The organism is Staphylococcus sp. HMSC034G07 (assembly GCF_001835975.1).
In the GTDB taxonomy this organism is placed as follows: domain Bacteria; phylum Bacillota; class Bacilli; order Staphylococcales; family Staphylococcaceae; genus Staphylococcus; species Staphylococcus ureilyticus.
The window spans coordinates 151,815-264,119 of the sequence record NZ_KV826593.1; the positions used below are offsets into that span (position 1 = coordinate 151,815).

At 31.9% G+C, this 112,305-nt stretch carries 107 protein-coding genes and 2 pseudogenes; 40 read left to right on the plus strand and 69 right to left on the minus strand.

Annotated features, from left to right (window positions below; translation table 11 throughout):
• Positions 1-201, plus strand: a pseudogene (locus HMPREF2586_RS12945) (IS5/IS1182 family transposase); the annotation flags it as partial.
• A gap of 222 nt (positions 202-423) precedes the next feature.
• Here the strand turns inward: HMPREF2586_RS12945 and fni are convergent.
• Positions 424-1,470 (minus strand): type 2 isopentenyl-diphosphate Delta-isomerase, encoded by a 1,047-nt coding sequence (fni, locus tag HMPREF2586_RS02035; protein ID WP_070657932.1) that lies wholly within the window; start codon positions 1,468-1,470, stop codon positions 424-426.
• Positions 1,471-1,541: 71 nt separating this feature from the next.
• Positions 1,542-2,489 carry a magnesium/cobalt transporter CorA gene (gene corA, locus HMPREF2586_RS02040; RefSeq protein WP_070657933.1) on the minus strand — a complete coding sequence of 316 codons (948 nt, stop codon included), beginning with the start codon at positions 2,487-2,489 and terminating at the stop codon, positions 1,542-1,544.
• 141 nt (positions 2,490-2,630) lie between these two features.
• On the opposite strand from corA, the gene HMPREF2586_RS02045 reads away from it, so the two are divergent.
• Together HMPREF2586_RS02045 and HMPREF2586_RS02050 are read left to right on the plus strand one after the other, a co-directional pair.
• Positions 2,631-3,098 carry a thioesterase family protein gene (locus HMPREF2586_RS02045; RefSeq protein ID WP_046208526.1) on the plus strand — a complete coding sequence of 156 codons (468 nt, stop codon included), beginning with the start codon at positions 2,631-2,633 and terminating at the stop codon, positions 3,096-3,098.
• Between the two features lie 12 nt (positions 3,099-3,110).
• Positions 3,111-3,518 (plus strand): hypothetical protein, encoded by a 408-nt coding sequence (locus HMPREF2586_RS02050; protein ID WP_070657934.1) that lies wholly within the window; start codon positions 3,111-3,113, stop codon positions 3,516-3,518.
• A 137-nt stretch (positions 3,519-3,655) separates the two neighbouring features.
• On the opposite strand, the gene HMPREF2586_RS02055 is transcribed toward HMPREF2586_RS02050, so the two are convergent.
• Positions 3,656-4,561: an alpha/beta hydrolase fold domain-containing protein gene (locus HMPREF2586_RS02055; RefSeq protein ID WP_070657935.1), complete on the minus strand. Its 906-nt coding sequence runs from the start codon at positions 4,559-4,561 to the stop codon at positions 3,656-3,658.
• Positions 4,562-4,834: 273 nt separating this feature from the next.
• Here HMPREF2586_RS02055 and HMPREF2586_RS02060 point away from each other — a divergent pair, with 273 nt between their 5' ends.
• Positions 4,835-5,470 carry a hypothetical protein gene (locus HMPREF2586_RS02060; protein ID WP_070037516.1) on the plus strand — a complete coding sequence of 212 codons (636 nt, stop codon included), beginning with the start codon at positions 4,835-4,837 and terminating at the stop codon, positions 5,468-5,470.
• A gap of 366 nt (positions 5,471-5,836) precedes the next feature.
• Here HMPREF2586_RS02060 and HMPREF2586_RS02065 read toward each other — a convergent pair whose 3' ends face one another.
• Positions 5,837-7,711, minus strand: coding sequence for a DHA2 family efflux MFS transporter permease subunit (locus tag HMPREF2586_RS02065; protein WP_070812611.1), 1,875 nt, complete (start codon positions 7,709-7,711; stop codon positions 5,837-5,839).
• Between the two features lie 12 nt (positions 7,712-7,723).
• Positions 7,724-8,371, minus strand: coding sequence for an HlyD family secretion protein (locus tag HMPREF2586_RS02070; RefSeq protein WP_046208531.1), 648 nt, complete (start codon positions 8,369-8,371; stop codon positions 7,724-7,726).
• Positions 8,372-8,497: 126 nt separating this feature from the next.
• On the opposite strand from HMPREF2586_RS02070, the gene HMPREF2586_RS02075 reads away from it, so the two are divergent.
• Positions 8,498-9,046 carry a TetR/AcrR family transcriptional regulator gene (locus tag HMPREF2586_RS02075; RefSeq protein ID WP_046208532.1) on the plus strand — a complete coding sequence of 183 codons (549 nt, stop codon included), beginning with the start codon at positions 8,498-8,500 and terminating at the stop codon, positions 9,044-9,046.
• A 361-nt stretch (positions 9,047-9,407) separates the two neighbouring features.
• On the opposite strand, the gene HMPREF2586_RS02080 is transcribed toward HMPREF2586_RS02075, so the two are convergent.
• The 3 genes from HMPREF2586_RS02080 to HMPREF2586_RS02090 form a co-directional block, all read right to left on the minus strand.
• Positions 9,408-10,610 carry a putative multidrug effflux MFS transporter TcaB gene (locus tag HMPREF2586_RS02080; RefSeq protein WP_070037513.1) on the minus strand — a complete coding sequence of 401 codons (1,203 nt, stop codon included), beginning with the start codon at positions 10,608-10,610 and terminating at the stop codon, positions 9,408-9,410.
• Between the two features lie 268 nt (positions 10,611-10,878).
• Positions 10,879-12,168 carry a membrane-associated protein TcaA gene (locus HMPREF2586_RS02085; RefSeq protein ID WP_226953997.1) on the minus strand — a complete coding sequence of 430 codons (1,290 nt, stop codon included), beginning with the start codon at positions 12,166-12,168 and terminating at the stop codon, positions 10,879-10,881.
• A 461-nt stretch (positions 12,169-12,629) separates the two neighbouring features.
• Entirely contained in the window at positions 12,630-13,094 is a 465-nt protein-coding gene (locus HMPREF2586_RS02090) for a MarR family transcriptional regulator TcaR (protein WP_019468867.1), read from the minus strand.
• A 224-nt stretch (positions 13,095-13,318) separates the two neighbouring features.
• Between HMPREF2586_RS02090 and HMPREF2586_RS02095 the strand changes: the two genes are divergently transcribed.
• Positions 13,319-14,290: a YdcF family protein gene (locus tag HMPREF2586_RS02095; protein WP_019468866.1), complete on the plus strand. Its 972-nt coding sequence runs from the start codon at positions 13,319-13,321 to the stop codon at positions 14,288-14,290.
• A 160-nt stretch (positions 14,291-14,450) separates the two neighbouring features.
• On the opposite strand, the gene HMPREF2586_RS02100 is transcribed toward HMPREF2586_RS02095, so the two are convergent.
• Positions 14,451-15,119, minus strand: a complete 669-nt coding sequence (locus tag HMPREF2586_RS02100; RefSeq protein ID WP_019468865.1) for an ABC transporter ATP-binding protein — start codon at positions 15,117-15,119, stop codon at positions 14,451-14,453.
• On the minus strand, positions 15,119-16,171 hold the full coding sequence (locus tag HMPREF2586_RS02105) for an ABC transporter permease (RefSeq protein WP_064209335.1): 1,053 nt from the start codon (positions 16,169-16,171) through the stop codon (positions 15,119-15,121). Before HMPREF2586_RS02105 ends, HMPREF2586_RS02100 begins: the two co-directional genes overlap by 1 nt.
• Before the next feature lie 155 nt (positions 16,172-16,326).
• On the opposite strand from HMPREF2586_RS02105, the gene HMPREF2586_RS02110 reads away from it, so the two are divergent.
• Positions 16,327-17,001: a response regulator transcription factor gene (locus tag HMPREF2586_RS02110; RefSeq protein ID WP_019468863.1), complete on the plus strand. Its 675-nt coding sequence runs from the start codon at positions 16,327-16,329 to the stop codon at positions 16,999-17,001.
• Positions 16,994-18,358 (plus strand): sensor histidine kinase, encoded by a 1,365-nt coding sequence (locus HMPREF2586_RS02115; protein ID WP_070658095.1) that lies wholly within the window; start codon positions 16,994-16,996, stop codon positions 18,356-18,358. Before HMPREF2586_RS02110 ends, HMPREF2586_RS02115 begins: the two co-directional genes overlap by 8 nt.
• Positions 18,359-18,565: 207 nt before the next feature.
• Here the strand turns inward: HMPREF2586_RS02115 and mqo are convergent, their stop codons facing one another.
• Complete coding sequence (mqo, locus tag HMPREF2586_RS02120; protein ID WP_046208536.1) at positions 18,566-20,044, minus strand: malate dehydrogenase (quinone); 1,479 nt, start codon at positions 20,042-20,044, stop codon at positions 18,566-18,568.
• A gap of 393 nt (positions 20,045-20,437) precedes the next feature.
• Between mqo and HMPREF2586_RS02125 the strand changes: the two genes are divergently transcribed.
• Entirely contained in the window at positions 20,438-21,589 is a 1,152-nt protein-coding gene (locus tag HMPREF2586_RS02125) for a glycosyltransferase family 4 protein (protein ID WP_064209334.1), read from the plus strand.
• A gap of 122 nt (positions 21,590-21,711) precedes the next feature.
• Here the strand turns inward: HMPREF2586_RS02125 and HMPREF2586_RS02130 are convergent, their stop codons facing one another.
• Positions 21,712-23,316 (minus strand): L-lactate permease, encoded by a 1,605-nt coding sequence (locus tag HMPREF2586_RS02130; RefSeq protein ID WP_019468859.1) that lies wholly within the window; start codon positions 23,314-23,316, stop codon positions 21,712-21,714.
• A gap of 274 nt (positions 23,317-23,590) precedes the next feature.
• Between HMPREF2586_RS02130 and HMPREF2586_RS02135 the strand changes: the two genes are divergently transcribed.
• A complete protein-coding gene (locus HMPREF2586_RS02135; protein WP_046208538.1) occupies positions 23,591-25,294 on the plus strand; it encodes a CDP-glycerol glycerophosphotransferase family protein in 1,704 nt (567 codons plus the stop codon).
• Between the two features lie 236 nt (positions 25,295-25,530).
• Here HMPREF2586_RS02135 and HMPREF2586_RS02140 read toward each other — a convergent pair whose 3' ends face one another.
• Both HMPREF2586_RS02140 and HMPREF2586_RS02145 read right to left on the minus strand, forming a co-directional pair.
• Positions 25,531-26,331, minus strand: a complete 801-nt coding sequence (locus tag HMPREF2586_RS02140; RefSeq protein ID WP_046208539.1) for a hypothetical protein — start codon at positions 26,329-26,331, stop codon at positions 25,531-25,533.
• A 269-nt stretch (positions 26,332-26,600) separates the two neighbouring features.
• A complete protein-coding gene (locus HMPREF2586_RS02145; RefSeq protein WP_019468856.1) occupies positions 26,601-27,119 on the minus strand; it encodes a GNAT family N-acetyltransferase in 519 nt (172 codons plus the stop codon).
• 253 nt (positions 27,120-27,372) lie between these two features.
• Here HMPREF2586_RS02145 and HMPREF2586_RS02150 point away from each other — a divergent pair, with 253 nt between their 5' ends.
• Positions 27,373-28,362, plus strand: a complete 990-nt coding sequence (locus HMPREF2586_RS02150) for an acrylyl-CoA reductase family protein (protein WP_070657937.1) — start codon at positions 27,373-27,375, stop codon at positions 28,360-28,362.
• Positions 28,363-28,579: 217 nt separating this feature from the next.
• Entirely contained in the window at positions 28,580-29,944 is a 1,365-nt protein-coding gene (locus HMPREF2586_RS02155) for a glucose transporter GlcP (RefSeq protein WP_176745319.1), read from the plus strand.
• A gap of 315 nt (positions 29,945-30,259) precedes the next feature.
• On the opposite strand, the gene HMPREF2586_RS02160 is transcribed toward HMPREF2586_RS02155, so the two are convergent.
• The 9 genes from HMPREF2586_RS02160 to HMPREF2586_RS02200 form a co-directional block, all read right to left on the minus strand.
• Positions 30,260-30,661 (minus strand): GNAT family N-acetyltransferase, encoded by a 402-nt coding sequence (locus HMPREF2586_RS02160; protein ID WP_064209331.1) that lies wholly within the window; start codon positions 30,659-30,661, stop codon positions 30,260-30,262.
• Between the two features lie 33 nt (positions 30,662-30,694).
• The gene (locus HMPREF2586_RS02165; RefSeq protein WP_019468852.1) at positions 30,695-31,726 is read right to left on the minus strand and encodes an NAD(P)/FAD-dependent oxidoreductase; all 1,032 of its coding nucleotides are present in this window, start codon (positions 31,724-31,726) and stop codon (positions 30,695-30,697) included.
• A gap of 206 nt (positions 31,727-31,932) precedes the next feature.
• Positions 31,933-32,346: a DUF2871 domain-containing protein gene (locus tag HMPREF2586_RS02170; protein ID WP_019468851.1), complete on the minus strand. Its 414-nt coding sequence runs from the start codon at positions 32,344-32,346 to the stop codon at positions 31,933-31,935.
• Between the two features lie 119 nt (positions 32,347-32,465).
• The gene (locus HMPREF2586_RS02175; protein WP_019468850.1) at positions 32,466-33,050 is read right to left on the minus strand and encodes a YcnI family copper-binding membrane protein; all 585 of its coding nucleotides are present in this window, start codon (positions 33,048-33,050) and stop codon (positions 32,466-32,468) included.
• Positions 33,051-33,061: 11 nt separating this feature from the next.
• Positions 33,062-34,312 carry a copper resistance CopC/CopD family protein gene (locus HMPREF2586_RS02180; RefSeq protein ID WP_083319558.1) on the minus strand — a complete coding sequence of 417 codons (1,251 nt, stop codon included), beginning with the start codon at positions 34,310-34,312 and terminating at the stop codon, positions 33,062-33,064.
• A 376-nt stretch (positions 34,313-34,688) separates the two neighbouring features.
• On the minus strand, positions 34,689-35,132 hold the full coding sequence (gene rpiB, locus HMPREF2586_RS02185) for a ribose 5-phosphate isomerase B (RefSeq protein WP_019468849.1): 444 nt from the start codon (positions 35,130-35,132) through the stop codon (positions 34,689-34,691).
• Positions 35,133-35,164: 32 nt separating this feature from the next.
• On the minus strand, positions 35,165-35,797 hold the full coding sequence (gene dhaL, locus HMPREF2586_RS02190) for a dihydroxyacetone kinase subunit DhaL (protein ID WP_019468848.1): 633 nt from the start codon (positions 35,795-35,797) through the stop codon (positions 35,165-35,167).
• 12 nt (positions 35,798-35,809) lie between these two features.
• Positions 35,810-36,808: a dihydroxyacetone kinase subunit DhaK gene (locus HMPREF2586_RS02195; protein ID WP_070812613.1), complete on the minus strand. Its 999-nt coding sequence runs from the start codon at positions 36,806-36,808 to the stop codon at positions 35,810-35,812.
• Positions 36,809-36,856: 48 nt separating this feature from the next.
• Positions 36,857-37,939: an MDR/zinc-dependent alcohol dehydrogenase-like family protein gene (locus HMPREF2586_RS02200; protein WP_070812614.1), complete on the minus strand. Its 1,083-nt coding sequence runs from the start codon at positions 37,937-37,939 to the stop codon at positions 36,857-36,859.
• A 174-nt stretch (positions 37,940-38,113) separates the two neighbouring features.
• Between HMPREF2586_RS02200 and HMPREF2586_RS02205 the strand changes: the two genes are divergently transcribed.
• A complete protein-coding gene (locus HMPREF2586_RS02205) occupies positions 38,114-38,875 on the plus strand; it encodes a DeoR/GlpR family DNA-binding transcription regulator (RefSeq protein ID WP_019468844.1) in 762 nt (253 codons plus the stop codon).
• 95 nt (positions 38,876-38,970) lie between these two features.
• Here HMPREF2586_RS02205 and HMPREF2586_RS02210 read toward each other — a convergent pair whose 3' ends face one another.
• The 4 genes from HMPREF2586_RS02210 to HMPREF2586_RS02225 all read right to left on the minus strand — a co-directional run bounded on the left by HMPREF2586_RS02210 (position 38,971) and on the right by HMPREF2586_RS02225 (position 44,823).
• Positions 38,971-40,443: a Na+/H+ antiporter NhaC family protein gene (locus HMPREF2586_RS02210; protein WP_040030123.1), complete on the minus strand. Its 1,473-nt coding sequence runs from the start codon at positions 40,441-40,443 to the stop codon at positions 38,971-38,973.
• 29 nt (positions 40,444-40,472) lie between these two features.
• Positions 40,473-41,804 (minus strand): LLM class flavin-dependent oxidoreductase, encoded by a 1,332-nt coding sequence (locus HMPREF2586_RS02215; protein ID WP_064209325.1) that lies wholly within the window; start codon positions 41,802-41,804, stop codon positions 40,473-40,475.
• Positions 41,801-42,817, minus strand: a complete 1,017-nt coding sequence (locus HMPREF2586_RS02220; RefSeq protein WP_070812615.1) for an MsnO8 family LLM class oxidoreductase — start codon at positions 42,815-42,817, stop codon at positions 41,801-41,803. Before HMPREF2586_RS02220 ends, HMPREF2586_RS02215 begins: the two co-directional genes overlap by 4 nt.
• A 338-nt stretch (positions 42,818-43,155) precedes the next feature.
• Positions 43,156-44,823, minus strand: coding sequence for a Na/Pi cotransporter family protein (locus HMPREF2586_RS02225; protein ID WP_070812616.1), 1,668 nt, complete (start codon positions 44,821-44,823; stop codon positions 43,156-43,158).
• A 298-nt stretch (positions 44,824-45,121) separates the two neighbouring features.
• Between HMPREF2586_RS02225 and HMPREF2586_RS02230 the strand changes: the two genes are divergently transcribed.
• On the plus strand, positions 45,122-46,060 hold the full coding sequence (locus tag HMPREF2586_RS02230) for a magnesium transporter CorA family protein (protein ID WP_046207586.1): 939 nt from the start codon (positions 45,122-45,124) through the stop codon (positions 46,058-46,060).
• Positions 46,061-46,407: 347 nt separating this feature from the next.
• Here HMPREF2586_RS02230 and HMPREF2586_RS02235 read toward each other — a convergent pair whose 3' ends face one another.
• Positions 46,408-46,983, minus strand: a complete 576-nt coding sequence (locus HMPREF2586_RS02235) for a peptidoglycan recognition protein family protein (RefSeq protein WP_070812617.1) — start codon at positions 46,981-46,983, stop codon at positions 46,408-46,410.
• A gap of 220 nt (positions 46,984-47,203) precedes the next feature.
• Between HMPREF2586_RS02235 and rsp the strand changes: the two genes are divergently transcribed.
• Complete coding sequence (gene rsp / locus HMPREF2586_RS02240) at positions 47,204-49,303, plus strand: AraC family transcriptional regulator Rsp (protein WP_070657942.1); 2,100 nt, start codon at positions 47,204-47,206, stop codon at positions 49,301-49,303.
• 146 nt (positions 49,304-49,449) lie between these two features.
• Entirely contained in the window at positions 49,450-49,791 is a 342-nt protein-coding gene (locus HMPREF2586_RS02245) for a DUF4889 domain-containing protein (RefSeq protein WP_019468837.1), read from the plus strand.
• Between the two features lie 225 nt (positions 49,792-50,016).
• On the opposite strand, the gene HMPREF2586_RS02250 is transcribed toward HMPREF2586_RS02245, so the two are convergent.
• Both HMPREF2586_RS02250 and HMPREF2586_RS02255 read right to left on the minus strand, forming a co-directional pair.
• Entirely contained in the window at positions 50,017-51,291 is a 1,275-nt protein-coding gene (locus tag HMPREF2586_RS02250) for a cation:dicarboxylate symporter family transporter (RefSeq protein ID WP_019468836.1), read from the minus strand.
• Between the two features lie 475 nt (positions 51,292-51,766).
• Positions 51,767-52,123, minus strand: coding sequence for a DUF3139 domain-containing protein (locus HMPREF2586_RS02255; protein WP_046207583.1), 357 nt, complete (start codon positions 52,121-52,123; stop codon positions 51,767-51,769).
• A 394-nt stretch (positions 52,124-52,517) separates the two neighbouring features.
• Between HMPREF2586_RS02255 and HMPREF2586_RS02260 the strand changes: the two genes are divergently transcribed.
• The 3 genes from HMPREF2586_RS02260 to HMPREF2586_RS02270 all read left to right on the plus strand — a co-directional run bounded on the left by HMPREF2586_RS02260 (position 52,518) and on the right by HMPREF2586_RS02270 (position 54,030).
• Positions 52,518-52,958 (plus strand): MarR family winged helix-turn-helix transcriptional regulator, encoded by a 441-nt coding sequence (locus HMPREF2586_RS02260; RefSeq protein ID WP_070812618.1) that lies wholly within the window; start codon positions 52,518-52,520, stop codon positions 52,956-52,958.
• 227 nt (positions 52,959-53,185) lie between these two features.
• Entirely contained in the window at positions 53,186-53,557 is a 372-nt protein-coding gene (locus HMPREF2586_RS02265; protein ID WP_070657944.1) for an Hsp20 family protein, read from the plus strand.
• Between the two features lie 41 nt (positions 53,558-53,598).
• Positions 53,599-54,030, plus strand: coding sequence for an Hsp20/alpha crystallin family protein (locus HMPREF2586_RS02270; RefSeq protein WP_019468832.1), 432 nt, complete (start codon positions 53,599-53,601; stop codon positions 54,028-54,030).
• Between the two features lie 59 nt (positions 54,031-54,089).
• Here HMPREF2586_RS02270 and HMPREF2586_RS12570 read toward each other — a convergent pair.
• The 12 genes and pseudogenes from HMPREF2586_RS12570 to HMPREF2586_RS02320 form a co-directional block, all read right to left on the minus strand.
• Positions 54,090-54,284, minus strand: a pseudogene (locus tag HMPREF2586_RS12570) (MFS transporter); the annotation flags it as partial.
• 59 nt (positions 54,285-54,343) lie between these two features.
• Positions 54,344-54,880 carry a GNAT family N-acetyltransferase gene (locus HMPREF2586_RS02275; RefSeq protein ID WP_070657945.1) on the minus strand — a complete coding sequence of 179 codons (537 nt, stop codon included), beginning with the start codon at positions 54,878-54,880 and terminating at the stop codon, positions 54,344-54,346.
• 179 nt (positions 54,881-55,059) lie between these two features.
• Positions 55,060-55,878, minus strand: coding sequence for a formate/nitrite transporter family protein (locus tag HMPREF2586_RS02280; RefSeq protein ID WP_070812635.1), 819 nt, complete (start codon positions 55,876-55,878; stop codon positions 55,060-55,062).
• 243 nt (positions 55,879-56,121) lie between these two features.
• Positions 56,122-56,298, minus strand: a complete 177-nt coding sequence (locus HMPREF2586_RS12795; RefSeq protein WP_046207579.1) for a hypothetical protein — start codon at positions 56,296-56,298, stop codon at positions 56,122-56,124.
• A 76-nt stretch (positions 56,299-56,374) separates the two neighbouring features.
• A complete protein-coding gene (locus HMPREF2586_RS02285) occupies positions 56,375-56,848 on the minus strand; it encodes an SRPBCC family protein (protein WP_046207578.1) in 474 nt (157 codons plus the stop codon).
• Positions 56,849-56,863: 15 nt separating this feature from the next.
• Entirely contained in the window at positions 56,864-57,442 is a 579-nt protein-coding gene (locus HMPREF2586_RS02290) for a helix-hairpin-helix domain-containing protein (RefSeq protein ID WP_037539911.1), read from the minus strand.
• A gap of 124 nt (positions 57,443-57,566) precedes the next feature.
• On the minus strand, positions 57,567-58,082 hold the full coding sequence (locus HMPREF2586_RS02295; RefSeq protein WP_019468826.1) for a YceI family protein: 516 nt from the start codon (positions 58,080-58,082) through the stop codon (positions 57,567-57,569).
• Positions 58,083-58,265: 183 nt separating this feature from the next.
• A complete protein-coding gene (gene adcA / locus HMPREF2586_RS02300) occupies positions 58,266-59,807 on the minus strand; it encodes a zinc ABC transporter substrate-binding lipoprotein AdcA (RefSeq protein WP_070657946.1) in 1,542 nt (513 codons plus the stop codon).
• 215 nt (positions 59,808-60,022) lie between these two features.
• Positions 60,023-60,631 (minus strand): DsbA family protein, encoded by a 609-nt coding sequence (locus HMPREF2586_RS02305; RefSeq protein WP_070657947.1) that lies wholly within the window; start codon positions 60,629-60,631, stop codon positions 60,023-60,025.
• Positions 60,632-60,660: 29 nt separating this feature from the next.
• Positions 60,661-61,029, minus strand: coding sequence for a DUF4467 domain-containing protein (locus HMPREF2586_RS02310; RefSeq protein WP_070657948.1), 369 nt, complete (start codon positions 61,027-61,029; stop codon positions 60,661-60,663).
• 238 nt (positions 61,030-61,267) lie between these two features.
• A complete protein-coding gene (locus HMPREF2586_RS02315) occupies positions 61,268-61,597 on the minus strand; it encodes an ASCH domain-containing protein (RefSeq protein ID WP_019468822.1) in 330 nt (109 codons plus the stop codon).
• A gap of 119 nt (positions 61,598-61,716) precedes the next feature.
• A complete protein-coding gene (locus tag HMPREF2586_RS02320) occupies positions 61,717-63,165 on the minus strand; it encodes an MDR family MFS transporter (RefSeq protein ID WP_019468821.1) in 1,449 nt (482 codons plus the stop codon).
• Positions 63,166-63,386: 221 nt separating this feature from the next.
• On the opposite strand from HMPREF2586_RS02320, the gene HMPREF2586_RS12675 reads away from it, so the two are divergent.
• A complete protein-coding gene (locus HMPREF2586_RS12675; RefSeq protein WP_017722768.1) occupies positions 63,387-63,491 on the plus strand; it encodes a putative metal homeostasis protein in 105 nt (34 codons plus the stop codon).
• Positions 63,492-63,670: 179 nt separating this feature from the next.
• Here HMPREF2586_RS12675 and HMPREF2586_RS02325 read toward each other — a convergent pair whose 3' ends face one another.
• Positions 63,671-64,357 carry a 2,3-diphosphoglycerate-dependent phosphoglycerate mutase gene (locus tag HMPREF2586_RS02325; RefSeq protein ID WP_040030126.1) on the minus strand — a complete coding sequence of 229 codons (687 nt, stop codon included), beginning with the start codon at positions 64,355-64,357 and terminating at the stop codon, positions 63,671-63,673.
• A gap of 357 nt (positions 64,358-64,714) precedes the next feature.
• On the opposite strand from HMPREF2586_RS02325, the gene HMPREF2586_RS02330 reads away from it, so the two are divergent.
• Entirely contained in the window at positions 64,715-65,077 is a 363-nt protein-coding gene (locus HMPREF2586_RS02330; RefSeq protein ID WP_019468819.1) for an aggregation-promoting factor C-terminal-like domain-containing protein, read from the plus strand.
• A 341-nt stretch (positions 65,078-65,418) separates the two neighbouring features.
• On the opposite strand, the gene HMPREF2586_RS02335 is transcribed toward HMPREF2586_RS02330, so the two are convergent.
• Entirely contained in the window at positions 65,419-66,288 is an 870-nt protein-coding gene (locus HMPREF2586_RS02335; RefSeq protein WP_019468818.1) for a cation diffusion facilitator family transporter, read from the minus strand.
• A gap of 244 nt (positions 66,289-66,532) precedes the next feature.
• A complete protein-coding gene (locus tag HMPREF2586_RS02340; protein WP_019468817.1) occupies positions 66,533-66,913 on the minus strand; it encodes a GtrA family protein in 381 nt (126 codons plus the stop codon).
• 257 nt (positions 66,914-67,170) lie between these two features.
• Between HMPREF2586_RS02340 and HMPREF2586_RS02345 the strand changes: the two genes are divergently transcribed.
• Positions 67,171-68,376, plus strand: a complete 1,206-nt coding sequence (locus HMPREF2586_RS02345) for a putative multidrug effflux MFS transporter TcaB (RefSeq protein WP_070657949.1) — start codon at positions 67,171-67,173, stop codon at positions 68,374-68,376.
• Between the two features lie 292 nt (positions 68,377-68,668).
• On the opposite strand, the gene HMPREF2586_RS02350 is transcribed toward HMPREF2586_RS02345, so the two are convergent.
• Entirely contained in the window at positions 68,669-69,139 is a 471-nt protein-coding gene (locus tag HMPREF2586_RS02350) for a GyrI-like domain-containing protein (protein WP_046207573.1), read from the minus strand.
• 164 nt (positions 69,140-69,303) lie between these two features.
• On the opposite strand from HMPREF2586_RS02350, the gene HMPREF2586_RS02355 reads away from it, so the two are divergent.
• Positions 69,304-69,915 (plus strand): C39 family peptidase, encoded by a 612-nt coding sequence (locus tag HMPREF2586_RS02355; RefSeq protein WP_070657950.1) that lies wholly within the window; start codon positions 69,304-69,306, stop codon positions 69,913-69,915.
• Here HMPREF2586_RS02355 and HMPREF2586_RS02360 read toward each other — a convergent pair whose 3' ends face one another.
• Positions 69,916-70,728 carry a metallophosphoesterase gene (locus tag HMPREF2586_RS02360; RefSeq protein ID WP_046207572.1) on the minus strand — a complete coding sequence of 271 codons (813 nt, stop codon included), beginning with the start codon at positions 70,726-70,728 and terminating at the stop codon, positions 69,916-69,918.
• A gap of 236 nt (positions 70,729-70,964) precedes the next feature.
• Between HMPREF2586_RS02360 and yidC the strand changes: the two genes are divergently transcribed.
• Together yidC and HMPREF2586_RS02370 are read left to right on the plus strand one after the other, a co-directional pair.
• Complete coding sequence (yidC, locus tag HMPREF2586_RS02365) at positions 70,965-71,765, plus strand: membrane protein insertase YidC (protein WP_019468812.1); 801 nt, start codon at positions 70,965-70,967, stop codon at positions 71,763-71,765.
• A gap of 143 nt (positions 71,766-71,908) precedes the next feature.
• Positions 71,909-72,409: a GNAT family N-acetyltransferase gene (locus HMPREF2586_RS02370; RefSeq protein ID WP_046207571.1), complete on the plus strand. Its 501-nt coding sequence runs from the start codon at positions 71,909-71,911 to the stop codon at positions 72,407-72,409.
• A gap of 119 nt (positions 72,410-72,528) precedes the next feature.
• On the opposite strand, the gene pcp is transcribed toward HMPREF2586_RS02370, so the two are convergent.
• The 6 genes from pcp to HMPREF2586_RS02400 all read right to left on the minus strand — a co-directional run bounded on the left by pcp (position 72,529) and on the right by HMPREF2586_RS02400 (position 78,897).
• Complete coding sequence (gene pcp, locus HMPREF2586_RS02375; RefSeq protein WP_070657951.1) at positions 72,529-73,170, minus strand: pyroglutamyl-peptidase I; 642 nt, start codon at positions 73,168-73,170, stop codon at positions 72,529-72,531.
• A 44-nt stretch (positions 73,171-73,214) separates the two neighbouring features.
• Positions 73,215-74,141, minus strand: a complete 927-nt coding sequence (locus HMPREF2586_RS02380; protein WP_070657952.1) for a DUF979 domain-containing protein — start codon at positions 74,139-74,141, stop codon at positions 73,215-73,217.
• Positions 74,134-74,838 (minus strand): DUF969 domain-containing protein, encoded by a 705-nt coding sequence (locus tag HMPREF2586_RS02385; protein ID WP_019468807.1) that lies wholly within the window; start codon positions 74,836-74,838, stop codon positions 74,134-74,136. The genes HMPREF2586_RS02380 and HMPREF2586_RS02385 overlap by 8 nt, the downstream gene beginning before the upstream one ends.
• 303 nt (positions 74,839-75,141) lie before the next feature.
• A complete protein-coding gene (locus HMPREF2586_RS02390) occupies positions 75,142-75,582 on the minus strand; it encodes a DUF805 domain-containing protein (protein ID WP_064209313.1) in 441 nt (146 codons plus the stop codon).
• A gap of 98 nt (positions 75,583-75,680) precedes the next feature.
• The gene (locus tag HMPREF2586_RS02395) at positions 75,681-77,276 is read right to left on the minus strand and encodes a M20/M25/M40 family metallo-hydrolase (protein WP_176745320.1); all 1,596 of its coding nucleotides are present in this window, start codon (positions 77,274-77,276) and stop codon (positions 75,681-75,683) included.
• A gap of 229 nt (positions 77,277-77,505) precedes the next feature.
• Positions 77,506-78,897 (minus strand): MFS transporter, encoded by a 1,392-nt coding sequence (locus HMPREF2586_RS02400; RefSeq protein ID WP_046207565.1) that lies wholly within the window; start codon positions 78,895-78,897, stop codon positions 77,506-77,508.
• Between the two features lie 346 nt (positions 78,898-79,243).
• Between HMPREF2586_RS02400 and HMPREF2586_RS02405 the strand changes: the two genes are divergently transcribed.
• From HMPREF2586_RS02405 to HMPREF2586_RS02445, 9 genes are all read left to right on the plus strand, one after another.
• On the plus strand, positions 79,244-81,001 hold the full coding sequence (locus HMPREF2586_RS02405; protein WP_046207564.1) for a sensor histidine kinase: 1,758 nt from the start codon (positions 79,244-79,246) through the stop codon (positions 80,999-81,001).
• On the plus strand, positions 80,998-81,762 hold the full coding sequence (locus tag HMPREF2586_RS02410) for a response regulator transcription factor LytR (protein ID WP_070657955.1): 765 nt from the start codon (positions 80,998-81,000) through the stop codon (positions 81,760-81,762). Before HMPREF2586_RS02405 ends, HMPREF2586_RS02410 begins: the two co-directional genes overlap by 4 nt.
• 120 nt (positions 81,763-81,882) lie before the next feature.
• Complete coding sequence (gene lrgA / locus HMPREF2586_RS02415) at positions 81,883-82,326, plus strand: antiholin-like murein hydrolase modulator LrgA (RefSeq protein WP_046207562.1); 444 nt, start codon at positions 81,883-81,885, stop codon at positions 82,324-82,326.
• Entirely contained in the window at positions 82,323-83,024 is a 702-nt protein-coding gene (gene lrgB / locus HMPREF2586_RS02420) for an antiholin-like protein LrgB (RefSeq protein ID WP_019468801.1), read from the plus strand. The genes lrgA and lrgB overlap by 4 nt, the downstream gene beginning before the upstream one ends.
• A 363-nt stretch (positions 83,025-83,387) precedes the next feature.
• Positions 83,388-83,900 carry a DUF4242 domain-containing protein gene (locus HMPREF2586_RS02425; protein ID WP_019468800.1) on the plus strand — a complete coding sequence of 171 codons (513 nt, stop codon included), beginning with the start codon at positions 83,388-83,390 and terminating at the stop codon, positions 83,898-83,900.
• 251 nt (positions 83,901-84,151) lie between these two features.
• Positions 84,152-84,892 (plus strand): ABC transporter ATP-binding protein, encoded by a 741-nt coding sequence (locus HMPREF2586_RS02430; RefSeq protein WP_019468799.1) that lies wholly within the window; start codon positions 84,152-84,154, stop codon positions 84,890-84,892.
• A gap of 13 nt (positions 84,893-84,905) precedes the next feature.
• Positions 84,906-85,865 carry an ABC transporter substrate-binding protein gene (locus HMPREF2586_RS02435; protein ID WP_046207560.1) on the plus strand — a complete coding sequence of 320 codons (960 nt, stop codon included), beginning with the start codon at positions 84,906-84,908 and terminating at the stop codon, positions 85,863-85,865.
• 5 nt (positions 85,866-85,870) lie between these two features.
• On the plus strand, positions 85,871-86,632 hold the full coding sequence (locus tag HMPREF2586_RS02440; protein ID WP_046207559.1) for an ABC transporter permease: 762 nt from the start codon (positions 85,871-85,873) through the stop codon (positions 86,630-86,632).
• Positions 86,633-86,645: 13 nt separating this feature from the next.
• The gene (locus tag HMPREF2586_RS02445) at positions 86,646-87,683 is read left to right on the plus strand and encodes an acyl-CoA dehydrogenase family protein (protein WP_070657956.1); all 1,038 of its coding nucleotides are present in this window, start codon (positions 86,646-86,648) and stop codon (positions 87,681-87,683) included.
• Between the two features lie 197 nt (positions 87,684-87,880).
• Here the strand turns inward: HMPREF2586_RS02445 and HMPREF2586_RS02450 are convergent, their stop codons facing one another.
• The 10 genes from HMPREF2586_RS02450 to HMPREF2586_RS02495 form a co-directional block, all read right to left on the minus strand.
• Complete coding sequence (locus HMPREF2586_RS02450; protein WP_070657957.1) at positions 87,881-88,642, minus strand: alpha/beta hydrolase; 762 nt, start codon at positions 88,640-88,642, stop codon at positions 87,881-87,883.
• A 15-nt stretch (positions 88,643-88,657) separates the two neighbouring features.
• The gene (locus HMPREF2586_RS02455) at positions 88,658-89,350 is read right to left on the minus strand and encodes an ABC transporter permease (protein WP_019470117.1); all 693 of its coding nucleotides are present in this window, start codon (positions 89,348-89,350) and stop codon (positions 88,658-88,660) included.
• The gene (locus HMPREF2586_RS02460; RefSeq protein ID WP_070657958.1) at positions 89,350-90,291 is read right to left on the minus strand and encodes an osmoprotectant ABC transporter substrate-binding protein; all 942 of its coding nucleotides are present in this window, start codon (positions 90,289-90,291) and stop codon (positions 89,350-89,352) included. The genes HMPREF2586_RS02455 and HMPREF2586_RS02460 overlap by 1 nt, the downstream gene beginning before the upstream one ends.
• Before the next feature lie 15 nt (positions 90,292-90,306).
• Positions 90,307-90,942, minus strand: a complete 636-nt coding sequence (locus HMPREF2586_RS02465) for an ABC transporter permease (protein WP_019470115.1) — start codon at positions 90,940-90,942, stop codon at positions 90,307-90,309.
• Positions 90,942-92,126: a betaine/proline/choline family ABC transporter ATP-binding protein gene (locus tag HMPREF2586_RS02470; protein WP_019470114.1), complete on the minus strand. Its 1,185-nt coding sequence runs from the start codon at positions 92,124-92,126 to the stop codon at positions 90,942-90,944. The genes HMPREF2586_RS02465 and HMPREF2586_RS02470 overlap by 1 nt, the downstream gene beginning before the upstream one ends.
• Positions 92,127-92,415: 289 nt before the next feature.
• Positions 92,416-92,883 (minus strand): thioesterase family protein, encoded by a 468-nt coding sequence (locus tag HMPREF2586_RS02475; RefSeq protein ID WP_046206815.1) that lies wholly within the window; start codon positions 92,881-92,883, stop codon positions 92,416-92,418.
• 12 nt (positions 92,884-92,895) lie between these two features.
• Positions 92,896-93,849: a 3-hydroxyacyl-CoA dehydrogenase NAD-binding domain-containing protein gene (locus HMPREF2586_RS02480; protein WP_019470112.1), complete on the minus strand. Its 954-nt coding sequence runs from the start codon at positions 93,847-93,849 to the stop codon at positions 92,896-92,898.
• A complete protein-coding gene (locus tag HMPREF2586_RS02485) occupies positions 93,849-94,736 on the minus strand; it encodes a beta-keto acid cleavage family enzyme (protein WP_019470111.1) in 888 nt (295 codons plus the stop codon). Before HMPREF2586_RS02485 ends, HMPREF2586_RS02480 begins: the two co-directional genes overlap by 1 nt.
• 179 nt (positions 94,737-94,915) lie before the next feature.
• Positions 94,916-95,476: a TetR/AcrR family transcriptional regulator gene (locus tag HMPREF2586_RS02490; protein WP_070657959.1), complete on the minus strand. Its 561-nt coding sequence runs from the start codon at positions 95,474-95,476 to the stop codon at positions 94,916-94,918.
• A gap of 235 nt (positions 95,477-95,711) precedes the next feature.
• Positions 95,712-96,308 carry a YdeI/OmpD-associated family protein gene (locus tag HMPREF2586_RS02495; protein ID WP_046206813.1) on the minus strand — a complete coding sequence of 199 codons (597 nt, stop codon included), beginning with the start codon at positions 96,306-96,308 and terminating at the stop codon, positions 95,712-95,714.
• A gap of 409 nt (positions 96,309-96,717) precedes the next feature.
• On the opposite strand from HMPREF2586_RS02495, the gene HMPREF2586_RS02500 reads away from it, so the two are divergent.
• Positions 96,718-98,088, plus strand: coding sequence for a CitMHS family transporter (locus tag HMPREF2586_RS02500; RefSeq protein ID WP_046206812.1), 1,371 nt, complete (start codon positions 96,718-96,720; stop codon positions 98,086-98,088).
• A 152-nt stretch (positions 98,089-98,240) separates the two neighbouring features.
• On the opposite strand, the gene HMPREF2586_RS02505 is transcribed toward HMPREF2586_RS02500, so the two are convergent.
• The 4 genes from HMPREF2586_RS02505 to HMPREF2586_RS02520 form a co-directional block, all read right to left on the minus strand.
• The gene (locus HMPREF2586_RS02505; RefSeq protein WP_019470107.1) at positions 98,241-99,422 is read right to left on the minus strand and encodes an MFS transporter; all 1,182 of its coding nucleotides are present in this window, start codon (positions 99,420-99,422) and stop codon (positions 98,241-98,243) included.
• 257 nt (positions 99,423-99,679) lie between these two features.
• A complete protein-coding gene (fetB, locus tag HMPREF2586_RS02510) occupies positions 99,680-100,453 on the minus strand; it encodes an ABC transporter permease (RefSeq protein WP_046206977.1) in 774 nt (257 codons plus the stop codon).
• Entirely contained in the window at positions 100,453-101,100 is a 648-nt protein-coding gene (locus HMPREF2586_RS02515) for an ABC transporter ATP-binding protein (protein ID WP_019470105.1), read from the minus strand. The genes fetB and HMPREF2586_RS02515 overlap by 1 nt, the downstream gene beginning before the upstream one ends.
• A gap of 115 nt (positions 101,101-101,215) precedes the next feature.
• Complete coding sequence (locus HMPREF2586_RS02520) at positions 101,216-101,989, minus strand: CPBP family intramembrane glutamic endopeptidase (protein ID WP_046206809.1); 774 nt, start codon at positions 101,987-101,989, stop codon at positions 101,216-101,218.
• A 178-nt stretch (positions 101,990-102,167) separates the two neighbouring features.
• Between HMPREF2586_RS02520 and HMPREF2586_RS02525 the strand changes: the two genes are divergently transcribed.
• A complete protein-coding gene (locus HMPREF2586_RS02525; RefSeq protein WP_046208801.1) occupies positions 102,168-103,751 on the plus strand; it encodes an FMN-binding glutamate synthase family protein in 1,584 nt (527 codons plus the stop codon).
• Between the two features lie 144 nt (positions 103,752-103,895).
• Here HMPREF2586_RS02525 and HMPREF2586_RS02530 read toward each other — a convergent pair whose 3' ends face one another.
• Positions 103,896-104,411 carry a thioredoxin domain-containing protein gene (locus HMPREF2586_RS02530; protein WP_070657960.1) on the minus strand — a complete coding sequence of 172 codons (516 nt, stop codon included), beginning with the start codon at positions 104,409-104,411 and terminating at the stop codon, positions 103,896-103,898.
• Positions 104,412-104,610: 199 nt separating this feature from the next.
• Here HMPREF2586_RS02530 and HMPREF2586_RS02535 point away from each other — a divergent pair, with 199 nt between their 5' ends.
• The gene (locus HMPREF2586_RS02535) at positions 104,611-105,687 is read left to right on the plus strand and encodes a M42 family metallopeptidase (protein ID WP_019470101.1); all 1,077 of its coding nucleotides are present in this window, start codon (positions 104,611-104,613) and stop codon (positions 105,685-105,687) included.
• A 115-nt stretch (positions 105,688-105,802) separates the two neighbouring features.
• Here HMPREF2586_RS02535 and HMPREF2586_RS02540 read toward each other — a convergent pair whose 3' ends face one another.
• Positions 105,803-106,621 carry an SDR family oxidoreductase gene (locus tag HMPREF2586_RS02540; protein ID WP_070657961.1) on the minus strand — a complete coding sequence of 273 codons (819 nt, stop codon included), beginning with the start codon at positions 106,619-106,621 and terminating at the stop codon, positions 105,803-105,805.
• A gap of 193 nt (positions 106,622-106,814) precedes the next feature.
• Between HMPREF2586_RS02540 and HMPREF2586_RS02545 the strand changes: the two genes are divergently transcribed.
• From HMPREF2586_RS02545 to HMPREF2586_RS02555, 3 genes are all read left to right on the plus strand, one after another.
• Complete coding sequence (locus tag HMPREF2586_RS02545; RefSeq protein ID WP_070657962.1) at positions 106,815-108,356, plus strand: AbgT family transporter; 1,542 nt, start codon at positions 106,815-106,817, stop codon at positions 108,354-108,356.
• A gap of 162 nt (positions 108,357-108,518) precedes the next feature.
• Positions 108,519-110,048, plus strand: a complete 1,530-nt coding sequence (ppx, locus tag HMPREF2586_RS02550) for an exopolyphosphatase (protein WP_070657963.1) — start codon at positions 108,519-108,521, stop codon at positions 110,046-110,048.
• A 67-nt stretch (positions 110,049-110,115) separates the two neighbouring features.
• Entirely contained in the window at positions 110,116-112,275 is a 2,160-nt protein-coding gene (locus HMPREF2586_RS02555) for an RNA degradosome polyphosphate kinase (RefSeq protein WP_019470097.1), read from the plus strand.
• Positions 112,276-112,305 lie beyond the last annotated feature (30 nt).

Below are 112,305 nucleotides of genomic sequence, written 5' to 3' on the forward strand. Positions count from 1 at the left end.
AAAATGATGTTAAAAATTATTCTACATGCATACAGACAATCTGAATGCTTTGGTCTTGTAACTGAAAAACTGCTTAATGATTGTATCTGAAAGTTGTAGCTCTCACAAAATCAAACACCTTCTTATAAAACAATGAATTGTTTTAGAGTAAATCTTAAATTAGATGTCCTATTAGAATCTTTATTTCTTGCTATTAATAGTATTTAATATGAGAAAAGTAGTAACTCAATGAGCTATTTATAATTAAAACAATATAGACAAAGGCAATTTCTATATTGTTCAATAGAAATTGCCTTTGTCACTTATCCAAGAACTTTATGTCCAAGATTCTTTTAATTTATCTTTAATCATCAATGATTTAATATACGAAAGTTAACACAGTAGTTCATGACCAGATTTACAAAAATAAATTTCAATAAAATCTTAATTATTAATATCGATATTACGCTGCTCTATCCAAGATTGTAATCTAGGGCCAAAAATCAATTTAGCGCGTTTTAAATCATTTATCGTAGGCGCATTTAACATCGTCATAATTTTTCTCATATGTTCAGTAAATTGCTCAGTATAGTTTAATGTTTCTGTAATACCATAATTTTCAACTTGATTTAAAAATGGGCGCGACATACCCACCGCACTTGCCCCAAGCGCTAAACATTTCACAGCATCTAAAGGAGACCGTACGCCACCACTAGCAAGTATATTCATATCTTTTTGATAAGCAGTGCTTTCTAATAATGATTCCACAGTTGTTTGTCCCCACATACTTAAATAGTCCATGTCCTTGTAGGCACGTCTTTCATTTTCAATATCTACAAAATTCGTACCACCACGTCCGCTCACGTCTACATATCTTATGCCAATTTCATTTAAATTTTTGATTGTTTCTTTACTCATACCAAAACCTACTTCTTTGACAATCACTGGAACATCTATCCGCCCCACAATTTGTGCAAGATTGTCCATCCATGTAGAAAAAGTTCTATTACCTTCAGGCATGACTAATTCTTGAGGTGCATTGACATGTACTTGTAATGCTTGAGCATCAAGCAATTGAACTGATTGAACAGCTTTATCAACAGGCACATCGGCGCCGACATTACTAAATATGATACCTTCTGGATTGGCCTCACGCACGATTGTAAATGATGATGCCATATTGCTATTACGTAACGCCGCATGTGTAGAACCTACTGCCATTGCCATACCACTTTCACGTGCCACGATTGCCAATTTTTCATTAATTTGTTTCGTCCATTCGCTGCCACCAGTCATCGCATTAATATAAAGTGGTTGACTGAGCGTGAAATCTTTTAGCGAATGTTCAAGATTAACATCACTCACATCTATACTCGGAATAGAATCATGTACAAATCGAATTTCATCAAAATCTGAGATTGAAGCATCTGTTTGTGCCATTGCAATCTCAACGTGTTCATTTTTTCTTTGTTCTCTTTTTAAATCACTCATTATTTACTCCTACCTCAAAAATTTTTATTTTGTCAGTTTTCAAACTGCTTCATTAATTTCATACCATGAGACTAAAACCATTTTTCTTTTTTAAAATAAATCACACAACCTATACTAATACAAAACATTAGTGCTAAGACAAAATAATAACCATATCGCCATTTTAATTCTGGCATGTTTATAAAATTCATACCATAAATACCTGTAATTAATGTCAAAGGTAAAAATACAACTGACACTAAGGTGAGGACTTGCATAATTCGATTCATTTTATATGAAGCATACGATGTCAAATTATCTTTTATTTCGTTTGTCATTTCTTGACATATTTTCAAAATATTTTGTTGTTTAATCATATGATCGTCAATATGTTGAAGATAAAGCTGGCTCTTATCATCTAAAAATAATTGATGACTTTCTTTTAATTGATTGACTAATTCTGTCATGGGATAAATGACGCGTTTTAATTTAATTAATTCCGAACGTATCTTAAATACATTGTCCATCTCAAATTTCATAGAACCCTTTGTATTTTCACTATCTTCAAATTCATATACCTTATCTTCGATAGCATAAACGAAATCAAAGTAACCGTCTACTAAACAATCCAGCACCAAGATAAATATATGAGTTGGGAGAATGTTATTTGTCATTTGTGTTTTAATAGTAGTTTCAATCTTCTTTAAAATATCAAATGGTTGATGATGGTATGTAATAAGTAAACGATCTTTTATAAAAATATTTAATGCTTTTGCATTGAAATCTTCAGTTTTCACATCATGTACTACAATGTACTGATATGTGTCATAAGCTTTGTATTTAGCTCTCGGTGTCCCGTTTACTGTATCATCAATTTCAAGTTTATTAAAGTTAAAACGTGTTTTTAAAAATGTATTTTCTGCCTCAGTCGGTTGATTAAAATCACACCATATAAACTGCGCTGTTTTCGGAATATCTTCTAAACAATTAGCGCTTGTGAGTCTATTTTCAGACGATAAGTATCTCATTGTGATAGCCATAGGTCACCCCTATAATCATTTTCTTTATTTTATCATGAAATGCTATTTGTGTATGTTATATACAATTTTTAGTAAACTTAGGTTAGTAAAATTAATATATATGCTTAATCTAACAATTAAAGTATTAAAGGAGATGTAACGATGAGCAATCCTTTCACATTTTCCAACAATGTGACACCCGATATGATTGACCATAATGGACATGTACATGATGCAAACTATAATATGGTTTTCAGTGAGGCAATTAATCAATTTAATTATACACATGGCTTATCTTTAGCTGAACGTGACAAGTTAAATTACACATTATTCACTGTTGAAGAACAAACAGCTTATTTATCAGAATTAACAGAAGGTGATACATTTACCATTACAATATACATCTATGATTATAATGAAAAAAGCTTGCATTTCTTTTCCATCATGACAAACCAAGATGGTAGCAATATAGCAACAAATGAAGCAATGATGTTAGGAATTGATCGCACAATTAATAAAACAGCGCCTTTCCCTAAATCATTTGCTGACCAAGTTAGCAATTATTATGATAATCAACAATTAATCGAATGGCCTAAACAATTAGGTCATAAAATCGGTATCTCAAGATAAGGAGTGCTTAAGATGTCACAAAGTATAATCGACGCAATCAAAGTGCAGCTTTATGATTTAAACGATGATATGAAAGCTGGGCTTAGCGAACTTAACCAAAACAAACAGCTAGTTATTAATGGTCCTGATCATCAATTGATTAAGCGCGGATTTGATATCAGTTATTACCAAGGTCAGAAACAAGCGATAGATACGATTCATTCATTAGTCGAACAAATTGATGTAGAAGAAGATTTAGTTCAACGCTACAGAACTTTTGTTCAAGAAGAAAAACAACTGTATAAAAATAATCTCTCAGAATTTAAAAATATGGATGAGCCAAAGCAAGATTTCAATGAATTTATAGCACTCTACTATAAATTAAAAGGGACACAGACTATTTTAACTGTCATTGATACAATAATGAACGAACACTACTAATTCAATGAACTATTTGGGACATATAAAAACAGACGCAAGGCAATATCAACACATTTATGTTTGATGTCTACCTCGCCTCTGTTTTTAATTTTTTATAGGCTTATCATGCTTCTAAAATTCAGTTATATGCTAACGCATTAGCGTTTATCATGAATTGTATTGACGATTTCTTTTACAACTTTATGAGATTCTCTAATAGGTAATAATGCGAATGCATTCACCATTTTTTTAAAGGTATACAATTGTACTGGTTGACGCATATCTTCTAACATATAAGCTATCCTTTTCATATCTGGTAAATAAATCTCTCTTCCACCACCAAATATATATATAGGCGGTAAACCAAATAATTCTCCATAAATTGGTGATAATCTACTATCATTCAGTGGAAGATTATTGGACCATACTTTCATAATTTTTTGTAAACCTTCTATATTTATGATGACATCTTTATCGATTAAATCATCTGTAATATTTTCATTATTCAATTGAGCATCTAACATAGGTGAAAACAAGTACAATTTAGCTGGCAAAGGTTGATTGTTAGATTTTAATTGTTGCACAAAACTCATCGCTAATGCACCGCCAGTACCATCACCCATCACAATAATATCTTCATTACTGCATTCTGTTAATAATTGTTGATACACTTTATGAATCGCAGCATATGTATCCTCAACATGATATTTAGGTGCTTTTGGATAAATAGGCAATACAACTTCGTATAAAGTACTTAATGCAAGTTTATCCATAAATCTCCAATGAAAAGCTGAAGGCTGTAAAATATTATACCCACCATGAATATAAAGTATTTTCTTTTGTTGGCTGTGTCTAAAACGAAATCTGAACAACTGCATATCATCCATCATTTGTTTTTCTAAATCTGATTTTACATTTAATGTTTCAGGCTGTTTGTGCTTTTTTTCATTCATCGTTAATCTTTTTTGTAAAAATTTTTCAAAGCTTTGTTGGTTATCAAATATAATTGAACGATGTGGTAATAAGTATTTATTAACAAATTTTGTTGTTAGTCTTGATTTCATACATAATCATCCCTATCTTTTTGTAACAAATTTTAGAATTATAGAATTTTTGTTTCAATTCAGTATTTAAAATAAATTATATGATAAAATAAAAATAATGACATAAACGAGAAGTTATAATAGATATTGAAATTTTAAAAATATGACAATTCATACTAAAAATTAAAATATTCAACTACATTGGTTAAAATGTAACAGTTATCACATATTATAACAAAATAAAAGTCATAAAATAACTAGATCCCCCATCTAATGTTATGAAAGGAGTAAGTTATGACCGCAAACAATCACCAATTTAAAGATTTTGAACACACTTTAACGAATGAAACAATGCAACGAGGCACTCGCTATGGAAAAAAGAAAAAATCTTGGGTTAGCCTTATTATACAAGTAATCGTCTTAATTCTAGTTGCAATTTCTGGTTACAGTATGTTTAAAGAGCCCATATTCAATTTAGTTTTCGTAGATAAATCGGTTAATTTTAAAGAATTAACGAATTTTCAAGAAACTATCAATAACTTAACACATTTAAATATAAATATAGAAAGCATTGATAACTTACAAACAAGTATTGATCGCTTAATACTTGTATTTTATATATTTTTTATCGCCTGTATATTAAGTTTAATCTTAACTATTTTTACATTATTTTTTAATAAAACGATTTTGAAAATAGTTAATATGTTTATCATAGCGATCATGCTTGCAATTACTTTTGGTTTTTCTGCATTAATTAAAAATATTGCTACAAGAATTGCCGATTCAATGAATCAATATTATATAACTGTTGATTCAAACCAGATATTAACAGAAGCAAATGCAATCCATAACGCTTTTATTTTATTAAGTTGTAGTATTGCTTTACTTTTAATTAGTTTATTCTTTAGAAATCGGAAACCAAGAATTTAACTTCGTTCAAATTTTATCAAAAAGCTGCTACATATAGTATATTAAGCCCGAAAATGTATGCCAAAGTTCATTTTCGGGTTTCTTTTATACCTATAGATTGATGCACCAATCGATTAATACATTTGATAAAATTAAAGTCAAAACCTAAAAGGTCTCAACTTAATTATCAAATTTATTTAGACCACGTGGCTTTTTACTTTTAATGTATTTAATACTAGTAATTATCTGAGTCACAAAAGTATTCATTATAAGAAAATAGTAACGCAGACTTTATTAAAGATTAAAAAAGCGACAATTTCTATACAACTGTTATAGAAATTGCCGCTTTTTCGTTAGTCAGAAATGTTATATCACTGATTCTTTTTCTTATTCTTCATTTGAAATGTAATGTGACTTGCCTTTTAAGAACAAGCTCAAAATAAATGCCAACGCACTTAACAAAGTAGCGATTAAGAAAGCACTATTTACGCCGTTAATTGAAGCTAGCTTTTGCACAAATTCTAAAACTTGAGAAGTTGCCATTTGTTCTCCACCCATTGCTTGAGCCATTTCTTGTAAACGGTCTTTAATAAATGGATTTGTTTTATCTAAATCCTGTGTATATGATGCAATATGTTGAGTTGTTTGTGTAGACATGACTGTAACTAGTAATGCCGTACCAATTGAACCAGCCAATTGTCTCAATGTATTAGTTAATGCATTGCCGTGTGCGATGAGTCTTTGTGGTAATGCGTTCATACCAGCAGTCATTATTGGCATCATGATAAAACTCATACCAAATGAACGAATGATATAAATAACCATTAAATGACCATACGTTGTATTCATATTTAATTTTGTTAATTCCCACGTAGCATAAGTCATAATGGCTGTCCCTACTAAAGCTAGTGGTTTAATACCTATCGTATCTAATAATTTTCCTGCTATTGGGCCCATTATACCCATTATTAGAGCACCTGGTAATAATAATAAACCTGATTGTACTGGTGTAAAACCTCTTAAGTTTTGTAAGTAAAGTGGTAATAAAATCATACCACCAAATAAACTCATGGTTACAATCATGTTAATAACTGTTGTTAATGTAAAACCTGAGTATTTTAAAACTTCCATGCTTAGCATTGGCACACGCATTGTAAGCTCTCTAATTACAAAAGCAATAATAAAGATCACACCAATAATAAGCGACACTACAACTATTGGAGAACTCCACGTGTTATTTCCCGCTTCACTGAAGCCGTATAATAACGCACCAAATCCAATTGTACTAAATATGATGCCGGGGATATCTGCTTTAGGGTTTATAGTAACTTGATATACTCTAAACCATATATAAGCGATAGCCAATGAAATAAGCCCTATAATGAACATGCCATAGAACATCACGTTCCAATGATAATTTTCTACAATATAACCTGATAATGTTGGTCCTATTGCAGGTGCTAAAATCATTGCTATACCGAGTGTCCCCATTGCTGCGCCACGTTTTTCAGGTGGGAATATAGTCATAAATACATTTGTACCGAGTGGCATTAAGACACCAGCACCAATAGCTTGCAGTACTCGGCCAACCATCATTATTGTAAATGAACCTGATATACCACAGACTAACGAGCCAATCGTGAATAATGTCATCGCTATTAAGAATAATTTACGATACGAATATTTATTAAATAAATAGGCACTGATTGGTATTAGAATACCATTCACAAGCATAAAGCCTGTCATAAGCCATTGACCTGTATTAGCAGAAATATTAAAATCTGTATTTATTTTAGGTAATGCAACATTTAATAACGTTTGGTTTAATATAGCTATAAACATACCGAAAATCATCGCTATTAAAACTTTACCTTGAGAAGTGCCTTTTCCAAACATAAATGAACTATGTTTAGCTTTTAGCTTTTCATTTACCTGTGCTTCTTCAGAATTCGGATTGATTTGTTCATGATCCGAATCATGTTGTGTCGATGATTCAGTAGCGTCACTATCAGAGTGCGTTGCCTTTTCTGGCTTTTCGTCTATTGATTCATCTTTGTTTTGTTCTTGATTTTCTGTTGTTGTTTTGTCGTCTTTAACTTTAAATTTAGATTGATAACTTTCGTTAGAAGCAATGCTTTCATGCTTAGATTGTTCCATTTTTCTGGCAGATTTTTGCTTATTTCTTTTCATGATAAAGAAATTTAGTCCGCCGACAAGAATGAGCGCTATGACTACGTAAACAATAATGAAGGTCATTGTCATTTTAAGACCCCCTTAATTTTTATGAATTTTTACTTCAGCGTTCATTCCTGGAACAACATTTTTAGATGGTTTTGAATCTAGTGAAATTTTCACTGGTACCACTTGTGATACTTTTGTATAGTTGCCATCACTGTTTGATGAAGGCATCATTGAAAAGCTTGAAGCAGTTGCTTTGCCTACTTCTTCTACTTTACCTTTTAATTCAGCGTCTTCACCATCTAATTTAACATTTACATCTTTACCTTCCTCAACGTCTGCAATATCTTTTTCATCCACGTTAGCAGTTATATAAGAATCATCTAAATTATAAGCATAAGCGATTGGTGTGCCAGCTTGAGCCATTGAACCTTCCATGCCATCAACTTTTACAATTGTGCCATCTTTAGGCATTTTAATACTCATATCTTGAGATTGACCGCCTTCACCTTTAGCAGCAATCTCTGCAACTTTGTCACCTTTGCTTAATTTTTCATTATTTTTGACATCAAGCGATTTGATTTCGCCAGAAGCTGGAGCTGATATTTTAATTTGTTCTCCATCCACTTTAGCATTATCCGTACTTACAAAAGATGTTGCTTGATTATAAAAATGGAATCCTACGACACCAATAATTACAAGTACAACAATGGTAATGACATTGATTAATACCATTTTCTTCATGATACTTTCCTCCTATTTGCATTTAAAATTCACCTTGTATATTATAAAGAGATGAAATTTAAAAGTATACCGACACTTAAATAAAATGTGTTGGGTACGTTATTTATGTTCTATGAAGGAGTTATTATGAAACAAAATGCTAAACGTAAAATCATCCATAATATGATTGCATTACTAGAGCTACATCCGTTTGAAAATATAACTATCAAAATGTTATGTGCATATAGTGATATAAATAGGACAACTTTTTATGATTACTTCGTAGATAAATATGATCTTTTAGCTACAATACAGTCACACCATATTCAGAAATATAAAAAACTATTAGAAAATCTATATAAAAGTTCTGAAGAGATTGCAGATAATTATTCGAAACTATATCAGTTTTTCAAAATCATTTTACGCTATATTAAACGCCATTATGGCTATTTCCATGCTATTTTAGTCACATATCCTAATCGAGACTTGTTTTTTGAATATATGCATGCCACGCGTGATACCTATATTAAAATTTTGGATGACTATACCAGTGTTATAAATAAAAAACAATTTGTAATTTACGCACTAGGTGGCCAAATGGGTCTTGTTTATACTTGGATTAAAGAAGGATGCAATCAACCGGTAAATGATTTAGCTCAAATTTTATTAGCTAATACAATTAAGTTGAATCGTTAAGTCATTTCCTAATAAATGATCTAATTAAAAAGACTACTAAATTTCTACAAAATAATAGAAGTTTAATAGTCTTAGATTATTTCTAATTCAAATATATAGAACAGCTTGATACCTACCATGCAACATCATGTCAATGCTATACTTCACCTTGGTTTAGCAAAATTCTAGCCTTCGCCACTTCGAATCATTCCTGCAAAATAAATTAGCTTGGAATAAAAATCTAATTTGTTTAAAATGACATTATTGCTACATCCATGAATGTAAGCGCATGTTTAAATCAACTTAAAGTACTTGACTTGAAACACATGCACCAGCTACTTACCAAAATACTAAAAAGATTTTATTTCATCCTCTCTTAGGCTCACTTGCTTGTTCTAAATACAAAATAACTCATCACTTGCAACACTATGAGTAATATACCTGCAATTAGGATAATTGTGACATAAGGTACATAATTTTCTTCTCCCATTAAACCTACGAGAGGTGAAATCACCCCACCTAATAAGTATTGGATAAGTCCAAGTAAACTTGATGCGCTTCCATTACCCCCAGTACGTTCATCCATTGCTATAGAAAATCCCAGTGTTGCTACACCAGTAACCGGTGCAACAAGAATAATAAAACCAAAGCATAAAATCCATATTGACAAGTGATTTACTAAAGTAAACGTTACACTCAGAATTCCTACTAATTGAATCAATGTCAAAATTCGTAATAACATTTGCCTATTTATAAAATCAACCAACTTACCAGTCAATTGACTTGAAACAATCAGACTTATACCAACAACTGCAAACATAATACTAAATTGCTGTGGAGACATACCATAAATATGTTGAGTAATAAATGGAGAAGCTGAAATATAACTAAACAATATGATAAACGTAACCCCTTGAATCAACATTGGTAATACAAAACGTGGTGCTTCTAATAATTGTAAGAAATTCTTAAAAATACTTCCCATATGAGGGCTATCCCTATGTTCAATTGATAATGATTCTTCCACTTTAAACATTGTTCCAAAAAACATGAGCATGCCAAATATGGTAAGTACGACAAACACCATATGCCAAGTTGAAAATGATAAGATCACACCACCTAAAGCGGGTGCTAATACAGGTGCGACGCCATTGACTAACATGAGTAAAGCTAAAAATTTCGTTAATTGTTTACCACTGTATAAATCGCTTGATATTGCTCTAGAAATAACTGCGCCTGCGCCTCCACAAAAACCTTGCACAAATCTTAAAATGATCATCCACCAAATATTGTTTACAAAAATAATTCCTAAACTTGCTAATGTAAATAACAACATCGCAATCATAAGTGGTTGTTTACGTCCGATAGAATCAGAAATAGGACCAGTAAATAAATTCCCAATAGCTAAGCCAATCATAAATAAAGATAAAGTTAATTGTGCATTTGAAGTTGTCGTATTAAAATCAGTCTGAATTTGAGGTAAACCAGGTAAAAACATATCTATAGATAAAGCACCAATTGCAGTTAATGCACCTAGAATTAAAATGAAAATAAGTGATTGCTTTTGTTGTTGATTGTCTGACATCTTATAACTCCTTCAAATATTACTTAAAATACTCAATTCGACGATAACTACATTTAATTATGTATTTCTTACTGACTTATTACAATATTATGAATAAGCATTATTATCATTATAGCTTTAGCTCAAAAACAAAGAAAGCGTCAATTTCTACTAACTGTTATAGAAATTGACGCTTATACATGAGTCAGAATGAGTTTATTCTCAAATTGCTCTATTTTTCTACTACTACATTTATCAAAGTGATATTGACAAGCATTTCACTACATTACTATTCCGAATATTTCACTACCTTGAGATTACTGGCATCATCATCGCCTTCAAGTTGATAGTTCACTTCGCCATACTGTCCGTCTTCTTTGACGGTTTGAGCAGTAATATAAAATGTTTCACCTTGTCTCACAATTTCAGTGATTTGTGGCTGTGGTAAATAAAAAATAGCATTTTCTTTCACTTGATTTTTTGTAGACTTGTAGTTATTGCTATTCTTTTTCAGATAAGATGAAACTAAATTAAAGTTACTTTGGCTATGCGCGTTATTCATTGCAGCAGTATAATTACCGAAAAAACGAACCACCTTATTTCTGAAACTATTTTCTTCTTTTTCTTTTTTATCAACATAATCTTGAATTTCATCACCATCAAAATTCAATGTTACATATGTTTTATCTTTCAAGTTATCCGTTTTAACAGTCGTTTCAGCTGATTTAAATGTCTTTTTCTTCGCTTCACCTTCGGCAGAAACTGTTAATTCTTGTGTTTTTGGATATGGTCCTATTTCTTTATTATTATTATAGTCATATGTTTTATCATTTACTTTCACTTTAACCGTATCTTTATCAATTTCTGATGCGCCTTTTAAATCTAAGACAATATAAGCTTCATTAAAATCTTCTGAAACGTCAACTGTTTCATGATTACTATTATTAAAATTAAATTTGAGTTCACCACTAAACTGTCCGTTAGCCATTTCCTTTTTAGACTCGATAACGTAATCACCTGGTATGAATTCACCAAGTACCGTCGTCTTATTCTTCTGTGCGTGAACAGTTCTTTGCTTATCATTTGCTTTAAATTTATATGTTGCATCGTACTTAGGCTTTACAATCGCTTCTTTTGTAGGTGCTGTAAAACTCATGTTATCAAATATCAAATAACGTCGCCCATTTTTACTGATACGCAAAACTTTTTCACCATTTTTGGCTGTTACAAAGTCTTCCTCACTTGTCTCATTATTATTTAAAGAAGCTATTTTTTGTTTAATATCTTTTGTATATTGTTTCATGCCAACTTCTTTTTTTATATATTTAATATAAGCTTTAGCCTCATTTTCATCCACACTATTATTTTGTGTGCTTAATAAGGTTGATAATTTTTGAGTATCATTATTATCTACAGCATTAATTAATATTTCCGATTGTGCTTCCGGAGAATTAAAATTTTTCAATAAGATAAATATAATCACCAGTAGAATAATGATAAAAGCTGCAATACCCCAGGGAATAATTTTCCTTGCTTTGTTATTAACAGTTTTTTTGTTTTCTTTTGAAGTTCGAGTCATTTTTTCGTTACTTGTCGACTCTATACGATAGCCACAATGACTACATCTTCGTTGTCCTATCCTTATATTTCCCCCACATTTAGGGCACTTTTGCATTTTATCACCACGCTCAGTCCTTATTTTTTACATTATCCCGTTATTTTAACATAATATATTTATAAACTATATGGCTTTATCAAGCCATTTCCACCAATTTTTTGTAGTTTTTTAATTAAGTGAAATTTATTTTTACGCTACCTTATTTCTATTATATGTATATAAATCAGTAAAAGATATACATCATTAGTCCAATGTCTTCTTATATCTTCTATGATTTTTTCTTTCATCTTATATAGCTTAAGCTTTTAATTATGCACTTCAAATGAATCATTTTAATTTGGGTACGTCATTCCGGTTGTTGAATCATGATTTTAATTAAATGTATTTAGCTTTGCTTTTAAATACTTTCATTGCTTATACTATTAAATACTGTGCTTCAAATTGAAATTTTTTAATCTTTGGTCAATAATTTCTAAAACATAACGTGCTTGTTCGATTTGTTCATCAGACAAGTCGTGTAAAATATCACTGACAATCGTATTGATAATTTCCTTACTTTGTTTATTAAATTGTTTGCCTCTTTCTGTTAATTTAATATATTTTAATCTTTGATCTGTATTTTCTTCTGCTTTCTCCCATTGAACTACTTCTGCTTGTATTAATTTTTTGATTCTCCGGCTAACGGCAGCTTTATTTACGCCTTGTCTTTCAGTTATTTCAGTTAGCGTCATGGTTTTTTCGTTTTCTAACATTAATATAACATTGGCTTGCTCTTTTGATACGTTATAGTCTTCTCTTAATTCTTTTAACAATTTAGCTAACAAAGTATTCACATCATTTATAAATTCACCCATAAAATCAATATGACTACTTAAATTTTTAACCATAACTTCTCGCACCTCTACTATTCTAGCTCACATAAGTAAACGTTATTTTTTTTATATTATGTTTATAATATCAATATTCGAGATGGTATAAAAGCAGAAATTTGTATTCACTGCGTTTTTTAATTGTTAAATCTAGCAAAATTACAAAATACAATACCATTAAAATTTGATTAATTTTAATAATTGCTCTACATTTAAAATATTATAAACTTTCGGGGTGAACCATGTATACGTTGTCTTTAATTATAAGTTTAATTATTTTATGTGGTTTTATTGCTATGATTAAAAATTTCAAATTCACTACTAATTTAACTTTTTTTGTAATTCAAATTATTTTAGGTTACTTTGTAATCATCTTACATGTAGGTAAGTTATCTTTGCCTATGCCACTCATATTCACTATGTTTGTTGGCGTGTTGTTAATACACATCAAACATCATCATTTATTTAAACATAGATTAAGCGCACTTTTTTTGCGCCGTTTGTATGCTATTGCATATAGAGTATTACTGTTTATGATTGCTTGTGCTTATATTAGTCTAATACCTGTAGGTATCAATGTGATTTTTTATTGGTTAGCTGCTATTGCATTTAGTGCATGTTTCACCTTCATTTGTTATGCGCTTTGCACATCTGCATTTTCAAATGTTACATACAAAGAAGACTTTGATGTCATATTGGTATTAGGCGCAGGTATTTTTACTGATCAAGTAACACCTATGCTAGCTAAAAGATTAAACAAAGCTATAGCATTACACCATTTAAATCCAAATGCTCGACTCATTGTAAGTGGTGGACAAGGTCCTGACGAACCAATTTCAGAGGCCTTGGCTATGTATCGATACTTAGTACAAAGAAATATTAATCCTTCAATGATAGTACTTGAAGACCAGTCTACGAGCACTTTAGAAAACCTTAAATATACAAAAGTGCTCATTCAACAATTATATAGATATGAACCAAGTATCCTATGTGTCACAAGTCAATTTCATATTATGCGCGCTTTAAGGTTTGGACAAAAATTAAACCTCAACTTAAAAGGTGTCGGCAGTCATACACCTTATCATTTCTTTGAAATTGCATTAATTAGGGATTTTTTAGCAATCATGTACCAATATAAGCTTTTACTAACTTGTTACTTTGTAGTGTTATTTTGGGCAAGTATGATGGCGTTGTGGCATATTCCATCCATTTAAAGCCACTATACACAAAATAATTTGTGCATCCTTTTTACAATAGAACATAGTGTTTTCTTCATAGAAAAAGAGTGGGACAGAAGTCTAATTTTATTAAAAGATTTCTGTCCCACTCCATTAATTTAGGAATCATAATTATATTACGGTTCATTTAATTATACTATTGATCAACGATGACACCATCATCTAATTCGATGACTCTATCAGCATAATCAAATAGTCTTTTATCGTGCGTTATCATAATACCAATCATATTTTTACTTTGAATTTGATTTTTAATCATATCTATCACTTCTGTGGCACGTTCAGCGTCTAAACTTGCAGTTGGTTCGTCAGCTAAGATTATTTTCGGATGATTCATCAATGATCTCATGATGGCTACACGTTGCTTTTGTCCGCCTGAAAGTGTGTGTGGAAATACGTTGAGCTGTTCTGCTAAACCGATTTGTGTTAATAGTTTTTCTGATCTATCAGTGGCTTCTTTTTTAGACATACCTGCTTCTTTACCTATTGTTGTTAACTGATCTTTAACTTTTAAATAAGGTACTAAGTGTGAAGATTGAAATATAAAACCAATTTCATTAAGTCTTAGCTCAGAAGCTTTTTTATCACTATCATATAAATGCTCACCATTATATAATATTTCACCACCACTTTGTGACAATAGCCCACCTAAAATAGTTAAAAGCGTTGTTTTACCTGAGCCTGAAGCACCGTTTAAAATTACAAATTCTCCTTCATTCACTTCAAAATTAATCCCTTTTAAAACTTTAGTTTCGGAAGAACCTTTCCCAAAGGATTTTTTTATATCTTTAACTTGTAAACTCATTATTCTCCACCTCCGATAGCTTCAATAGGATCTACTTTAAATAATTTAATAAATGATAGTGCTGCGCCAACAATTGCAACAACGATGAAAATGCCTACGACTAATAATATATTCGCAACAGTTACGTGGAAAGGCATAGAAATTGGCATTATTAATGATAAACCACTAATTAATGCAACAGCAATTATCACTGCAACCATTGTAGTTATTAATATTTGTAATACTAAAGCACTTAGTAAATGTCTTGTCTTGATACCAATTGCTTTTAAAATACCGATTTCTGGAATTTTTTGTATCGTCATAACATAGAAGAATGCACTGAGAACTATAGCAGAAATGACAAACAAGCTAACTATCATCATATTAAGTGGTGCTTGTTCTGCTTGATAACTCGGTATTTCACTTGTGATATCGTCTTCCGTAAATACATCGATACCATTAATATCTTCTAATTTATTTATCTGTTTTTGTGACATATCTTGAATTGGATAAACGGTACTTACATTTTTATTCAATTTATCAAATCCACTATTATTCATCATAACCACTGAACTATGAGCATACATTGTGTCATCCAAAATACCTGATACTTTTAACGTTTCACCGTCTTTAATTTTAATGTTGTCTCCAACATCTACCCCACTTGCAGTTAATTTACTATTAATTGCAACTTCATTGTCTTTTTTAGGATAATGTCCTTCTGACAATTCTGGTTTTTCATTTTTCACTGTATTCGTCATAACAACATCTTCTTCATCTTTATCAATTTTCAAAGTTTGAGATGCTATTTTTAAAGGTGACTGTCCACTAATATCTTCAATTTTCTCTTGCTGTTCTGGTTTAATAATTGATTTTTCGATTTGTGGTGTTTTGTTATTTTGCATCACATATTTTTCTGACTTCATATTATCTAACATAGAAATATTTTCTCTTGCTAAACCTTGTGCCAACCCACTAATAAATAAAACCATAACACCTAATAACAATATAATTAACATGATTAATATATAACGAAATTTATAATATTTTATCTCTTGCCATGCCAATTTCATAGTGTTTCACTCCCTTTCAAGAACTTATATTTAAAGTTTAAGGTCTTTATATGAACTCAATATGAACTATGATTAACTTTTTAAATTATTTCCTATTTGTTAAGTTAAATTTTTCCATATATAATGTCTGTAAAATGATTAAGGAGATTTTGAGCATGACAACTTGTTTAATTGTCGATGATGACAGTAAAATTTTAGAATATGTTTCAAATTATATTTCACGAGAAGGACTAGATGTTGTGACACAATCAAGTGCTGAAAACGCACTGTCGTATTTAGATACACATCAGGTTGATATTGCTATCGTCGATGTAATGATGCCTGGCATGAGTGGTTTTGAACTATGTAAAGTTTTAAAAGAAGATTTTGAAATGCCTGTCATTATGTTAACAGCAAGAGACGCACTTAGTGATAAGGAACAAGCCTATTTAACTGGTACAGACGATTATGTTACTAAGCCATTTGAAGTAAAAGAGCTTATCTTTAGAATAAAAGCAGTATTAAAACGGTATAATATAAATGCTAATAATGAATTGAAAGTTGGAAATCTCACGCTCAATCAAGCTTATTTAGAACTTCAATCTTCTACTAAATCAATGAATTTACCAAATAAAGAGTTTCAACTCTTATTCTTACTTGCTTCACATCCAAAACAAGTATTTAACCGTGACGATTTGATTGAAAAAATTTGGGGCTTTGACTATGAAGGTGATGAACGGACCGTTGACGTACACATTAAGCGTTTGAGAAAGCGATTGTCAAAGTTAGGAGCTACGATTACGATTCATACAGTACGTGGCTTAGGATACAAGGTTGATGACAATGTTTAAATCACTATATTCACGTATTGCTATTTATACTGTCGTCATTTTACTATCCAGTGCATTGCTTAGTTTTCTATTAACTAACATTATTTATCACAATCATTTAAAAGAGAATAATGATGCAAAAATAATGAGAACATTAAAAGATGCTATTTCCTATGAAAAAGAATCTAAGATACAAATGCCAAAACCCTTTTTCAAACATCTTGGACAAATGAATTATCAAGTGATGACCGTCTCAGAAAATGGCAAAAAGGCTTATTATGGCACTGCATTTAGAAAAGATAATGTTGACTCTAAAAACATTAAATCTGTGTTAAATGGCCATGATTATCATGGGATAAGAAATTTGCCCTACAACCCTTTTATCACTGGATTTTTTGAAAATACTACTCAAAATACTGTGGGTGTGCAATTTCAATCCAATGGTCAAAATTATGCTGTTTTTATGAGACCAGACATCGGAAAAACTTTTAGTGAATTTAGAATTTTCTTAGTCATATTAATTACACTCTTATTAGTCATCTCAATCATTTGGGTTATTTCTTCAACTTATATGATTATTAAACCGATACAACAGTTAAAACAAGCGACTGAAAGGTTAATGGAAGGCAATTTTGATGTACCGATAGACATTAAACGTAATGATGAATTTGGCACATTACAATATCGATTTGATAAAATGAGACTCTCTTTAAAACAAGTCGATGACATGAGACAGCACTTTGTTCAAAATGTTTCACATGAGATCAAAACACCATTAACACATATTCATCATTTACTTGATCAATTAAAATTCGCTAAAGACGCAACAGCTCGTGAACAATATATCGATGAAATATACCAAATTACAACACAGCTCAGTGAATTAACCAAAGAACTTTTATTATTATCAGAAATTGATAATGGCGAACATCTAGAATTAACTGACAACATCGAACTTAATAAACTGATTAAACAGATTATACGCCATGAACAATTTGCGACGAATCAAAAAGATTTAATCATTATGTCTGATTTAGCTAATGTATCTATAATTGGGAATGAGCGCTTACTAAATCAAGCTTTTCAAAACTTAATAACGAACGCGATCAAATATTCTGAACAAGGGGGTACAATTGATATTACACTCACACATGATACCGATCAAATTCATTTTAATATCACTGATGATGGTCAAGGCATGACACCAGAAACCCAATCTCGTCTATTTGAGCGTTTCTATAAAGCAAGCAATCATGATAATAGCAATGGCTTAGGCTTAGCTATTGCGAAAGCAATTTTTGAATTACACAATGGTACAATTGAAGTAGCAAGTACGAAATATGAAGGTACGACATTCATTGTTACCATCCATAAATAATAATGTAACAAGTGAGTTGATACCTATGAATTTTATGAGTTAAAGCTCATAACAGGCTACAATATTTTCTAGCAAACATACACAATTAAAACCTTGAGATTTTAAATACAAAAAAGCGCTAATCCTTTGTGGATTAGCGCTCTTACTTTGACTATGGCTATTTATCTCCCAAGCTTCTCATTTGTTAAAATGAGTGTACTATATCTATTAATTAATCTTTAAGTTTTTAGTTATTTCTTTATTAATTTGAGTGTATAGAGCTTCATTTTCCGATAATTTCATACCGAATGAAGGCACTATTTCTTTAACTTTTTCTTCCCAATTGTTAAATTCTTGTTTATAACAACGTTGAAGTACATCTAACATGATGTCAACAGCAGTTGAAGCACCTGGAGAGGCACCTAACAATGCTGCTAAAGAACCATCTTCGGAAGTAATGACTTCTGTACCAAATTGTAACGTGCCTTTTCCTTTATCTGTATCTTTAATGACTTGTACACGTTGTCCAGCAACCACAATTTCCCAGTTTTCGCTTTTTGCATTTGGCACAAATTGACGTAAATCTTCCATTCTCTCTTCATTTGATAATGTGAGTTGAGAAATTAAATATTTAGTTAAGTTCATTTCTTTAATTCCTGCCGATAGCATTGTAATAAGGTTGTTTGGTTTCACTGATTTTATTAAATCCATATTTGAACCAGTCTTTAAAAATTTAGGTGAAAAACCAGCAAATGGCCCAAACAATAATGTACGTTTGCCATCAATATAGCGTGTATCTAAATGTGGTACTGACATTGGCGGCGCACCAACAGCTGCTTTTCCATAAACTTTAGCAAGATGTTTTGATGTGATAGCCTCATCTCTACATACTAAGAACAGACCACTTACTGGGAATCCACCAATATGTTTAGATTCCTTGATACCTGTTTTTTGTAATAAAGGTAAACTAGCACCACCGGCACCAATAAACACAAAATCACTTTCCACTATTGTCACTTCATCCGTTTTCAAATCTTTCACTTTAACTTCCCAAGTGCCATCCTTACGTTGACTTAGGTTTTCTACTTCATGTTCGTAATTAAGTTCTACATGTTTATCTTCTAAATTTGAAAATAATTTTTTTGTTAACGCACTAAAATTCACATCTGTCCCCGTTTTATCATATGTAATAGCCATTGGTATATTGGATGTACGCCCTTCCATAATCAACGGTGCCCATTCAGAAATTTGCGCTTTGTCATCTGTAATTTCCATATTACTAAATAAAATATTTTTATTTAATCTTTCTACACGTCTTCTTAAAAAATCTACATTGCGTACACCCTGTACAAAACTCATATGCGGCACAGGCTTAATAAAGGCTTCAGGTTTTGATAATTGACCTTGCTTAACAAGATAATTCCAAAATTGCTTTGTAATTTGAAACTGTTCATTAATTTTAACAGCTTTAGAAATATCGATTGATCCATCTTTGTTTTCGTTTGTATAATTTAATTCGCATAATGCAGAATGCCCTGTTCCTGCATTATTCCACGCATTTGAACTTTCTTCTGCTGGTGTAGATAATCTTTCAAACATTTTAATATCTTTCTCAGGTGCAAGTTCTTTTAATAACGTTCCTAGTGTTGCGCTCATGATACCGCCGCCAATTAATATGACATCTGTTTTGCTATGTTGTTTACTCATAACAAACACAGTCCCCCTTTTATATATGTTTATAGACACGTTATCTTTATCTAGGAAAATCACAGCCATGATAAAGCGTTTTCTATAGTGAATAATTTAAATCTTAATCTACTATAATTATACTAAATGTTAAAAAAATAGCAGAATCTTTTGTTACACTTCTAATTATATACGTTATTGTCCTATGAAAAAAGGGCTTTCAGTAATTCTACTCAAATTATGTTAATACCTGTTAACTATAATAGCTATGAGACGACTTAAATTGCAATTAACATTAGACACTTAAAATCAAATTACATTGTGTCACACATAACATTCATTACTTTATCACTCTCTTAAATTTCATGCTATAATAAATTTTAATTTAATTCTTATACTTTTGGAGGTATTCCAATGAAATCTATCACTTTTTTTACGCATAATGTTTATGCTATGGGTGGTACTGTTAAATCTATTTCTCAATTAGCTAATGTTTTAGCCGAAAAAGGTCATAAGGTTGAAATCATTTCCGTTTTCAAGGGGGCTTCTAAACCTTATTTCAAACTACATAAATCTATTAAAGTTCGTGCTTTAACAGACTATCAGTTACATTTTTTAAATATTAAAGCTATATTTTTTAATAGAATCCGCAAATACACTCCGTTTTCTAGACCAAAATTAATTTCACAATATGAACCAGGTCTTTATCAGTTTTCACATTATATAGAAAAGAAAATGATTCAAGCAATACGCAATGTTTCCACTGATATGCTCATTGGTACACGTGCGAGTTTTAATATATTAATTGCTCACTATGGTCCACAAAATGTAGAGAAAATAGGTATGGAACATATGAATTTTGAAGCACATAACGATGCCCTACAACAAGAAATCTTAGATGCTTATCAATATTTAGACAAAATAACCACACTAACAGAAAGTGATAAAAGTAAATATGAATCTTTTGTTCAAACTCCTGTTTATGTCATACCCAACATTTTAAATGAGCCCCGTCTCTCAATATCAAAAGAAAAAATCATTACTGCCGCAGGACGACTAGAATACGAAAAAGGGTTCGACCTATTAATTCAAAGTATCATACCTATTCAACAAGAAGTCAGACGTTTTAAATATCAAATACACATCTATGGTGACGGAAAAGAGCATGAGCTTTTACAACAATTAGTCATAGAACACCAACTAGCAGATATCGTAAAACTTTATGGTTCAACTCAGCAATTAAACGAAAAATTAGCTAAAAGTGATATTACAGTCGTCCCTTCTCGTAATGAAGGGTTCGGAATGGTAATTTTAGAAGCTATGAATCAAGGTAATGTCGTGGTTAGTTTTGATGGTAATGCAGGACCAGACGCTCTGATACAAAATAACGTCAATGGATACCTCGTATCGCATGGAAATGTAAAAGATCTTTCTAATAAACTACTCAGACTTATCAATCAGGAATTTAATAAACAATCCATCATAGAAAATGGGTATCAAACCGTCCAATTATTTTCATCAGATTCAGTCTACCATTACTTTCAAATGATGATTGCATCGAAATAAAAAAAGAAGCCAAACGGCTTCTTTTTTATTTCGATCTTTATATTTTATTACAATAAACTTAATCATCTGTAATATGCCATAATCACAGGCATCTTACTAACAACCATAACCACGATGATGCTTTAATGAATGATAAAGTTCAACATGAAAGTCCATAAACATATAAAGATAATAAATGCAAAACTATAGCGTAACGTCATTTTTAATAACTCTGATTCTTTACCTACTTGTTGTACAGATGCAGTTGCAATCGCAATGGATTGTGGTGAAATTAATTTCGCTGCTACACCACCTACTGTATTTGCAGATACAAGCAATGCACCGCTTGTACCAATATTATTAGCTACCGCTGACTGTATCGGAGCAAATAGTGTATTATTATTTGTCACAGAACCAGTTAAAAATACGCCAATCCAACCTAAGATAGGTGACAATAGCGGGAAGATTGATCCTGCTTTAGCAATACCTTCACCTAAAGCATTACTTAAACCTGCATAAGTCATCAATTTAGAAATAATTAAAATAATACAAATTGTAATAATAGGTAACCATAATTCTTTAAAAGTTAATTTTAATAAGCGTGTTGCATCAAGCATGTTCACTTGTTTTGACATTAATATAGTTATTAAAATTACTAATAAAATCGCTGTACCAGTTTGTCCAATGATATTGAGTGGTAATGTAATTGCTTTGTCAGCAATGTCACTATACGTACCTGGTAGTTGAATATTAAATACTAATGCGCTCAACGCACCATTAGGTGAGAACAACGCTTTAAATTGTGGTGCACTCCAAATCATAACTAATGCTGTTAAAATCACAAATGGACTCCATGCATATATTAAAGTTTTAAAATTATGTTTTACAATAGACTTAGGTTCTCCACTATCTTTCAACCTAAATATATTTTTAGGCTGATGTTTTTTAGAATATAAGGCTAACGCTAACATTGATACTAACGGTGGGATAATATCAGCTAGTTCTGGTCCAATAAACACCGTAATCAAAGCTTGTAATATCGTAAAAGTTCCACCAACAATAAGGATTGCTGGTAACGTTTCTTTAATACCTTTAAAACCGTCAATAATCCATACTAATAAAAATGGGATAAACATATTCATAATCGATAAAGTTAAAGCAGACATTTGAGAAACCGCAAATCCTGTAACATCACTTGGTAAACCAAGTGTATCAATCACTGTTACAGGCAAGCCAATTGCTCCAAATGCACCAGCTGAAGCATTAGCAATTAAACATAACATTGCAGCTTCTAAAGGTTTAAAGCCTAATTGAGTTAATAACAAGGCACATATGGCAATCGGCACACCAAAACCTGCTGCACCTTCTAAAAATCCATTAAACGCAAAACCTATGAGCAATAATTGAATACGATGATCTTGCGATACACTCGCAATACTATCTTGAATCTTATCAAATTGCCCAGTTTCATTTGTAACTTTATATAACAGCACTGCCATAATCACAATATAACCAATTGGAATGATGCCTTGGAAAAATCCTTCAATTGATGCACCTGTTGCGATATTCATAGGCAATTTGAATATCGTTATTGCAAGTATCAATGTAACTACTAATGTCGTAATTGACGCATATATCCCTTTCATTTTGAAAATGGTTAAGCATAATAAAAATAAAATGATAGGGATAGCGGCTACAATACTGGATAATAATACATTGTTAAAGGGGTTAATACTTTCTACAAACATTTATACTCACTTCCTATACTTAAATTAATTAATCATCTTCCATTTGTGAATTATTTCACATAAATTATAACATCTACTTTAAGTAAAATACAATAATTTCCAAAAAATTAATAGCCTAAAATTAAAGTTTTTTATTTTTCTAATAAATTCCAATTGAATATACATCATCTCAAACGCAATTCTTCAATCCTAATATGAATATTGAAGTTTCTTTTATCTATGACGTATTAAATGATAAAATAAGGATAATAATATTTAAATCGAGGGATTATAAATGATAAAGCAAATAGAAGTTTCAACGTGGGACCTTTTCGTAAAGGACCTTGAGAAAGCTACAGCACAAGGATATACTCACTTTGTATATATAGATCAAAATAGTGAAATTTATCAATCGATGTTAGACGCAGTTACACTAAAACCGGTCACTATCGTTGCAGATTATACAATCAATCAACAATATTTAAATGATTGCCGATATTTTGGTAAACCCGAAATCACTTTTAATGATTGGATGGATAATCTAAATCATTTTCCAAATATTATTTTCCATATAGAAACCACTCAAAAAATAATAAACAATTATACCATTAATAATATATTTGACTTAGCATTATTATCACTATTGCAAGATGATGTCGTAACAGATAGCCATGTCGTTTTCAATTTCAAACATGCTTTTACAACCAGTAGTGCTATATGGGATTACATTCAAGCATTCACGCCATTAAACACTACTAAATTCAATTTAAACAAATTAGCCTTTGAACATAAACACTCGATACCATTTAAAAATAGTGAAACACTAGCGCCTAATCATGACGACATTCGATTTACAGATAAAGTGCTTAAAAATACTAAATTCAAACTTCCACATTGGATTTATACTTTAGTTCATCGTCATTACGAAAAAAAACATTATGAAAGCAGTTATATTTATAAGAAAGATAAATCGAAAGTTAAAAATCATATCGTCTTTTTAGGTTTTGATTATGGATTTCGAGGTAATTCTCGCTATTTATTTAATCATTTTGCAAAGTACTTTTCTAAATTACCTATATTTTTTATAACGAATGATGTAAATGGCCCTAATTTTATCGATCCAAATGACGCGAAATCAAAAAATCTAATAGAAACAGCAAGTGTGGTTATTTTAGAAAACGATATCCCTGATGATATCAAACCAAATGGTACAATTATACAACTATGGCATGGCACACCTATTAAAAAACTATTTTTAGATAGTCATGAACCTAATGAGAATCTCAATATCTATAATTATCGTGCACGCAAATATAATAAATGGTTGCAACAAGATTACTTCATCAGTGATTCCGGAGCCATTATGGAACATTTCAAGTCTGCGTTTCCACAACAACACACACACTTATTAAATTGTGGGTATCCGAGAATTAGATATCTGTTAGATAAACAATCTGATCAACCATATATCTCATTTATAAAGAAAGAATTAAAACTAGATCCTCAAAAACAAACATTACTTTATGTTCCTACATGGAAAGCAGCAAATGAAGCAACCGATTTGTTACCAATGAGTGATGGCTTATTGAATAAATATAATGTTATCTTTAAAGGGCATATCAACGACCAATCTAACTATATACCTGAAAATGCTATCATTGCGCCATCACATATTGAAGTTCAAGATTTATTGTTAGTATCAGATACAGTATTAACAGACTATTCTTCACTTATTTTTGATGCACTTACGATTGATAAAACTGTCTGCCAATATACGCCTGATCATGAAAAATATGTGAGTGAACGCGGTGTTTATGAAGATGTTATGCATTCTCTTTCTACAGTTAGATATAGTGATTCAAAAGCGCTCTTAAATGATTTAATCAGTCACCAAATGAAAGATATACATGCTAATCCGTTTATAAATAAAGACAACCATGCCTTTGAAACGATTTCACATATTATTCAAAAGTCGATTAATTCCAATAAATTAAACTAATCATCACATATACAACCAACAATTTGTTATTCTAATTTAAAATTCAAAGTTTAAATTATGAATATTGGTTTTGGTGCTTTTATTTAAATATAAAATGCATTTAAAGGAATCATACTCGAACGATTCGCACATAAAGAAAATTTTACCAAATTAAAAAGTGGCAAGTTAGAAGTTAATGCTTTCTACTTGCCACTTTTTTATAATACGTATAAAAATCACGTTATTTTATGATGCTTTTATTGTTGGTAAGCTGGATCAACTACTCTAACAGTTCCTTGTTGGTCAACAGTTACAATTGAATAACTACCAGGTTGTGCTTGGTTTTGGAAGCTAAAGATATAGCTATAATTCCCTTCGCTTCCTTCAATAGCATAATCATTATAAGGATTTGATTGGCCATTTAACGCATTGACTTCAGCAGTTGCATTGTCTAAAGCGTTTTGGAAATTAGGCAATGACTGTAAAGCTGTTTGTGCGTCAGTGCTACCTGAAGTAATGTTTTGTGCGACTGGCACTGCATTTTGACCTTGATAAGGTGCCACATATTGAGAAGCACCACTGTTACCTGTGTTGCCCGCATTTGAATTACTTGCACTATTAGATGCTTGATCAGCATTACTATTTGCATTACTTGCTGTACTCTCATTGCTATCCGCATTGCTTGAATTGTTATCATTATTTGAATTATCGCTATTGCTATCACTGCCGTTGGAACCGTTAGTCGAACTATCATTGGCATTGTCACTGTTTCCAGAATTGCTGCTATCATCAGAGTTAGAACTAGAGTCTGAGTCAGAACTATTTTTATCAGCATCACTGTCTGATTTGTTGTCCGAATTACTATCTGAATCTTTATCGGAACTATCATTGTCCTTTTTGTCATCGCTCTTAGAATCTTTTGAGTCTTTTGATTTGTCATCGGAAGACTGTTTGTCTTTCGAACTATCGTCTTTACTACCGCCATTGTCATCACTACCATTAGAACAAGCAGCAAGTGCTAATGTAAGTGTAAGAAAACCTGCTAATAACTTCTTCATATAATAAGCCTCCTTAGTTGTGTCCTTCCCATTGCCTAATTTAAAATTATGTAATGTGTTTAACAAATAGGATAAATGAGAATTATTATGTTATTCACTATTATTATTAAAATAAACACCTTTTATCAAAACTTTTTTTGAAATAAATATAATTTTTACAAAAACTTAAAAAATAGAAACTTTAATTTAATATCTAGCTTTTGCAATAGGAATACAATGCGCCAAGATAATTGAACAGATTACAGGATAAATGACTTTTTCAAAAGCTGCTATATGTTTTTTTCCATTATTAAATCTGTATCTACCACGTTACCAGTATGAAATTCATGGGAACCTGTTATACGTAGGCCTTGTTTTTTATAAAAGTTTAATGCTTTTTCATTATATTCCCATACACCTAACCAAATTTTCGTTTTATACAACTCGCGTGCTTTTTTAATTGCAAAATCAAAAACATTTTTCCCTTTTCCTCCACCTTGTGATTGAGGTAAAAAGTATATTCTTTGAATTTCTAAGTAGGATTCACCCATTGCCTCAGTTTGTGCATCGTCTATATTTAATTTAAAATAACCTACAATTTCATTATTGCTGAGATAAAAATATGTGAATGAATGTTTATTATTCAATTCGTCTTGTAACGTTTCCACATTATATGCCTGTTTAAAATAGGTTTCAAAATCTTCCTGTGTATATCCACCTTCTTTGAATGTATGTTTAAATGTTGTAATACAAATTTCTCTTAACCGATGTACTTCCGATTGTTTTACCAATTCAATATTATCTGTCATACTGCATGCCCCCTTTTTACCATCTTGTCAATTAGTATACTAAAATGTTAAATATGTTACTATACGACTTAATATATTTTTTTGACAACTTAAAGTATAGTCAAATGACATAAAGTTTACGATTGTTAAAATTAAAACGCTTACTTTTAAATCAGCGCTTTTACACTTATTGTGAAATTCACAATATCATGATAAAGTAGTTCTAGTTTTTTAATTGTTCATAAATATATACATAAGGGAGTGCCATAAGGCAATGACGAAAACATTTAAAGCTTTTGTGGTCAATGAACAAGACGGCAAAGTAACAAGCGAATTTAAAGATATGACAATAGATGATCTTCCAGAAGGTGAAGTGTTGATTAAAACGAAATACTCTGGAATTAATTATAAAGATGCATTAGCTACATTAGACAATTCAAAAATTGTTAACAGTTATCCAATGGTGCCAGGCATCGATTTAGCAGGTGTGGTAGCTCACTCTGACACACATGCTTTTGAACCAGGAGATGAAGTCATCGTTACAGGATACGGTTTAGGAACAGACCATTTCGGAGGTTTTAGTGAATATGTTCGCGTAAAAGAAGAATGGATTGTACCTTTACCTAAAGACCTCACACTTGAAGAAGCTATGATATATGGGACAGCAGGTTACACAGCTGGTTTAGCAATTGAAAAATTAGAGCATAATGGACTATCTGTAGAAAAAGATCAAGTGCTTGTAAGAGGTGCAACAGGTGGTGTAGGAACATTAGCGATTATGATGTTAAATAGCATTGGATATGATGTGATCGCTAGTACAGGTAAGACTGAAGCTACTGAAACACTTAAAACCATAGGTGCAAAAGATGTTATTTCTAGAATTGACAAAGAAGATAATAAACCTTTAGGTAAACGCACATGGCAAGCAGTCATCGATCCAGTTGGTGGTGACAGTTTTTCACAAATCATTAAGCAACTTAATTATAATGGTAGCGTTGCGCTCATTGGCATGACAGGAGGCGCTACATTCGATAGTTCAGTCTTTCCTTTCATATTAAGAGGTGTAAACGTTATAGGTATTGACTCTGTATATACAGAAATGAGACAACGGAAACATATTTGGCGTCGTCTGTCAAAAGATTTAAAACCAGATCAATTACATGATATAAAACATAATATAAACTTTAAAGATATTAAAAACAGCATAGATGAAGTGCTTCAACATAATAATTCTGGTAGAATTGTTATCGAATTCGACGCATAAGATGATTTTATAAAACTCCGCACATCAAACAAAAATTGATGTGCGGAGTTTTATTTGATATCAACTTATATAACTATACATTTTTATTTAAACTACAAAAATATTACAATTCATATAAATATATATATCAATAGATAAATTTATTATACTTTAACATTTACAATTAAAATATGAAAGCGTATACTTATTATTATTGAATATTATCAGGAGGGTTAATATGGGAATCAAAGTGAATAAAAAGCTCATCTTTTTCCTTGGTGCATTGGGAGGATTACTCTATGGTTATGACATGGGGGTTATATCAGGTGCACTGTTATTTATAAAAGATGACATACCGTTAAATAGTTTTACTGAAGGACTTGTCGTTGCATCGATGTTAGTCGGCGCTATCTTCGGCTCCGGTGCGAGTGGACCTATGTCTGATAGATTAGGTCGTAGACGTGTTGTATTTATTATCGCTATTATTTATATTGTCGGTGCATTAATTTTAGCCTTAGCACCATCAATGCCAGTATTAGTAATTGGTAGACTTGTTATCGGATTAGCTGTCGGTGGCTCAACAGCAATCGTACCAGTATATTTATCTGAAATGGCACCTACCGAACAACGTGGTTCGTTAAGTTCCTTAAACCAATTAATGATTACAATTGGTATTTTATCTTCATATTTAATTAACTATGCTTTCACTCCAATCGAAGGATGGAGATGGATGCTCGGTTTAGCAGTATTACCTTCACTCATTCTATTAATCGGTGTAGCATTTATGCCTGAAAGCCCTAGATGGCTACTTGAACACAGAAGTGAAAAAGCTGCTCGTGACGTTATGAAATTAACATTTAAAGAAAGCGAAATTGATAAAGAAATTGCTGATATGAAAGAAATAAATGCTATTTCTGAAAGCACTTGGAATGTATTAAAATCACCTTGGTTAAGACCAACATTGATCATTGGTAGTGTATTTGCTTTATTACAACAAATTATAGGTATTAACGCTATTATTTATTACGCACCAACGATATTTAGTAAAGCTGGTCTTGGAAATGCAACTTCTATATTAGGCACAGTTGGTATTGGTACCGTAAACGTCCTTATTACGATTGTAGCAATTATGATTATTGATAAAATAGATCGTAAGCGATTATTAGTCATCGGTAATATTGGTATGGTAGCTTCACTATTAATCATGGCAATATTAGTTTGGACAGTTGGTATCCAATCTTCTGCATGGATTATGGTTGCTTGTCTAACGCTTTTCATCATCTTCTTTGGTTTTACTTGGGGACCAGTACTTTGGGTTATGTTACCAGAATTATTCCCAATGCGTGCACGTGGTGCTGCAACAGGAATCGCTGCTTTAGTACTATCTATTGGTAGTTTACTAGTTGCGCAATTATTCCCTATTTTGACTGATGTTTTATCAGTAGAACAAGTTTTCTTAATCTTTGCAGCTATCGGTGTCTGTGCTTTAATCTTTGTTATTAAATACTTACCAGAAACACGCGGACGTAGTTTAGAAGAAATAGAAGCTGATTTAAGATCTAGAACAAATGCAACTGATGTCAATGTTAAAGAATCCAAATAAACATTACATTGCTAAAACAAAATTAATGTGAGTTTTTAGGGTATAAAACCTATGCTCAAAATAAGAGAGCTAATCCGTTCTGGATTAGCTCTCTTTGCATCTCGCAAATTAATCCGTATAGTTTTCTAAAAGATGGTTTGGTATCATTCACTCTGAATGTGAACGCGTTGTATTATCATTAAAAAATGATATCAATTAGCACAACATCACACACGTCAGATTCTATCTTTATGATAGAGCAATGGACGTGTGTTTCATAGATAACTATCTTTAAACTACTGCTTCGCATTTAAACATTCTTCAACATATTTAAATTTAGTATTTGATATACATCCCACAAGAATGAGGTTCCGTAGTCGTAAATCCGAATTGTTCATACAATTGATCTGCAGGATAATCTGCCATTAAACTCACATAAGTACCATCTTCTGCAACAGATGATATATATTTCATAATATTAGTCATAACCTGTTTACCATAACCCTGACCTTGATAACGTGGTTCTACTGCTATGTCAATAATTTGAAAAGCAGTACCGCCATCTCCAATTACTCTGCCCATCGCTATTAATAAGTCATCATCATATATTGTAATGTCAAAGCATGCATTTGATATCCCTTTTTCTGTCGCCTTTTGTGATTTTTCACTTAACCCAGCTTTTTTTCTCATATTTCTATAATCTTGTACTGTTGGCGCTTCGTACTTTATTTTAACCATGTATTTTCATCCCCCAGACTGCTAAACCATGATTTATAAATATTTTTTCATCACTACTTTATTAGATTCTTTGAATGCATCATTATGACTCGATACATAACCTTCAGGAGCTGCTTCTGGTTCAACATAAAGCTTTGCTAGATTAGCTGCGTTTGCTGCGTCGCTAAAAGCACTCGCGATTAAGTGTGCTTTTGCTTCATGATAAATAATATCACCACAAGCGTATAGACCTTCAATACTCGTTGCAGTGTTACCAAACCCTTTAATATTATATTCACTATGCATATCAACTTGAGTTGTAGATTGTTCTAATAATGTATTTTCTCTATCGAATCCATGACTGACGATGACTTCATCAAAAGCACGTACCTCTTGTTCCCCTGTTTCAATATTTTCCAATATCACTTGTTCTATACGCGACTGGGTAACGTCTCCTATTAATTGATAGATATGTGTGTTGGGTAACTTTTCTACTGACAATCCATCTAATATATTTTTCATTGCTTCATAACCCTTGATATCCGCTTTTCGATAAATTAATGTCACACTTTTAGCATAGCCACTTAAATCATTTGCCCAATCTAGAGCAGAGTTACCTGCCCCTGAAATCAATACGTTTTTGTTTTTAAAATGTTTTAAAGATTGCACAACATAATGTAAGTTTGTTAATTGATATCTTTCTGCTCCCTTGATATCAAGTTGTTTTGGATTAATGATGCCACCACCAATGGCGATAATAACAGATTTGGATTTATATATATTTCCTTTATTGGTCTCTACTTCAAAATGACGTTCAGCCAATTTCCTAATATCTATCACACGTTCCTCTAAATTTACTTTAGGATTAAAATGTAGTCCTTGATTAACAGTATCTTGTATAATTTCATAGCAAGGTTTCGGTGCCAATCCCCCGATATCCCAAATAATCTTTTCAGGATACACGTGCATTTTACCTCCTAGCTTATCTTGAATATCAATAATTCTTACATTCATCCCTCTTAATCCAGAATAAAAGCTCGCGAACAGACCGGCTGGTCCACCACCGATAATGATTACATCATCCATAATAATCCTCCTACATGTACTACTTATTAATACCTATTATCCTATTATTGATAATGCTTATCAATTAAAAAGGATGACTTTTTAATAATTAATTACTTTATATGTATAATGGCTGTAAAATAAAATAAAAAGACGATCAAATTCGTATCGATCGTCTACTATATCTATGATTACTATATTTGTTTTAAAAATTCTATTTAGAGAAATTATTTTTCTGATTTTTTGACAATGGCGTTTTTAAGCAAGAAGAATAATAAAATAAAACCAGCTGTAATCACTGTATGCCCCATTCCTGCATAGCCAGCAAATGATTCTGGAACTTTAAGTCCCATCACTTGGTAAGTGCCTTTCGTAAACATCATACCAATCGTTACCAATACACCTATATTATACACGATAAAGAACCAATTAAATAAATAATAACTACTCAAATTAAATACTTTTGTTACTGGTAATAAAATGAGATGCATAAACATTCCTAATATTAACGTATGCGTATGTACTACTACTAATTGTGTATCACCTGTAAAGTCATAAGCAAGTGTTAATTCACGATAATAAAAACCACTAAGCAATCCTAAGATTGTATAAATTAAAAAAGCGTATAATATTCTGCGCATTCAAAATCCTCCTTAAAAATTATTATAAAATAAATTTAATTAAAATACAGTGACAATTCACCAAACTTCACAAAAAAGCCAGTAATCAAAATCTGATTACTAGCTTAATCACTTATACTTTATCTTTCTTTACGAGACTTTTTAAAAATTGCTATGAGCGCTAAAATAATAGCTATGATAGATACAATCCATAAAGCGATAGAATCATTGCCCGATTGATTATTTTCAGAATCAACATCAGCTTTTTTGGATACTTTAGTCATAGGTGATGGTTTTTCTGCGTCTTCATCACCATTCCATTTTACAGTTTCTCCATCGTCATAAGTTTGATAAGCATCCCATTTAAATTCGCCTTCTTTATCAGGATTTGCTACTTGAATAGGTAAATCGACAAATTCATTGGGTCCAATACCTTTATCTTTAGCTGTCCAAGTGATTTTGGTAATATTACCATCGTCATCTTTAGTTAATTTATGATCAAATGTTTCCTGTGGTGCAACACCTACAACATTTACACCTTTGGGTACTTTCAACTCTATTTTTGTCGTGTTCGCTTCTTTTTCTACTGGAACTCTAACATCATATTTTTCATAAGAACCTGGTTCACTTGTGTCAGGATTCATAGTCACATGTGCATGAGCACTTTTGGAAAATACTAAAACAGTAAAACAAACTGCGATGGCTAAAATAAATTGTCTTTTCATCTTTTAAACTCCTATCCTGGGATATTTAATTGACTCATAATTACACCTGCTAATATGAGTAAAATACCTATACTTAGTTCTATGATTAATGCAAATCTATTTGTCTGACGATGCTTACCAAGCGCTCTAGTTGTTTGATAAAATCCTAACGTCATCATCACAAATGTTAGCAAAATCTTAATAAGTAATAAAACGCTCCACGTTTGAATATTTTTCCACAATGTTAAGACATTCGTTTGGTCAATTGACATAAGGACACCTGATATGACAATTAACATGACAGCGCTAATATTTACTTTTAATAAAAAAGGTCTCATTTGATTTACTGCAAATTGTTTTTTACCCAATACCATCACCACTAAGTATATCAAAGCGCCTAACCAAAATGAGATTCCAGTAATATGGATCACTCTGATAAAAATCGACCATATTGGTACAGATTGAGACCAAGCATGTCCAGACATACTAAGCGCAATTAATATTAGACTTGGAATGAATATATACCAACTTGTAGCCATATTTTTCAAAGTGAAAAGCAATAATAATATGATAACTGCAATCATTGTTAATATGAATGGTGTTTGCAATAAAGTTGCTTTTTGTAGACTTAACACATCTGACACAACATCAGAAGATAAAGTCATCATATAAATTAAAACTGTGGTAACGGAAATCATGACCAACGTCAAAATGGTTGGCATCGTGTATGTTTTAAAATTTAAATGAGGTAAACTTTGTCTTTTAGCTAAGCGGTTGACAAAATAAAGGCCGGTAAGTGTAATCAATAATCCTTCTATTATAAAGCGCGTAACCCCAAACCAAAAATCTGCCTTTTCATAAAACGGTGGTGCTGTATCAATTCCATTTGCTGTCTGTTTTCCAACTGAAAATTCAAAACTATCATTGATCTCATGGCCATCTGCAGACATTGTATGCCATTTTATACTGTGCGTACCTTTATTTAAATTTTCAATAGGAAATGTCAATGTTTGAGAGGAACCTGTTGTACTTGGTTTTACTTCAGTCAATTCAGAACCATTGTCATCATAAATCTTTATGCTTGAATACTTTGAATGGACTGGTTCATTAAATTGTAATGTTATTTCTTTTGGCGCGTTTTCAACCACACTATTTTGTGCTGGAGTAACTTTTTCTAAAGTTGCATGTGCTGAAACTTGCTGAGAACAAGTAACTATCCCAATGATCAACGAAATTATAAATATAACATAAGAAAACTTATGAAGTTTAAATGTTAATTGCACTTTCATCCCCCTTTTTCAAAAAGTTTATATTATCAATGATATTAAATGAAATATATATTCACAATATAAATTTCATTTTGTCATTTTTTGGACAAATAATTATAAATTAAATATTATTGTTCCAATTAATTAGAAATAAAATATTAGTTTTGTTTCCATTAAAAATATTTATAATGTGTTGTTATAAAAATAAGTATTAAACTAATGCTAAATTTGTTTTTATTAGAAATGCTAAGTTACAAATTATGTATAAATTTAAATAGCAAAAGACTAATCCGTCGACTCTCACACGGACTAGTCCTTTGCTTTAATTATGCGCTTTAGGCCTCAACTTCTTATTCTTCAAGAATGATATGGTTTACTTAAATATAACGCATTAAAATTCATCTTGTTCAACTTGCACAATTTTATCTACTTTACGTTGAGAACCGCCTTCCCAACTTACATTTAAGTATGCTTCAACATTTTTTTTAGCAACTTCTATACCAATAATTTGTGCACCCATAGTCAGTATTTGAGCATTGTTACTTAACTGTGCACGCTCTGCAGAATAGTAATCATGCGCCAAAGCAGCGCGTATGCCTTTTAATTTGTTGGCTGTTATCGCAACGCCAATGCCAGTTCCACAAATAAGAATACCACGTTCATTATCTCCTTGTTGGATGCTTTTACCAACTTTAGCAGCAACATCTGGATAATCCGTCTCTGCACAATGATGACAACCAAAATCTTCGACTTCATGGCCCAGTGCTTCTATATGCGTTTTCACTGCCTCTTTTAAGTCGTAACCATTGTGGTCTGCACCGATTGCTATTTTCATTCTAACTCCTCCTTATATACTTATCACTTCACTTATACATATGATTTAAATGTATTTAACATCAGATACGCTGACATCGCGCCAGGATCTACATGACCTTGCGCACGATAGCCTAATCGCTTAGAACGGCCTTTATTTGAAACAATATCCTTTGTACTTTCCATACCTTTTTTAGCCTCTAAAAGTGCAATCTCAAATGCTTCCTTGAAATTAATACTTTGATATTTAGATGTTTCTAATGAAAGATAGAATGGTTCAAGTGTATCAATCATCGTTTTATCACCTATTTCAGCTTTACCTCTTGCCTTAATTCCTTTACTGAATGCAATCCAAAATTGATATAAGTCTGTATCATCTAATTCAGTTTTATTTTTCACTGCAACTGCTGACTTTAAAAAACCTGAAGCATATAAAGGACCTACAGATGACCCGACTGCATCCAAAAAGCTTTTACCAACAGCAACACTGATTTTTGCAATATCATCTTGTACTTGTAACTCGTTATGAATCGTACTTTTTACAGCTTGATAACCAATATTCATCGTCACACCATGATCACCATCACCTATTTTTCTATCTAATTCACATAAGTTATCTTTTTGTTCTTCAAACAACTCAGCTAATGCTAGGATGAATGATTTATATGTTTCACTTGTTAATGTCATTACAATTTCCTCCTAGACTTCTTTAAAATTTGGACAATCGACAGGATGATCTATACATGACTTTAACGTCTCGTCCACCTTCATCAATGTTACTGAGAAGCCACCCATTTCCATTGATGTAATAAAATTACCAATATACGATTTGTACGTCTTTATATTATTTTCATTTAATATTGCATCAACTTCTTTATTGATAATATATAATTCCATTTGTGAGGTTGCACCCAACCCATTTACTAACACAACCACTTCATCATCTGATTGATAAAGACCTTCTTTCAAAATGTTTTTCATAATAACTTGGACGGTTTCTTTTGCTGTGCGAATCGTTGTTTTTTCAATACCTGGTTCACCATGATGTCCTAATCCAATTTCCATCTCATTATCTTCAAGATCAAAACTTGGTTTTCCTGTTTGCGGTAAATAACAAGGACTTAACCCAATGCCCATCGAACGTGTATAATCATTTGCCAGTTGTGCAATACGACGTACTTCCTTCAAATCATAGCCAAAATCAGCAGCAGCACCTGCAACTTTATAAACCAGTAATTCACCTGCTATGCCACGTCTCTCTTCAATTTCCTTCGCTGAAGCAACATCATCATTTCCTATTACTACTGCTGTTTCAATATCATCTTCGACTTCTGTCATTTCGCTGGCCATTTCAAAATTCATTAAATCTCCTGCATAATTTCCATAAATATATAACACACCATTGCCGTCATGAATTTCTCTAGTTACAGCTTGTATAGGAATTGGTGAAGGTGAAGCGAAAATATTACCTACTGCCACACCATCAGCCATACCTTGACCAACATATCCGATAAAAGCTGGCTCATGTCCTGATCCTCCACCAATTAAAACACTCACTTTACGATTAGGGTGTCGTTTTTTTCCAATTAATGCTCTTTGATGCAAGTTTGAACGTCTAATATATTCAGGATAAGCAATTAAATATCCGGCCATTAATTCTTCTATAACGTCATCAGGATGATTAATCATCTTTTTCATTTAAAGTCTCTCCTTTTAACTATCTATGTTATCTATCACTTTGCTGTTTTAAGGTACAAGCACAATTTTCAATGACTTATCTCCTTTTTTCATCAATTCAAAGCCTTCTTCAAAATCTTGCAGTGGCAATTGATGTGTTACTATGCCTTCAGTTGGATAATCACCATTTTGTATACCATTTATCACAAGCGGATAACAGTAAGGTCCTAAATGACTACCCATTAAATCTAGTTCTTTACGATCAGAAATGATGCTCCAATCAACAGTTACTGGATCCCCAAATACAGAAAATTCGACAAATCTTCCTAGTTTTCTAATTGCACTCAAACCCTGTTCAACAGATTTAGGATGTCCTGTCGCTTCAATGTAAGTATCACAACCATAGCCCTCAGTCATATCCTTAATTTCTTTTACTATGTCAACTTTTGCTGGATTCATTACAATGTCTGCACCAAACTGTTTCGCTAATTCTAAACGATCATCTTTCATATCTAGTACAACCAAAGTTTCAGCGCCAGATTTTTTAGCAGCTCCTATCATGCCAAGCCCCAGTGTTCCAGCACCAGATAATACAACGAAATCTCCTAATTTGATGTTTGCACGTTGCACTGCATGTAAACTACAAGCATATGGTTCAATTAGAATTGCTTTTTCTATAGGTAGATCTTCAGGAACTTTATAATTTATTGCTTCTTTAGTGAATTTCATGTATTCAGCCATACCGCCATTGACATTATTTTGGAAACCGTATAAATCGTGTTTTTCACACATCCAATACTCTCCACGTTTACAAAATCTACATTCCCAACAAGGTACAATCTGTTCAGAAATGACACGATCACCTATTTCAAAATCAGTCACATCTTCGCCTTTCTCAACAATACGTGCAATAAATTCGTGGCCCGGTATCATCGGTGCTTTAATATAAGAAAGTTGCGTTTCATCACCCCAAAAACTTGGTGCTCCGCCATACGCTTTAATATCTCCTGCACAAATACCACATGCTTCAACTTTCACTATAATTTCTTTTGAATTCTCAATTGTTGGCGTCTCTACTGTTTCATATTTATAATCCCCTGGCGCATATGCTACAACTGCATTCATTTTGTCTGGATAATTTTTATTCGTCATTTTCAACAACCCCTTCTTTTATTAGAAAACGCTTTCATTTATGCCTATAATTCTAATATATATTTTCATTTCTTTCAAATATTTTTTCGTTTATTTTCGTTTTGCTTTTGTTTTGTTATTTTTATAAAAAATTGTGTTAAACTAAATTATGAACATAAGGAGGTTGCGAATCATATGAAAATGTATGCAGATGAACGACGAGAGCACATATATACTTATATAAAGTCACATAAAAGAGCTACTGTAAAACAACTTTCAGATTACTTAAGCGTGACAGAAGCAACAGTTCGGAGCGATTTACGGCTTTTAGAAAGTGAAAATAAGATTACACGTACACATGGCGGAGCAAAAGTTAATGATACGATGACTTCTAAGTTAAACTTTTCTTACCGTTTAACACAAAAGCATCGTGAAAAACATAAAATAAGTGAGCATGCGTTAAATAAAATCGAACCGCAACAATGCATACTCATCGACGCAAGTTCAACTACATATGAGCTTGCAAAATTAATATCTGAGACAACAATGGAACTTACGATTATTACAAATGGATTGGAAAATGCAGTACTCTTAAAAGAAAATCCTAACTTAACAGTGCTCGTAGTTGGAGGGTTTGTATCACAAGATTCAAATGCAATTACTGGAAACATTGATTCACAAATTTTAGAAATGTATCATATTGATTATTTCTTTTTATCTGCAAACGGTTTCACCTTAGAAAATGGTTTGACTGATTTTTCATTACCTGAAGTTCAACTCAAAAAGCAGATGGTTCAAGAAAGTGAAAAAGTAATTGCTCTGATAGACCACAGTAAATTTGATATTTCATCTACTTTATCATTTGCTAAAATCACTGATATTACTGAAGTTATTACTGATGAACCCCCCCAAAAAAAATGGCTACAAAACATGCCATTTAAGTTAACTGTTGTTTAATTTCAAAATTAACAATTTAAAAAGCTGTATCAATTAGAATAATTTAATACCTAATTGATACAGCTTTTTTTACTTAAAATAATTATCCAATCTTTTTATATACCACCTGACCATCCAACAGTAGTGAAGATATACAACACAATTGAACCTACGATGACCCAAATTAAAAACAATGGTGCCATAAATTTAAACCATGAACTAAAATTAGCTTTCGCAATAGCAATCGCACCTACTGTCGCACCCAATGTTGGCGTAATTAAATTACCTAATCCACCGCCAAAAGATAGTGAAGTTAACAGTATTTGGTCATTCACACCAAGTGTATGCGTAACTGGTTGTAATATTGGAACCATGACACTCATTAAACCTGAACCAGATGGTACTAAAAAATTAAATACTGTTGCTACTAAAAATATTAATATTGATACGACACCAGCTGACGAACCATCAAGTTGTGTCGTTAATCCGTTGACAATCGTACTTAAAATCTTACCTTTTTCTAGAATGACGCTGATTGTGTTTGCCATGATAATAGCAAAAGCAACCACTAGCATTGGTTTCGCTCCTGCTAGAAATCCATCCACCATTTCACTAGGCCGTTTACTTTTTATTAAGTAAGCAAGCACAAAACTAATACCAAAAACAGTAATGAATACACCATTTCCATATTTCTCAGTCCAACTTAACATGCCGTTACCTATTGCTAATACTATAGGTGTAAAAATCACTAATCCTACTACAACCAAATCTCTCCAATTAATTGTTCTATCTTTCAAATCAATTTCTGTATTTGTTGTTTGCACATTATTTTGTTGCCAAGATGTAGTATTCATCAAACTTTTATTTGGTGATTTAATAACCCTTCTCGCATACCAGATAACATATAATAAAGTGACCAATAAAAACACTGTGTACATAATTGCTCTCCCACCATATCCTGAATATAAAGTGACTTCCGGATAAACGATTTGACCAATTTTAGCCATACCTGAAGGAGAAACTGAAAATGCCATATACAAAGGTAGGAAGGTCATGCCAAGGGCAATAATTGGATCTAATTTTAACCTATTCGCTAAAATGACACCGAGCGTGACAAAAACAATCATCTGATCTCCACCTACAAAAAACCCTATAAACGCCATTAAAGAAAATAATCCTATAATGAGTGGTAAAGCACCTGCGTGTTCAAATCTATATATCATATAATTAGTTAACTTTGTCACTGAGTCCAATTGCAACATACCTCCAATTGCCCCACCAACAAATAGCAATAAAGTTACAGTTTGAGCTGATTGTATACCCCCATTTAATATTAAGGTAATTGCATAAAATGGATTAACTGGATTTTGTGAAATAGCATGATAAGTTCCTTGTACAATTTCACCACTTTTTGTCGTGTCAAATTCACCAGCAGGAATGACATATGTCAATAAACATGCAAACATCATCATCATCAACATCATTAATAACACGTGTGGCAATTGAAATTTTCTTTTTTCTTTTATTTTTAATTGGTCTTGTTCAACATCTGTTTGCGAATGATGTGAAGTTGCACTATATTCAGACATTCTATTTCACTCCTTAAAAATCATTTAAATTAGATATGCTCTACTTTTGTGTTTCGATATCTATTTTCTTTAAACGGAATACCAAGATGATCACGTAATGTACTACCTTCATAAGATTTCGAATAATAACCTTTTGTTTCTAATATAGGTAACACTTCTCTTAAAAATTCATCATATATTTCACCATAGACATGTGGTCCAAAGATAAAGCCATCTGCTGCACCTTGTTCAAACCATTCAATTATTAATGCTGCTACTTCTTCATAAGTGCCTGTAAATGGTGAACGTCTTACAGTTTCTTCTAGAGCAACTTCTCTTAACGTTAAATTTTGTGATTTCGCACGTTCAGCAATTGCATCAGTAGTTGCACGAAAACTATTTTTCCCTACGTCACCTAACTCTGGAAATGGTGCATCTAATTCGTATTGAGTAAAGTCATGGTGATCATAATATCTTCCCAAGTAGTCTAAAGCCTCTTCAATTGTTGCTAATGATTTAAGTTCATTTAATCGTCGCTCTACTTCGGCTTTATCTTTTCCAATGACTGGTGCTAGCATTGGATAGACTTTAACATGGTCGGGATTACGCTCAAATGCTTGGGCTTGTTTTTTAATACTGTCATAATTACTTTTAGCAATTTCAAGTGACTCACCAAGTGTAAAAACGGCATCAGCATATTTAGCTGCATATGCCTGTCCTTTAGGAGAAGCTCCTGCTTGGAATATAACAGGTTGTCCTTGTTCTGACCGACTTGCATTCAAAGGACCTTTAACTTGGAAATATTGACCTTTGTAATCTAAAGTATGCATTTTACTTTTATCAACATATTCACCATTTTCAACATCGAACGTAAACGCGTCATCTTCGTACGAATCCCATAATCCTTGTACAACTTGGATATGTTCTTCAGCAATATCATATCGAACATCATGTTCTGGATGATCTCCTTTACTATAATTGTCAGCACTCCCAGCTAAAGGCGAAGTTACCACATTCCAGCCTGCACGACCTTTACTAATGTTATCAATGGTTGAAAGTTGTCTGGCCACTGTGAACGGTTCACTATACGAAGTTGAAATCGTACCAACTAATCCAATTTGCTGCGTTATAGGAGCAAGAGCTGCTAAAAATGTTAAAGGTTCATGTCTATCTAAAAAATGTGGTATCGATTTTTCATTGATATATAATCCATCTGCTACAAAAACGAAACTGAAGCCAGCTTTTTCTGCTTTGCGAGCAATTTCAAGTTGAAATTCAAAATTTGTACTTGCATCACTTGGAACCTCACTTGATTTCCAAGCATGCATATGACTACCAGGACCGTTCAACATAATTCCAAAATCTATTTTTTTATTTGTCATTTTACCCCTGCTTTCAAAGTCGATTTTTTATATACACGCGCTAATTGCTCTACTGTTTTTAATCGTAATGAATGATTTTGAACGGGCATATGAAACATAAATTCATCAACTTCATCATCTATATTTAATTCATGAATCTGTTGTTTTATGGACTCAGCTGTACCATTAAATACCTCTATTTGTTGTGCTTCAATTTCAAATGTCCTTGAACTTTGCTTTTTAAAATCATCAATTTGGTGTTCACTTGATACCGTTAATTTTTGACCGTCATCAAAGTGTAAAACATAGTTTGTACGCCCTTCTTCAATTAATGCGTACTCCGCTTCGCTATTCGATACAACAGCAGCCAAGGCAACAATTATTCTCCCCTCAGGGTAAAATGCTTTGTATGTACGAATGGCTTTTTGTAAAAGTTCATTATCCGAATTCAAAAAATATGCATAAATAAATCCTACTTTTTCTTCTGCTGCAAAACGCGCTGATCGTTCACTGCCACCTAAAAGAAAAACATGTGGTTTTTCAACCTCTTTATTACGAATCGTTGTTTTTAAATTTGAATATGGATTTTCTTTAGGAAAGTTTCCATTATTAAATTGATTTAATAGATGAAATTTATCATTGAAAGATGTAGGTGAACTTTTGATATCTTCTTGCAATGCTTGTGTCGCTAGAGGAAAACCACCAGGTGCTTTACCTATACCTAAATCTACTCTTCCCGGAGCGATTTGGCTCATAAAATGAAACTGCTCAATCACTTTAAATGGACTATAATGCTGTAACATAACCCCACCAGAACCAATGTTTATTCTACTTGTTTGGTTTAATAGATGTGTAACTAATATTTCAGGACTCGTACCAACGACTTCTTGTATATTATGATGCTCTGCAACAAAATATCTTGTATAATTCAGGTTTTCTGCTAATTGAGCGAGTTCAACTGTTCTCTTTATCCCGTCGCTAACTGCTTCATTATGATCTATCGGACTTTGATCAAGTATACTAATAGATGTCATAAACAATCCCCCAATCGATTTCTGAAAATTATATTAGTTTCAATCTTATGCTCACGGTAACATTTTGTCAAGTATCCTTATCGTTTTACTAAGGATTAAGAGAGGGATTGCTTTTGCCATCTCGAGTACTCCATTTTTTACATACCATTTATCATTTAAATTGAAAATTGTTAACCAAGTATCCTTTCTCATAAAAAAAGAGCAGAGTAACATCACCCTTTAATAAAGTGATGTTATTCCGCTCTAATTTAAAAGACTAAGCATAAAATTTATTTCTGTTATGGCTTGCCTCATTATATGATATTAAATTTTGCATACATTGTGGTTAAAATAACTTTTTAATATGACCAACCCAAAGTATGTTCCACTTCATCATCCTCATGTTCAATATTATCTATATCAATCATAGATTCTGAAATGTTTCTAGAATGGTAACCAATACGCTCTAAGATAGCTATCATATCTAGATATAGCAAACCACCTTCTAAAGAACATTCTCCAGAACTTAAGCGCTTGATATGTTTCTTCCTAAGATCATGTTCTAATGTATACGAATCGTTACTCAAACGAACGATTTCATCTTTTTTAACTCTGTCATATACGTTAAACATATCAATTGTTTTTTCAAGTGACGCATCGACATGGTCATATAGTCTTTCAATACTTTGTTCTGCTTTTGCAGATATTTGAATTGATTCTGTTTCTTTTTTCTTTAAATCCAATAAATAAGCTTCTGTTAAACTTGCTACTTTAATAAACGTTCGATTAACATCGAATAACACAGACATTCTTTCTGCATCTTGTTTGGATATCTTCTTCTCAGAGATTTTTGTTAAATATTGTCTTACATTGTCATACATACTTTCCACAGCTGCATGCTTCTGAATTATATCTTTTTCTGTTTTATCATCATAGTTCTTAGCATATCTAAACATATCGAAAGTCATATGACCTATATTTTGAATTTCATCTTGAGCTTCTTGTAACGCGATGTTAGGAGCTCTGTTGATTAAATTTTTATCTAACATTCTTGGTTTATATTTTTCATTCAAGTCTTCGCCTGGTACTAACTTCGTCACTATCCATGCTAGGATGAAAATAAATGGCAATTGAATAATTGTGTTTGTTACATTGAACGTACCGTGTGAAAATGCAATAACCATTTCAGGCTTTAAATTCATAATCCCTTGCATCCATTCAATAACTAATTGATAGAGAGGCATGATTATTAAGAAAATGATAGCGCCAATTACATTGAAGAGTACATGTACAGCTGCCACACGTTTTGCCGCCAACGAGCCTGCTAAACTGGCAAGTACTGCCGTGATTGTCGTACCAATATTATCGCCTAAAAGTACAGGAAGTGCACCGTGTAAACTAATTAAATCATTGGCAAAGAATCCTTGTAAAATACCAATTGTGGCACTTGAACTTTGGATAATTACTGTTAATAATGTACCTGCTACCACACCATATAATGGATTCGAAGACATATCTAACATAATTTGTTTAAAAGAGTCTAAATTTGCTAATGGTTTAACTGCACCACTCATAAGTTCTAAACCATAGAACAATGCACCAAAACCAAATAAAATCATACCCACATTTTTCACTTTACGTTTTTGAATAAAGAAAATTAGAAATGCACCAATTGCTAAAATTGGCAGCGAATACTCACCGATATCAATACCTATAATAAATGCAGTAACTGTAGTACCAATATTCGCTCCCATAACTACTCCAATTGCCTGACGCATTGTCATAAAGCCTGCACTAACAAGACCTATAGTAATTACTGTTGTGCCCGAACTACTTTGAATTAATATCGTTACAATCATACCAGCCAAGACACCCATTAAAGGGTTACTTGTAAAAGTATTTAAAATGCTTCTTAATCTATCACCAGCTGCGGCTTGTAAACCGTCTCCCATTTGTTTAATACCATATAGAAAAATACCTAATCCACCAATAAAGGTAAAAATAATCTCCATTACAGAAGAATCCATCGTTACACCTCTTTAAAATATTTGTAAACTATGTGAAGTATAACTAATTTTTGTTAAGCTAATGTTAATTTATCATTAAAATTACATCGTATTTTCTCAACATTTCTGTAATCTTATTTCACCAATACATGCAAACCGTTCCAAATTCGTTAACCATGCAGATTTTACAATATGATACTTATAATATCCTTAAATTAATTCTTTTTATAAGTATTACAATTAAAATTGAAAGATACTTGTCAACCGCTCTAATCTTCGCTAATATAATTAAGAATTTAATGAAGGGAAGATTTGTATTGTGATTACTGCTTATAAACATACTCAAACACAAGAAATAATAACATCAACTTTAGACCATGATGCTTCATGGATCAATGTCGTTGACCCAAATTGGGAAGAAATAGAACATTTAATAGATTTATACCATTTACCAGAAGATTTTATTAGAGACCCTCTAGATACTGAGGAAAGTTCTCGTGTTGAATACGATGAAGAAACAGGCTATTCCCTCATAATCCTTGATTTGCCAGTTGTTAATGATACAAATCTTAATGTGCTCTCGTTTATAACAATTCCTCTAGGTATTATTATTGGTAATAAAAAAATATTTACTGTATGTAATGTGGAGAACGAATTTCTAGAAAAATTTAGCCATCAAAATTTAAATTTACATTTTCATAGCCGATTCGCGCTCAATATATTATTAACGATCGCGAATCATTATAATAGAAACCTTAGATTATTAAATAAAACGAGATTACGTATAGAACGTGATTTAAAAAATAATGTTACAAACAAACAACTATATAATTTAATGGAAGTTGAAAAGAGTTTAGTTTATTTCTTAGCAGCATTAAAAGGTAATGAAACGATAGTAAAGAAACTTTTCAGATTACCTGCAATTAAACGATTTGAAGAAGATGAAGATTTGTTGGAAGATTTAGTCATAGAAAATAATCAAGCTTTAGAGACCACAAGATTATACACGGATATATTAGAAAGTATTACAACTTCATATGCATCACTACTTTCAAATGAAATGAATAATACGATGAAAACATTGACACTATTTACTGTCTTTTTAACATTACCAACTTTAGTATTTAGCTTTTTCGGCATGAATGTTCCATTACCTATTGATGAACATAGCTATGTCTCTTGGGTTATCGTGATCGCTATTTCACTAATTATCGTTTCATGTGTAGGTGCATTTCTATGGCGAAAGCAAAAGTTTTGATATAGAGCAAACACACATTTAAAAATAACTAGATATAAAGCTTATGCTCAATATGAAAGATTCTATCATGTGTTATTGTACTGAATCTTGAAATTTGTACTTTGGTTTTCTGTAATATTCTAAAAGCTTGTTTCCTCAAAAATTTAGGAGACATGCCTTTTAAATTTATTTCACTTTTTTTATTAAAATTTATATATTGAGAATAGCTTGTCACATCAGGTTAATTTTCAAAAATAAAAACGTCAATTTCTATATGATTAGAATTGACGTTTTTAAATATTATAATCCAAACTATTTTTTGCTGATGGTAAAAATGAATATTAGCTGACTTTAATTTGATACTGGCCTTAACCTAAAGGCATAATATCTTCTTTAGTAATATCATCGTAATAATATTTTATTTTATAGATAAAATAATCTTTCAATCTATTCATGTTTTCCAATGTGCTTGAAGCTTGTTCCAAATGAATTAACCACGACCTTGCTGGACACTCAGTATCATAAAATTCTTTATGGATTCTTACTGTTTCTCTATTAACAGGCAATTGATATTTCTTTAAAATTGCAGCTGCTAGCCAAAAGCTAACCTCTTCTACCTTCATAAATGCACTATCTGTTAATATACCATTGATTTTAGACTGACATCTCTCGATACCAATATAATGCGTATTGGCAAATGTATTTCCGCAGTGCCATTCAGTATATTGTGTTGGATGAAACCAGTAACATGTGTCTTGGTCGATGTAGACGCTCTCCCATCCTTTTTCTAATTCGTTTTTTTCAATGCGCTTATTTAACCATGTAATGTAATTTTTGGCAGAATAATTTTCGGCATCATCGTGTAGAACGACACCTAAAATATCTTTTTTTCGTTCAGTGATTTTCTCTTCTATTTCATAATAATTTGAGTATATATGCTCCATTATTTTCCCTCTTTAATATTTAAATATTTAAATTTTTCATCATTAGTTCGTTTAATTTATTTTTTCCAAATTAAATGGTGTACACAATTTAATTTTATCGATTGAATTAGCGCTTGAAATAAGAAAATAGTTATATTTAATATATTAATATTCACAACTATTTATTATATAATGTAATTTAGTCAATATAACAATATGTTATCAGGAGTTGCTAGATAGAATGGAACATGCCACATTATGTATCCACGATTTTTTAACTACAGACACGCAACGTTGTATCAACCAAGTCATACTGTTATTTTCATTAAATAGTAAATTGAATATCAATATTAATGGTAAACAAACTTCGGTTGAAAACAATATCGCTATCATCAATCATAGTGATTTATTTTGTATAACTCACGCAGAACAACTTGTTGAACTAAAAATACCAATACAACAAATCATCCCGCTTAATCAATTATTTTTTAATTGTTATTATGATGCAAAAGCATTGCATGCTCAAGAATACTTGAAGTATTTAATACTAAACATGATTGAAAAATTAAATACTATGAATTCAATGGAATTACCTCAATTAACTGAGCTTATTTCTACCTTAGAGCAAGAAACTAAAAAATCAACTGATTATGCTTATATACCGACAATACATTCTGAAAATGAACTTTTAAATAAAATATCAGATTATATTCAAAAGCACATTACACAACATATCATGTCCAAAGAAATTTCTTCAATTTTTTATATTTCTAGTTCATACATATCGATTTTATTTAAAAAATATTTAGGTATTAGCTTTAAACATTATGTAGTAAGTTTAAAAATTGCGCTTTCTCTTAATGAACTTATTAATAGTAACAAAACCATTTATCTTATTTCTGAAAATATGGGTTTCAATCATTATGCTAACTATACTCATCAATTCAAATATCATCTCAAGTTAACACCGCTTGCTTACAGAAAAAAGCTTAATATATTGCACAATAATCCTATTACGTTATTAACTACTGATATTAGCGGATATTCACACTATTTCAAAGCCTACTTAGATGACCATAATCAATCACTTGATAACGAAATTATCAATTTAGACCACTTAAAGTATAATGATTTGGCAAAACAACCTACCATCTTTATTCATATTGATAATCTAATGGATATAATTCAAACAAATTTAAATCAAAAACTTAATTTTAGTGACCTTACAAACTGCTATTTACTTATAAATAATGTGAGCAATCTAGCATCAGCTTCACTCAATTTAAATGGGATTGTCAATTTAATCGATGCTATTTTTTCTAACTGTATAGGCGTAGTTATTAGAATTAAATCCATGGAAGAATATAAAAAAATAGAACAAGTGATTTCCCAATTTTTAATATTCAAACCTAAATATCATGCTAATGGTAATATGTATAACTTTATGATTCTATTTGATTCAGAATACTTAAAGTTAAATGATATAAACAGATTGTACATTAAAGTCAGAAGTTTAAATATTAATATCAAATTAGCAATCAATGTAGAAGGCGTGTTAACCCAAACTCAAAGCCTTAAACACACTTTTACACTCTTACATAGATTTAATTTTGACTTTAATTTTATTGATGTAGAACGTAGCGAATTACGTACAATGTTATTAAAGCATAGCCATCAATTCGATAATGTATCAAGTTATAGTGATTATTATAATAAATTCGTCACACTTTCTAAGCTACAACCTAATAAATGTGTGTACTCAAAACTTACTAAAAATCACTTCACTCAATATAATCAAAAAGCGCCTTTAGGAATATCAGAAATTATGCAACATACAATACAATTGATTAAAAATGGTTCTGCTGTTGGCTATGAACTAATGAATAAATGTATATATGACGTTGCATTAATGAATCATCACGGCATATATGAACCCATTGTATATATAATGCAATTCTTAAAGCCATTTTATGGAAAAGCGATATTAATACAACCTAATTATTTAGTTGCAAAAGATAAACAATGTACACATTTACTATTATTTAATGCCAATACGCACACAACGTTAAACAAGCGAAAGTTTATATTAAAACAACAAACAATTATTTCAAAATTAATTTTATTTATACGTACGTTAAATAGAGAACATGGTTTTATAGATTATGCTTTACCTCCTATATTTAATGATATTTTCATTGAACAATCACTGTTAAAAAATATAGAACGTTCAAATATGCCGAAATCAGAATTACGACACACTACCTATCCACACACACCTATTGAGTTTGATATTGGTCGAGATGAGGTGAAATACATTCGCTTATCACCTACAAATAAATAATAGTGCAGCATAGACATGAAACTTTAAAAATAAGTACATATTAGCACAATTTAATTTAAAAGTTTTGTCATCGCTTATACTTCAATTGCATTATGCTAAAATATCAGATATAACTGAAGTAAAGATATATAAAGGAGAATCTAATTTTGAAAAATAAAATGTTTGCAATTATTATCAGTGCAGTAATGGTGATTGTAGCTATTGTCTTAGTTATTATGATGGTTTCTGGTGGTCAAAAAGAGACATACTTCGGCTACATGAAAAATAGTACAACTGCTGATAAAGTAGTGAGTGAAAAAGACCATGAAGTAGAGGAAAATGTAAAAATACCTTCTAAATCAGGATTTAATCCTAAAAAAGGTGATTTTGTAAAACTTATTAAATCTGAGGACGAAGACACTTATAGTAAAATGGAAGTCGTTGATCACGATGACATTCCGCATGGTCTAATGATGAAAATTCACGATATGGACATGAAAGGCATGTAAATAAGTAAAACCGCGTCACAAATCAGCCCTATAAGCATTTCTTAGAAGTGCTTATGGGGCTGTTTGTGCCTTAAATAACATTAATTTTGTTTAACCCATCACTTGTTTTCAAAAACATCCTACTGTTGTTGTTTTATAATTAACATAATATAACCGTAATTAACAAAAAAGCACTGAATAGATTTATTTTCTATTCAGTGCAAAATGTCAGAATTTTAATTTAGTTTATATCGATTTTAGATAGGCTTGACCCTTCTCTTTGTCATAAGCATTTTCCCATTTTGCAATAACAATGGTAGATAATGCGTTACCTAATACATTTACACAAGTTCGTACCATATCTAATAGTCTATCGACACCGATAATCAATGCCAGTCCTTCAGCTGGTAATCCCATTGTTGTCAATGTTGTAATAAGTACTACAATTGATACTCCTGGTACGCCCGCCATACCTTTTGAAGCAACCATCAAAGTAACCATTAACATGATTTGTTGGCCGATGGACATATCGATGCCATACATCTGAGCAACAAATAAGGCTGCTATTGATTGATATAATGCAGATCCATCAAGGTTAAATGTATATCCAATTGGTACTACAAATGAAGTAATATCTTTTGGAGAACCAAAGTTTTCCATTTTTTTCATTATTATTGGTAACACAGATTCAGAACTTGATGTTGAAAATGCTAATACTAGTTCATTTTTTAGTATTTTAATAATAGAGAAAATACTAATACCGCATAATCTAGCTACGATACCAAGTACAACAATAATAAAGAATATCATTGCACCGATAACCACTAATAGTAATTTTAATAATGGTATTAATGCTGAAGCACCAAAAGTCATAATTGTCGTACAAATAAATGCGAATACGCCAATAGGTGCTAATTTCAATATTTTATTAATCATCCAAAACACAGCTTCTAATGAACCACTTAAAACCGCTTTTACAGGTTCTGCTTTTTTACCAATTGCTGATAATGCAACACCAAAAAACACTGCAAAGAAAATGATTGGTAGTAATTCACCTGAAGTCAATGCCTCGAAAAGATTTTGAGGCACAATGTTTACAATTGTATCGATAAAGTGATTTCCATATGTAGATGATTCGGCAGCTTTTGCCGAGGATTCATATGTTGAAATATCACCTTTGGGTAATTTATCTGGATCTAAACCTTTCCCTGGTTTAAATATATTCGCAAAAAGTATACCTAGTCCTATAGCTATTGTTGTTATAATTTCAAAATATAAAATTGTTTTAAAACCGTAACGTCCCACTGTTTTAGATTCACCTACATTGGATATAGATAATGCTAGTGAACAAAAAACAACTGGAATTACAATCATTTTTATTAAATTCAAGAAGACATCGCCAAAAGGCTTAATGTAATTTGCAATTTCATCGTGCCCATAAAGTAATAGGCCTACGATAACACCTAATACCAAAGCGATAATAACTTGCATTGGTAAACTGATTCTTCTTATAATTGCCATGATGTTTCTCCCCTTTTTCTGACATTGCTTAATTATATCAAAATAATTTTTATATAGATATAAATTTTTTCGGCAAAAAGAGTTGATATTACACTTAATTTTTATTTTTACTCATTTTATATATATATAAGTAACATAATTATTTTGACAAATATACAAAATTGGCGTTAAAGACTATGATATCACGCTATGATCGCTTACTAAAAGTTAGATATAATGATATAATCACAAATAAAACCACTACTCTTTTAGTCTATTTTTTATTTGAGTAACATAAGAAATCGGTATGATTTTTATATACATTTCACTTGGAATAGTGCTCAAAATGCTTATGTTTTTTAATTTTTACTAAAGTAATCTATACGATAAAAGCATTCAATAAAAAATGGCTGATGCCATAAATAAATACGGTACCAGCCAACTTTATCCTGTTTTGCTTTAATCTATAAAATAATAACATCATTAAAAATAACTTTTATTCTTTAGGTTGATATTTTTCTTTAAAAGCATTATGTTTTGCGCCTTTGACATTTTTCTTAGTTTCTGGATCAAAACCTTGCACCAATATACCTTTATATGTACTAATCGGTTGAACGACATAAGTATGATCTGAATCATCTTTAAATTTAATTTCTTTATAATACAAACCTTTTTTAGCACTATATAATGTTTTCTCTGTTTGGATTTTATCAGTTAGATGAGTTTCATCTAAATAGTTATCAACTAACTCTAAATTTTTGTGACCTTGATAAGTTCTTAAACCAAAGAAAAAAATTACAGCCAAAATTAACGAAATAATTAATAGTCCTAGTATTTTCAAAAACGTCTTCATTATTTATCTCCTTTTAAGTAAAAACAATTATTATACATACTCCATTGTTAATCCTCATACTCTTAAATTCCTAGACTACTTATTAAAATTCATAATATTAATATTATGAACGATAACAAATAAATTATAAAGTATTATTACCTTTTGTAACAAAATGTTCTTAATTTTTCGCTTATGCATAACTGTATATATTATAAAATATACATATATTCTTTATTACTTTTTGAATAATCCGTTCAGGACAATTTCACCTAACTTTAATATGAATGAAATTAATAAAATAACTCAAATAACACTTTCACAACAGTATAAAAATATTATGAATAAAGACACAACTGTTCCTTGACAATGTACGTAGTTCATAATAAGGTTAAATTTCAAAAGGGGTGATTAAATGGAGGACAAATTAAGTTACTTAGAAGAACAACTGTGCTTTCTATTTTATGTTTCATCAAAAGAAATAATAAAAAAATATACTTCATATTTAAAAGAGTATGATTTAACATATACTGGTTATATTGTTATGCTCGCAATTAAAAAAAATGAAAAAATCAACATCAAAACACTTGGACAACGCGTTTATCTTGATTCAGGTACGCTAACACCATTACTAAAAAAATTAGAAAAAAAAGGGGTTGTTAGTAGAACACGTGAGATTGATGATGAACGTAATTTACAAATTGCACTTACCGAACATGGTGCAAAAGTTCAAGATTCATTATCCGGTGTCTCTAGAAAAGTTTTTGGTGAATTTGATATGGATATCGATGAAGCCGTTCACTTAAAAGAGACAATACAAAATTTTGTGAATAAACATTTCACTAAAGAAATTTAATATATTAAGAGGCAAAGAAACGTTTAAAGTGTGTAGTTTATTTATGCTATTTTAAACTTAAACTTGCCTCTTTTTTATTTTTTCTAATTATACTTATGTTAACAATCATTGATACGCCATTTTTGATATGATCGTACATTTAGAATAATCAACGCTCATAGTTTGACTTTGACTTTCTTTGACTAATGTATTATAATATTAATATAAGGTTAAAGGAGAGGTGAAAAATGATGCAAAACACTCAAAATCTTTCTACAGATATTCTAGAAAATTTATTAACCGAGCATCATGATTTTAACGTAGATGTATATGAATCAAGTGATGCATATCAAGTCATGGCTGAACTGCCAGGTTACAGTAAAGAAGATATAGATATTCAATTTGATGAAAAGACTTTAACAATCAGTGTTACAAATACTTCTACAACAACTCAAAACCAAGATAATTACTTGATTAAAGAGCGCAATTTTAATAATCAAAGTAGACAATTTATATTTAAAAATGTAGATGAACCTAATATTAAAGCAATGCTAAACGATGGTATATTAAATGTTACGTTACCTATTAACCATACAAAAAAACAAATTAATATTGATTAAATCGTAACAAAATAAATTTATTATATAAGGAGAGATGCTTTATGGCATTCAATATGAAACCATTCGATAATTCATTTTTCGATGCAAATCCTAGTGATTTATTCAGAGACTTTGGACGTCAATTTTTCGATCAATTTCCAGGAAGTAATAGCATTAAAACAGATGTCAAAGAACTTGAAGATGCTTACGTAGTAGAAGCAGAATTACCAGGTATGAAAAAAGAAAATATTAATCTTCAATTTGAAAATAATGTTTTAACAATAGAAGGTAAACAATCATTTGAAAATAATAAAGAAGATGAAAATGGACGCATGATTCATCAAGAACGCAGCTTTAGTGATGTAAAACGTCAATATCAATTTGATAATGTTGATGAAAATGGCATTAAAGCTGCTTACGAAAATGGCATGCTAAATGTGACGCTACCTAAAAAAGAGAAAAAAGAGTCTTCTTATAATATTCAAATTGATTAAACATTAAAAGCAACACTTCCTAAAAGTGAAGTGTTGCTTTTTTTATTAAATTTATAGTTTTAGTTTACATTTTTAACCATTCTCGACATTGTTGTTAATGCTATAATTCCAAATATCGCTAGTAATAAAAACGCTAAATGACTGGAAACTGTAACTATTGTGACATAAGAAATAACAATAGGTGGGAAGAATCCCCCCAAACCATCCATCATAGAAACAATACTATTTGCAGTACCTGCCTCTTTACTAAAATATAAAAATAGGGAATTCCCTTAACTAAAACCTAAAGGAATCCCCTACTACATATCATCACTTAAAATGGCGGTTGTCCTAATACTTCTTCATCAAAACGATCTGGAATTAATACTTTTCTCATAATAACGCCTAAATCACCATCGTCATTTTCATGTTCCGCATAAACTTCATAACCTCTTCTTTTGTATATATCTAATAGCCATGGATGTTTGCGTGCAGATGTACCCAATGTCACTGCTGGTACCTTAAGCGTATCTCTAAGGAAGGTTTCTTCAACGTATTTTAATAACTTTCCGCCCAATCCTTGACCATCATACGTAGGTTTTGTAGCAAACCACCATACAAACGGATAAATAGAAATACGTCGTTTTGTCTCCCAAGGATAACGTACAGTTATCGTTGAAATAATTTCCGTGTTATTTTCCAAGACAAAAGTCGTACCCGTTTGTAAATTTTTTTCGACCATTTCAACACTAGCGTTGACAGATGGCCAATCAATACCTAATTCTCTTAATGGAGTAAATGCTTCATGCATTAATTTTTGCAATGCTTCAGCATCATCTATTTCAGCAATTCTAATATTATAGTCAGACATTTTGTCACTCCTTAGCGTTTCTCTTAAAGCTTCATTTTATTAAATCTCAAACATTAATTTACAGTAATACAATATGGTTTCTTGATAAATGAGTCAATTTTTTTGTTTTATAGATAAAAAATAAAAGACAATACGATTTCATTAAAGAAACCACATTGTCTTTCTACTTTATCTTAAAATCAACTGCGCAAACTATCGCGTTTACCGTTTAAATAAGCATAAACCAGCCCAACAAATATACCTCCACCAATATAATTACCTATAAAAGCAAAGACTATATTTTTTAAAACGTGTAGCCATGCGACAGCGTCAAGATTATAAAAAACCATACCAGCATATAAACCTGCATTAAATACTACGTGTTCATAACCCATAAATACAAAGACAATAACACCACAGGCTATGAAGAAAGCTTTAGATAAACCATCTTTAAATTGAATTGATACGTAAATTCCAATATTTATGAAGAAATTACAGAAAATGGCTTTTACTAAAATGGCATACCATGTCGTATCTATGGTCTTTCCATCTACAAGCGTTGTTAAACTTGTCACCATTTCCGTTGTCATTATAGGCGTAAACTTCATTAACCCAAATAATACAAAACCTCCAATAATATTAAAAAAGAAGCATACTAACATGATGAGTAAAGCTTTGTTCATACCGATAAGTTTATAATACCATCCAACTGTTAAATACATAAAATTACTCGTTAATAATTCTGAATGTGTTAGTACGATTAATACTAAGGCTAAACTGAATGAAATAGCGCCTATTAAGTTAATGAGTCCTTCATTTGCACCATCAAATTGTGTTTTTATTGCAAGCATGAAAACTGTTACAATGGCTAACAAAAATCCAGACATAATCGATTTTAATGCATAACGTCCAGGTGTTTGGTCAAACATTACATCCTTCATTTGAACTTGATTATTAATGTTCTTAATTGTTTCGCCTGACATATATGTATCTTTGATGGCTTTATTATTATCTATCAACATCGACACCCTTCCCCTTTAAAATATTTAGATTTCAAACTTACAGATTCATTGTATTATTTTTTATTCAAATTTAATAGACGTACTTCTATTTTACATAAAAAAACACCTCCGTATAAATTCTTTTTAATGTGAATTCAACGAAAGTGTCTTTATTTCACTCCAAATATTAGAGACAGTTCATAACGAATTAGCGCTCATATTGGAGCGTGGATAGCTCTAACTTAATCGCGCTGCTTGCTGTTATTTTTTAAATTTTGTTAATATATGTAGGCCATAAGCAAAAATACCATAGCCTGTTAAAGTACGTAATAACCATTTGAATGTACTGCTACTTAAACATTTTTCATTTAACATCATAGCTGGTACAAGCGTACTTATCGTATATAACCCTAATACTTTTAAATAACGTTTATTCAATACACTCACCTCTTTTCACTTTTATTATAACTAAAAGCTAAAGTGTACAAGTGTTTCAATTCTTACATATCTATGACTATTTATTTTTTAAAAGTGTTTCTAAATTATCAAATGTGCTATTCATACCCGCTTCTACACCCATATCAAGTAATTGTTGTGCTGATTTAGGATCTGGTAGTTCTGCAGTGGATATAATACGTGTTGAATTCTCACCTTTCTGTTCTAATTGAATGACATTACGCATACTAGCCATATTTTTATCAATATTACCTTCTTTATCAGTAAAGTAATCGTTATAATCAATTAAATAAGGTGCTTTGACTTCATTATACTTTGTTAATGTATAACTTGTACCTTGATCAGTATATATTGCAAAAAACGCTTGACCTCCAGTCACAATATTAAATTCGAACACTTTTGTTGTTGCACCTTGAGGGTGGAACCATTGTTCAAATAAAGACTGCTCAGTATATGCGTCAAATATTTCTTCTGCAGTTGCTTCAAAATCTCTTTTAAATATAATTTTATTTTCATTTACTTCTATACTCACTTAAAACGCTCCTTTTTATTCATCATTCATAATTACATAAGATGTCACTGTTTTAATTTTGGCATTTTTACGATTGCTTTCAAACTCAATAAAATCCGCAAAGTAGACTGCTGTGCCATCACTATTTAACTGAGTACCATGCATTGCACCAAACTTTCCGTGTGTTAAATTATGCGTCACTTCTATTCTTTTAATATCTACTTTATGCGCTTCAATTTCATTGTGAAATTCATCTAAACTGTTCAATTCAAAAGCACCAGGCACTTGCCACTTGAAATTTGACACAACTGTTTGTGATAACTTATTCTTATCAGCTAATGCAGATCCAATTAGAAAATCTAACATGATTCGCCGTTTGGGTGCATTATCACACCCTAAATCTCCAACCATTTCAAATGGAAATTCTGAAGCCGCTTCATTTTTAAATGATAGTCCTGCTTCTGTTAACGCATTTTCTAATATGCTGATCGCTTTAGGTCCTACGCCATGAGTATCTAATATAGTAGTTCGTTCATATTTTGCTAATTCTTCTAAAGTATTTATACCGATCGAAGCTAACGCATTCGTTGCTGGACGACCAATTTTAGGTAACATTGTTGCCACTGAAATCCCCCTTTTTAATACTTTATACCCGCATAAAAAGATTTTAAATTTTATATAACAAAAAAAGATCCAAGACAAACATCAGTCTTGGATCTTTTTACTATAATTTTTGTTATTAATCTTCTAATGCAAATTCAAGGCTTACTTGGAAGTTTATATCTTTACCAATCATTACGCCACCAGTTTCAAGTGGTTGGTTAAATGTCACACCATATTTTTCACGGTTAATTGTGCCATTAGCGATGAATCCTGCTGTTGTAGCTCCATTTAATGGGTTTTTACTTTGACCTTCATATGATAATTCAAAAGTTTCTTCTTCAGTTACATCTTTAATTGTTAAATTACCAGTAACTGAATTTCCATCTACTTTTGTTACATCAAATTTAATTTCAGGGTAGTTTTCAACATCTAAGAAATCACCACTTTTTAAGTGATTATCACGATCACCAACGCGAGTGTCAATTGAATCTGCTTTGATTGTTAAACCACCTTTAATTGTACTTAAATCATTTAAATCTCCTTCAAGTGAAGCTTCGAATTCATTAAATCTACCTTTTATATTTGAAATCACCAGGTGTTTAACTGAAAATTCTACTACTGAATGTGCTGGATCAAAATTAAATTTTGTCATAAAAATTCATACCTCCAAATTATTAACTTTCTATTGATACATTTATTATATCAGGTATATTTTATATATCAATAGAAAAGCTCATATTTGTGTTTCTATGAAAAATATTCCCGTAAAACAAAATTTTACTCATTATCTATATAAATAATTAATTTCACTTAAATCCACACATTGATTTAGACTTTAATGTGCTAACATTTCTTTTTTAATTTGTGCTTTTGTTAATTCACTTGAGTAATATGTTGGCCAATTGTCTAATTCTTTTAATACTTTTTGTTTATTATCTCCCATAAATATATGGAAATGTTCTGCTTTTTTAGGTGCAATATTATGATCGCTAAATTGTACATATTTTGGCAAATCTTTATTGCTGCCTACTCGTTTAAATGAATATCTGACACCTCTATTACCTTTTTCATATTTCAAAATATCTTTCCCATCGTATTTGTATTGGCCAGTTAAGGTCTTACCGTCTTTTTTAAAAGTAATCGTATCCTCCGTAATATTTATATTACTAATATTTGTCTTATATCCTTTTTGGTAATATGCTTTATATTCTTTTGCAGTCATTTGATTATCTTCTTTTGCTTTGTATTTCATGACATCATCTAACGTGCCATCTTTTAAAAACGGATAAACTGATTGCCATTCTCCTTCATAATCAGTTAATTTTCTATCTTTTACTTGACTATCCTTAAAGTAGCCATCAGCAATTGCTTTTTCATGTTTATTATGTGCGTGTTCATCATCTGTTTTAACATTGTCATTTAATGCCATATCAAGATGTTTTATATTTTTTTCCATTAGGGATTGATATGTCAGTTTATTATCTTCTGCTTGTTCTTTTGATAATGACTCCATGTTATTAAACTTCAATGGTTTTGCTTTTGTTTCTTTGCGAATCGTATCTGTGACTTTATTAGAAACATTGGCTTCATACAAAATGTATTTTGCGCCTGAATCATTAATCTCTTTCACAATTTTTGCTAATGCTTTTTGAGATGGATCTTCAGCATTCATGTTTTGTATACCTTTTTGGACAAATCCATATCTTTCTGAAAGATAACCAATAGATTCATGTGATATATATACGGTATTACCTTGCTTATCTTCAGTGATGTTTTGCATTTTTTGATCTATGCCCATCAAATCTTCTTTCAACTTATTATAGTTCTTTTCATAATAAGATTTGTGTTTAGGGTCTTGCTTTATTAATTTATCTTTGATCTCTTTTGCAAAGACTTGATTAAATTTTGGGTCTAACCATACATGAGGGTCATAGCCGCCATGATGATGTCCATGTTCATGATGGTGACCATGTTCTTCTTCATGTTTTTCTTCGTGTTGATCAGTTAATAATTCGCTTTTATCAATTTTATCTCCTAACGATACCTTTTTATCATCCTTTTTAATTGTTGCTGCCACTTTTTTAGCAATAGGATCCAAATCGTCACCTGTATACAGGAACATATCTGCTTTACTCGCATTCATAATATCTTTTTGTGTTGGTTCATATGTATGTAAATCTGCACCAGTAGGATAAATAGATTTAACTGAAACATACTTTCCACCTATTTGATTGGCAAATGATTTTAATGGAAATACAGTAGTATTAATTTTTATTTTGTCATTATCTTTTGATTCGTTAGACTTTGTAGCACTACAAGCAGTAACGATGATCGCTAATATAATGACAAATGACAGTATGTATATTGACTTTTTCATTCTTATTCCTCCTCAGATAGTAATAATTACGATTTAAAATTATAACTGTACTTTTCGAGATATGCAATACATATTTTGGTTTTTTTCGTAATTGTTTCGATTTAATAAGTTAGTCCTTCTTTTTCATATAAACTAAAAAAGCCCGTTCCTAAATGTTTTATAAAACGTTCAGGAACGGGCTTTTGATATTAAAGTTTAAATCTAAATTTTAATATTTAACTTTCTTCAAGTATTTTTTTATAGTTCTTATATTTATACGGGTCCTCTACTTTTTTACCTGCTACAAAAACTGTAGGTGCTGTTTCAATATGGTTTTCTTTATATTGTTTTTGATCTTGTTCGGCTGCTTTCCATGATTCACTATCTTTTGTTTTATAACTCGCTTTTATCTTTTCTTTTTTACCATTTGAAATTTCCAATAGATTTATTTGTTGATCAACGAGTTGTTCGGTAATCCATTTTTTTTCTGAGTTCGGTTGTTGCTTAAACATTAACTTTTGAAATTTTAAATATTGTTTAGGTGCATATTGCCTTACTGCATGACCTGCCCTTGAACCTATAATTGAATCTTTTCCTAAAAATGCCATATTAACAAATTGATAATCTACTTTTTTCGTATCAATATATTCTTTTTTTAATTTAGGCATAATATGTTCTTCTACTTTTTTACAATATGGGCACTTAAAATCACCATACTCAATAATTTTAATCTTTCCACCTTTTCCATATTTGTCATCTTGATGTACATTTTGATTGTCATTCGAACATGCGGAAACAAAAATGACTATTGCCATTAATAACAAACTTAACCAACATTTCTTCATTTGTTAAAAACACACCTTCTTATCTTGTTTTATTCTTCTAAGTTCATATTTTCTTCTTTATAATCCGCATCATGTGCATGTGAATATGATTTTGAATTAAAGTTTTTTAAGTAATGTGCTTTACCATCTGTTATTTTATATGTATAAAAATGAACTTCATCATCATCTTTTAATGGTTTATAAGCAATAGTCACATATTTACCTTTGTCATACACATAGATATTCGCATTCTTTTTTTCAAACTTAGATTCCACATCGCCATTTTGCTTATCAGCTAAAATCTTTTGTTGTTTTTTCTGTTGATGCACTGCTTTGTCAATCTCATCAGCATATTTCCCACTACTGCACCCAGCTATAGTGATTATTGAAATGAACACCATCGTCATTAATTTTTTCATATTTACACTCCTAATATTACTTCTCATATCTAATATTATTTAACCATAAGTTTTATCTTACAACGAAAATCTTTGATGTGCTAGAACTATAACATTATTTTTATATTTATATAAAAACACTTCCGAAAAATTCATTCATAAATGAATTTAACGAAAGTGTCATATTTACCGTGAAAAATTAAATTTTCACCTATGGTACAACTTTATCCTAGCTATAACTCAATTAATTTCATTTTCATCATATTAGTGCCACTTTGATTGCTAATGCACCGTAATTAAGTTCATCTGTTTGTGAATAAATTTGATATATAGCCGCTAATTTTTGAGAAAGTTGATCATCTGCTTTCGCTCCAACTTCTTCATTTGTATATTGGTTCAACAGTGACTGAAACGAAGAAAACACTACAATTTCCTTAACTTGGACTGTTAATGTTTCTTCATTCATTAAATTTTGGAATACAATATAATCGCCGCTTTTAATTTCTTGTCTTTTTTCATCATTCAATCTAATTTCAATCGTTTTGACTTCGTTTTTCATTAATTGAAAAGGTTCATTATTTAAATGCATCGAGTGTTCTATAATCCATACGCTCCATTCATAATATTTATATTGATATCAAAGTATCATAATATTAATATCATTTACAAGACAATTTCGCTTAATGCAGTACGATGTCGCAAATTTAATTATTCAGCATTCTTTTCTTCTAATTTAAGTTGTCTTTTGCTTTTCAACATAAACACACTTATTAAACTAATAATTGATATAATGACTGCAAACCAAAAGGCACCGTGATACCCACTTAGCAATGCTTGATGTTGAATTTCTGCTGTCATTTGTTTTTGGCTCATATCTTTAAACTCAGACATATTTGGTGTGTAGTTTTTAGCAACCTGACTCATAATTGTAATCAAACCTGCTGTACCAATTGATGCAGATATTTGTTGTATAGTATTTGTCATCGATGAACCATGGGCATTCATTTCTGGCGCTAATTGATTCATTGTATGTGTCATTAATGGCATTAAACCAAGTGCGATACCAATCATACGAATAGCATATACAGTAGCTAATATCGCTGATGAAGTATGTTCATCCATGATTACAAAATAAGAAGTTGTTACAACTACAATAAACATACCAATGAATGCTAATATTTTAGCACCATATTTTTCATAGAGTAAACCTGAAATCACTGACATAATCCCCATTACGATAGCTCCAGGTAATAAAATCAATCCTGATTGAAGTGCTGAGTCATTCATAATATTCTGCACAAACATCGGTAACACAGTTTCAGAACCAATCATTGAAATCATCGTAAAAGCCATTATGATAATACCTACGGCAAATTGACTGTCTTTGAATACTGAAAAATCAAGCAGTGGATTTTCCAAACGTGTTTGACGAAATATAAAAGCAGCAACTAAAATAATGCCACCAATTACAGTAGTCAATACAATTGGATCGTTCCAGCCATCACGAGAAATTGAACTTGTACCGTATAGCAAACCACCAAAACCGAACACAGATAAGATTATTGATAAAATATCAATACGTGTCTTTCGATTAGTACCAACATTTTTGACGAATTTAAGTGCACCAATGAAAGTAAGTGCAGCTATTGGAGCAACGACATGGAATAATGAACGCCAATTTAAATACTCTACTAAATAACCAGACAGTGTCGGACCAATTGCTGGAGCTAAACCAATCACCAAACCAAAAGTCCCCATATATTTACCTCTTTCATGAGGTTCAAATACATCTAAGATCGTCGTCATCATCAGTGGCATCATGATACCAGAACCAAGTGCTTGAACAATTCTTGCACTTAATAAAACAGAAAAGTTTGGACTAAATCCTGCAATTAAAGTCCCGATAAAAAAGATAAATATTGCAGTTAAAAATACTTTTCTTGTTGAGTATCTTTGAATAATCATTGCTGACAATGGGATTATTACACCATTGGTCAATAAAAAGGCCGTAGTAAGCCACTGTACTTGTGTGTAATCTATTTTAAAATCTTTCATTATGCTTGGTAATGCTGTAGTTAATAAGGTTTCATTTAATAATCCAAAAAATCCACCACACAACATCATCAAAATCATTATAATTTTCGTCTTTTGATCCATTTTTGTACTCCTATTTTCTATTAATTTATCAACTCTTTTTAGTCGCATTTCTGCATTATACATATTTTAGTTTAATTTATCATTAAAAATACTTAAAATATTAGTTTTATTTTAATCTTTTATTTTGAGAGATTTAAAAAATAGTTATAAATCGTAATAATTACTATTTACATTTCAGGTTTTTTCTTACATAATATCTATAGATAAAGGAGGTCCTCACCATGAAATTAGATTTACAAACAGCACGTCGTAATTTAAATAGTCCTAATATTAAAACACGGAAACGTGCACGCAAAATTATCCAACAACATAAGCGCAATAAATAAAAATAGAAGTAACACTTCAAAACCAATGGTAATTTGTTTCTGGTTTTGTCGCATTACTTCTAAAATGTGGCTTGATTCCTGAAAATATACATTTATATACTTCAGGATCAGCCATTATTTTATTTAAACGATTCATTATCTATTTATGAGGTCTTTTTTTACTTACATTTATTGAAAAACTATAAGTAATATTTATTTATTACTTTTAAATCATCTGTTAAATCATAAATCAAAGGCGCTCCAGTTTTAATTTCATATCCTACAATATCTTCATCTGATACATCTTCTAAATACTTAATTAATGCACGTAATGAATTTCCATGTGCAGAAACAAGCACAGTTTTTCCATCTAATAACTGTTGTGAAATTTGGTCGTTCCAATAAGGAATCACCCTAATTAACGTGTCTTTCAAACTTTCTGATTCAGGCATAACTCTTCTATCTAAATGTTCATATTTTCTATCATTTAAATAGTCTTTTCTTTGTTCTTCACTTTGTTCAGGTGGTGCTATGTCATATGAACGTCTCCATATATGTACTTGTTCTTCTCCAAATTTTTCTCTTGCTTTATCTTTGTTTAAACCTTGCAATCCACCATAATGACGCTCATTTAAGCGCCAAGATTTAATAACAGGAATAAATAACTGTTGAGATTCATCTAATAAGTGAAATGTAGTTTTAATGGCGCGTTGTAATAAAGACGTAAAGGCGATATCAATCTCTATACCCTGTTCTTTTAATTTTTTTCCCGACGTTACTGCCTCAGTTCTTCCCTGTTCTGATAAATCTACATCAGCCCAACCTGTAAATAGATTCTCAGCATTCCAAACACTTTGTCCATGTCTACATAAAATTAGTTTTGGCATAATATTCCTTCTTTCCATTGAATAAAATTATATTATCACCCGTTTTACAAAAATATTACAGTGATATACAGATATAAATCTTGTTACGACAATACTTATCTATAATTTCTCATGCCATACATTAAAATTATAACAATTTACACTTAATTTTGAAATGATTGTATTCATTTATTCATAAATGACTTTTTATTTTTATTTTACTGTAACCTGTCTATAAAAAAATGATGTTATAGTTGTAAACGTTGATAAACCGAGCAATACGACAGACAAAAATAAGCACTTTTAAAACAACTATGCAGATTAACAAATACAATTTGAAATTATTTAAAACAAACAATTATTAGGAGGATTTTTCAAATGAAAAAATTATTATTAGCTTCATTCGCATCAGTAACAATCGCTACTGCTGGTGTTGGTTTAACTTCAAATACATCTACAGCTGATGCTGCAGAAACTACTCAAGCAAACAATGATGTATATAGTGAATTTATTGCTGCTGGTGGTACAAAAGCACTTTGGGATAACATTGTAATGCCAGAATCAAGCGGTAACCCAGATGCGGTGAATGAATTAGGATATAGAGGTTTAGGACAAACGAAGGAAGCTTGGGGTACTGGATCTGTAACTGAACAAACAAAAGGTATGATTCAATACGCTGAAGAACGTTATGGCTCAATTGATGCAGCAATTGAATTCCGTGCTGCAAATGGTTGGTGGTAAAACGAATTTTATGCATTTCTTCAATATGTAAAAAAATAAAGCCCCACTTCTCAATTTATTGAGTTAGTGGGGCTTATGCATGGGCTGAATCTCAGGTGTTCCTCTATATTTTTTTAAAATTCTAGTCATTCTTGCCAGGGTGGAGCAGTGAAATCTTTTTGATAAAAATAGATTTCTGTTCCACTCGTTTTTTTTACTATAAAATAAGCTAATAAAATTTCAGTTTATACATCAATATTCATTAAATACCTTAATTCAGGTTATCCTTTAGTAGTTTATTAACTTAATATGAATATAAGTCATGATAATAATCAAAATTATTTACTTTCTCGACATCTTAGTTACTGTATTGACTGTGGCTCAGGATGCACATAAACTGAAGAAATGCCTTTGCTATGCATATGTTGTTCTACTTTGTCGCAAATGTGATGTGCTTCCTCTAAAGACAAATCTGATTTTACTACAATCGTTACATCTACAAAAACACTACTACCGTGGTAACGACCTTTAATATTTTGTACTTCTATTACATCTTCAATTTCTAACACATAATTTTTATAAGCTTCTAATTCTTGCTCGTTAAAACCGTCACTTAATGTAAAAATTGATTCTTTAAAGATACCAAAACCAGTATATATTATAAGTAAGCCTAAAATAATGGCTAATATCGTATCAATGATTGGAAATCCAAATTGTGTAAATACTAAACCAATTGCAGTTCCTAAACTCACTAACGCATCCGACAAATTGTCCTTAGCTGCAGAATTCAGAGAACTACTTTGGGTATGATTAGCAATTCTTTGATTAATATAAAACACAGCTAGCATAATCAAACCACTAATGACACTGACATAAATATTTATAATATTAGGAGTATGATGTTCGTTTGTGAATAATTCAGGAACATTCTCTATAATGACTTGAATACCTACAAACATTATAATAAATGACACGAGTAATGATGATATATTTTCAGATTTCAAATGTCCATATGGATGGTTTTGGTCTGCAGGTTTAATAGAAATTTTCAACCCAATAATTACGGCCAAAGAAACAATAATATCTGTCATGTTATTTAAACTATCTGCTTTTACAGCTGCAGAATCATATAAATAACCTACAATAAATTTAGTCACTGATAATATGATATAGACGATTAAACTTAAAAAGGCACCTTTTTGTGCTGTTTCCAATTTTTCTTTTTGACTCATCTTACGTTCCACCTTCAGTATGATTGAATACTTATTATGACTCAATACAAACATATTTACAACGATTTTTATTCAAAAATTATTTAATATAAATAAACTAATTATTTTTTTAGCCAATCCTAATATTAATTATAAAATTGAGCAAAAATAAGAGACCAAGTTTGAAACAAATCATATTTTTGATTCCGAAACTTGATCTCATAAAAATAACTATATTTAAAATGTTGGTCTATTAATCATTTAACTAATCTCTCAAAATATATTTAGAGAGCACAAATGTTATAGGTATCGTAATGATAAGCCCTGCAAAAGGTGCTATCACAGATGATATACCAAACCATTGTACAAAAATGTACAATAATAAAGTTTGCATGCCCATATTGACAACTTGAGTTAATGGAAACTTTAGGAATTTACTCCAAGTTGGTGTCACTTTATAAACAAAGTAACAATTTAAATAATAAGAAATAACAAAACTAATGATAAATCCACTGATATGACTAACTAAATAATTCATTTCTAATAACTTCAATAAACAAAGATAGACAATGTAATAATTTAAAGTATTCATACCGCCTACAATCACAAATTTAATCACTTCATAGTGTGTTTTAGTCAAATTCATTTTTTACTCCTTAGTAAATTTCCATGTCTTTTTGAATAATTGCTATTAAAAACATATTATTAACGCGCTATATCTAGTATAATACTTTATCATATAAATGTATGTTTTGTATTATATTAATAATTACAACGAGCTCAATTAATATGCTCGTTTTTAAATATACATGGTATTTAATATATTACTTTTATAAGTAGTTACAAAACGAGATAACATGTTTATAATTAAACATTAAAGAGTATTTTAAAGGAGTTTCAAACATGGACAAGATTTCAAATCGTCAACTGCCAATTATGGTCATTATTGTGTTAGGTATCATGACTACATTTGGTCCTTTAACCATAGATATGTATGTGCCATCATTACCGAATGTGCAACATGACTTTAGTACATCTGTATCTCAAGCACAGCTTACTTTATCATTTGCAATGATTGGTCTTGCTATTGGCCAATTTATATTTGGGCCTTTGTCTGATGCATACGGACGAAAAAAAGTTGCTTTGTTTATCATTTCAATCTATGCGCTCGCTTCTTTACTGGCGGTTTTCACTGCTTCCATGGGTGTCTTACTCACTTTGCGACTAGTTCAAGGTTTAACTGGCGGAGGCGCGATAGTAATTGCCAAAGCTACTATGGGAGACCAGCATGAAGGAAAAGCATTAGCTAAAGGACTAGCAGCATTACTTGTAATTAATGGTATCATTACGATTATTGCGCCAATCATAGGTGGATACGCACTAACGATATCCAATTGGAAAGCAATATTTGTAATTCTGGCAATCGTAAGTGTTATTATTTTATTTTTGTCGATCCGCCATTTAGAAGAAACACATCAACCAAACAGAGCAAAACTTAATTTTAAAGTTATTTTTAAAGATTTTGCTCATTTGTTAAAAACGCCTGCATTTATTATTCCAATGATTTTACAAGGCTTAACGTACGTAATGTTATTTAGTTTTTCATCTGCGGCACCGTTTATTACACAAAAAATTTATGACATGACGCCTCAGCAATTTAGTTATTTGTTTGCTTTTAACGGCATTGGCCTTATTATTATGAGTCAACTTACAGCCTTACTTGTGGCATATATAAATCGCTACTTTTTGCTAATTATTTTAACAATCGTTCAAATAATTGGCGTTGTACTTATTATTGTGGCATTAACACTGCATTTGCCGTTATGGGTATTAATTATCGCATTCTTTTTAAATGTATGTCCTGTAACAGGTATCGGACCTTTAAGCTTTGCATTAGCAATGGAAGCTCGTACTGGTGGTAGTGGTAATGCTTCCAGTTTACTAGGTCTATTTCAATTTATACTTGGTGGTATCATGTCACCATTAGTAGGATTACAAGGTGAATACAGTATCTTACCATATACGATTATTTTACTAATCACTGCAGTGCTAATCATTGGGTTAGAAATTGGGTTAAAGTCGTTTTTTATTAATAAGCATATAACATGAATTAAAGCTTAAAAAATACATTCAAAGCATTATCAACATTCACAATTAATTTAATAACATATGTATTGATTTGGAAAACTTAGGTTAAAAAATTAATATAGACGCCGCTAAATTCATGTTTCAACATGCCATTTAGTGGCGTCTTTTCTTTTGCTTGCTCAATATACCAATCTATAAAATACTATAAACACAATAAATGTCCAATTCTACTTGACTTGAAATAGAAATGGGCGATTACATGACACAATTGTGTTTATATTTCTAACATCGTTGATTTCAAACTTCTATTCTACTATTTGATTGGAAACCAAATTTCAGTAATATAGTCGTTTGAATGTAATTCACCTGGTTTATACAACTCAAAAAAAGGAGCGCTTCGCAATTCATAATCTAGAGTATGTAAGATTTTTCTATGAATGGTTTGCATTGCTTGTTTAATCGATTCTGGAACTGGACCTTTGGCATCAAATACTAAGTATCTGCCTTCTACTAATTCTACTTGTTCCCAATCACTTTGCGTTTCCTCATTTGTCACACCTATTAAATAATGCATTTCGCCATTTTCTTTAGGAAGACAAACACCTAATAACCCTTCGAGGTATTGATTACTTTGTGATATCAAGTGATTTTTGTAACCCATTGCTTCAAATTCCATCCAAAACTTAAAAATATTTTCTTGTGCTTTTTGTCCAGTTGCATATGCTCTTTTTACCCCTACAACTGGCACTGGAATGTCGGATAATGTTTCTATTCTATAATCCATTGTTTTCAACCCCTTTCGCACATTATAACCATTTTTATTAAAATATATCTAATATTAACTATGATTTAAGCATCTTTGTAGTCACTTAAATCGATATAGATATATAATAAAAGCAATCATCAATGTTAATAAATCTTTAATATTCGATACAGGAGTCTCTATCTATGAATAAAAAATTATTAGCCGTTAAACCAATTAGCCAATTGTTCCCGATACCTATGATTATGGGGTGCGAAGGCATAGCAAGTGCAATGATATTACAATTCAATAATCACAAAATACCAGCAACACATATCATGAAACACTGGCCGAAACACGCAAATAATCCATATAAAGGCTATGTAGGTCATCACTTATGGGTAAAATGGGGTTATCATCAAACGATTTTCCCTACAGCCTTAGCACCCTATTTACAAACGTATGATAAACGTATTGTTAATAGTACTGGGAAATCACTGGCTTCATTATGTGACGTCATTGATAAAGGGCAACCTGTCATCATTTATCACACTGTTTTAGGTCAAAAGCCTTTTAGCAAAACATTTAAAATTGATAATACACATCATCAATTGGTATCAAACATTCATGTTACCGTGCTGATTGGTTATGACGATAACCATTATTATTATATTGATCCATTATGGTCTAATTTATGGAAATCAATTATTATACCTGCTATTTTTCCGAATAAATATCAAATTATAAAAATTAACAAACAGAAATTAGAAAGCAGTTATAATGCTCCTGGACGTATGAGCATTCATTTACAAAAATGATTAATTAATTTCTATTTTGTGTAACGCATGGTTGATTTCCTGTTCTATATCTGGTGTACGCCATTCCCGTTGATAGCCTAAACACGGACAAATATATGTCACGTTGTTTTCTTCAAAAACATTTCGAAAATGAACATGGCCCATAATACTATATCTAATATCATATTGGGTATAAATTTCATCAAAATCCGAAGTACCTATAAATGCATTAAAATAATCAAATATTCTATGTGGCATTGGTACTGCGAATTTACGATGAGTCACGATGTGTGTCATTAATATAATTTTTTTATCTTTTACTTTTTCAATATCCTTCATCGCTTGTTTGGCCGCTATCATTGATAATTTTTGGTCTTCAATTTGCCAATCTATTTTCACTTTATCTTGCCAAGTAGCGCCATAATATTTCCTACGTGCAATGCGTTCCAAAGAGAATTTAGAGTGTGCATATGTATAGTCATACCAACCTGTATTACCTACAATCGCCCACGCTTCATTTATGACAAAAGGATCATCTATTAAGCAATTATCCATTTTGATATAAGTATCCAAGATTTCAGAAGAAGTCGCCCCAGTATCCGTTGACCAAAAATCATGATTTCCCGGTACAAACAGTACTTTTATCATTGTTTGTATCTCGATTTCCTTCACAAATGATTGCGTTAACTTATAATGATTTGAAACATCTCCAGCGATAAGTAATAATTCAATTTTTTGTTGCTTAATTACTGTAACTAATGCCTGTTCATAATCTTTGGGCGTTAGTTTATTATGTCTATCGATATGTAAATCTGAAATCATGCCTATTAACATATTTATCACATTCCTCTACTCGTTTAACAATTTCATTATGACACAACTTCATTTTATTCTTTAAATATTCCGCTTGTATTCATTTAAGTTTCGTTCAGCAAATCATTCTGTATATCAAACATATCTGTAAGTCATTCATTAAAATGTTTTTCGAAATTTTTTAAATAATATTTAAAAATTGTATGCAATTGTGTTAAAGTTACATTGTTCAAAACCCGAGCAGGAGGGAATAACATATGAAGAAAAATTGGATTGTCTTAATGATGACGATGCTACCTTTACTTTTAACTGCTTGTGATTATTCAAAACAAGAGGATAGAAGTGGCTGGTTTTACTTTATTTTTGTAAAACCCATTGATATGTTTTTGCATGGATTGGGAAAGTTGTTTAACGACAATTATGGGTTAGCCATCATCATGATTGTACTGACCATACGCCTTATCTTAATGCCGTTTATGTTAATACAAGTTAAAAACATGCATCTGATCAGAGAAAAAACAAAGATAGTACAACCGCAAATTGATAACATCAAACAACGCGTAAGAGATGCGCAAACACAGGAGGAAAAACGTGAAGCTAATAGAGATTTGATGACCACTTATAAGCGTTATGACATTAATCCAATAAAAAGCGTTATCGGTTGTTTACCAATTTTAATACAGTTGCCCATATTATTTGGTTTAATCGTGACACTTAAATTTCCTAGCAGTGGTGGAATAGATCAATTCCCTCATTTTTTATGGTTCAATTTAACAAAACCTGATTTATGGATGTCATTAATTGCAGCTGCTATTTATTTCATACAACCTCTTGTAAATGCAATGCATTACCCTAAAAATCAACGCAAAACATATTATGTGATGATGATATTATCACCTATTTTTATAACTTACATATCTTTACATTCTGCAGCAGCACTTGGTTTGTATTGGACATTTAGTGGTTTGTTTTTAATTTTACAAATGCACTTTGCTCATTCATATTACAGTAAACAAGCAAAACAAGAAGCTTTAAAACTTGCGGATTCCCTCAATTAAACAAATATTGACTAAACAATGAGTCATGTTACTTTATTGAATTTTAAAATTCTTTCATTTACTTGTAATGAATTCAAAAATTTCTTTTACACATCGTTAGATGCTATAATATTTACAATTTGATAAACAAAGGGGGAAGATGTATGGAGTTTACAATAAGAGCATTAACTGAAGCAGATAAGTATGGTAAAGCACTTGTCCACTATGAAAGTTGGTTGGAAACTTATGACCATTTATCTAAAAATAATTACTTAGAAAACCTAGACAAAGCTCAATTTATCAGAAAGTCTTATTTGCACAATGTTCCGACATTAGTTGCCCTCGTCGAAAACGAAGTAGTAGGTTTCATATCTTATGGCAAAACGGAATCCTCATCTTCTTCTGACGACTGGAGTGAAATCTTCGCACTTTATTTATTGGAAGATTATCAGCGTCATATGATTGGTTATGCACTTACACAACGTGCCTTGGAATTATCTTATCCTGACAATGTAACCCTATGGGTAGTTGAAGAAAATAAAAATGCAATTCATTTTTATGAGCAAGTTGGATTTAAGTTGAGCAATGATAAACAAGCTACTTATTTTGGAAAAACTTATTATGAAGTTCGTATGAATTATTCAAGAAATGAACACGATTATTAAAATAACAAGTTACGACTTTATTACTACATTGTTTTACGCACTAAAAAAAGCAATGACACCCGCTATCATCATAGTATGTGTCACTGCTTTTTTATTTTAATATATGTTCTAAAAATAATTTAATGCGTTTCACCTAAAGCAATTTTAATGTCCTCATCTGATTCTATAATCGCTTTGAGAGCAGCTTCCAAACCTTCTGCAATCGTTTGAATAGACATGGATGGTTTTTCAGGTTTGTCTGTGACTTGTTGAGGAATAAAAGGCACATGTATAAATCCAAATTTAATATTTGGAAATTGTGTTGCTTGTAAAAATCCAAGTTGATACAAAATATGATTACATACAAAAGTACCTGCTGTATTAGACAATCTCGCTGGTACCCCTGCAGACTTAATCGCCTCTGTCATACGTTTAACTGGTAAATTGGAAAAATATGCGGCATCGCCTGATGATTGAATAACTTCATCTATCGGCTGGTTACCTTCATTATCAGGTATACGCGCATCATCAATGTTTATACCTACACGTTCTGGCGTCAATTCAAATCTTCCACCTGCTTGTCCAATTGCCAATACAACATCATATTGTTCTTGTTTTAATTTATTAACTATAGTTTCTTTGCTTTTATTAAAAACTGTAGGTATTTCTATCTTATCAATCTGATGTGATTCAATTTCATTTGGCAATAATTTAACAGCTTCCAATGCTGGATTAATCTCTTCTCCACCAAAAGGATCAAACCCTGTTACTAATATTTTCATCATTAACATCCCCTTTTCATTTTTTAATTTATACTTTTTACATTTTAAAACGCCCAAACATACATTAATCCTATATGCACCAAAATTAATATAAGTGCAATAGGCGCTTGTGCTTTAATCACGCCGAATTCTCGTTTCATTTCTAATAAAGCAACTGGTAAAGTATTAAAGTTAGCTGCCATAGGTGTCAATAATGTACCACAAAATCCACCAGTCATAGCCAGTGCACCGGCTATAACAGGATCTCCACCTTGTGCGATAACAAATGGAATACCGATACTTGCTGTGATAACGGTAAATGCAGCAAATGCATTACCCATTAACATTGTAAAAAGCACCATGCCAATAACATATGCTGCCGCACCTATAAGATGATTGCCCTCTGGTAAAAAAGAGGATATGCCTTTAGAAATAACATCCCCCACACCACTCACTGTAAAAAGTACGCCTAATGCAGCCAAGAACTGTGGTAGTATACCAACTGTTCCAATTTGTTGGGTTAGACGGTCACTGTCGTAAAGTATATATTTACCATTTGGCTTAATAACAATATATGCAGCAAGTAACCCTAATATCGAAGAAACACCTAAACCTATTGCTCCTCCTAATGGTGTCCAATTAGAAACGATAATCGCAGCTATAGCTAAAACAATAGCGGGGATAAATAATTTATTTCCATATTTTTGTGAACCCACGTTTCCCTGTGCTTCGTTGACATCTATAATATTTTTAATAACCACTTGTTTACATAGCGTTAATATTCCCATAACTATGATAAATATGCCATTGATTACGTTAGGTATATAAGGACCGGCAATAAATAAAATAGCTAATAAAATCCAAAATAAAGCTGTACCATATTTTTTGCTATTTGTTGATGCTTTTAACACGCGATATGCCGTATAAAGTAATTGTAAACCAATTAATATGTAAAATAGTTCTAAAATTTGATTTAATGTATGCTCACTCATGTCTTTCCACCTGCTTTTTACCGTATTTCCGATCTAAATATTTATCAAATCTAATATTATTTATCCACACAATAAAAAAGACAATAACAGCGATTGGTAATGATGCTAATACAAGATCAATGGCATTCACTTTAATATCTAAAGACTGAAACGTACCAACCATTAACAATACACCTGCTGCCCCTACAAACAAATTTTGGCCGAAGAAATTACCATAATTTTCCATCGCAGAAGTCTGCGCTTTAATCTTTTCGATATCCTTTTCGTCTACTTCATGTTCTTGCAAATGATAGCGTGTTCTTAACGCACCCTGTACCATTGGATTAATCAATGGACGTACAAACTGTGGATGTCCTCCGATACGTATTGATGCAACACCCGCTAATTCTCTAATGAATAAATAGATAGTCATCAATCGCCCACTCGTAACTTTATTCACCTTACCGATCATATTCGAGGCCTGCTTTTTTAAACCAAAACGCTCAATTAACCCCACCATAGGTAATGTTAAAATAAAAAGTGTAACTAAACGATTATCAACAAAAGCTTTTCCTAATGTTTCAAGAATAACGTACAAATTTAAACCTGATACAAGTCCCGTCGCTACAGCGGCGATTAAAATCACAGCAATCGTATCAATCTTGAATAAAAAACCAAGTACTATAATTAAAATTCCAATCAATTTTAACCATTCCATGTTATCTCCACCTTTCTTCTTTTATATTAAAGGTTTACTTTTTTTAATACAATGAATTTTCAGATAATTTTTATACCTTAACAACATAAACAAAAAAGTCCAAAACATCTTTTACATGTTTCAGACTTTTAATGACAACGGCTTATAAGCGATAAATTTTAATTTTTCATTTTTGGAAAATTACTTGAACATCTTTGTTAAAACGCGTGTATTATACTTATTCCTCTACTACGACATTAAAGTTCGCCATAATTCATACATCTAAACACTTGCTATCTCATATCTTCATTCGCATTTAAAATGCTATAGCCATTTTAAAGTGGCATCCGATTCATTACGAGAAGGTAGCAATGTTTCAATGATTAATAAAATCGTACATATCCATGCAATCACATTAAGTAAGATGGCTATGCTATTGATTTGAATCAAATCAAATGAAATGTTCATAATAATAGACACAGCTATAAGAATGATGGCAGAAGTTCTTCTTCTTCCTGCATCATAAAATCGTCGCAATGTAATAGCAAACATTGGTATAATCATTGCCAAAACAAAAATCCCAACCAATATTGACAGGATTGTAGCAACAATAAAAGCACCTGAAATAAAAGCAATAACACCAATAATAGCTACAATAAATATACTAACAATATGAATCAGCACTGGTGTCCAGAACTCTAATCTATTGGATTTACTTTGAAAATCTATATATTTTTTCCAAAAATCTTTATACGCCTCTATCATATTTGACACTCCATTTTTCAATTAAAGTTATTTAAACATTTATTATTCATAATAGCGTAATCGCACACCTTCTAACAAGTACTAGCTACATATCTAGTTTAAATATATGACTTAACTACTTTTTCTAACACGACAGGTAATTCTATTAATGCGCTCTGCTTATGCAGACGCTCACTTAATTTATGAGCATCTTTGCCGATGGGTCCTATCAACAATGTAGTTGCACTGATGGCTTTTATTGATTCAAAAGGAATAGTGTATGTACGATTGAAATTTGGCGTATTTTGCTCATATATAACCATCTGTTCCATATCTCCATCAAACTTTAAATAACTCGTATCACTGATGCCATTAAAATAATATACTTGTTCACTACTACGCTGAAATTGTTCATTTAGTGTATGTTTCACTAATTCTATAGTTGAGGATACGTGCTTGTCGGATGAAGCATTAACAGCTGGATAATAAGGTGAAGCAAAAAATGTCACTACAGCTGGCGCTATATTCTTACATATTTGCATCAGCTTATCTGCAACATGAATATTCTGTAAATGTAACTCTGACGTTTCTTGAAGTGTTTGATCTATAAGATTAGTGATTGCTTCTTCACCGTACTGTTTAACAGCATATTGCCTAAGTTGCTCATATGTCAGAACATTAATTTTTTTATCGAATTGGTAATCTTCTGTTTCTAATACAGATAGCCAATCCGATTCACAACGCTCAACAGCAGTGATGACCGTATTTATGAATTCTCTAAAAACATCTTTAGGTGTTTTGTTAAATAGAAAGAAGTTAAATAATCCTATGGTTTTGTATGGCGTTTGCACATCATATGTATCTTTAATATCTTTCATCATTAATGTTACAGGTACAGGTGTGGATTCATTTTCAAAATGTTCTTTTAGCTGTGTGTTATATTCTACCGCTTGTGTAATATAACTCATCATAAAGTTAGCACTCAAACCTTCAAGAGGCTGACCGACATGTGTTTCCTTTCCATAGCACAGTACTGCTGGCATGATTTTACCAATTGATCCTGAATATATATAATGTTTTTCATCTGAAGTAGCTTGCTGAAAAGTAGGTTCACTATTCAAATGTAATTGTATATCTAAATCGTAGTTAGCTTTTAATTCTGCTAATTTTTCTACCGCTTTTCTCATACCAGAAGAATTTACTTCCTCGTCTGGAACCGTAACTAAAATCAAATTAATATCCCATTGTTCAATGGATGCTAATTCAATTAAAGACATATGCAACATGAGACCTGCTTTCATATCCATAATCCCACGACCAAATAAGTAATCTTCACTAAGTAAGTCTTCTACAGCCCCTTTATCTAAATAATTTTGGTTTTCTAAAAAATACTGCTTTAATTTATCAGGATTACAAGCTAAATCATGAGCTAAACCAAATTCCGACACATCGACCGTATCATAATGACTAACAAGTACAATAGTTTTACCGGATTGGGAACCCTGATAAAAAGCAATTAATGCTTCTTTATCATCATCCGTTAGTATTTTTTGAATTTGATTGGGATTGGTCTTAAAATATTTAAGTTGAAATAACAATTGGTTTACCAGATTAGGGAATGTTTTCTCTCCTTGTGTATTCGTAATTGATTGGTGATTTACAAGTTGTTTTAGTAAAGTTAAACGATCTTGTTCATTTTGCCATAAAGTTTGCATCAATCCAGACCTCCTTGTAAGCGTTTACTAAATTATAATATGATTTCCCAATGATAACCAATAATTTTACTGTACATTTCAAACTAATTTACGCATATGAGGTTTGTCTATATCCTAATTTTTTCATATATACTACTCTAAAAAATGCACCCTTCTATGCTTGATGCTTAATCTAGCATAGAGGATGCATTTCATTTTGTTATTTACTTCAAAAATCTTATTACCATAACTAATTATTAAATTGCTTTTTCGGAACTAATAACCATACAAATACAAATGCAATGATTGCTAATGCAGCATTAAACCACAGTCCATACATGGCACCAACATGAATATTGTCACGAGCTGACATAATCGTAAATATTGTCCCTGAAATAGCTACACCAAATGAGTTACCAAGTGAAGATGCCATTTTATATACACCAGACGCGACACCTACCTTATCTTCTGGCGCAGTAGTAACAGCTGTATCTGTTGAAGGTGTGGCATACATACCTAAGCCCACACCATAAATTAAGTAACCTAACACACAACTGATGACATAAACAGGTGTAGGTAAAAAGGTTAACGAGATTAATAGAATCCCTATCGCATTAAGCCCTGCACCTATAAGCATTGGTTTTTTAGGACCGATTTCCTGTAGGATTTTTTCTCCGACTCTAATCATGATTAAAACAGCTACTAAGTAAGTAATAGTCATCATACCAGATTGGAATGAGGTGAAATGTAATCCCGATTGAAAATAAGTATTCGCAACAATAAGCGTCCCTGCTACAGCATTTAGTAAAAAGTTTGACACTGTAGCACCACTGTATGCTTTATGTTTAAAAAGTTTAAAATCTATCAATGGGTTTTTAACTTTGTTTTCAAATAATATAAATACAATAATTGAAATGATGAATATCACAATTAACATCAAAATAAGCGGTGAAAAGAAACCATAATTTGAAGATTGTGTAATGATTAAATTGACACTCAGCATTGCAACTATTAATATAATTAGCCCTACAAAATCAAATTTGGCACGCTTTGATGCCTCAGTTTGAACGGCTTTCGTTTCTGGCGTGTGTTTGATTAAATACATAGACACTAAAGCTACTATTATCGAAATAATAAATATAGATCGCCATCCTACAAAGGTAGCCATGATGCCACCAAAAAACGAACAAATTCCAGTACCACCCCATGAACCGATAGACCAGTAACTTAACGCACGTTGTCGCCTTCTTCCAATATAGTATTCATTTATAATTGCTAATGTCGAAGGCATGATACATGCTGCAGATAGCCCCTGTATTGCTCTCCCAAGTACTAACAAAGGGACAAATCCTGGAATGATAATAAGTAATGATCCAAGAACGCTTAAAGTCAAACCGATATAAGTCATTTTGACCCTACCATATCGATCTGCAAGTCCTCCTGTACCTACAACAAACAAACCACATAATAATGCGGTTAAACTTACGGCTACGTTAATCGTTCCATAACTAGTTGTGAAAGATGTTTCTAATGCAGGAACGATATTAACGAGCGATTGAGCAAACAACCAAAATGTTATTACGCTTAAAAAAATACCTGAAAGAAGTCTGTTATCTCCTTCAAATGGTTGTTCTGATTCCATATTATTTTGCCTCCTAAATCCCCGTAAAACAACCATAATCATTATTAATGATTTAACTTGTCCAGCTCTAAAACATTTTCTCTTGCCTTATAATAATGATTACATGGTAAACATGACTTTTTAAAATTCAAAACATTTTTTAAAAAAGTCAATAAGATAAAAATAACATTTACTTCAATTTATTGCTAAAAAAAGAGCACGCAAAGTGTATTAAGTAACTTTTTAATTATTCCACAAAATATATTGATAGCGTTTAGAAATTTTATTTTTTCTATAAGAATAATTAATACATAATCAAAATTATGTATTATACTAGATAGACAAATTATCTATAAAGGTGTATGAGATGTTAAATTTATTTATTTTATTACTAGAACGTGTAGGTCTTATTATTATTATCGCTTATATATTAATGAATATTAATCACTTTAAAACAATGATGAATCAAAGAGATAAACGAAGTTCACAATGGCAGCTCATCATCATTTTCGGGTGTTTCTCTATGATTTCAAACTTCACAGGTATACAAATCAATGGCAATGAAGTCGTTAATGGCAGTGTCTATAATCACTTAGATCCTGAGGCTTCTCTCGCAAATACGCGCGTACTTACCATAGGCGTTTCAGGGTTAATTGGAGGACCATTCGTCGCTATTTTCGTCGCAATAATTTCAGGCATTTATCGTGTTTATATTGGTGGTGCTGATGCTTATATTTATCTGATTTCATCTATATTTATTGCGCTAGTATCCGGTTATTTTGGTTATAGAGCAATGCGTGCACGTCAGTATCCTACTATAGTTAAAGGTACTATCATTGGAGGTACTACAGAAGTTATTCAAATGATTTGTATCTTAATCTTTTCTGATAATACGGAGCATGCTTGGTCACTAGTTAAATTAATTGCTTTACCTATGATTTCAATCAACTCAATCGGTACAGCAATTTTTTTATCAATTATATTATCGACAATCAAACAAGAAGAAGAAACACGTGCTATTCAAACACACGATGTTTTACAACTAGCAAATGAAACATTACCATTTTTCCGCTCAGGATTAAATGAGCATTCTGCCAAACAAGCAGCTACCATTATTTTAGATCTTATGCGTGTTTCGGCAGTCGCTATCACTAATCGTAAAGATATATTAACGCATGTAGGTGCAGCAAGTGATCATCATGTTGCCCAAAAACAAATCATTACCAATCTTTCAAAACAGGCAATACAAGCAGGTACTTTAAAAGAAGCATATTCAAGGGAAGATATTGGTTGCAATCATCCTGAATGCCCGCTTGAAGCAGCCATTGTCGTTCCATTAAGAGTCAAGAATGATGTTATTGGTACTTTAAAACTATATTTTACTAATAGGCACGATGTTTCTCATTCCGACAAACAGTTAGCATCTGGTCTTGCAGAGATATTTTCTAGTCAACTTGAATTAGGACAAGCTGAAACACAAAGCGCTTTAGTTAGAGATGCCGAAATCAAATCACTACAAGCACAAGTAAATCCGCACTTCTTTTTCAATGCCATTAACACAATTTCTGCCTTAGTCAGAATTGATAGTGAAAAAGCAAGAAAGTTACTGTTACAGCTCAGCCAATTTTTCCGCTCAAATTTACAAGGTGCACGTAACAATACGATTTCACTTGAAAAGGAATTGCAACAAGTTGAGGCTTATTTATCACTGGAACAAGCACGTTATCCAGATCGTTTTGATGTTTCATTCAATATTGAAGATTCATGTTATGGTGCACTTGTACCACCATTTGCAATACAAATACTTATAGAAAATGCCATCAAACATGCCTTTAAAAACCGTAAATATAACAATCGTATTATCGTAACCGCTTATAAAACAGCAGATGGATTATATATATCAGTTGAAGATAATGGTTCAGGAATCCCTGATGATAAAATTAATAATATAGGTAAAACACGTGTTTATTCTGATTTAGGCACAGGTAGCGCCTTAGAGAATTTAAATCACAGATTGGAAGGCTTATTTGGTATTACAGCTAAAATGCATATTCATTCCAGCAAAGAAGGTACCAACGTAAGTTATACTATTCCATTTTTCATAAGAGAGGACGAAAAACATTGAAAGCAATTATTGTAGATGATGAACCTTTAGCGCGTAACGAACTTCATTACTTATTAAATGAAATTCGTACGTTTGATGTAATTAATGAAGCAGAAAATGTTTCAGAAACATTAGAACTCTTACTTTATGATCGTTATGATGTAATTTTTTTAGATATTAATTTAATGGAAGAGAATGGACTCGATTTAGCAAATAAAATTAACAAAATGCAAAACCCACCACATATTATTTTTGCTACGGCACATGATACTTTCGCCGTTAAAGCTTTTGAGCTAGATGCGACGGATTATATTTTAAAACCATTCGAACAAAAACGTATTGCACAGGCCATCCATAAAGTTGAAACAGCGCTCGATCACGATACTTATAAACAAGCAAATGATGTCAGCCAGCATCAAAATGATGCACACAAAGAAAATACGCCAACTTCACAAATGGTTTTACCTATTGAAGTAGATGAGCGTATTCATATCATTAATTTAGAAGATATTATTGCTATTTCTGTTAATAACGGTATTACTACGATCAACACCTTACAAGAAAATTATCATACAACTGAACCACTTAACCATTACGAAAAAAAAATTGCGGATCCTTTGTTTATGAGAATTCACCGTGCCACGCTTGTTAATAAAGTACACATACAAACAATAGAACATTGGTTTAACTATACCTATCAACTTACGATGACAAATGCATTAAAATTCCAAGTCAGTCGCTCATATATGAAAACGTTCAAGCAGAATATGGGCTTACTTTGAATGTCACATCGTAATTAATGCAACTCAGTATATACGTTTCGTAATTCACCTTTAAAACGACTAGTAGCAACCGTTTTCATATTATAATTAACTCAAGATTAATTCGGGAGGAAATACATTATGGAAACAAACAAAAAACAAGCTGAGAAGCAGCCTAGTCATTCAAAAACGTATAACTTTTTTCATCAAGTACTAGTGTTGGCAATCATCATGCTTTTATCAAATATTATCGAAAGTTTCATGCCTATTCCAATGCCAGCATCAGTGATAGGTCTAGTCTTATTATTTATCGCTTTATGTACAGGGATTGTTAAACTTGGGGAAGTTGAAAAAGTGGGTACGACGCTAACAAATAATATCGGTTTCTTATTTGTACCTGCAGGTATTTCAGTTATTAATTCTTTAGGCGTATTAAGCCAAAGTCCGATCTTGATTATATTGCTAATTATCATTTCTACAATCTTATTATTACTATGCACAGGATTTTTCTCACAAATGTTAATTACAAAATCATTTATACCTAAGAAAAGAAAACCTAAACAGTTAGCGGAGGAAAAATTATGATTGAACATTTAGGCATTAACACACCATATTTTGGAATTTTATTATCTATTATACCTTTTATCGTAGCAACGATATTATTCAAGAAGACGAATGGCTTCTTTTTATTTACACCATTATTTGTCAGCATGGTCTTCGGTATAGCATTTCTAAAGTTAACAGGTATAGATTATGCAAATTATAAAATCGGTGGCGACATCATCAATTTCTTTTTAGAACCTGCAACTATCTGTTTTGCGATTCCGTTATATAAAAGACGTGACGTGCTTAAGAAATATTGGAAACAGATCCTTGGTGGTATTGCTTTCGGAACGACAGCTGCTTTGGTATTTATCTATTTCATTGCAAGTGCTTTCCAATTTTCAAATGAAATCATTGCATCTATGTTACCACAAGGTGCTACCACTGCCATTGCTTTACCAGTATCAGCCGATATTGGTGGTATTAAAGAACTAACATCATTGGCAGTAATCTTAAATGGTGTCATTATTTATGCTTTAGGTTCCAAACTCATTAAATTATTTAACATTACAAACCCTATTGCTCGTGGGCTCGCACTTGGTACAAGTGGCCATTCATTAGGAGTGTCATCTGCACAAGAATTTGGTGAGACAGAAGCTTCAATGGCCTCTATTTCACTAGTAATCGTAGGTGTAATCGTAGTCGTTGTTGCACCAATTTTAGCAACAGTCTTACTATAATATCTAAAATCACAACGATAAAAAGTTAGAACATAAACAATGCTTGCTCAAGCTTAAGCGTCAATTTCTATGATAAATATAGAAGTTGACGTTTTCTTTAATTTTATGAAACCTAAAATTTTCTCCCCCCGTTTTTTCTTATATTTAATACAGTTTAATTAAATATAAATGTTTATATCATTTTATATACGTTTTGAAATTTTTTAAAAATTAACGTTACATGTTTCCCGAAAGATTTTACTTTACATAGAATATAATTTTTAACAATTATCAGAAAATTAAAATAACATCCTTTTATATCCTTGTATTTTGATAAGAATTGTAGTACTATGCATTTATTATAAACATTGGAGGTTCTATTAAATGACATTATATTTACTCGAAGCAAATAATCTTGATTTCGCAAAGTCTAAAAAAGACTTAGAAGATAAAGCAGCAAAACTCACTACTGGTGAAGTACCAACATTAATTGAAGTACAAGCAACAGAAGATTTAACACATGGCTATTTTATTGTAGAAGCGAACAGTGATACAGAAGCTAAACAATTTCTTGAAGATGCATCTATCAACATTAATTTAGTTAAAGAAGTACGTTTAGTAGGTAAAGACTTAGAAGAAGTTAAAAAAGGTGATGCACACGTTGATTATCTTGTTACGTGGAACATCCCAGAAGGTATCACAATGGATCAATATTTAGCGCGTAAAAAGAAAAATTCTGTCCACTATGAAGAAGTCCCTGAAGTTCAATTCCAACGTACTTATGTATGTGAAGATATGTCAAAATGTATCTGCTTATATGATGCACCTGATGAAGACGCCGTTCGTCGTGCAAGAAAAGCTGTAGATACACCTATTGATGATATTGAAAAATTATAACTAAACTTTCTCTTTATATTTATAATTCCACAGGTTTAGTTAGCAAAAGTTATTTATAAGTATGTATCATACTCGTCACACCATTGCTAGCTAACAATCTTATTTAAGCTAAAAATTGGGGTAAACTTATAAATAACCTAAACACTATTCAAGGAGCGGCAATATGAAATCAAATGATACATTTTAGATTTCTGCCGCTTTTTTTTCATCAAAAAACATATTAATTAGATAGGAATAATAGAGGTGTTGCCATGATTCGCATTAATCACATCCAACATCAATTTGGAGACCATCGTGTTATCGATGATTTTAATTTAAATATTGAAAAAGGTAAAATAGTTACTTTTCTAGGTAAAAGTGGTTGTGGAAAGTCTACCATGTTAAACATTATAGGCGGATTTTTAACACCTTCGTCAGGTACTGTTAAAATTGAAGATCAATTAAAACAAAATCCATCACCTGATTGTTTAATGATTTTTCAGCATCATAATTTACTGCCGTGGAAAAACATTAATGACAACATTCGTTTAGGATTAAATCGCGAAATGAGTGATGGTGAAATCAATAATTATTTAAAATATGTTGATTTAGATCATAAAGGAAAGACGTTTCCAGAGCAATTATCTGGAGGAATGAAACAACGCGTAGCACTTTGCCGTGCACAAGTCCATCAACCCAAAGTCATATTGATGGATGAACCATTAGGCGCACTGGATGCTTTTACACGTTATAAATTACAAGATCAACTTGTACAACTCCAAAAACAATCTACAGCTACGATTATATTAGTTACGCATGACATTGATGAAGCCATTTACCTTTCTGATCACATTATCTTACTCGGCGATGGCTGTAATATTATAAGCCAATATTCAATTGAACAATCACATCCGAGAAATAGAAATGATAGTTATTTATTAACTTTAAGAAATAATATTATGGAAAAATTCGCATTAAACCACCATCAAGCAGAACCTGAATATTACATATAAGGAGTTGTAACTATTGAAAAAAATAATCATCTTTCCAATAATTATGATCCTTATACTAAGTGCATGTAATAATCAATCTATACAGAAGAATAATCAACATAATCAACCGCAAAAGACTTTAAAAATTGGTTATTTGCCAATTACACATTCTGCTAACTTAATGATGACTCAAAAAGTAAAAGCACAAGCTAAACATAATGGTTATAAATTAAAATTAATTAAGTTTAATAATTGGCCAGATCTTATGGATGCATTAAATAGTGGGAGAATTGATGGCGCATCAACCTTAATAGAATTAGCTATGAAATCTAAACAAAAGGGTGCTGATATTAAAGCAGTTGCGCTAGGACACCACGAAGGTAACGTCATTATGGGACAAAAAGGTGAAACGGTAAACAATTTTAATAATGAGCATCAATATCGATTTGCCATCCCTCATCGTTATTCAACGCACTACTTATTATTGGAAGAAATGAGAAAACAATTAAATTTGAATGCTCAAACATTCAGTTATCATGAAATGGCTCCAGCAGAAATGCCAGCTGCCCTAAATGAACATAGAATTTCTGGATATTCTGTGGCCGAACCATTTGGCGCATTAGGAGAAAAGTTAGGCAAAGGAAAAACTTTAAAACATGGTAATGAAGTGATTCCCGATGCATACTGTTGTGCTTTAGTACTTAGAACTGACTTAATAAAAGATCAAAAACATGTTGCTCAAAGTTTTATATCTGATTATAAAAAAGCTGGATATCGAATGAATGATAAATCACAAAGTGTTGATATTATGTCTAAGCACTTTAAACAAGATCGAAAAGTATTGGAACAATCCGCAGAATGGACATCATATGGCAATTTATCAATTAATGAAGATGGTTATCAAAAAATTACACAGTTGATTAACCAACATCAACTTTTCGAAACACCATCTTATAAATCATTCGTTGATCCAACACTGTATAAGGAGGCATAAGCAGCATGTCAGGTAATTTAATTAAAAAGCAAACTTTACCTATACTAACATTTATACTTTTCTTATTTATTTGGCAATGTGTCATTTGGATTGGAGATTATAAACCGATATTACTCCCAGGTCCTATCCTAGTAGCACAGAGCATTTGGCATTTTATTATTACCGGGGAAATATTTACCCATCTGGGCATCAGTTTATTTCGATTCTTTATTGGATTTAGTATCGCTATTTTAATTGGTGTCCCTACAGGTTTTATTTTAGGTCGAAGCACCTTATTGCACACTGCAATAGAACCGTTATTTCAACTTATACGACCTATTTCACCTATAGCTTGGTCGCCATTTGTTGTTTTATGGTTTGGTATTGGCAGTTTACCAGCAATGGCTATCATCTTTATCGCTGCTTTTTTCCCGATTGTATTTAGTACGATTAAAGGCGTTAGGAATGTTGAGCCACAATACTTAAAAATTGCGTCAAATATGAATTTAAGTGGTTGGACGTTATATCGTAACATCTTATTCCCCGCTTCATTTAAACATATTATGGCTGGTATTCACATGGCAGTGGGAACAAGTTGGATTTTCTTAGTTTCAGGTGAAATGATTGGAGCCCAATCTGGACTAGGATTTTTAATCGTAGATGCGCGTAATATGTTAAATTTAGAAGATGTATTATCAGCGATCTTCTTTATTGGACTCTTTGGATTTTTGATAGATAGAATAATTAGTTATTTAGAAAAATTAATTTTAATCAGATTTGGAGAATAAAGGAGTAATTTATATGACTTTACAAAAACGTATTGAAACAGAATTAGATCCCTATGTTATTGAAATTGATGAAGGGAGTTATTACCCACGACCATTCATTCAAGGCTTATTTAGAGATGGCTATTTTTCTGAAAATGACTTAAAAAATAATCTAGAAGTCATTGAAGAAGTCTCAAAATCCTGCTTAACTACAGGTTTTTGTCTATGGTGTCAATTAGCATTTTCAACTTATTTACAACACGCAAATCAACCACATTTAAATAAAACTTTACAGCAACAGTTGTTAAATGGAGAAATTTTAGGAGCAACAGGTTTATCTAACCCTATGAAATCTTTTAACGATTTAGAATCATTCAATTTAACACATCATTATAATGACAACACATTAATTATTAATGGCAAATTACCTGCAATAAGTAATATTGCGTCTGATCATTATTTTGGAGCAATTTCTAAAGCAAATGATACAGATGAGTTAGTGATGTTTATTGTAAAAGCGAATCAAAAAGGTATAACTTTAGATGAAAAATCAAATTTCTTAGGTGTCAATGGGTCGGCTACATTTGCTATTGAAATGAAAAACGTAGAGATTCCTGAATCACAAATTATAACAAAAGAAGCAAAAAGTTTTGCTTCTGCCATTCGACCACAATTTGTAGCTTTACAAATTCCTATAGCACTCGGTTCAATCAGAGCTTCGTTAGATTTAATTCATAAATTTTCTGACGCACAAAATGGCATCAATAAATACTTAGAATTCGATATCAATGCGTATGAAAACCAATATAAACAGCTTAAAAACGCGTTTTATCATATTATTGAAAACGATGATTTAGACGATAATTTTGCTGAACTGATCAAAATTAAAAAAGAAACTGGTTACCTATTATTAGAAGTAAATCAAGCTTCGATGGTAAACGGTGGTTCTAGAGCATATTCTCCACGTGCGCCACAAGCTCGTAAATTGAAAGAAGGTTTCTTTTTCGCTGCACTTACACCTACATTGAGACATTTAGGAAAATTAGAAGAAGAATACCGCACTACAGTTTAGTAAACGAGTATAGATGGAAAATCAAAATCATAGACACACGATGACGACATCAAAAATTCGACAATGATATAAAATGATCGTCTAATATAAAAATAAATGGCCAATCCCTATCATCAAGTGGATTGGCCATTTTTGTATTTAAATTGATTTCGTCGTCTCGACTTTAAACGTTACTCAGTGATATGAGTCACCATATATTACCCTTTTACTAACCAGTCTATAGCACGTTTGATAGCATAGTCCCAATAAGCATAATCATGCTCACCTGGCCCATCCTCAAAACAATATGAAATTTGCTTTTCATCTAGATATTTAATAAATTTTTTATTATCTTCATGTAGTGCATCTTCTGTACCACACATAATTAATAAATCTGGTATCTCTTTACCTTGTTGAATTGCCTGGTCAACTAAATAATATGGGTCTAAGTCATTACCTGTAGCATTTTTTGAAACACCTGCAATTGCTTCTCCAGAATAATCGTACCAATCATAATCCATGAACGTCTGAGCATCATATACTGCCGATAAGGGACAAGCCTTTGCAAATCGATGTCCCTCAGCTAATGCAAACTTGATTGTTCCGTAACCTCCCATGGAATGACCAGCGATAAAATTATCTTCTCTCTTTTGTGACAAAGGTAAAATTTGATGTGCATAATCAAGTACTTCTAGCACATAATCATAATACTTATGACCAAAAACCATATTACTATAACCACTGTGATCTGCATTAGGCATAATAACTGCAAGTTGATGCTCATTCGCATAGCGCTCTATATTTGTGTAACGCATATACGAAGTTTCATCACTAGACAAACCATGCAGTAATAATAGTGTTTTTAGTGGTTTAGTCTGTGTACCTTTTTTGAAATAACTTTCATCCTCTGGAAGAATTACCATAAAATGATGATGCATACCTATTGTCTTTGAATTGTAATTAATCGATAATAGTGCCAATGATTTCACGACCTTCTATTCATTAATACTTTGCGGCTTAGTTTTACCTCTTTTTTCTGCTTTATGTGCAGGATCTAAACGTTTCTCCAATAATCTTAAACCGACATCTATAATAATAGCGATTAATGCTATTGGTATCGCACCAGCTAAGATAAACGTTGTACCATCTGTAGCGTTTGTTCCTCGGATAACGATGTCACCTAATGTAGGTGCACCAATAAATGAACCAACTGCTACAACACCAATTGCAACAACCAGTGCAATTCTTAATCCACCTAATATAACTGAGAGTGATAAAGGTAACTCAATCATTCTTAATACTTGATTTCGCGTCATACCCATACCTTTACCAGCATCTTTAATATTCGCATCAACACCCATTATACCTGTATAAGTATTTTTTATAATCGGTAATAGCGCATATAAAAATACTGTTACCACGACTGTAGTAGTACCTAATCCCATGACAAGCATGAGTATCGCTAACATTGCAATAACCGGAACGGTTTGAATAATATTCGCGATAGTAATAATAACACCAGAAAACTTACTATATCTTGCAATTATGATACCAATTGGAATACCAACAATAGATGCAAAGAGTACACCGTAAACAGACATTAATAAATGTTTTAAAAATAAATCCCAAAGGTAGCCATAGTTGACTGAATAATATTCTACTAATTGTTGTAATAAATTACCTTCCATTAGTTTTGACCACCTTTCTTATCATTTTCAAAATAATTATGTTTTTTTAAGAAGTTCTCAGCAACGACTGCTGGTTCTTGTCCTTCACCATCTGCTTGATAATTAAGTTTTTGCATTTCAGATGTCGAAACTTTTTTGTCTAGTTTATTGATGATTGGTTTTAACTCTGGATGTTTATCTAACAATTCATTAGTAGCAACCGCACTTGCATCATATGGTGGGAAAAATTGTTTATCATCCTTTAAAACTTTTAAGTCATATGCTGCAATACGTCCATCCGTTGAATAACCTACAGCTACATCTAAATTATTAGAGTTTAATGCATCATATACTAAACCAATTTGCATTGGTCTGATAGTATCAAATTTAAAACCATATTCTTTTGTAAATCCAGGATAACCGTCACCTTCACGGTTTAACCAAGAACTATCTACACCGAGTTTAAGTTCAGGATGCTTTTTCAAATCAGATACAGTTTCTAAATTATATTTTTCTGCTGTTTCCTTAGTGACCATAAATGCGTATGTGTTAGCAAAACCGTAAGAGTTAAAGAAGGTTTGGTCGAATTTTTTTTGGAAACCATCTTGAGTTGCTTCCATAGCTTTTTTAGGATCTTTAATTGGATCTTCATTTAAGGCACCAGTTAAATCAGTACCATTATATCTAGCACCTGACATATTCGCGTCACCATTTACTAACGCATTGTGTTGAATGGTACTTGATCCTAAATTATTAATTAAAGTGGGTTTAATTTCACCATTTGTATCGTGTTCTATTAACAGTCTCAACATATGAGACATAATTTGTGATTCACTTGTTGCAAGTGCTGTGATTTTAATATCTTGTTCTGAACTGTTGCTACCTAATCCTGGTAAACTACATCCAGATAAGACCGTCAGACACAACACAAGCACAATACAATATTGTTTCAATTTCTTCATAATGTCCTCCTTAAATTATCTGGATACTTTTAATCCCTTAGGTACAGCCCATCTTTCTACTAGTGACAGTAGGAAATCTACGATCAATGCTAAAGCAGTCACTAATACTGCTGCACTTACAATCATTAATGGGTCATACAAGTTTAATCCATTAAATACAAAATCACCTAAACCACCTGCGCCTACATAACTGGCTAAAGTTGCCCAACTAATTACGTAAACAGAAGATAAACGAATACCTCCTAGTATAAGCGGTAAGGCTAACGGTAATTCCACATCTTTCATTAATTGAAAACGTGTCATACCCATACTTGTGCCTGCTTCTTTAATGTTATCATCTATGTTTTGTACACCTAATACAGTATTATTTAAGATTGGCAATAATACATAAATAAATAAAGCTACAATTGCAGGTAATTTACCCACACCAAAGATTGGAATCATGACTGCTAACACTGCTAATGTTGGTATCGTTTGTAACACACCAGCAATAGTTAGCACAATATTAGATGTTCTTTTCATTTTTGATAATAAAATACCCAATGGTACAGCGATGACGATAGCAATTAACAAAGCGATGATTGAGATATAGAAATGTTCAACGGTTTTTGATATCAGTTGACCACCATACTGCTCTACAAAATCTTTCATTACTTATCAGCTCCCACATTATCGGGCTCAACAATAGCATTTTTTTGTGCACTAACATCTTCGTCTAACTCGCCCCAAATACTATCGTAAACGATGTCAACTAAGTTTGCTCTTGTAACTAGTCCAATCAATGTCTCTTCATCACTATCTACAACTGGTACATTTCTTACATTTCGTTTTAATATCGTACGCACCGTATCTTGTAATTTACTATCTACTCTTACTCTGTATATATCACGTTGCATTGTGTCAATGAGTTCTTTATGAGCTCGTAAACCTTGGTTAATATCTTCTATATCTAAATATCCAAGTAATCTATCATTATTACCTACGACAAATAATGTATCGACACGTCGATCTCTCATAACCTTAACCGCTTCATTTAATGAACTATCTGCATGTACAGTTACTGGTCGGATCATTGCATCTTTGACGGTTCTCATATTAGGTCTATCTTGAATCAATCTATTTTGACCAATAAAGTCACGTACGAAATCGTTTGCAGGATGTCGTAAAATATTATCTGGTGTATCATATTGAACGACTTTTCCTTCAGACATAATACAAATTTTATCTGCCAATTTAATCGCTTCATCCATATCATGTGTGACAAAAATAAATGTTTTACCTAATTTTTGTTGCAGTTCTTTAACCAAATCCTGTAATGTATCTCTCGTAATTGGATCTAACGCACCGAATGGCTCATCCATTAAAATAACATCTTGTTCAGCTGCTAAAGCACGCACAACACCAATACGTTGTTGCTGTCCTCCAGACAATTGTGAAGGATATCTATCTAAGTATTCTTCTGGTAAATCTACTAATTTTATCAATTCTTTAGCTTTTTTTTCTTTCTTTTCATCAGACCATTTTAATAATTTAGGTACTAAGACTATATTCTCTTTAATGGTCATATGAGGCATTAGACCAATTTGCTGAATCACATAACCAATTTTTCTACGTAATTCAACGGCGTTCATTTTGCGCACATTTTTACCATTGATTGCAATTTCGCCTTCTGTAGCCTCTATCATTCTATTTATCATTCTTAAAGCAGTAGTCTTCCCACTCCCACTCGTACCGATAAACGCTATAAATTCACCAGATTCGATTTCCAATGATATATTATCTACAGCTTTTTTTGTGCCACCATAGACTTTAGATAAGTTTTTTATACTTAACATGTGTTAATTCCTTTCTATATTTGTATTTTCATTTAACATTTCATTTATAAATATAGGGCTAACTGTGGATGTTATACAAATCCGAAAATAAGTAAAAACATGTAGCACAACTAGCCCTACTTTATTCATGTGTTGGTCAAAAATATCAATTTTGACTAATTTTTTTCATCCTATATCTATTAAGATAACTCAACAAATGAAAATAAACAATTTATAACCTTAAGTTTTGTTAATTAAACTATTGAAATTAATTATCAATTCAATAGCTCAAAGCAATGTTTCAAAAATATTATTTTCGTTTTATGCCAATCAGTCGACCTAATTCTTTTGGCGCTTCATGAATTGTTCCAACTTTAGCATAATCATCTATAGCATTTTTTATTTGTTCAGGGAAAGCTGCAGGTCTGCCTATTGTAGTGTCCATGCCCATAAGCATTACTTCATATGTTGCACAACGGTTATTTTGAGCATCTACTAAAGTCATAAAAACATGTAAACGTTTGGCATCATAATCATATAGACTTACGTTCACAGTAATAAGCTCAGCTACGCTTATTTCTTTTAAATACACTACATGATTTTCTAAAGTGAACACTGTATAATTCAATTTTTTAATTGTATTCACATCTAAGCCTAGTGATGCCAACCATGCATCTGTGGCATCACTAAATACTCGATTATATTCAGCGTCATTCATGTGCTGATTATGATCGACCCAAATATCTTTAACAGTGGTTTGATATTGAAATTGAGTCATATGAACCTCCAATTATTTAATACCCTTTTTCATTGATGCAGTGTCTTCTGGCCAATATGCTTCAGCTAATTCTTTCACTTTAACTAAGAATTCATTACGCTTTTGGTCTAATTCTGACATCGTTTGCCCTTGTGAAGCCGTTTCACAACCATTTACCACATTATCATATAAATCCTGAGTTAGTTCAGGCGCAATTAATTTTGTCCATGGTTTCTTCAGTGCTGGACCAAATTGTTTCAACATATGACGCATGCCGCCTTCTCCTCCAGCAAGATGGAATGTCATAAATGGTCCATACTGTGCATAACGTAAACCTGCTGCATGGGTAAATGCTTTATCTACTTCTTCAGTAGTTGCTATTCCTTCATTAACAATGTGTAATGATTCTCGCCATAGTGCCTCCATCAATCTATCTGCGATGTGTCCTTCAATTTCATGTCTGACATGTAGCACATCCATACCAATGCTTTCGTACACTTTTTCTGCTTCTACTGTGACAGCTTCAGTTGTTTCTTTACCAGGTACAATTTCAACTAATGGCAAAATGTATACTGGGTGAAACGGATGTGCAACAACCAAACGTTCAGGATGTTTTAAATTCTGTTGTAATTCTGAAGGCATAATGCCAGAAGTACTAGAACCAATAATGGCATCCTGACGTGCATAGGTATCGATTTCAGATAATACCTGTGCTTTTAGTTCTTCAATTTCTGGAACATTTTCTTGAATATGATCTGCATCTTTAACAGCCTCTTCTAAGCTTACCGTAAACGATAAATTCTCTAAAGACGCCCCCTCTGCTAAACCTTGTTGCTCAGCATATGGCCAGTTTTGTTTCACTTGTTTTAACATGCTTTCATAAGCACCTTCACTGGGATCTGTCGCAATTACTTCGTGACCATGCGCTAAAATACGCGTAATCCAACCACTACCTATAACGCCCGTACCTACAACTGCAAATTTCATTATTTGCCTCCTTTAGGATCTCTAAGTTGGTATTGCTCACGCGCTTCAGCCGGTGTCATTGGCTCTATATCTAATGTTTTTAGTATTTCAACTGCACGTTCAACTAGTTGTTCATTTGAAGCTTTAACACCTTTTGATAAATACAAGTTATCTTCTAAACCTACGCGGACATTTCCACCACGTTTCGCCGCTTCTTCTACAGTAGGTAGTTGCATTCTCCCAATACCAAAAGCTGACCAATGTGCATTTTCAGGAATACGTGTTTTAAAATATTCAATTGTCTCTGCATCGTTTTCAGCACCCCATGGAATACCTAGACAGAATTGGAACATGGGTTCGCCTTCAATGAGACCTTCATTAATTAATTGTTTTGCAAATGAAATATGCCCACTATCAAAGCATTCTAATTCAGGTTTTACACCTGCATCTTTTACTAATTGTGCTTGTTTTCTTAACCAATCAGCTGGGCTTAAGTAAACAGCGTCACCCATATTCACACTACCACAATCAAGTGTGCACATTTCTGGTAATAATGCGCCAATCGCTTCATGTCTTTCTTCAGGTGTTTGCATATCTGAACCTTCACCTGCTGTATATGGATCTTCTAGGTTAGGGATAAAATCTCCGCCACCACCTGAAGTAATATTAATAATAATATCTTCATCAGCTTCTCTTATTAATCTTACTGCTTCTTTAAAAAATTCAACATCATGGCTTATGCCGCCTGTTTCTGGGTCACGTGCATGAATGTGTGCAACAGTAGCCCCTGCTTTCGCACATTTAATTGCTGAATCTGCAATTTCCTGAGGTGTTACAGGAACACTTTTATTTTTTTCTACAGTATCTCCAGCACCTGTTAAAGCTGCTGTTAGCATAACTTTTTTCATATATAAACCTCCAACAGAGTTTTGATCACAGTTGATAGTGTACCAACCGGACGGTTTAGTTTCAACCCTTGCTACAGCTAAAAAAAGGGATAAGTGATGGTTTCTCATCACTTATCCCTATAGCATCAATACTTTCAACGAATCGAAAATTTTATTATTTTTTTATAATTTCAACTTTTTCATGCATCTTTTAATTCGATTTGCTTCTTTTCTGTATAAGATGTTAGTCGTTCTAAAACTTTTGCTCTCATTGTTTCATCAAGTGCGTCTAGTCCAAATATTTCCGATAACCATAAGCCGTCCACTGCTAAACGTATGATTGTTGCATCGACTTTATCAATGCCGTCTTTTTCAATTTTTTCTTGCCAATCTTTATAGGTATCTTGTAGTGGTAATAATAAATTACTATTAATACCCTGTGCAGCCAGCATACCAGAAGTAATTGATGCATTTTCTGAACGGTGTTCTCTAGTAGCTTCAATAAATGCACGCAATAATTTGCCAACTTCTTGTGACTCATTTATAACATGTTCATTCACATTATTTCGATACAACTCATCTGCATGATCCACAAGTCCTTGTATCAATGCGAATTTATTTTTAAAATGATACAGTAAACCACCTTTACTAACACCTGCTTTTTTAGCAACTGCATCAAGTGTTAAATACTCACTACCTTGCTCATTTACGATAGCCGCTGCTGCTTCTAATAGTTGAATACGTTTAGACACTCTTGCCATATCTACACCTTCTCTTACAAAATATTACTTGATTCATCTACTATATTTATATTTGAGCAAACTATAAACGATAAATGACAAAGTTGCAAGATTAATCTGGATTTTATAAACGACGCGATATCTATTTTTAAATAAATACGATGGTTTGGTTCAACTAAAATACGATTAAAAAATTTTGACAACCACGAACACTTTTTTGTCATTGAAGACTTAAGTCATGCTATAGCTTAATTGGTTACTTATCATTCATGCCTTTACCTTCTAAGATATGATTGATATACTTTTCGACTCTATTTTCCCTTGTTGAAGCACGTTTAGCTTGACCTATATAATACATATATTGACGTTGTCTTCCAGGCGTTAAATTATTAAATGCTTCTTTTAACTCTGACGAAGCTTCTAATTTATTTTTCAATTCCTCAGGCATATCGAATTCTTCTGTCGTTTTCATCGGTACTTTTTCACCCGACTTTTCTACTCTAATGGCTTCTTCTACATACCAAGCAATTTCGTCTTTACGTTGTTCTATTTCGTCTAAACTTTCAAATCTCAACTGGCGAGCAGCTTGAACATTTTTCGTTTGTTGAATTAAAGTATGATATGGATCTTTCATAATGGCACCTTTTTCAAATAACAATGCACAATAATGTTTAAAATCTTGAATGATGACAACATTTTTATTGTCCAAAGTATAACAAGGATGCATCCATTTATAATCTTCTGTTAATTCTGTTTGATTGATTATATTTCTTAATACTTTAAAAGCATCTTGCCATTGATCTAAGCGTTCAATAAACGCATCTACTTTATCGTTTTTAATTGATTCACTCATAAAAAACCGCCTTTTATTTTAATTTTACTATAAATATATACATTTAATCTATACTATCTTTTATATCATGTTAACGTCTTATTTTCTAAGAATATAATACTTATTTATATCTTTAATAATTCAAAATATTTCTTTAAACCATTTTTAAATGTGCTCAATTCAGATAATCCTTTATTGATCTTCTTAACACTACTCTGGTACAAAACCTATATATTGTCATACTAATACAATTCAAAAATACATTTGTTTTACTTATAATTTAATATAAGTAAAATTATATAAGTATTTATATATATTACTGATACACTTCGCTTTTCTCTGTTACACTTATAAATAATCACTTTTTAGAAGTGTGAACAATCATTGTTCAGTTTTTTGTAAGCGCTTTAATATTTGGAGGGGATATTTTATGCAACAAGAGAGTGTTTGGCTAACAATTATGGGGCTAATTATTATTATTTCCATTGTTGGTTTACTAATTGCTAAACGTATTAGTCCAGTTGTAGGCATGATTTTAATACCGAGTGTAGGGGCACTCATATTAGGTTACAATATAGGTGATTTAGTAAAATTCTTTAATAGTGGTTTAGATCAAGTCATTAACGTCGTCATCATGTTTATTTTTGCAATTATTTTCTTCGGCATCATGAGTGACGCTGGCTTATTTAAACCATTGGTAAAGCGTTTGATTTTGCTTACTAGAGGTAATGTTGTAGTTGTTTGTATTGTAACTGCACTTATCGGAATATTCGCTCAACTCGATGGTGCTGGTGCCACAACATTTTTATTATCAATACCAGCATTATTACCGTTGTATAAAGCACTAAATATGAATCGGTATCTACTACTTTTGTTACTCGGACTGAGTGCATCGATTATGAACATGGTGCCTTGGGGTGGTCCTATGGCTCGTACAGCTTCAGTAATTCATTTTAAGAATGTCAATGAATTATGGTATGGTGTTATACCTGTTCAGATTATCGGTTTTATTTTAGTTTTACTATTCGCTGTATTTTTAGGTTTTCGAGAAAAATCAATTATACAACGTAAAATCAATTCGGGAGAAGTAACTAATACACAAGATGTGGATATACATAAATTGGTTGAAATATACGAACAAGATCAAGATATTAAATTTCCAATTCGTGGTGTTGCCGTTACGAAACCTTGGATTAATTGGATTAACGTGATACTTACGCTCGCTATCATCGTAGTAATGCTAGCTAATATCGCTCCGCCTGAATTTGCATTTATGATTGGTGTTGCGATTGCTTTGATTATTAACTTCCCAAATGTAGACGAACAAATGAGTAGGCTTAAGGCTCATGCGCCAAATGCACTTATGATGGCTGCCGTGATTATTGCAGCGGGTATGTTTTTAGGTGTACTTAATGAAACTGGTATGCTTGAGGCAATAGCAGTAAGCTTCATCCACATTATACCGAATGCCGTAGGGCCGTACTTACACATTATTGTCGGTATTTTCGGTGTACCACTAGATTTATTAACGAGTACGGATGCTTATTATTTCGCAATCTTACCTATTGTTGAACAGACAGCCGGTCAGTTTGGTGTGTCATCTGTGTCAACAGCATATGCAATGTTAATTGGAAATATTATCGGTACGTTTGTCAGTCCATTTTCACCTGCATTATGGTTAGCAATAGGGCTTGCAGAAGCAAATATGGGAACATATATAAAGTATGCGTTCTTTTGGATATGGGGTTTTGCCATCGTCATGTTAATTATCGCTATGTTAATCGGAGTCGTTACATTTTAAGTTCTAAACTGTGTGACTTTAGTAAAAACATTTGCACAAAAATTTAAAAAACAGGGTGTCGAACTGAAATTACATTTCAATGTTCCACGCCCTGTTTTATTTATATATAATTAAATTTTGCAGTCTTATATTACCATTAGCCCATGCTCAAATCATGATGCTTTATTGTATTTAGCGACATTTTTAAGGCTAATCACTAAAATAAATGCTACTAACGCAATTGCAGCTGAAAAATAAGTCGTTGCGTAGACATTTAAGTTCGATACTACTAATCCACCTACAATACCGCCGATACCGATACCTGCGTTTAAACTAGACATATTCCAACTCATCACTTGGCTCGTATCACCCTCAACATGTTCTATAATGCCACTTTGCACAGCTGGATTCGTACTCCATTGCATGATATTCCAAATGAAAATAATCATGAGTAATAAACCTGTACCTGGTAAAAACATATTAAGAATAAGCATCATAACAATAAATACGGCTGTCGCAATAACCAACCAGCGTTTGCTCGTAAGTCTATCTGATAAAAAGCCACCCATTGATGTTCCGATTACACCTGCAATACCATTGATTAATAATGCAATAGAAACAAAGGATAGTTGATGCCCACCGGAAAGGATTAACGGATTAATATAAATAAACGTCACCGAGTTGGCTACTAATAATAAAAACGTGATACCTAAATATTTTGTAACTTCAACGGGTCTTAACACTTTAGAATAAGCGTTTGAACGATTTGAACCTGTCTCCATGTCAGTGTTTGACGATAGATGATCACTTAGCTTCGGTACATATATATACATTAGAATACCAACGAATAAACTAATAATCACAATAAATAAAAACGTATATCTCCAACCGACTAAATCACCAATGACTGTCCCGATTGGCACACCAAAAACATTTGCCCCACTAAAACCGGAATACACAATACCAATCATTTTCCCTCGGTGTTGTGGCGCAGTTAATAACGCAGTTAAAGCTAATATTTTAACCACAATTAATGCTGCAGCTGCAGATGATAAGATACGTCCAATCACTAAAATAGAAAAATTAGGCGCAATCGCAATAATGATATTGCCTACAACAAATGTTAACAGTGCCCACAATAAAACCATTCGTGGTGAAAAACGATTTGTTAGCTTTACTAAAATAGGTCCTGCTACTGCAAAAGTAATGGCATATAAGGTAACTAATTGTCCAATGATTGCTTCAGAAACATGTAAATCACTACTCATCAAGTTCATAATACCTGCAACCATCATTTCAACCATTCCTACAATAAATATACTTAATATAAAGGTAAATATGCGCATAACTGACATAAATATCCTCCTCTCTTTAATCTGATTTCAAAAATTCTATAACTGCTACATTATAAACCATTCGTCAATATATATGAATACTTAGCAATACATGCTATTAAATTCATTTCAAAAAACAGGAAACGCAAGAAATATCAATAACCATTTTGATACTTCTTGACGTTTCCTGCTCATCTAAATTTAAAATTTCTCATCAAATAGATTTGATTTTAGTAATTGTCATCATGTTTATTATAACAAATATACATCAAAAACTTTTAGCGATTGTCTTTGGGGATATGTCGCGCAATTAATTGGTCTCGTTCATTAAAGAATTGACGATAACTCAAGTATGTTGCAATCAACGCTGACATAATTGTCGCTGTCGTATGAATAAATACTACTAAAAGTTGAAATTTAACAGCTTCCAATGGATCTACACCACCGATAATCAACCCTGTCATCATACCAGGAATCGAAACAATACCATACGTTTTCACTGAATCTATCGTTGGCACAATTGCCGTTTTGATACTTTCACGGATCGTTCCTTTGGAAGATAGTTTTGGATTAGCACCTAATGCCAATTTGGCTTCGATTTGACTCATTTCTTTAACGAATTCACGATCTAAATTTTGATACGCAAGATTAATAGCAATCAAACCATTACTTCCAAGCATGCCTGCAATGGGAATTACTTCATTAGGTTTGAATTCAATTGCGCCAGTGATCACAATACCGACTAATGGTAGCGCTACACCTATAAATATAGCAATAAAAGAAATCCAAAATACATGATGCATCACAGGTGAAGCTCTACTGATCGTGTTCCACGATGCATTAATAATGATGATCAATACAAACAAGAGCAACAACCATGTTTGGTTTACATCAAATATAAAATGAAGTAAATAACCTAAAATCACCAATTGAACAACTGCTCTTAAAGTTGCAACGAGTAAATCTTTAATTATGTGTAATTTTTCTTTATATGACACGATGATTGGAAAAAGTAGGAGTGTCGCAGTAAGTACTAAAGCAGTGGTACTCATCATAATTCCTCCTCCTTTTCAATTTGTCCATCCACAATTCTAATGCGCTTTTGGAAATGTCTCATACTTTGATCGTTACTATGTGTAATCCATAAAATTGTTGTACCTTCCTCCGCAAGCTTAAAGATTAAAGATTCAATTTTTTCACTGTTATGTACGTCTAAAGCACTTGTTGCTTCGTCTAATAATAATACTTTGGGTTTATACATTAGCTGTCTCGCAATCGTTACACGTTGCCGTTCCCCACCAGAAAGATGGTTTACGCTTGTATCAAAGTTATAATGACCTAACCCTACCGACTTCAAAAGTGCTTTAGCTCTTTTACGATTAAACTTATCATTTCTAATTTGAGCGGGGAAAGCTAAGTTATCACCAATAGTACTTTCAAACAAATCGCTTTCTTGTAATAAATAACTAATTTCCATTCTTAACTTTTCTGGACTAATATCTTCATATACTTGATTATTAAAATATAATTCCCCTTCTGTAGGACTTATCAAATTATTCATTAAGCGTAACAAAGTACTTTTACCACTTCCTGAAGGCCCAACAATCGCAATCGTTTCTCCTGCTTCGATTTTCAAATTAATGTTATTGATAATTTGTCGGTTATCCACCTGGTATGAAACATTTCTAAGCTCTAACATTTTGAACCTCCTAGGTCATATATAGTTTATACCCTATTACGACTGTTTGATTTCCTATCATTGTAGCATTCAATCGTTTTATTCAAAACACAACATTAAATATCACACGCAAACATTATTTTAAAAATACAATCGCAATAAAAGATATTAAATTATTAAAAGCATGCAGTGATATGGATACTGCTAGGTTTTTCCCACTTTTCAAATATACAAATACTAGACCAATCGCAATAAAAATATAGCTTCCGATTTCAAATGGGGATGTAGCCCCTAATACATGAATACCAGCAAATAATATAACTGATAATACACTTGCAGCAGCATATGTAATTTTTTTACCTAATTCATGAATGATGAGATGCCTAAATAATAACTCTTCAATAATCGGCGTCAAAATAACAATATCTAAAAATAAAAATGGGAGCATCCAATTGTCTTGAAATAGTGCTTCTAAAATCAATTGATTCTGTGTTTCATGATATTGTAATGACTTCGGTAAAAAAGTCATAAGCCAATCATATAAATTATTCAACAAGAGCGTAGATATGTATGCTATAAAAATAAGCAAAATATATTTACGAACTGATTTTAACCTGTTAATCGCAATTGCTGTAATATTATCTTTAGTATGCATGCCATAAAAACTTAAGATGATACATATTTCAGCAATAACACCACCAAAAATCAGTATATTCATATCACTTAAACGATATTTACTACCAATATTAAAAATGTCATATGATACGATTAATATCAGCGTTAATATAAGTGGTATAAGATAATTAGCAATGATGTATATAGGGATTAACCAAAAGTCTTTTTTAACAATTTTCTGATGCTGCCATATATGCTTTTTGGTTAATGGCGTTGCTGATGATTTGTCAGTCATATGTCACCTTCCTTGTAGCTGTTTAACAATAATATAACACAATATTTTATCATTATTATAAGTTGATTTACTTTTCTATTTGAAAATTACAATTAACCATTCTACCCCTTTACAGTGGAACACATTGTAAATTGCATAATTTATTGTATTATATAACTATATTAAGGGGGAATGTTACATGACTATTTTGACTATTTTACAGTTTATCGTCAACGTAATCATTGTCGTTTGTTTAATAAGCGTACTTGTTTTAGGGGCTGTATTGCTTTTTAAGGATAAACGACAAAAGCAACATAGCGTTTTACGCAATTATCCATTACTTGCACGTATTCGATATTTTGGTGAAAAAATAGGTCCAGAATTACGCCAATATTTATTTTTAGCAGATACCAAAGGCAAACCTTTTTCTCGTAATGATTACACCAATATTGTATTAGCTGGTAAATATAATTCAAGAATGACTAGTTTTGGTACACAAAAGGATTATGAAGATGGGTTTTACATTCAAAATACGATGTTTCCGTTGCAATCTAAAGAATTACATATTAATCAATCACCGTTGATTTCATCATTTATTTATACAATTGATAATGAACGACTCTTTAATCGTGACGAACATCGCACAAAAGCAGAGATAGATCCATTTTATTTAACAGATGAAGATGCCATTATTTTAGGTCCTGAACTGAAACATCCGTTCAAACTTAAAAGGCTTGTTGGTCAATCAGGAATGAGTTATGGCGCATTAGGAAGTCATGCAATCACGGCGCTATCCAAAGGATTAGGACAAGCTGGAACTTGGATGAATACAGGTGAAGGCGGTTTATCAAAACACCATTTATCGGGCGATGCAGATATCATCTTTCAAATAGGTCCAGGTTTATTTGGCGTACGAGATAAATCGGGAGAATTTGATATGAATGCTTTCCAAAGTTTAGCAAATGAAGATACGGTCAAAGCTTTTGAAATCAAGTTAGCACAAGGTGCAAAAACAAGAGGCGGCCATATGCAAGGTAATAAAGTCACACAAGAAATTGCTGATATTCGTAATGTTGAACCTTGGAGGACGATTAATTCCCCTAACCGTTTTGAATCTATAGATAATCCAACCGATTTATTAGACTGGGTTACACAATTACAAAAAGTAGGTCAAAAACCTGTTGGTTTTAAAATTGTAATCAGCAAAGTATCAGAAGTAGAAGCGCTCGCACAAACAATGATTGAAACAAATCAGTTTCCGAATTTTATTACTATTGACGGCGGCGAAGGAGGCACTGGTGCAACATTTCAAGAATTGCAAGATGGCATAGGTTTACCTTTATTCACTGCTTTACCAATCTTAACAGGTGTACTCGAAAAGTATGGTATACGCAATCGAATTAAAGTATTTGCTTCAGGGAAACTTGTAACACCTGATAAAATTGCGATTGCATTAGGTCTAGGTGCTGATTTAGTCAACGTTGCAAGAGGTATGATGATTAGTGTCGGATGTATTATGAGTAGGCAGTGTCATATGAACACATGTCCTGTAGGTGTTGCAACAACAGATCCAAAACGTGAAAAGGGATTAATTATAGATGAAAAAAAATACCGCGTCACTAATTTTGTAACCAGCTTACATGAAGGCTTATTTAACATTGCTGCCGCTGTAGGTGTAACTTCCCCAACTCAGATATCGAAAGAACACATCATTATCAAAAAGAAAGACGGTAACATTCAATCCATACATGATTATAAATTAAACTTACTAAATCATAATTAACTTCAAAGATTAAAACAAACACCTTTGTTAAAAATAAGCTTCAACAACATTTCGAAGGATAAGATAAGCATACGTCTGGGACGAATCACTGATGTCCAGACGTATTTATTTTGCAAATAGATATTTAAGTCCGATGGTTCATTATCATATAAAGTGATTCAATTGCTTTGTTAGCTTAGATTCTATCGTTTCTTGTTGATCTTCCAATGGATTGAATTCAAATAAATTACCATTAATAAAAACGGTCGGAATGCCTTTAATTCCTCTTTCAAATGCTTCTTCATGAATCGCTAACGAACGATCGTCAGCTTCTTTATGAGGTGTAAGATTATATTCTTCTTCCATTTTGGCTTCAATTGTCGAAAAACTTACTTTCCATTGAGCTTGTGTTTGGTATAACTCACGAATACAATCTAAGGTTTCTTCAGGTCGTTGATAGTTTAAATATATATTTGCTATTGTTCCTTTTAATAAGCCTTGCTTCGTTTTATCAAAATGTTTAATTGTATGTTGAACCTTCCCTTGATCAATGAATGGCTTTAATACAGTGTCTGCAGCGAAAAAGAAGTTTTTACAGTATGGACAAGCTAAATTGATAAAAGACTCCACTTTAATCGGTGCTGATTCTGAGCCTATTGTTAAATAATTAATTTCTGTCATCGTCTATCCCTCCACTTTGTTTATAATTATATTGAATCATGGACAGGTATTGAATGCACACGTTTAGCCTTACAATAGCGTGCAACGTAAACTTCATCTAATGTTATGTAAATTAAATTAATAACACAAAGCTCAAACAATTAGCTTATATCAAAGTTCATGATAAAATGAATATAAATATTTGATTAGGGGGTATAACATGAACAATTCAATAAAATTACTAGAATCATTAACAAATGTTGACGGTATTGCAGGTCATGAAAAAGCAGTAAAAACACTTATGCGTGATTATTTGACGCCAGTAAGTGATGAAATTATTGAAGATAATCTGGGAGGTATTTTCGGTAAAAAAACGACCTCTACTGGTAATAAGACATTAATGGTGGCAGGTCATTTAGATGAAATTGGTTTTGTAGTTACTAAAATTGATAAAGATGGATTTTTAAAATTCACACCTATTGGTGGTTGGTGGAACCAAGTGATGTTATCTCAAAAAGTAACTGTCACAACTGATGAAGGCAAGAAAATCAGAGGTATTATTGGCTCCAAACCACCACATGCTTTATCACCCGAAGAACGTAAAAAAAATGTAGAAATAAAAGATATGTTCATTGATATTGGAGTTAAAAGTAAAAAAGAAGCTGAACAATTCGGCATTGAAATTGGCAATATGATCACACCATACAGTGAGTTTGAAACACTAGCTAATAGCAAGTATTTAACTGCCAAAGCTTTTGATAATCGTTATGGTTGCGCCCTTGCTGTAGACGTTTTAAACAACCTTAAACAAGAATCCATTGATATTAATTTAGTTTCAGGCGCTAACGTACAAGAAGAAGTAGGTCTTCGTGGCGCTAAAGTTGCAGCTAATAAGATTAAACCTGACTTAGCTCTTGCTGTCGATGTAGCTGTTGCCTATGATACACCAGGCATGTCTGGCCAAACTAGCGAGACAGCTATTGGACAAGGACCTGTAGTCATTATTATGGACGCTTCAAACATAGGTCATGTTGGTTTTACAAACCATATTAAAAAAATAGCTAAAGCACATAATATAGATATCCAGTTAGATTCTACACCTGGTGGCGGTACTGATGCTGGAAGTATTCATGTTGCCAATGAAGGTGTGCCTACGGTCTCTATTGGTGTCGCTCTACGTTATATGCATTCAAACGTCTCTGTATTGCATACAGATGACTATAAAAATTCGGTTGCCTTAGTGACTGAAATCGTTAAATCTTTAAACGACGATGCCGTAGATAACATCATTTGGTAATCCACTCAAATCTATAAAAAATAAAGCCGTAAACAAAGTGCTACCACTAATGTTTACGGCTTTTTGGTGCTTCTTAATAACTATTAAACTCAAATAATATCACTTTCACTCTAAATTATTCTGTAGAATCTTTCCAACGCGCATCACTCAACATTTCTCCTGGCCAAGTATATGCCGTCACACCACCATCAATTGTAATGGTTTCACCAGTTATAAAAGAACTGTCATCAGAAGCCAAGAAAGCAATGAGTTTACCTACTTCATCAGGTGTGCCCAAACGACCTAAAGGCGTAACCCACTTCTGATTTTCTCTAAATATTTTTCCTTGTTCATCTTCTTTAGTACCTGTTAATTTATCTACAAGTGGTGTTTCTATCGTACCTGGTGCGACTGCATTCGCTCTGATATGCTCACGTCCATATTCTATCGCTGTTGATCGAGTGAAATTGATGATACCTGCTTTTGCAGCATTATATGCTGAACGATTTAAATCTGCAGCATTTCCAGAAAATGACGCCATATTGATGATAGAGCCACCATTTGACATCATTAGTGGTAAAAAGAATTTAGTCATCAAAAATGTACCTCTTAAATCAACATTCATAATTCTATCAAACACATCGATTGGAAATTCATGAATACGTCCAGCGGCATTATCAATACCAGCATTATTACATAAAATATCAATATGATTATAATCTTCTTTAATAGATTGCGCAAGCCGTTCTACTGCATGTGCATCTGATACATCTATATTATATCCTGAAGCTTTATTACCGCCCTGGTTAATTACTTTTACTGTATCATGTACAGATGCAGAAATATCAATCGCTAAAACATGTGCCCCTTCTTTTGCCAATATTTGTGCAGAAGCAGATCCTATGCCAGTACTAGCGCCTGTTACCACAGCAATCTTATTTTCTAATCGTCTCATCTATGAACTTCCCCTTTCATTTCCCGACTGTTCAATATTAATTTATCTGTAATACATTTCCTTTTTAAATCAATTTTAAAACCTTTGTATAAAGCATTCATAGATGCCTTTTGCTTGGAAACATAAAATTTATCATACTCATTTCAAAATGAGTTTGTTATAATTTCGATAACTTATTGGGGAGGTAATAATAATGGGGTCAAATACGAGAGAAAAATCGACAATTATAAATAAATTTCTGAATATTGTAGAAAAAATTGGTAATAGATTACCTGATCCAAGTATATTGTTTTTTCTAATGTGTCTTGGGCTCGCAATCATTACATGGGTTGTTTCACTTTTTCATGTCACAGTAAAACATCCTGGAACAGGTAATACCATTGGCATCAAAAATATTTTAAGCAAAGATGGTATTGCTATGATTTTGAATGATGCGATCAAAAACTTTTCTGAGTTCCCTGCACTCGGTTTAGTATTATCAGTGATGCTTGGGGTAGGTATTGCTGAGAAAACAGGTTATTTTGATAAATTAATGGTACAAATTGTTCATAAAGCACCCAAGCAAATCATTGTGCCTGTAATAATACTTATAGGTATTATTGGCAATTCTGCAGGAGATGCTGCAACGATTGTTTTACCACCGTTAACAGCGATGGTCTTCATAAAATTAGGCTATCACCCTATTGCCGGGTTAGCGATGGCTTACGCATCAGCACTTGGTGGTTTTTCTGCGAATGTCATGATAGGAATGTCAGATGCATTGCTTTATGCCTTTACAGAACCAGCAACAAAGATTGTTTCTGATAAAATTACAGTTAATGTAGCGATGAATTGGTACTTTATTGCAGCTAGTGTCGTTGTATTATTGCCAACAATTTATTGGGTTACAATGCGTTTTGTCATCCCCCGTTTAGGCTCATATGACGATACACAGTCTAATATTAAAGTGGATGATACTAATCAAGGATTAACACTTAAAGAAAGTAAGGCTGTGTTTTGGGCAAATATAAGCTTTTTCACTACACTTATTTTACTTATCATTATGGCAATACCACAAAATAGTTTCTTACGTAATGCCAAAACTGGCAGTTTATTGAATGATTCTCCTATTATTAATGGGGTTGGTTTAATTATTTTACTTATTTTTTTGGTGCCTGGTTTGGTGTACGGCATGTTAATGAAGGAATTTAAAAATTCTAAAGATTTAGGTAAAATGCTCGCTGATTCTATGGCTTCTATGGGGTCTTTTATTGTTATTGTCTTTTTTGCAGCACAATTACTGGCATTTTTAGAATGGAGTAATTTAGGTGTGATTGTAGCAGTACAAGGTGCTGAAGTACTTCAAGATCAAAACGGTATCGTCCTTATTTTAGGAGTGATTTTTTTAGGTGCGCTCATTAACTTATTAATCGGTAGTGCATCTGCTAAATGGGGAATTCTTGCTCCAATATTTATTCCAATGCTGATAATTGTAGGATTTCATCCTGCATTCACACAAATGTTGTATAGAATTGGAGATTCAATTAGTAACCCAATTACGCCAATGATGCCTTATTTGCCATTACTTTTATCTTATGCTCAAAAATATGATAAACACATGAAATTAGGATCACTGTTATCTAGTTTAATGCCTTATACCATTATTCTAAGTATTGTATGGCCCATATTCATGATTATATGGTACTTACTTGGCTGGCCATTAGGCCCTGGAGGCCCTTTACACATCAATGAATAAGTCAAAAACAATATTAAATTTCAAACTATATAAAAATCATTACCATGAATTGAACAATATTCAATTGATGTATCACAAATCATGCTATTTATTGTAATATTAAAGAGAAAAGTGGGTAAATAAATTTATAAACAACTATTTACCTCATATATACAGGAGGAGATTATGGAACGCATAGGATTAGTAGACATCGGATCAAATACAATAAGGTTAGTTATTTTTGAATTCGATACTAAAACAGGATTAAATGAAATTTTAAATATTAAAACGCCCGCACGCTTAAGTCAATATTTAAGCGATGATTTAAAGATGAACCAAGATGGTATCGATGTGTTGACAACAACATTACACAGCTTTAAAAGCGTCGCTAATAAATTTGAAGTAAACGAATTACATCCTGTTGCGACAGCTGCTATTAGACAATCTACCAATCAAAATGAAATTATCAAACACATTAAAAGCGAACTTGACATCAGCATCAAAATCATTCCTGATCAAGAAGAAGCTTTTTATGGTTTTTATGCCATCACTCATACTACAGATGTAGAAGATGGTATTTCTATCGATATTGGTGGTGGTTCTACAGAAGTCACTTTATTCAAAGATAAAACAATCATTGAAGCGCATAGTTTCCCATTTGGCGTTGTAACATTAAAACGAAAATTCTTCGAAGATAAAGATCATAATGATAAATCTGCAATTAAAGCAATGGAAAAATTTATAGCTAAGCAATTCGAACAGCTACCATGGTTACAAGACCAAAACATCGCTCTAGTCGGTATTGGTGGATCAGCTCGTAACGTAGCACGCATTCATCAGTCAGAACATTCTTATCCCATTGGTGGTGTTCATAACTACTCAATGACTGAAGAAGATATGGATGAGGTATATAAAATAATTAAAAAGAGTTCACGTGATGACTTAAAAGATATTGATGGATTAAGCAGAGACCGTATAGACATCATATTACCAGCAGTATCCGTATTCAAAACTTTATTCGAACAAATCAATGCAACCCACTTCACTTTCTCACGTAAAGGGCTACGTGAGGGCTATATAATGAAGTTGATATCCGAACGTCACCCACAAGAATTTAAAAAAGAAAATATTAGAAAAGACGCATTATATCATTTAGCTAATGAATATAGCATCGAAGAATCTAGTGCAAAACAACGCGTTAAATTGGCTCAATCATTGTTATCACAACTGATTGACTTAGATAAAATTCAAGTTACTAAAAAAGAGCAGGAACTTTTTGCGGAAGGTGCATATTTATATTATTTAGGAAGATTTATTGACGCAGATTCTAGTTCACCGCATACGTATTATATTATAGCGAATTCAATGATTGATGGTTTTCCACATGAAGATCGCGTCAAACTTGCAATGTTAGCAAGTTTTAAAAATAAATCTCTTTTAAAATTTTATAGCCAAGAGACCGCATGGCTACGTGGCAAAGAGTTGGATCATATTCAATTTTTAGGCGGTATTATTAAATTTGTAAATGCCCTAAATATATCACATACTAGCCCAGTGGAACGTGTGGCATTACAAGAAGAAGATGGTGCTTATACTTTGTATGTCCATTATATTGGTGAACCGATTGCTGAAGAATATCAATCACTTAGACAAAAAAAGCATATCGAGAAAATTTTAAAAGAAAATCTTTCTATCATCTTTACAAAATCTTAAAATTCATATGATAAATTGTACGTAGCAAAATATGTTAACAAGACTACAATAAGGTGGAATTAGAATTATGCAAAAGAAATTGGGAGAGAGAGATTTAAATTTACCACAATATTATAATAATAGAGAGCTCAGTTGGTTAGATTTTAATTATCGCGTATTACAAGAAGCTGAAGATAAAAACAATCCTTTATTGGAACAATTAAAATTTATTTCTATATTTAGCTCTAACTTGGATGAGTTCTTTATGGTGCGTGTGGCCGGATTACAAGATCAAGTTAAAATGGGCTATGATAAACCTGAGAACAAAGCACAACTCACACCTAAAGAACAACTTGAGCAAATAAAAATAAAAAATAAAAAATATGTAGATTTACAGTATGCACGTTATAACGAATTAGTAGAACTGTTAAAACAACATCGTGTGGAAGTAACAAAACCTGAATCTTTACCAGAGTCTTTATTACCACAGTTAGAACGTGAATTTAAAACAGGTATCTTACCTACATTAACACCATTAGGTATCGATGCTTATCATCCTTTCCCAAAATTAAACAATAAAAGCTTGAATATATTTGTAGATATTGATACCGATGATGCAATTAATTCGGCTATTGTACAAATACCATCATTAATTCCAAGATTTTATACATTAAATCAAGGTCAAACTCAATACGTTGTAATGTTAGAAGATATTATCACTTATTATATTAATGAGTTATTCACTGGCTATGAAGTGTTAAATACCTTCACCTTTAGAATTACACGTAATGCCGATCTAACCATCCATGAAGATGGTGCCGAAGATTTGTTAATTGAAATAGAACGCTTCTTAAAAGAGCGTAAACGCGGAACAGCAGTACGTTTAGAGATAGACGGAAGACAAGCAACTTATGAAGACGTTGTTTGGATTATCAATCAGTTGGAAGTTCATGATAATGATGTCTATTTTGTAGACGGTCCATTAGATTTAACACTGCTTTTCGATCTTGTAGACCATTTATCTAATAGTTTAAAACATTTAACATATAATAAATATCTACCACAACCACCTCAATCTTTGGGTAATGAAGACATTTTTGATTTATCATTAAAACGTGATATTTTCTTTCATCATCCCTATGAATCCTTTGAACCAATTGTAGATTTCATTCGTGATGCTGCAAATGATCCGAACACGATTGCTATTAAACAAACATTATATCGTGTAAGTAAAGATTCACCAATCATTAATAGTTTGAAAACAGCTGCAGAAAATGGTAAACAAGTAACTGTGCTCGTTGAATTAAAAGCACGTTTTGATGAAGAAAATAATGTTCACTGGGCAAGAATGTTAGAAGATGCAGGCTGTCATGTTATTTATGGTATGACATATTTGAAAACGCATAGTAAAATTTCGCTTGTGGTCAAACGCAACAATAACAAACTCACATCTTTCGTACATTTAGGTACTGGAAACTACAACGATAAAACAGCTAAGCTCTATACAGATATGGGCATTATCACAACAAATCAAGAAATAGCAGAAGATGCTATTAACTTCTTTAACTACCTCAGTGGATATACATTGAAACCAGAATATAATAAACTCATTGTAGCTCCATACGACATACGTGATGTATTCTTAGCTCGAATAGACAAAGAAATCAAATCACATCGTGAAAACGGTAATGGAAAAATTATGATGAAGATGAATTCATTAACAGATAAAGATATTATTCTTAAATTATTTGAAGCTTCTCGTGCTGGTGTCAAAGTTAAATTAATTATTCGCGGTATTTGTTGTTTAAAACCAGGCATCCCAGATGTCAGCGATAATATTGAAGTAGTAAGTATCGTTGGTCGTTTCCTTGAACACTCTCGTATCTATTACTTCCATAATAACGGTGATGAAAAAATTTACCTCTCTTCAGCAGATGCAATGACACGTAATATGATTAAGCGTGTAGAAATATTGTTCCCTGTCGAAGATAAAAAAATTGCTAAACGCTTATTAGATTATATGAATTTACAATTATCAGATAACCAAAAAGGTCGATATCAGGACGAACAAGGTTATTATCATTATATTCATAATAATTTATCACCATTAAATTCACAGGCTTATTTAATGAAAGAAGCGATGACATTTGGCCAAAAATTAAAAGAAGCTTCTACCCTGCCACAAGAAGTTCCCATACAACATAAAAATCGATGGTTTTCTAAACTAAAAGATACGTTTAAACGATGATAAAGAACCACTTCCCAACTTGTTGGGTTA

Bases quoted from the DNA above. Each gene is read 5' to 3' on its own strand.
- fni (WP_070657932.1), bottom strand. From the start codon at position 1,470: ATGAGTGATTTAAAAAGAGAACAAAGAAAAAATGAACACGTTGAGATT.
- corA (WP_070657933.1), bottom strand. From the start codon at position 2,489: ATGGCTATCACAATGAGATACTTATCGTCTGAAAATAGACTCACAAGC.
- HMPREF2586_RS02045 (WP_046208526.1), top strand. From the start codon at position 2,631: ATGAGCAATCCTTTCACATTTTCCAACAATGTGACACCCGATATGATT.
- HMPREF2586_RS02050 (WP_070657934.1), top strand. From the start codon at position 3,111: ATGTCACAAAGTATAATCGACGCAATCAAAGTGCAGCTTTATGATTTA.
- HMPREF2586_RS02055 (WP_070657935.1), bottom strand. From the start codon at position 4,561: ATGAAATCAAGACTAACAACAAAATTTGTTAATAAATACTTATTACCA.
- HMPREF2586_RS02060 (WP_070037516.1), top strand. From the start codon at position 4,835: ATGACCGCAAACAATCACCAATTTAAAGATTTTGAACACACTTTAACG.
- HMPREF2586_RS02065 (WP_070812611.1), bottom strand. From the start codon at position 7,711: ATGACAATGACCTTCATTATTGTTTACGTAGTCATAGCGCTCATTCTT.
- HMPREF2586_RS02070 (WP_046208531.1), bottom strand. From the start codon at position 8,371: ATGAAGAAAATGGTATTAATCAATGTCATTACCATTGTTGTACTTGTA.
- HMPREF2586_RS02075 (WP_046208532.1), top strand. From the start codon at position 8,498: ATGAAACAAAATGCTAAACGTAAAATCATCCATAATATGATTGCATTA.
- HMPREF2586_RS02080 (WP_070037513.1), bottom strand. From the start codon at position 10,610: ATGTCAGACAATCAACAACAAAAGCAATCACTTATTTTCATTTTAATT.
- HMPREF2586_RS02085 (WP_226953997.1), bottom strand. From the start codon at position 12,168: ATGACTCGAACTTCAAAAGAAAACAAAAAAACTGTTAATAACAAAGCA.
- HMPREF2586_RS02090 (WP_019468867.1), bottom strand. From the start codon at position 13,094: ATGGTTAAAAATTTAAGTAGTCATATTGATTTTATGGGTGAATTTATA.
- HMPREF2586_RS02095 (WP_019468866.1), top strand. From the start codon at position 13,319: ATGTATACGTTGTCTTTAATTATAAGTTTAATTATTTTATGTGGTTTT.
- HMPREF2586_RS02100 (WP_019468865.1), bottom strand. From the start codon at position 15,119: ATGAGTTTACAAGTTAAAGATATAAAAAAATCCTTTGGGAAAGGTTCT.
- HMPREF2586_RS02105 (WP_064209335.1), bottom strand. From the start codon at position 16,171: ATGAAATTGGCATGGCAAGAGATAAAATATTATAAATTTCGTTATATA.
- HMPREF2586_RS02110 (WP_019468863.1), top strand. From the start codon at position 16,327: ATGACAACTTGTTTAATTGTCGATGATGACAGTAAAATTTTAGAATAT.
- HMPREF2586_RS02115 (WP_070658095.1), top strand. From the start codon at position 16,994: ATGTTTAAATCACTATATTCACGTATTGCTATTTATACTGTCGTCATT.
- mqo (WP_046208536.1), bottom strand. From the start codon at position 20,044: ATGAGTAAACAACATAGCAAAACAGATGTCATATTAATTGGCGGCGGT.
- HMPREF2586_RS02125 (WP_064209334.1), top strand. From the start codon at position 20,438: ATGAAATCTATCACTTTTTTTACGCATAATGTTTATGCTATGGGTGGT.
- HMPREF2586_RS02130 (WP_019468859.1), bottom strand. From the start codon at position 23,316: ATGTTTGTAGAAAGTATTAACCCCTTTAACAATGTATTATTATCCAGT.
- HMPREF2586_RS02135 (WP_046208538.1), top strand. From the start codon at position 23,591: ATGATAAAGCAAATAGAAGTTTCAACGTGGGACCTTTTCGTAAAGGAC.
- HMPREF2586_RS02140 (WP_046208539.1), bottom strand. From the start codon at position 26,331: ATGAAGAAGTTATTAGCAGGTTTTCTTACACTTACATTAGCACTTGCT.
- HMPREF2586_RS02145 (WP_019468856.1), bottom strand. From the start codon at position 27,119: ATGACAGATAATATTGAATTGGTAAAACAATCGGAAGTACATCGGTTA.
- HMPREF2586_RS02150 (WP_070657937.1), top strand. From the start codon at position 27,373: ATGACGAAAACATTTAAAGCTTTTGTGGTCAATGAACAAGACGGCAAA.
- HMPREF2586_RS02155 (WP_176745319.1), top strand. From the start codon at position 28,580: ATGGGAATCAAAGTGAATAAAAAGCTCATCTTTTTCCTTGGTGCATTG.
- HMPREF2586_RS02160 (WP_064209331.1), bottom strand. From the start codon at position 30,661: ATGGTTAAAATAAAGTACGAAGCGCCAACAGTACAAGATTATAGAAAT.
- HMPREF2586_RS02165 (WP_019468852.1), bottom strand. From the start codon at position 31,726: ATGGATGATGTAATCATTATCGGTGGTGGACCAGCCGGTCTGTTCGCG.
- HMPREF2586_RS02170 (WP_019468851.1), bottom strand. From the start codon at position 32,346: ATGCGCAGAATATTATACGCTTTTTTAATTTATACAATCTTAGGATTG.
- HMPREF2586_RS02175 (WP_019468850.1), bottom strand. From the start codon at position 33,050: ATGAAAAGACAATTTATTTTAGCCATCGCAGTTTGTTTTACTGTTTTA.
- rpiB (WP_019468849.1), bottom strand. From the start codon at position 35,132: ATGAAAATAGCAATCGGTGCAGACCACAATGGTTACGACTTAAAAGAG.
- dhaL (WP_019468848.1), bottom strand. From the start codon at position 35,797: ATGACATTAACAAGTGAAACATATAAATCATTCATCCTAGCATTAGCT.
- HMPREF2586_RS02195 (WP_070812613.1), bottom strand. From the start codon at position 36,808: ATGAAAAAGATGATTAATCATCCTGATGACGTTATAGAAGAATTAATG.
- HMPREF2586_RS02200 (WP_070812614.1), bottom strand. From the start codon at position 37,939: ATGACGAATAAAAATTATCCAGACAAAATGAATGCAGTTGTAGCATAT.
- HMPREF2586_RS02205 (WP_019468844.1), top strand. From the start codon at position 38,114: ATGAAAATGTATGCAGATGAACGACGAGAGCACATATATACTTATATA.
- HMPREF2586_RS02210 (WP_040030123.1), bottom strand. From the start codon at position 40,443: ATGTCTGAATATAGTGCAACTTCACATCATTCGCAAACAGATGTTGAA.
- HMPREF2586_RS02215 (WP_064209325.1), bottom strand. From the start codon at position 41,804: ATGACAAATAAAAAAATAGATTTTGGAATTATGTTGAACGGTCCTGGT.
- HMPREF2586_RS02220 (WP_070812615.1), bottom strand. From the start codon at position 42,817: ATGACATCTATTAGTATACTTGATCAAAGTCCGATAGATCATAATGAA.
- HMPREF2586_RS02225 (WP_070812616.1), bottom strand. From the start codon at position 44,823: ATGGATTCTTCTGTAATGGAGATTATTTTTACCTTTATTGGTGGATTA.
- HMPREF2586_RS02235 (WP_070812617.1), bottom strand. From the start codon at position 46,983: ATGGAGCATATATACTCAAATTATTATGAAATAGAAGAGAAAATCACT.
- rsp (WP_070657942.1), top strand. From the start codon at position 47,204: ATGGAACATGCCACATTATGTATCCACGATTTTTTAACTACAGACACG.
- HMPREF2586_RS02250 (WP_019468836.1), bottom strand. From the start codon at position 51,291: ATGGCAATTATAAGAAGAATCAGTTTACCAATGCAAGTTATTATCGCT.
- HMPREF2586_RS02255 (WP_046207583.1), bottom strand. From the start codon at position 52,123: ATGAAGACGTTTTTGAAAATACTAGGACTATTAATTATTTCGTTAATT.
- HMPREF2586_RS02260 (WP_070812618.1), top strand. From the start codon at position 52,518: ATGGAGGACAAATTAAGTTACTTAGAAGAACAACTGTGCTTTCTATTT.
- HMPREF2586_RS02265 (WP_070657944.1), top strand. From the start codon at position 53,186: ATGATGCAAAACACTCAAAATCTTTCTACAGATATTCTAGAAAATTTA.
- HMPREF2586_RS02270 (WP_019468832.1), top strand. From the start codon at position 53,599: ATGGCATTCAATATGAAACCATTCGATAATTCATTTTTCGATGCAAAT.
- HMPREF2586_RS02275 (WP_070657945.1), bottom strand. From the start codon at position 54,880: ATGTCTGACTATAATATTAGAATTGCTGAAATAGATGATGCTGAAGCA.
- HMPREF2586_RS02290 (WP_037539911.1), bottom strand. From the start codon at position 57,442: ATGTTACCTAAAATTGGTCGTCCAGCAACGAATGCGTTAGCTTCGATC.
- HMPREF2586_RS02295 (WP_019468826.1), bottom strand. From the start codon at position 58,082: ATGACAAAATTTAATTTTGATCCAGCACATTCAGTAGTAGAATTTTCA.
- adcA (WP_070657946.1), bottom strand. From the start codon at position 59,807: ATGAAAAAGTCAATATACATACTGTCATTTGTCATTATATTAGCGATC.
- HMPREF2586_RS02305 (WP_070657947.1), bottom strand. From the start codon at position 60,631: ATGAAGAAATGTTGGTTAAGTTTGTTATTAATGGCAATAGTCATTTTT.
- HMPREF2586_RS02310 (WP_070657948.1), bottom strand. From the start codon at position 61,029: ATGAAAAAATTAATGACGATGGTGTTCATTTCAATAATCACTATAGCT.
- HMPREF2586_RS02315 (WP_019468822.1), bottom strand. From the start codon at position 61,597: ATGCATTTAAATAATGAACCTTTTCAATTAATGAAAAACGAAGTCAAA.
- HMPREF2586_RS02320 (WP_019468821.1), bottom strand. From the start codon at position 63,165: ATGGATCAAAAGACGAAAATTATAATGATTTTGATGATGTTGTGTGGT.
- HMPREF2586_RS12675 (WP_017722768.1), top strand. From the start codon at position 63,387: ATGAAATTAGATTTACAAACAGCACGTCGTAATTTAAATAGTCCTAAT.
- HMPREF2586_RS02325 (WP_040030126.1), bottom strand. From the start codon at position 64,357: ATGCCAAAACTAATTTTATGTAGACATGGACAAAGTGTTTGGAATGCT.
- HMPREF2586_RS02330 (WP_019468819.1), top strand. From the start codon at position 64,715: ATGAAAAAATTATTATTAGCTTCATTCGCATCAGTAACAATCGCTACT.
- HMPREF2586_RS02335 (WP_019468818.1), bottom strand. From the start codon at position 66,288: ATGAGTCAAAAAGAAAAATTGGAAACAGCACAAAAAGGTGCCTTTTTA.
- HMPREF2586_RS02340 (WP_019468817.1), bottom strand. From the start codon at position 66,913: ATGAATTTGACTAAAACACACTATGAAGTGATTAAATTTGTGATTGTA.
- HMPREF2586_RS02345 (WP_070657949.1), top strand. From the start codon at position 67,171: ATGGACAAGATTTCAAATCGTCAACTGCCAATTATGGTCATTATTGTG.
- HMPREF2586_RS02350 (WP_046207573.1), bottom strand. From the start codon at position 69,139: ATGGATTATAGAATAGAAACATTATCCGACATTCCAGTGCCAGTTGTA.
- HMPREF2586_RS02355 (WP_070657950.1), top strand. From the start codon at position 69,304: ATGAATAAAAAATTATTAGCCGTTAAACCAATTAGCCAATTGTTCCCG.
- HMPREF2586_RS02360 (WP_046207572.1), bottom strand. From the start codon at position 70,728: ATGTTAATAGGCATGATTTCAGATTTACATATCGATAGACATAATAAA.
- yidC (WP_019468812.1), top strand. From the start codon at position 70,965: ATGAAGAAAAATTGGATTGTCTTAATGATGACGATGCTACCTTTACTT.
- HMPREF2586_RS02370 (WP_046207571.1), top strand. From the start codon at position 71,909: ATGGAGTTTACAATAAGAGCATTAACTGAAGCAGATAAGTATGGTAAA.
- pcp (WP_070657951.1), bottom strand. From the start codon at position 73,170: ATGAAAATATTAGTAACAGGGTTTGATCCTTTTGGTGGAGAAGAGATT.
- HMPREF2586_RS02380 (WP_070657952.1), bottom strand. From the start codon at position 74,141: ATGAGTGAGCATACATTAAATCAAATTTTAGAACTATTTTACATATTA.
- HMPREF2586_RS02385 (WP_019468807.1), bottom strand. From the start codon at position 74,838: ATGGAATGGTTAAAATTGATTGGAATTTTAATTATAGTACTTGGTTTT.
- HMPREF2586_RS02390 (WP_064209313.1), bottom strand. From the start codon at position 75,582: ATGATAGAGGCGTATAAAGATTTTTGGAAAAAATATATAGATTTTCAA.
- HMPREF2586_RS02395 (WP_176745320.1), bottom strand. From the start codon at position 77,276: ATGCAAACTTTATGGCAAAATGAACAAGATCGTTTAACTTTACTAAAA.
- HMPREF2586_RS02400 (WP_046207565.1), bottom strand. From the start codon at position 78,897: ATGGAATCAGAACAACCATTTGAAGGAGATAACAGACTTCTTTCAGGT.
- HMPREF2586_RS02405 (WP_046207564.1), top strand. From the start codon at position 79,244: ATGTTAAATTTATTTATTTTATTACTAGAACGTGTAGGTCTTATTATT.
- lrgA (WP_046207562.1), top strand. From the start codon at position 81,883: ATGGAAACAAACAAAAAACAAGCTGAGAAGCAGCCTAGTCATTCAAAA.
- lrgB (WP_019468801.1), top strand. From the start codon at position 82,323: ATGATTGAACATTTAGGCATTAACACACCATATTTTGGAATTTTATTA.
- HMPREF2586_RS02425 (WP_019468800.1), top strand. From the start codon at position 83,388: ATGACATTATATTTACTCGAAGCAAATAATCTTGATTTCGCAAAGTCT.
- HMPREF2586_RS02430 (WP_019468799.1), top strand. From the start codon at position 84,152: ATGATTCGCATTAATCACATCCAACATCAATTTGGAGACCATCGTGTT.
- HMPREF2586_RS02440 (WP_046207559.1), top strand. From the start codon at position 85,871: ATGTCAGGTAATTTAATTAAAAAGCAAACTTTACCTATACTAACATTT.
- HMPREF2586_RS02445 (WP_070657956.1), top strand. From the start codon at position 86,646: ATGACTTTACAAAAACGTATTGAAACAGAATTAGATCCCTATGTTATT.
- HMPREF2586_RS02455 (WP_019470117.1), bottom strand. From the start codon at position 89,350: ATGGAAGGTAATTTATTACAACAATTAGTAGAATATTATTCAGTCAAC.
- HMPREF2586_RS02460 (WP_070657958.1), bottom strand. From the start codon at position 90,291: ATGAAGAAATTGAAACAATATTGTATTGTGCTTGTGTTGTGTCTGACG.
- HMPREF2586_RS02465 (WP_019470115.1), bottom strand. From the start codon at position 90,942: ATGAAAGATTTTGTAGAGCAGTATGGTGGTCAACTGATATCAAAAACC.
- HMPREF2586_RS02470 (WP_019470114.1), bottom strand. From the start codon at position 92,126: ATGTTAAGTATAAAAAACTTATCTAAAGTCTATGGTGGCACAAAAAAA.
- HMPREF2586_RS02475 (WP_046206815.1), bottom strand. From the start codon at position 92,883: ATGACTCAATTTCAATATCAAACCACTGTTAAAGATATTTGGGTCGAT.
- HMPREF2586_RS02480 (WP_019470112.1), bottom strand. From the start codon at position 93,849: ATGAAATTTGCAGTTGTAGGTACGGGCGTTATAGGTAGTGGTTGGATT.
- HMPREF2586_RS02485 (WP_019470111.1), bottom strand. From the start codon at position 94,736: ATGAAAAAAGTTATGCTAACAGCAGCTTTAACAGGTGCTGGAGATACT.
- HMPREF2586_RS02490 (WP_070657959.1), bottom strand. From the start codon at position 95,476: ATGGCAAGAGTGTCTAAACGTATTCAACTATTAGAAGCAGCAGCGGCT.
- HMPREF2586_RS02495 (WP_046206813.1), bottom strand. From the start codon at position 96,308: ATGAGTGAATCAATTAAAAACGATAAAGTAGATGCGTTTATTGAACGC.
- HMPREF2586_RS02500 (WP_046206812.1), top strand. From the start codon at position 96,718: ATGCAACAAGAGAGTGTTTGGCTAACAATTATGGGGCTAATTATTATT.
- HMPREF2586_RS02505 (WP_019470107.1), bottom strand. From the start codon at position 99,422: ATGTCAGTTATGCGCATATTTACCTTTATATTAAGTATATTTATTGTA.
- fetB (WP_046206977.1), bottom strand. From the start codon at position 100,453: ATGAGTACCACTGCTTTAGTACTTACTGCGACACTCCTACTTTTTCCA.
- HMPREF2586_RS02515 (WP_019470105.1), bottom strand. From the start codon at position 101,100: ATGTTAGAGCTTAGAAATGTTTCATACCAGGTGGATAACCGACAAATT.
- HMPREF2586_RS02520 (WP_046206809.1), bottom strand. From the start codon at position 101,989: ATGACTGACAAATCATCAGCAACGCCATTAACCAAAAAGCATATATGG.
- HMPREF2586_RS02525 (WP_046208801.1), top strand. From the start codon at position 102,168: ATGACTATTTTGACTATTTTACAGTTTATCGTCAACGTAATCATTGTC.
- HMPREF2586_RS02530 (WP_070657960.1), bottom strand. From the start codon at position 104,411: ATGACAGAAATTAATTATTTAACAATAGGCTCAGAATCAGCACCGATT.
- HMPREF2586_RS02535 (WP_019470101.1), top strand. From the start codon at position 104,611: ATGAACAATTCAATAAAATTACTAGAATCATTAACAAATGTTGACGGT.
- HMPREF2586_RS02540 (WP_070657961.1), bottom strand. From the start codon at position 106,621: ATGAGACGATTAGAAAATAAGATTGCTGTGGTAACAGGCGCTAGTACT.
- HMPREF2586_RS02545 (WP_070657962.1), top strand. From the start codon at position 106,815: ATGGGGTCAAATACGAGAGAAAAATCGACAATTATAAATAAATTTCTG.
- HMPREF2586_RS02555 (WP_019470097.1), top strand. From the start codon at position 110,116: ATGCAAAAGAAATTGGGAGAGAGAGATTTAAATTTACCACAATATTAT.